At 60.4% G+C, this 108,249-nt stretch carries 119 protein-coding genes, 11 tRNA genes and 1 pseudogene (1 of these 131 only partly in view); 63 read left to right on the top strand and 68 right to left on the bottom strand.

Translation table 11 applies throughout. From position 1 onward, the window contains the following. The first annotated feature begins 147 nt into the window (after positions 1-147). Positions 148-1,536 carry a multidrug transporter subunit MdtD gene (gene mdtD / locus ACNPAA_RS02830; protein WP_010675801.1) on the top strand — a complete coding sequence of 463 codons (1,389 nt, stop codon included), beginning with the start codon at positions 148-150 and terminating at the stop codon, positions 1,534-1,536. Positions 1,537-1,545: 9 nt separating this feature from the next. Here the strand turns inward: mdtD and ACNPAA_RS02825 are convergent, their stop codons facing one another. From ACNPAA_RS02825 to folB, 3 genes are all read right to left on the bottom strand, one after another. Continuing rightward, on the bottom strand, positions 1,546-2,028 hold the full coding sequence (locus tag ACNPAA_RS02825; protein ID WP_042864868.1) for a YbaK/EbsC family protein: 483 nt from the start codon (positions 2,026-2,028) through the stop codon (positions 1,546-1,548). A 117-nt stretch (positions 2,029-2,145) separates the two neighbouring features. Next, positions 2,146-2,655 (bottom strand): 2-amino-4-hydroxy-6-hydroxymethyldihydropteridine diphosphokinase, encoded by a 510-nt coding sequence (folK, locus tag ACNPAA_RS02820; RefSeq protein ID WP_041211771.1) that lies wholly within the window; start codon positions 2,653-2,655, stop codon positions 2,146-2,148. Next, the gene (gene folB, locus ACNPAA_RS02815; protein WP_010675798.1) at positions 2,655-3,026 is read right to left on the bottom strand and encodes a dihydroneopterin aldolase; all 372 of its coding nucleotides are present in this window, start codon (positions 3,024-3,026) and stop codon (positions 2,655-2,657) included. Before folB ends, folK begins: the two co-directional genes overlap by 1 nt. Before the next feature lie 171 nt (positions 3,027-3,197). On the opposite strand from folB, the gene plsY reads away from it, so the two are divergent. The 6 genes and pseudogenes from plsY to ACNPAA_RS02785 form a co-directional block, all read left to right on the top strand. Continuing rightward, complete coding sequence (gene plsY / locus ACNPAA_RS02810; RefSeq protein ID WP_052815398.1) at positions 3,198-3,860, top strand: glycerol-3-phosphate 1-O-acyltransferase PlsY; 663 nt, start codon at positions 3,198-3,200, stop codon at positions 3,858-3,860. A 47-nt stretch (positions 3,861-3,907) separates the two neighbouring features. After that, a tRNA-Phe gene (locus ACNPAA_RS02805) sits at positions 3,908-3,983 on the top strand. Positions 3,984-4,035: 52 nt separating this feature from the next. Beyond that, positions 4,036-4,111, top strand: a tRNA-Thr gene (locus ACNPAA_RS02800). A gap of 3 nt (positions 4,112-4,114) precedes the next feature. Beyond that, positions 4,115-4,190, top strand: a tRNA-Phe gene (locus tag ACNPAA_RS02795). A gap of 8 nt (positions 4,191-4,198) precedes the next feature. Further along, positions 4,199-4,274, top strand: a tRNA-Asn gene (locus ACNPAA_RS02790). 98 nt (positions 4,275-4,372) lie between these two features. After that, positions 4,373-5,413, top strand: a pseudogene (locus ACNPAA_RS02785) (IS3 family transposase); the annotation flags it as partial. Positions 5,414-5,583: 170 nt separating this feature from the next. Here the strand turns inward: ACNPAA_RS02785 and ACNPAA_RS02780 are convergent. Next, entirely contained in the window at positions 5,584-6,063 is a 480-nt protein-coding gene (locus tag ACNPAA_RS02780) for a MarR family winged helix-turn-helix transcriptional regulator (RefSeq protein ID WP_113978659.1), read from the bottom strand. A 163-nt stretch (positions 6,064-6,226) separates the two neighbouring features. Here ACNPAA_RS02780 and ACNPAA_RS02775 point away from each other — a divergent pair, with 163 nt between their 5' ends. Further along, entirely contained in the window at positions 6,227-6,754 is a 528-nt protein-coding gene (locus tag ACNPAA_RS02775; RefSeq protein WP_010672814.1) for a hypothetical protein, read from the top strand. A gap of 9 nt (positions 6,755-6,763) precedes the next feature. After that, entirely contained in the window at positions 6,764-8,362 is a 1,599-nt protein-coding gene (locus ACNPAA_RS02770) for a BCCT family transporter (protein WP_049636524.1), read from the top strand. Positions 8,363-8,432: 70 nt separating this feature from the next. On the opposite strand, the gene mutS is transcribed toward ACNPAA_RS02770, so the two are convergent. Continuing rightward, positions 8,433-11,003, bottom strand: coding sequence for a DNA mismatch repair protein MutS (mutS, locus tag ACNPAA_RS02765; protein WP_029313643.1), 2,571 nt, complete (start codon positions 11,001-11,003; stop codon positions 8,433-8,435). A gap of 263 nt (positions 11,004-11,266) precedes the next feature. Further along, a complete protein-coding gene (locus tag ACNPAA_RS02760) occupies positions 11,267-11,674 on the bottom strand; it encodes a Spy/CpxP family protein refolding chaperone (RefSeq protein ID WP_417891577.1) in 408 nt (135 codons plus the stop codon). 199 nt (positions 11,675-11,873) lie between these two features. On the opposite strand from ACNPAA_RS02760, the gene pncC reads away from it, so the two are divergent. The 3 genes from pncC (at position 11,874) to ACNPAA_RS02745 (ending at position 14,058) form a co-directional block, all read left to right on the top strand. Then, positions 11,874-12,365: a nicotinamide-nucleotide amidase gene (gene pncC / locus ACNPAA_RS02755; RefSeq protein WP_029313644.1), complete on the top strand. Its 492-nt coding sequence runs from the start codon at positions 11,874-11,876 to the stop codon at positions 12,363-12,365. Positions 12,366-12,445: 80 nt separating this feature from the next. Continuing rightward, on the top strand, positions 12,446-13,510 hold the full coding sequence (gene recA / locus ACNPAA_RS02750) for a recombinase RecA (protein ID WP_010672819.1): 1,065 nt from the start codon (positions 12,446-12,448) through the stop codon (positions 13,508-13,510). A gap of 41 nt (positions 13,511-13,551) precedes the next feature. Then, on the top strand, positions 13,552-14,058 hold the full coding sequence (locus tag ACNPAA_RS02745) for a regulatory protein RecX (protein ID WP_103858832.1): 507 nt from the start codon (positions 13,552-13,554) through the stop codon (positions 14,056-14,058). A gap of 21 nt (positions 14,059-14,079) precedes the next feature. Here the strand turns inward: ACNPAA_RS02745 and ACNPAA_RS02740 are convergent, their stop codons facing one another. Continuing rightward, positions 14,080-14,247: a hypothetical protein gene (locus ACNPAA_RS02740; protein ID WP_154670440.1), complete on the bottom strand. Its 168-nt coding sequence runs from the start codon at positions 14,245-14,247 to the stop codon at positions 14,080-14,082. An 83-nt stretch (positions 14,248-14,330) separates the two neighbouring features. On the opposite strand from ACNPAA_RS02740, the gene alaS reads away from it, so the two are divergent. From alaS to ACNPAA_RS02695, 9 genes are all read left to right on the top strand, one after another. Then, a complete protein-coding gene (gene alaS / locus ACNPAA_RS02735) occupies positions 14,331-16,955 on the top strand; it encodes an alanine--tRNA ligase (protein ID WP_279967941.1) in 2,625 nt (874 codons plus the stop codon). Positions 16,956-16,971: 16 nt separating this feature from the next. Further along, positions 16,972-18,219, top strand: coding sequence for an aspartate kinase (locus ACNPAA_RS02730; protein ID WP_010672822.1), 1,248 nt, complete (start codon positions 16,972-16,974; stop codon positions 18,217-18,219). Between the two features lie 93 nt (positions 18,220-18,312). Next, positions 18,313-18,501 carry a carbon storage regulator CsrA gene (csrA, locus tag ACNPAA_RS02725; protein WP_005315760.1) on the top strand — a complete coding sequence of 63 codons (189 nt, stop codon included), beginning with the start codon at positions 18,313-18,315 and terminating at the stop codon, positions 18,499-18,501. Positions 18,502-18,713: 212 nt separating this feature from the next. Further along, a tRNA-Ser gene (locus ACNPAA_RS02720) sits at positions 18,714-18,806 on the top strand. A 4-nt stretch (positions 18,807-18,810) separates the two neighbouring features. Further along, a tRNA-Arg gene (locus ACNPAA_RS02715) sits at positions 18,811-18,887 on the top strand. A 94-nt stretch (positions 18,888-18,981) separates the two neighbouring features. After that, positions 18,982-19,058 (top strand) — tRNA-Arg (locus ACNPAA_RS02710). A 25-nt stretch (positions 19,059-19,083) separates the two neighbouring features. Beyond that, positions 19,084-19,160: transfer RNA gene (locus tag ACNPAA_RS02705), tRNA-Arg, on the top strand. Between the two features lie 27 nt (positions 19,161-19,187). Next, positions 19,188-19,264, top strand: a tRNA-Arg gene (locus ACNPAA_RS02700). 27 nt (positions 19,265-19,291) lie between these two features. After that, positions 19,292-19,368: transfer RNA gene (locus tag ACNPAA_RS02695), tRNA-Arg, on the top strand. A gap of 329 nt (positions 19,369-19,697) precedes the next feature. On the opposite strand, the gene pbpG is transcribed toward ACNPAA_RS02695, so the two are convergent. From pbpG to pepA, 6 genes are all read right to left on the bottom strand, one after another. Continuing rightward, positions 19,698-20,483 (bottom strand): D-alanyl-D-alanine endopeptidase, encoded by a 786-nt coding sequence (gene pbpG, locus ACNPAA_RS02690; protein ID WP_370736847.1) that lies wholly within the window; start codon positions 20,481-20,483, stop codon positions 19,698-19,700. A 178-nt stretch (positions 20,484-20,661) separates the two neighbouring features. Further along, the gene (locus ACNPAA_RS02685) at positions 20,662-21,327 is read right to left on the bottom strand and encodes a DedA family protein (protein WP_010672956.1); all 666 of its coding nucleotides are present in this window, start codon (positions 21,325-21,327) and stop codon (positions 20,662-20,664) included. 18 nt (positions 21,328-21,345) lie between these two features. Continuing rightward, on the bottom strand, positions 21,346-22,638 hold the full coding sequence (locus ACNPAA_RS02680) for a hemolysin family protein (protein ID WP_029313724.1): 1,293 nt from the start codon (positions 22,636-22,638) through the stop codon (positions 21,346-21,348). Positions 22,639-22,845: 207 nt separating this feature from the next. Beyond that, entirely contained in the window at positions 22,846-25,710 is a 2,865-nt protein-coding gene (locus tag ACNPAA_RS02675; RefSeq protein WP_319899504.1) for a valine--tRNA ligase, read from the bottom strand. Between the two features lie 65 nt (positions 25,711-25,775). Beyond that, positions 25,776-26,231, bottom strand: a complete 456-nt coding sequence (locus ACNPAA_RS02670) for a DNA polymerase III subunit chi (protein ID WP_128296169.1) — start codon at positions 26,229-26,231, stop codon at positions 25,776-25,778. 169 nt (positions 26,232-26,400) lie between these two features. Then, entirely contained in the window at positions 26,401-27,912 is a 1,512-nt protein-coding gene (gene pepA, locus ACNPAA_RS02665; protein ID WP_010672960.1) for a leucyl aminopeptidase, read from the bottom strand. A 172-nt stretch (positions 27,913-28,084) separates the two neighbouring features. Between pepA and lptF the strand changes: the two genes are divergently transcribed. Both lptF and lptG read left to right on the top strand, forming a co-directional pair. Then, positions 28,085-29,197, top strand: coding sequence for an LPS export ABC transporter permease LptF (lptF, locus tag ACNPAA_RS02660; protein ID WP_029313726.1), 1,113 nt, complete (start codon positions 28,085-28,087; stop codon positions 29,195-29,197). Between the two features lie 25 nt (positions 29,198-29,222). Beyond that, positions 29,223-30,293: an LPS export ABC transporter permease LptG gene (gene lptG, locus ACNPAA_RS02655; protein WP_010672962.1), complete on the top strand. Its 1,071-nt coding sequence runs from the start codon at positions 29,223-29,225 to the stop codon at positions 30,291-30,293. Between the two features lie 145 nt (positions 30,294-30,438). On the opposite strand, the gene ACNPAA_RS02650 is transcribed toward lptG, so the two are convergent. Then, positions 30,439-30,951: an RDD family protein gene (locus ACNPAA_RS02650; RefSeq protein WP_043154146.1), complete on the bottom strand. Its 513-nt coding sequence runs from the start codon at positions 30,949-30,951 to the stop codon at positions 30,439-30,441. 143 nt (positions 30,952-31,094) lie between these two features. Between ACNPAA_RS02650 and ACNPAA_RS02645 the strand changes: the two genes are divergently transcribed. Next, positions 31,095-31,179: transfer RNA gene (locus ACNPAA_RS02645), tRNA-Leu, on the top strand. 755 nt (positions 31,180-31,934) lie between these two features. Here ACNPAA_RS02645 and ACNPAA_RS02640 read toward each other — a convergent pair. From ACNPAA_RS02640 to ACNPAA_RS02530, 23 genes are all read right to left on the bottom strand, one after another. Beyond that, positions 31,935-33,545, bottom strand: a complete 1,611-nt coding sequence (locus ACNPAA_RS02640) for a hypothetical protein (RefSeq protein ID WP_417891576.1) — start codon at positions 33,543-33,545, stop codon at positions 31,935-31,937. Continuing rightward, positions 33,542-34,102, bottom strand: a complete 561-nt coding sequence (locus ACNPAA_RS02635; RefSeq protein ID WP_417891575.1) for a hypothetical protein — start codon at positions 34,100-34,102, stop codon at positions 33,542-33,544. Before ACNPAA_RS02635 ends, ACNPAA_RS02640 begins: the two co-directional genes overlap by 4 nt. Next, a complete protein-coding gene (locus ACNPAA_RS02630) occupies positions 34,099-34,794 on the bottom strand; it encodes a hypothetical protein (RefSeq protein WP_417891574.1) in 696 nt (231 codons plus the stop codon). Before ACNPAA_RS02630 ends, ACNPAA_RS02635 begins: the two co-directional genes overlap by 4 nt. Before the next feature lie 5 nt (positions 34,795-34,799). Further along, positions 34,800-37,646 carry a phage tail protein gene (locus ACNPAA_RS02625; RefSeq protein WP_417891573.1) on the bottom strand — a complete coding sequence of 949 codons (2,847 nt, stop codon included), beginning with the start codon at positions 37,644-37,646 and terminating at the stop codon, positions 34,800-34,802. After that, complete coding sequence (locus tag ACNPAA_RS02620) at positions 37,646-38,326, bottom strand: phage tail protein (RefSeq protein ID WP_417891572.1); 681 nt, start codon at positions 38,324-38,326, stop codon at positions 37,646-37,648. Before ACNPAA_RS02620 ends, ACNPAA_RS02625 begins: the two co-directional genes overlap by 1 nt. Beyond that, a complete protein-coding gene (locus ACNPAA_RS02615; RefSeq protein ID WP_417891571.1) occupies positions 38,319-39,506 on the bottom strand; it encodes a baseplate J/gp47 family protein in 1,188 nt (395 codons plus the stop codon). The genes ACNPAA_RS02620 and ACNPAA_RS02615 overlap by 8 nt, the downstream gene beginning before the upstream one ends. Beyond that, positions 39,503-39,826: a DUF2590 family protein gene (locus ACNPAA_RS02610; RefSeq protein ID WP_417891570.1), complete on the bottom strand. Its 324-nt coding sequence runs from the start codon at positions 39,824-39,826 to the stop codon at positions 39,503-39,505. Before ACNPAA_RS02610 ends, ACNPAA_RS02615 begins: the two co-directional genes overlap by 4 nt. Next, on the bottom strand, positions 39,826-41,598 hold the full coding sequence (locus ACNPAA_RS02605) for a phage tail tape measure protein (protein ID WP_417891569.1): 1,773 nt from the start codon (positions 41,596-41,598) through the stop codon (positions 39,826-39,828). Before ACNPAA_RS02605 ends, ACNPAA_RS02610 begins: the two co-directional genes overlap by 1 nt. 6 nt (positions 41,599-41,604) lie before the next feature. Continuing rightward, positions 41,605-41,748, bottom strand: coding sequence for a DUF6890 family protein (locus ACNPAA_RS02600; protein WP_162837654.1), 144 nt, complete (start codon positions 41,746-41,748; stop codon positions 41,605-41,607). 41 nt (positions 41,749-41,789) lie between these two features. Further along, positions 41,790-42,053 (bottom strand): putative phage tail assembly chaperone, encoded by a 264-nt coding sequence (locus ACNPAA_RS02595; RefSeq protein ID WP_417891568.1) that lies wholly within the window; start codon positions 42,051-42,053, stop codon positions 41,790-41,792. Further along, on the bottom strand, positions 42,028-42,294 hold the full coding sequence (lysC, locus tag ACNPAA_RS02590; protein ID WP_417891567.1) for an Rz1-like lysis system protein LysC: 267 nt from the start codon (positions 42,292-42,294) through the stop codon (positions 42,028-42,030). Before lysC ends, ACNPAA_RS02595 begins: the two co-directional genes overlap by 26 nt. Continuing rightward, positions 42,176-42,619, bottom strand: coding sequence for a hypothetical protein (locus ACNPAA_RS02585; protein WP_417891566.1), 444 nt, complete (start codon positions 42,617-42,619; stop codon positions 42,176-42,178). The genes lysC and ACNPAA_RS02585 overlap by 119 nt, the downstream gene beginning before the upstream one ends. Continuing rightward, on the bottom strand, positions 42,616-43,077 hold the full coding sequence (locus ACNPAA_RS02580) for a glycoside hydrolase family 104 protein (RefSeq protein ID WP_417891565.1): 462 nt from the start codon (positions 43,075-43,077) through the stop codon (positions 42,616-42,618). The genes ACNPAA_RS02585 and ACNPAA_RS02580 overlap by 4 nt, the downstream gene beginning before the upstream one ends. Further along, a complete protein-coding gene (locus ACNPAA_RS02575) occupies positions 43,064-43,390 on the bottom strand; it encodes a phage holin, lambda family (protein ID WP_039040942.1) in 327 nt (108 codons plus the stop codon). The genes ACNPAA_RS02580 and ACNPAA_RS02575 overlap by 14 nt, the downstream gene beginning before the upstream one ends. A gap of 23 nt (positions 43,391-43,413) precedes the next feature. After that, positions 43,414-43,623: a TraR/DksA family transcriptional regulator gene (locus tag ACNPAA_RS02570; RefSeq protein ID WP_102949114.1), complete on the bottom strand. Its 210-nt coding sequence runs from the start codon at positions 43,621-43,623 to the stop codon at positions 43,414-43,416. Between the two features lie 9 nt (positions 43,624-43,632). Then, positions 43,633-44,088, bottom strand: a complete 456-nt coding sequence (locus ACNPAA_RS02565; protein ID WP_039040909.1) for a phage protein — start codon at positions 44,086-44,088, stop codon at positions 43,633-43,635. 3 nt (positions 44,089-44,091) lie between these two features. After that, a complete protein-coding gene (locus tag ACNPAA_RS02560) occupies positions 44,092-45,216 on the bottom strand; it encodes a DUF2586 domain-containing protein (protein ID WP_417891564.1) in 1,125 nt (374 codons plus the stop codon). A gap of 4 nt (positions 45,217-45,220) precedes the next feature. Next, positions 45,221-45,910 carry a virion morphogenesis protein gene (locus tag ACNPAA_RS02555; protein ID WP_417891563.1) on the bottom strand — a complete coding sequence of 230 codons (690 nt, stop codon included), beginning with the start codon at positions 45,908-45,910 and terminating at the stop codon, positions 45,221-45,223. Further along, positions 45,907-46,419, bottom strand: coding sequence for a phage tail protein (locus ACNPAA_RS02550; protein WP_107683235.1), 513 nt, complete (start codon positions 46,417-46,419; stop codon positions 45,907-45,909). The genes ACNPAA_RS02555 and ACNPAA_RS02550 overlap by 4 nt, the downstream gene beginning before the upstream one ends. A gap of 8 nt (positions 46,420-46,427) precedes the next feature. Next, positions 46,428-46,889, bottom strand: a complete 462-nt coding sequence (locus ACNPAA_RS02545) for a head completion/stabilization protein (protein WP_156853792.1) — start codon at positions 46,887-46,889, stop codon at positions 46,428-46,430. 169 nt (positions 46,890-47,058) lie between these two features. Continuing rightward, complete coding sequence (locus tag ACNPAA_RS02540; protein WP_417891562.1) at positions 47,059-47,787, bottom strand: terminase endonuclease subunit; 729 nt, start codon at positions 47,785-47,787, stop codon at positions 47,059-47,061. Between the two features lie 3 nt (positions 47,788-47,790). Beyond that, positions 47,791-48,867, bottom strand: a complete 1,077-nt coding sequence (locus ACNPAA_RS02535) for a phage major capsid protein, P2 family (RefSeq protein ID WP_417891561.1) — start codon at positions 48,865-48,867, stop codon at positions 47,791-47,793. A gap of 10 nt (positions 48,868-48,877) precedes the next feature. Next, positions 48,878-49,741, bottom strand: a complete 864-nt coding sequence (locus ACNPAA_RS02530; RefSeq protein ID WP_417891560.1) for a GPO family capsid scaffolding protein — start codon at positions 49,739-49,741, stop codon at positions 48,878-48,880. Positions 49,742-49,916: 175 nt separating this feature from the next. Between ACNPAA_RS02530 and ACNPAA_RS02525 the strand changes: the two genes are divergently transcribed. From ACNPAA_RS02525 to ACNPAA_RS02515, 3 genes are all read left to right on the top strand, one after another. Continuing rightward, a complete protein-coding gene (locus ACNPAA_RS02525) occupies positions 49,917-51,731 on the top strand; it encodes a terminase large subunit domain-containing protein (RefSeq protein ID WP_417891559.1) in 1,815 nt (604 codons plus the stop codon). After that, on the top strand, positions 51,728-52,741 hold the full coding sequence (locus ACNPAA_RS02520; RefSeq protein WP_319899529.1) for a phage portal protein: 1,014 nt from the start codon (positions 51,728-51,730) through the stop codon (positions 52,739-52,741). The genes ACNPAA_RS02525 and ACNPAA_RS02520 overlap by 4 nt, the downstream gene beginning before the upstream one ends. Positions 52,742-52,806: 65 nt before the next feature. Beyond that, positions 52,807-53,058, top strand: coding sequence for an ogr/Delta-like zinc finger family protein (locus ACNPAA_RS02515; protein ID WP_161648005.1), 252 nt, complete (start codon positions 52,807-52,809; stop codon positions 53,056-53,058). An 11-nt stretch (positions 53,059-53,069) separates the two neighbouring features. Here the strand turns inward: ACNPAA_RS02515 and ACNPAA_RS02510 are convergent, their stop codons facing one another. The 17 genes from ACNPAA_RS02510 to ACNPAA_RS02430 form a co-directional block, all read right to left on the bottom strand. Beyond that, a complete protein-coding gene (locus ACNPAA_RS02510; protein ID WP_417891558.1) occupies positions 53,070-53,888 on the bottom strand; it encodes a DUF3800 domain-containing protein in 819 nt (272 codons plus the stop codon). 194 nt (positions 53,889-54,082) lie between these two features. Further along, positions 54,083-54,952, bottom strand: coding sequence for a Rha family transcriptional regulator (locus ACNPAA_RS02505; protein ID WP_417891557.1), 870 nt, complete (start codon positions 54,950-54,952; stop codon positions 54,083-54,085). A 75-nt stretch (positions 54,953-55,027) separates the two neighbouring features. Beyond that, entirely contained in the window at positions 55,028-55,462 is a 435-nt protein-coding gene (locus ACNPAA_RS02500) for a hypothetical protein (protein WP_417891556.1), read from the bottom strand. A gap of 90 nt (positions 55,463-55,552) precedes the next feature. Then, positions 55,553-55,885 carry a hypothetical protein gene (locus ACNPAA_RS02495; RefSeq protein ID WP_417891555.1) on the bottom strand — a complete coding sequence of 111 codons (333 nt, stop codon included), beginning with the start codon at positions 55,883-55,885 and terminating at the stop codon, positions 55,553-55,555. After that, positions 55,882-56,106, bottom strand: a complete 225-nt coding sequence (locus ACNPAA_RS02490) for a hypothetical protein (protein ID WP_095591450.1) — start codon at positions 56,104-56,106, stop codon at positions 55,882-55,884. The genes ACNPAA_RS02495 and ACNPAA_RS02490 overlap by 4 nt, the downstream gene beginning before the upstream one ends. Continuing rightward, positions 56,103-56,600: a hypothetical protein gene (locus tag ACNPAA_RS02485; protein ID WP_417891554.1), complete on the bottom strand. Its 498-nt coding sequence runs from the start codon at positions 56,598-56,600 to the stop codon at positions 56,103-56,105. Before ACNPAA_RS02485 ends, ACNPAA_RS02490 begins: the two co-directional genes overlap by 4 nt. Then, positions 56,597-58,786: a replication endonuclease gene (locus tag ACNPAA_RS02480; RefSeq protein WP_417891553.1), complete on the bottom strand. Its 2,190-nt coding sequence runs from the start codon at positions 58,784-58,786 to the stop codon at positions 56,597-56,599. Before ACNPAA_RS02480 ends, ACNPAA_RS02485 begins: the two co-directional genes overlap by 4 nt. Before the next feature lie 140 nt (positions 58,787-58,926). Continuing rightward, the gene (locus ACNPAA_RS02475; protein ID WP_417891552.1) at positions 58,927-59,148 is read right to left on the bottom strand and encodes a hypothetical protein; all 222 of its coding nucleotides are present in this window, start codon (positions 59,146-59,148) and stop codon (positions 58,927-58,929) included. A 32-nt stretch (positions 59,149-59,180) separates the two neighbouring features. Continuing rightward, entirely contained in the window at positions 59,181-59,495 is a 315-nt protein-coding gene (locus ACNPAA_RS02470; RefSeq protein ID WP_309563230.1) for a hypothetical protein, read from the bottom strand. Continuing rightward, positions 59,492-59,920 (bottom strand): hypothetical protein, encoded by a 429-nt coding sequence (locus tag ACNPAA_RS02465; RefSeq protein ID WP_309563231.1) that lies wholly within the window; start codon positions 59,918-59,920, stop codon positions 59,492-59,494. The genes ACNPAA_RS02470 and ACNPAA_RS02465 overlap by 4 nt, the downstream gene beginning before the upstream one ends. Then, entirely contained in the window at positions 59,917-60,126 is a 210-nt protein-coding gene (locus ACNPAA_RS02460; RefSeq protein ID WP_102949131.1) for a hypothetical protein, read from the bottom strand. Before ACNPAA_RS02460 ends, ACNPAA_RS02465 begins: the two co-directional genes overlap by 4 nt. Beyond that, positions 60,123-60,320 carry a hypothetical protein gene (locus ACNPAA_RS02455; protein WP_417891551.1) on the bottom strand — a complete coding sequence of 66 codons (198 nt, stop codon included), beginning with the start codon at positions 60,318-60,320 and terminating at the stop codon, positions 60,123-60,125. The genes ACNPAA_RS02460 and ACNPAA_RS02455 overlap by 4 nt, the downstream gene beginning before the upstream one ends. After that, positions 60,317-60,490, bottom strand: a complete 174-nt coding sequence (locus ACNPAA_RS02450; RefSeq protein ID WP_417891550.1) for a hypothetical protein — start codon at positions 60,488-60,490, stop codon at positions 60,317-60,319. The genes ACNPAA_RS02455 and ACNPAA_RS02450 overlap by 4 nt, the downstream gene beginning before the upstream one ends. A 2-nt stretch (positions 60,491-60,492) precedes the next feature. Then, entirely contained in the window at positions 60,493-60,669 is a 177-nt protein-coding gene (locus tag ACNPAA_RS02445; protein ID WP_171272690.1) for a hypothetical protein, read from the bottom strand. Between the two features lie 61 nt (positions 60,670-60,730). Then, positions 60,731-61,189: a hypothetical protein gene (locus ACNPAA_RS02440; protein ID WP_290434245.1), complete on the bottom strand. Its 459-nt coding sequence runs from the start codon at positions 61,187-61,189 to the stop codon at positions 60,731-60,733. Between the two features lie 10 nt (positions 61,190-61,199). After that, on the bottom strand, positions 61,200-61,709 hold the full coding sequence (locus ACNPAA_RS02435) for a phage regulatory CII family protein (protein ID WP_417891549.1): 510 nt from the start codon (positions 61,707-61,709) through the stop codon (positions 61,200-61,202). Between the two features lie 29 nt (positions 61,710-61,738). After that, the gene (locus tag ACNPAA_RS02430) at positions 61,739-61,954 is read right to left on the bottom strand and encodes a hypothetical protein (RefSeq protein WP_259269778.1); all 216 of its coding nucleotides are present in this window, start codon (positions 61,952-61,954) and stop codon (positions 61,739-61,741) included. A 147-nt stretch (positions 61,955-62,101) separates the two neighbouring features. On the opposite strand from ACNPAA_RS02430, the gene ACNPAA_RS02425 reads away from it, so the two are divergent. The 14 genes from ACNPAA_RS02425 (at position 62,102) to ACNPAA_RS02360 (ending at position 72,990) form a co-directional block, all read left to right on the top strand. Beyond that, positions 62,102-62,818, top strand: a complete 717-nt coding sequence (locus ACNPAA_RS02425) for a LexA family transcriptional regulator (RefSeq protein ID WP_417891548.1) — start codon at positions 62,102-62,104, stop codon at positions 62,816-62,818. Further along, positions 62,818-63,561 (top strand): WYL domain-containing protein, encoded by a 744-nt coding sequence (locus tag ACNPAA_RS02420; protein ID WP_182955413.1) that lies wholly within the window; start codon positions 62,818-62,820, stop codon positions 63,559-63,561. The genes ACNPAA_RS02425 and ACNPAA_RS02420 overlap by 1 nt, the downstream gene beginning before the upstream one ends. A gap of 102 nt (positions 63,562-63,663) precedes the next feature. Further along, entirely contained in the window at positions 63,664-64,716 is a 1,053-nt protein-coding gene (locus tag ACNPAA_RS02415) for a site-specific integrase (RefSeq protein WP_417891547.1), read from the top strand. A 391-nt stretch (positions 64,717-65,107) separates the two neighbouring features. After that, entirely contained in the window at positions 65,108-66,304 is a 1,197-nt protein-coding gene (locus tag ACNPAA_RS02410; RefSeq protein ID WP_270817436.1) for a tyrosine-type recombinase/integrase, read from the top strand. 12 nt (positions 66,305-66,316) lie between these two features. After that, the gene (locus ACNPAA_RS02405; RefSeq protein ID WP_270817435.1) at positions 66,317-66,733 is read left to right on the top strand and encodes a Mor transcription activator family protein; all 417 of its coding nucleotides are present in this window, start codon (positions 66,317-66,319) and stop codon (positions 66,731-66,733) included. A 61-nt stretch (positions 66,734-66,794) separates the two neighbouring features. Then, on the top strand, positions 66,795-67,010 hold the full coding sequence (locus ACNPAA_RS02400) for a helix-turn-helix transcriptional regulator (RefSeq protein ID WP_270817434.1): 216 nt from the start codon (positions 66,795-66,797) through the stop codon (positions 67,008-67,010). A gap of 9 nt (positions 67,011-67,019) precedes the next feature. After that, positions 67,020-67,472: a hypothetical protein gene (locus ACNPAA_RS02395; protein WP_270817433.1), complete on the top strand. Its 453-nt coding sequence runs from the start codon at positions 67,020-67,022 to the stop codon at positions 67,470-67,472. A 3-nt stretch (positions 67,473-67,475) separates the two neighbouring features. After that, positions 67,476-67,982: a hypothetical protein gene (locus ACNPAA_RS02390; protein ID WP_270817432.1), complete on the top strand. Its 507-nt coding sequence runs from the start codon at positions 67,476-67,478 to the stop codon at positions 67,980-67,982. After that, positions 67,979-68,143, top strand: coding sequence for a hypothetical protein (locus ACNPAA_RS02385; RefSeq protein ID WP_201955369.1), 165 nt, complete (start codon positions 67,979-67,981; stop codon positions 68,141-68,143). The genes ACNPAA_RS02390 and ACNPAA_RS02385 overlap by 4 nt, the downstream gene beginning before the upstream one ends. Further along, a complete protein-coding gene (locus ACNPAA_RS02380; protein WP_270817431.1) occupies positions 68,140-68,397 on the top strand; it encodes a hypothetical protein in 258 nt (85 codons plus the stop codon). Before ACNPAA_RS02385 ends, ACNPAA_RS02380 begins: the two co-directional genes overlap by 4 nt. After that, positions 68,390-70,354: a DNA primase family protein gene (locus ACNPAA_RS02375; RefSeq protein ID WP_270817430.1), complete on the top strand. Its 1,965-nt coding sequence runs from the start codon at positions 68,390-68,392 to the stop codon at positions 70,352-70,354. Before ACNPAA_RS02380 ends, ACNPAA_RS02375 begins: the two co-directional genes overlap by 8 nt. A gap of 939 nt (positions 70,355-71,293) precedes the next feature. Next, on the top strand, positions 71,294-72,220 hold the full coding sequence (locus tag ACNPAA_RS02370) for a hypothetical protein (protein WP_270817429.1): 927 nt from the start codon (positions 71,294-71,296) through the stop codon (positions 72,218-72,220). A 332-nt stretch (positions 72,221-72,552) separates the two neighbouring features. Next, the gene (locus tag ACNPAA_RS02365) at positions 72,553-72,723 is read left to right on the top strand and encodes a hypothetical protein (protein WP_270817428.1); all 171 of its coding nucleotides are present in this window, start codon (positions 72,553-72,555) and stop codon (positions 72,721-72,723) included. A 102-nt stretch (positions 72,724-72,825) separates the two neighbouring features. Further along, positions 72,826-72,990: a hypothetical protein gene (locus ACNPAA_RS02360; RefSeq protein ID WP_160171051.1), complete on the top strand. Its 165-nt coding sequence runs from the start codon at positions 72,826-72,828 to the stop codon at positions 72,988-72,990. 841 nt (positions 72,991-73,831) lie between these two features. Here the strand turns inward: ACNPAA_RS02360 and ACNPAA_RS02355 are convergent. Beyond that, positions 73,832-74,200, bottom strand: coding sequence for a VOC family protein (locus ACNPAA_RS02355; protein WP_045523149.1), 369 nt, complete (start codon positions 74,198-74,200; stop codon positions 73,832-73,834). A gap of 533 nt (positions 74,201-74,733) precedes the next feature. On the opposite strand from ACNPAA_RS02355, the gene amt reads away from it, so the two are divergent. The 4 genes from amt (at position 74,734) to ACNPAA_RS02335 (ending at position 78,694) form a co-directional block, all read left to right on the top strand. Beyond that, positions 74,734-76,161, top strand: a complete 1,428-nt coding sequence (gene amt, locus ACNPAA_RS02350) for an ammonium transporter (RefSeq protein ID WP_417891546.1) — start codon at positions 74,734-74,736, stop codon at positions 76,159-76,161. A 231-nt stretch (positions 76,162-76,392) separates the two neighbouring features. After that, positions 76,393-77,745: a 23S rRNA (uracil(1939)-C(5))-methyltransferase RlmD gene (gene rlmD / locus ACNPAA_RS02345; RefSeq protein WP_368203852.1), complete on the top strand. Its 1,353-nt coding sequence runs from the start codon at positions 76,393-76,395 to the stop codon at positions 77,743-77,745. 187 nt (positions 77,746-77,932) lie between these two features. After that, entirely contained in the window at positions 77,933-78,442 is a 510-nt protein-coding gene (locus tag ACNPAA_RS02340) for a GNAT family N-acetyltransferase (RefSeq protein WP_171864946.1), read from the top strand. An 81-nt stretch (positions 78,443-78,523) separates the two neighbouring features. Further along, on the top strand, positions 78,524-78,694 hold the full coding sequence (locus tag ACNPAA_RS02335) for a DUF5363 family protein (RefSeq protein ID WP_171864938.1): 171 nt from the start codon (positions 78,524-78,526) through the stop codon (positions 78,692-78,694). Here ACNPAA_RS02335 and tppF read toward each other — a convergent pair. After that, positions 78,663-79,277, bottom strand: coding sequence for a type IVa pilus pseudopilin TppF (gene tppF / locus ACNPAA_RS02330; RefSeq protein ID WP_029313748.1), 615 nt, complete (start codon positions 79,275-79,277; stop codon positions 78,663-78,665). The two genes, ACNPAA_RS02335 and tppF, sit on opposite strands and share 32 nt — an antisense overlap. A 40-nt stretch (positions 79,278-79,317) precedes the next feature. Between tppF and ACNPAA_RS02325 the strand changes: the two genes are divergently transcribed. The 7 genes from ACNPAA_RS02325 (at position 79,318) to deoD (ending at position 86,536) form a co-directional block, all read left to right on the top strand. Then, positions 79,318-80,106, top strand: coding sequence for a TatD family hydrolase (locus ACNPAA_RS02325; protein ID WP_417891545.1), 789 nt, complete (start codon positions 79,318-79,320; stop codon positions 80,104-80,106). A gap of 213 nt (positions 80,107-80,319) precedes the next feature. Further along, entirely contained in the window at positions 80,320-81,594 is a 1,275-nt protein-coding gene (locus ACNPAA_RS02320; protein WP_010673026.1) for a NupC/NupG family nucleoside CNT transporter, read from the top strand. 123 nt (positions 81,595-81,717) lie between these two features. Beyond that, positions 81,718-81,888, top strand: a complete 171-nt coding sequence (locus ACNPAA_RS02315; RefSeq protein WP_010673027.1) for a XapX domain-containing protein — start codon at positions 81,718-81,720, stop codon at positions 81,886-81,888. A 387-nt stretch (positions 81,889-82,275) separates the two neighbouring features. Then, positions 82,276-83,049 carry a deoxyribose-phosphate aldolase gene (deoC, locus tag ACNPAA_RS02310; protein WP_039039946.1) on the top strand — a complete coding sequence of 258 codons (774 nt, stop codon included), beginning with the start codon at positions 82,276-82,278 and terminating at the stop codon, positions 83,047-83,049. Between the two features lie 82 nt (positions 83,050-83,131). Continuing rightward, entirely contained in the window at positions 83,132-84,463 is a 1,332-nt protein-coding gene (gene deoA, locus ACNPAA_RS02305; protein ID WP_039039947.1) for a thymidine phosphorylase, read from the top strand. Positions 84,464-84,477: 14 nt separating this feature from the next. Continuing rightward, positions 84,478-85,686 carry a phosphopentomutase gene (locus ACNPAA_RS02300; protein ID WP_039039948.1) on the top strand — a complete coding sequence of 403 codons (1,209 nt, stop codon included), beginning with the start codon at positions 84,478-84,480 and terminating at the stop codon, positions 85,684-85,686. A gap of 133 nt (positions 85,687-85,819) precedes the next feature. Beyond that, entirely contained in the window at positions 85,820-86,536 is a 717-nt protein-coding gene (deoD, locus tag ACNPAA_RS02295) for a purine-nucleoside phosphorylase (RefSeq protein ID WP_005341325.1), read from the top strand. Positions 86,537-86,600: 64 nt separating this feature from the next. Here deoD and ACNPAA_RS02290 read toward each other — a convergent pair whose 3' ends face one another. Next, positions 86,601-88,826, bottom strand: coding sequence for a PAS domain S-box protein (locus ACNPAA_RS02290; RefSeq protein ID WP_417891578.1), 2,226 nt, complete (start codon positions 88,824-88,826; stop codon positions 86,601-86,603). A gap of 85 nt (positions 88,827-88,911) precedes the next feature. Beyond that, on the bottom strand, positions 88,912-89,520 hold the full coding sequence (locus tag ACNPAA_RS02285; protein WP_010673032.1) for an AhpA/YtjB family protein: 609 nt from the start codon (positions 89,518-89,520) through the stop codon (positions 88,912-88,914). Between the two features lie 193 nt (positions 89,521-89,713). On the opposite strand from ACNPAA_RS02285, the gene serB reads away from it, so the two are divergent. Then, on the top strand, positions 89,714-90,718 hold the full coding sequence (gene serB / locus ACNPAA_RS02280; RefSeq protein ID WP_202043095.1) for a phosphoserine phosphatase SerB: 1,005 nt from the start codon (positions 89,714-89,716) through the stop codon (positions 90,716-90,718). 28 nt (positions 90,719-90,746) lie between these two features. Then, positions 90,747-91,652, top strand: coding sequence for an alpha/beta fold hydrolase (locus tag ACNPAA_RS02275; protein ID WP_042864464.1), 906 nt, complete (start codon positions 90,747-90,749; stop codon positions 91,650-91,652). Positions 91,653-91,708: 56 nt separating this feature from the next. Here ACNPAA_RS02275 and ACNPAA_RS02270 read toward each other — a convergent pair whose 3' ends face one another. Further along, a complete protein-coding gene (locus ACNPAA_RS02270) occupies positions 91,709-94,084 on the bottom strand; it encodes a PilZ domain-containing protein (RefSeq protein ID WP_319858190.1) in 2,376 nt (791 codons plus the stop codon). A 100-nt stretch (positions 94,085-94,184) separates the two neighbouring features. On the opposite strand from ACNPAA_RS02270, the gene radA reads away from it, so the two are divergent. Beyond that, complete coding sequence (radA, locus tag ACNPAA_RS02265) at positions 94,185-95,549, top strand: DNA repair protein RadA (RefSeq protein ID WP_010673036.1); 1,365 nt, start codon at positions 94,185-94,187, stop codon at positions 95,547-95,549. A gap of 53 nt (positions 95,550-95,602) precedes the next feature. Here radA and ACNPAA_RS02260 read toward each other — a convergent pair whose 3' ends face one another. Then, complete coding sequence (locus ACNPAA_RS02260; RefSeq protein ID WP_029313755.1) at positions 95,603-95,989, bottom strand: PilZ domain-containing protein; 387 nt, start codon at positions 95,987-95,989, stop codon at positions 95,603-95,605. A gap of 102 nt (positions 95,990-96,091) precedes the next feature. Then, entirely contained in the window at positions 96,092-96,574 is a 483-nt protein-coding gene (locus tag ACNPAA_RS02255; protein ID WP_029313757.1) for an Rsd/AlgQ family anti-sigma factor, read from the bottom strand. Between the two features lie 338 nt (positions 96,575-96,912). Here ACNPAA_RS02255 and hupA point away from each other — a divergent pair, with 338 nt between their 5' ends. Both hupA and ACNPAA_RS02245 read left to right on the top strand, forming a co-directional pair. Further along, a complete protein-coding gene (gene hupA / locus ACNPAA_RS02250) occupies positions 96,913-97,185 on the top strand; it encodes a nucleoid-associated protein HU-alpha (protein ID WP_005305063.1) in 273 nt (90 codons plus the stop codon). A gap of 113 nt (positions 97,186-97,298) precedes the next feature. Further along, complete coding sequence (locus ACNPAA_RS02245; protein ID WP_029313758.1) at positions 97,299-97,724, top strand: hypothetical protein; 426 nt, start codon at positions 97,299-97,301, stop codon at positions 97,722-97,724. An 83-nt stretch (positions 97,725-97,807) separates the two neighbouring features. Here the strand turns inward: ACNPAA_RS02245 and ACNPAA_RS02240 are convergent, their stop codons facing one another. Next, positions 97,808-97,957, bottom strand: coding sequence for a hypothetical protein (locus ACNPAA_RS02240; protein WP_080944170.1), 150 nt, complete (start codon positions 97,955-97,957; stop codon positions 97,808-97,810). A 2-nt stretch (positions 97,958-97,959) separates the two neighbouring features. Beyond that, the gene (gene dusA, locus ACNPAA_RS02235; RefSeq protein WP_043153017.1) at positions 97,960-98,946 is read right to left on the bottom strand and encodes a tRNA dihydrouridine(20/20a) synthase DusA; all 987 of its coding nucleotides are present in this window, start codon (positions 98,944-98,946) and stop codon (positions 97,960-97,962) included. A gap of 136 nt (positions 98,947-99,082) precedes the next feature. On the opposite strand from dusA, the gene zur reads away from it, so the two are divergent. Genes zur through ACNPAA_RS02220 form a run of 3 tightly spaced genes read left to right on the top strand, consistent with a single transcriptional unit; the run spans position 99,083 to position 100,225 of the window. Continuing rightward, entirely contained in the window at positions 99,083-99,541 is a 459-nt protein-coding gene (gene zur / locus ACNPAA_RS02230; RefSeq protein ID WP_043153132.1) for a zinc uptake transcriptional repressor Zur, read from the top strand. Beyond that, a complete protein-coding gene (locus ACNPAA_RS02225) occupies positions 99,531-99,992 on the top strand; it encodes a chemotaxis protein CheX (RefSeq protein ID WP_010673043.1) in 462 nt (153 codons plus the stop codon). The genes zur and ACNPAA_RS02225 overlap by 11 nt, the downstream gene beginning before the upstream one ends. A 5-nt stretch (positions 99,993-99,997) precedes the next feature. Then, complete coding sequence (locus ACNPAA_RS02220; RefSeq protein WP_039039956.1) at positions 99,998-100,225, top strand: hypothetical protein; 228 nt, start codon at positions 99,998-100,000, stop codon at positions 100,223-100,225. Positions 100,226-100,314: 89 nt separating this feature from the next. Here the strand turns inward: ACNPAA_RS02220 and brnQ are convergent, their stop codons facing one another. Continuing rightward, on the bottom strand, positions 100,315-101,622 hold the full coding sequence (gene brnQ, locus ACNPAA_RS02215; protein ID WP_080944186.1) for a branched-chain amino acid transport system II carrier protein: 1,308 nt from the start codon (positions 101,620-101,622) through the stop codon (positions 100,315-100,317). Between the two features lie 190 nt (positions 101,623-101,812). Next, positions 101,813-102,523, bottom strand: a complete 711-nt coding sequence (locus ACNPAA_RS02210; RefSeq protein ID WP_171864937.1) for a tRNA1(Val) (adenine(37)-N6)-methyltransferase — start codon at positions 102,521-102,523, stop codon at positions 101,813-101,815. Between the two features lie 127 nt (positions 102,524-102,650). Between ACNPAA_RS02210 and srmB the strand changes: the two genes are divergently transcribed. Next, positions 102,651-103,871: an ATP-dependent RNA helicase SrmB gene (gene srmB, locus ACNPAA_RS02205; protein WP_171864936.1), complete on the top strand. Its 1,221-nt coding sequence runs from the start codon at positions 102,651-102,653 to the stop codon at positions 103,869-103,871. A gap of 187 nt (positions 103,872-104,058) precedes the next feature. Here srmB and yaaA read toward each other — a convergent pair whose 3' ends face one another. Genes yaaA through tapT form a run of 3 tightly spaced genes read right to left on the bottom strand, consistent with a single transcriptional unit; the run spans position 104,059 to position 107,032 of the window. Further along, a complete protein-coding gene (gene yaaA / locus ACNPAA_RS02200; protein WP_053288104.1) occupies positions 104,059-104,832 on the bottom strand; it encodes a peroxide stress protein YaaA in 774 nt (257 codons plus the stop codon). Between the two features lie 32 nt (positions 104,833-104,864). Then, on the bottom strand, positions 104,865-105,974 hold the full coding sequence (locus tag ACNPAA_RS02195) for a PilT/PilU family type 4a pilus ATPase (protein ID WP_041214461.1): 1,110 nt from the start codon (positions 105,972-105,974) through the stop codon (positions 104,865-104,867). A gap of 23 nt (positions 105,975-105,997) precedes the next feature. Continuing rightward, on the bottom strand, positions 105,998-107,032 hold the full coding sequence (gene tapT / locus ACNPAA_RS02190) for a type IVa pilus ATPase TapT (RefSeq protein WP_010673050.1): 1,035 nt from the start codon (positions 107,030-107,032) through the stop codon (positions 105,998-106,000). Positions 107,033-107,071: 39 nt separating this feature from the next. On the opposite strand from tapT, the gene ACNPAA_RS02185 reads away from it, so the two are divergent. Both ACNPAA_RS02185 and proC read left to right on the top strand, forming a co-directional pair. Then, complete coding sequence (locus ACNPAA_RS02185; RefSeq protein WP_103857983.1) at positions 107,072-107,773, top strand: YggS family pyridoxal phosphate-dependent enzyme; 702 nt, start codon at positions 107,072-107,074, stop codon at positions 107,771-107,773. Between the two features lie 122 nt (positions 107,774-107,895). Then, on the top strand, positions 107,896-108,249 hold the start of the coding sequence (proC, locus tag ACNPAA_RS02180; RefSeq protein ID WP_039039961.1) for a pyrroline-5-carboxylate reductase. The gene runs 471 nt beyond the window's last position; 354 of the gene's 825 nt are visible here — the first part of the coding sequence; the start codon lies at positions 107,896-107,898; its stop codon lies beyond the right edge, outside the window.

Here is a 108,249-nt window from a genome sequence, read left to right as displayed (position 1 = left end):
TCAGGCGCGATTCTCATCGTGGCGCGGAGAACATTCTCCATCAAGACGCCGGATAGATTTAAGCAAGCCAACCACAACACCCGAAATCAAGGTTGCAAAAAAGGGGGTGACCATAGATTTTCTTATGTGATGAGGAGAGACAGAACCATGCCTGACAGCTCCCCGATGGTGACGCCCGCCCAGCGCAAATGGCTGCCCTGGCTGACAGCGGTCGGTTTTTTCATGCAGACCCTGGATGGCACCATCCTCAACACTGCCCTGCCCAGCATGGCCGAGGCCCTGGGCGAGAGTCCGCTGCAGATGCAGTCCGTCATCATCGCCTACATGCTGACGGTGGCCCTGCTCATTCCCGCCTCCGGCTGGCTGGCGGACAGATTCGGCACCCGCCGGGTCTATCTGGTCGCCATCCTGCTGTTTACCCTGGGTTCCCTGGCCTGTGCCATCGCCAACACCCTGCCCATGCTGGTGATCGCCCGGGTGTTGCAAGGGGTCGGGGGGGCCTTGCTGATGCCCATCGGGCGTCTGGCGGTGCTGCGGGTCTACAGCAAACATGAGCTGCTGAGGGTGATGTCGTTCGTCACCATCCCCGGTCTGCTCGGCCCCCTCATCGGCCCGGCCCTGGGGGGCTGGCTGGTGGAGGTGGCGAGCTGGCACTGGGTCTTCCTCATCAACCTGCCGGTGGGCCTGCTCGGCTTCGTGGCGAGCTGGCACTTCATGCCCGACCTTCGCCAGCACACCGCCAGGTTTGACTGGCAGGGGTTTGTGCTGTTCAGTGTCGGCATGGTGCTGGTATCCGTCGGTCTGCAAGGCCTGGGGGAGCACAGCATCTCAACCGGCTGGGCCCTGTTTGCGGTATTGTTCGGTCTGGCCGCCATGGCGAGCTACTGGCTCTATGCCGCCACGGCGGAGCAGCCCCTGTTCAGTCTGGCGCTGTTCAAGACGTCCACCTTCGCCATCGGTATCTGGGGCAATCTGTTTGCCCGCCTCGGCAGCGGCGCCATGCCGTTTCTCACCCCGCTCTTCCTGCAACTGGGGCTCGGCTTCTCCCCGAGCAAGGCGGGGATGACCATGATCCCCACGGTGATCGGCGCCATGCTGACCAAGACGCTGGTGAACAAGCTCATTCCGCGCATCGGTTATCGCCGCATCCTGATCGGCAACACCCTGGCGCTCGGGGCCATGATCGCGAGCTTCTATTTCATCGACAACCAGGTGCCCCACGGCGTACTGCTGGTGTGGCTGGCGGTCTTTGGCGCCATCAACTCCCTGCAATTTTCCGCCATGAACACCCTGACCCTGCAGGATCTCAGCAGCGAGCACGCCAGCAGCGGCAACGGTCTGCTGTCGGTGGTGATGCAGCTCTCCATGAGCCTGGGGGTGGCCATCGCCGCCAGCCTGCTGGGACTCTTCTCCATCGGCCAGCCCGAGGAGAGTGGCCGCTGGCTGGAGGGGTTCCACCTCACCTATCTGTGCATCGGCCTGATGTCCATGCTGGCGGCGCTGATCTTCGCCCAGCTGGCGCGGGAAAAGCGCTGAGTCCCAGGCTCAGGGGGCGGGCAGGTAGCTCACGTCGCAGGGTAATCGGGCCAGCAGTCCGGCCAGGTGGGTGGTCTCCAGCAGGAAAGTCTGCTCGGGGTGGCCCGGCGTCCAGGTAAAGGCATGGTGATTCATGAGCACGGGATCCACCAGCAGGGGGATGTCGGCGCGTGGCAGGAAGGGGCAGACGGCTCCCGGCAGGCAGCCAATCTCGGTCTGCATCTCGTCAGCGGTGCAGATGGAGGGTTTGGCACCGAGCGCCGCCTTGACCGCCTTGCTGTCGAGCCGGCCGTCCCTGTGGGTCAGCAGCAGGGCGAAGCGACCATCCTTGAATTTGAGGAAAAGGGTCTTGCTGAACTCGGCCTGCCAGCCGAGGCGAGCCTTGACCCGCTCGTCGGTGGCGTAATCGAGGATGGGTTCGTGCTCGAAGCGCTGGTGGGGCAGGTCGGTGAGCAACTGACGGTTGAAGTCGTGAATGGCATCGAGTGGCATGGGGTTCTCCTGTGATGGCGGTCATCCTGCCACTTGCACCGGCGCAGGCCCAATCACCGTTTCTTATCCGTCATCAGCGGAGTCATCAACAAGGGCACCCGAGGGTGCCCTTGTCGTTCAGTGATGCTGCAATTCGCCCGCTTTCCAGTGGAAGGGAATGGGGTCAAGGCGCTGGGAGGCTTTGTCGTAACCTGCCCACAGCTCACCGATGGTGCGACCATCGATGGGATGGCGGAATGTGGGAGCCAGCTCCGCCAGCGGCCAGAGCACGAAGGCGTTGGTGAGGATCTCGCCGCGCGGCAGCACCAGCGGTGTCTCGCAGACCAGCTCGCCGTAGAGCAGCAGATCGAGATCCAGGGTGCGCGGGGCGAACTTCTTGGCATCCGGTTCGCGGCCGTGAGCGAACTCCATGGCGCGCAGCCGCTGGCACAGGGTCGCCAGGGGCAGCTCGGTATCGGCACCCACCACCAGGTTGTAGAAGGGGCGGCCGTTGAAGCCCACTGCCTCGCTCTCGAATACCCGGGAGACCTGCAACTCGCCGAATTCGGCGTGCAGGGCATCGAGGCCGGCGCGGATATGGCGTTCCCGTTCGATGTTGGATCCCAGACTGATATAGATGCGGGTCATCAGTTGGCGCTCGCAGCCGGCGTGCGATGGCGCAAGATCTCGACCCCGACGCCTGCCGCATTGGGCACGGCACCCGGTTTGGTCAGGGTCACCTTGACCCACTGTACCCGCTCGTCTTCCAGCACCAGGGCGGCGACCTGCTCGGCCATGGTCTCGACCAGCTCCACTATCTTGCCCTGGGCGTGATCACAGATCTTGCGAGAGAGGGTGGCGTAATCCAGCGCCAGATTGATATCGTCGGTTGCGGCGGCTGGGCGATTGTCAAACCCCATCTCGAGGTCGAAACAGAGCTTCTGGCGAATGCCCTTCTCCCACTCATATACCCCTATGGTGGTCAAAACCTCGAGTCCGCGAATAAACACCTTGTCCATGACAGTACTTCTTCTTTACTCTTGATGGGCTGTGAAAACAGCGCAGGGATGCAGGCCCGGCAAGCAGATTGCCGCTGGCGGCCGGTTTGGGCGACACGCTTTCGGGCAAGCCCGGGCCTGGGAATGTGGCCCGCATCATACCCCATTCATATCGTGGTAAAAACGACCAAGATGACGGCCCTGACGATTTTGATGATTATTCTGGCCTATCTGGGCGGTTCGCTGTCCAGTGCCGTGCTGGTTTCCCGCATCACGGGTCTGCCGGATCCCCGTGACCATGGTTCCCACAACCCGGGGGCGACCAATGTGTTGCGCCTCGGCGGCCGGATGGCGGCGCTGATCGTACTGCTTCTCGACGTCCTCAAGGGGATGACCCCCGTCTACCTCGCCTGGTATCTGCAGATCAAGCCCGTCTACCTCGGCTTTATCGGGGTGGCCGCCTGTCTGGGCCACATGTACCCCCTCTTCTTCCACTTCCGTGGCGGCAAGGGCGTCGCCACCGCCCTCGGTACCATGCTGCCCATCGGCTTTGCCATGGGGGGCGCCGTCATCACCACCTGGCTGCTGGTGCTGCTGGTGAGCGGCTATTCGTCACTGGCGTCCATCGTGACCGTGTTGCTGACTCCGCTCTTTACCTATCTGCTCAAACCGGAATACACGTTGCCGGTCTCCCTGCTCTCCTGTCTCATCCTGATCCGTCATCACGAGAACATTACCCGCCTGCTCAAGGGGGAGGAGTCCCGCCTCTGGGGGCGCCGGGGAGCGGTCCCGCCAGCAGAAGTGATGAAAATGGATGATGCTGCGCAAAAAAGAGACGAACGAGACGAAAAGTGAAATTTCCCGTTGACCACCTGCCCTAAAATCCGTTTAATAGCGCCCACGCCCAGATAGCTCAGTCGGTAGAGCAGGGGATTGAAAATCCCCGTGTCGGCGGTTCGATTCCGTCTCTGGGCACCATATTTTGGTGCCATGAAATAAAAACGTGTTCATGCACAATGGTTTGAAGTGTGCCGGCTTAGCTCAGTAGGTAGAGCAACTGACTTGTAATCAGTAGGTCACCAGTTCGATTCCGGTAGCCGGCACCATTTGCCCAGATAGCTCAGTCGGTAGAGCAGGGGATTGAAAATCCCCGTGTCGGCGGTTCGATTCCGTCTCTGGGCACCACGAATAATTCCTCCTTAGCTCAGTCGGTAGAGCGACGGACTGTTAATCCGCAGGTCGCTGGTTCGAGCCCAGCAGGAGGAGCCAAATAAAAAGCCCAGCAGCAATGCTGGGCTTTTTCTTTTCCCATTGTCCCCGTCCTGAATATGGCTTATACCTTCTTCCCCGAATAGATGGAGATCTCGATGGGACAAGGTGTGAAACGCACACAGCGCGATTACTCACTGAGGTTTAAATTGTCCCTGGTCGAGCAGATTGAAAAAGGTGAACTCACCTACCAGTAGACACAATTCCAATATGGCATTCAGGGCAATTCGACCATTCTGGTATGGTTGCATAAGCATGGTCTGCAGGGTTGGAGCCAGGGAGCATCGATTAGAGCTGGCAGGATCACATCATGCCTGATCCCGGCAACCAAATGTCTGAACAGCGTATCAAGGAGCTCGAGTAGCTGGCGCAGATGAGCCTGGAGGCTCAGTTCTTTGAAGGCGCCTCAATCGTAAAAAACGACCTGGTAAGCTCTCTCGCAGCGGTATGTCGAAAAGCTGACCATCTTCAGTGCTTGCTGGTTCCTCGGAATAAACCGTTAGGCTGACTACAATCGCAATCGGGTCGCCGACCTGCGTCATGCACAAGGGCAGCAGGTAGTGAGCTTTGTGCGCAAAGTTCACTACGGGTGGGCATCCACAAGTAGCATTATCTGCTGCAGGGCCAAGACGATGCTGGGCTGACGGTCTGGTGGGACAGACTGTTTAGGATATTGGCCGAGCACCGTCTGTTGGTGCAGCCCAAACGGGCCTATCACAAGACGCTCCACAGTTTTCAGCGTTTCTATCGCCATCCCAACTTGCTCAAACCCGGCCCGGTGAAAATCACTGCGGTGGCGCCAGGGCAGGTCTTGGTTGCCGACATCACTTACCTGCCGGCAAAGAGCGGGCCACTCTACCTGAGCCTGGTGACGGATGCCTGCTCGCGTAAGATAGCGGGGCATCACGTGCACGAAGGGATGCATGCTGAGTTGGTTGTGATGGCGCAGAGCACTGAAGCAACGGCGTGGCAGCGGGGAGTTTATCCATCACTCGGACGGCAGGGTGCAGTATTGCTCAGGCTTGAATCAGACGCTGTATGAACGGTACGGAGTACAGTACTCGATGACTGATGGGTATGACTGTTATCAGAATGCGCTGGCAGAGCGGGTGAACGGGATACTGAAAGGAGAGTTGCTGTAGCAAAGCCCGTAGGACCTGGTGTAGACGAGGAAGATGGTGCATAAGGTGGTGGGTAGTTATAACCTAGAATGATCGCATTAGGCCTCGCAATGCAGAATCCCCGATGCGGTACATCGGGTTCTGAGTGCCAGAAGTTAACTGAAAACATGTAAACGGACTTCAGGATTTCAGGCCCGCTCTTCGGTCAGGGGGCTGACACTCAGCACGGGGGCGGCATCGATGCCGTCGGCATTCATCATGGCGGAGATGCGTTGCAGGGATGAGAGCAACAACCCTTGCTCCCAGTTCTCCAGCGCCTGAAAACGTTGAATGAAACTCTCCTGCAAGGGGGTCGGAGCCTGGGCAAGCAGGGCGCGTCCCGAGTCAGTGAGCGTTGCATGCACCTTGCGTTTGTCGGTTTCGCTGCGAATGCGCTGTACCAGCTGGCGGCTCTCCAGCCGGTCCATGATGGTGGTGGCGGTGGCCTGGCTCATGTTGGTGTGATCCGCCAACTGGCGCATGGAGATCTGGCCAAGCTCGTCGATGCCCTTGAGCAGCAGGAGTTGAGGCGAGGTCAGGCCGGCCTCCTTGATCAAGCGTTTGGAGTGCATGTCGATGGCACGGATGATCTGGCGCAGGGCGATCAGCACTTCATCATGTTTTTCCATGGGGTCTGGGTCATCGCAGGGCTGTGGAGAGGCGCGAAATTCTCCGCCTAATCCATAACAAGGTCAATATGGTTTTTGATGTAATGGTTTTAGCTCTAATGAATATTGTGTTAGGTTATCGGACAATTGCCCCATTCCAACCCGATATTTGAGGAGTGAAATCATGCATGACGACCTGGATATCAAGTCCCTGGTTGCCGACCTGCGTGTGGTCAGAGTTCGCTATGAACTGCCGGACACCGCAGCATTTGTGCGTTATCAACCTGCCTATGACGAGGACCCCAACAACCTCAAGGTACACCACTACGATGGTGAGCTGCCGCTCTCTTGCAGCAACACAGGTTCTTTCAGTCTAAAGGAGTTGGTCAATGAGCTGCGCTATGCCTATGTGCTGGTTCACCTCTTCCCCGACGAGAGTGCCATGAACTTTTATCTGGCGGGTCTGGACAATGGGCTGGCACAGCTGGAGTTCATCGGTGGCTCCTATGACTTCAACCGCCTCTGGATCACCAGCGGTGTCTCCAATCTGGGGGTGCCCATGGCTATCTTCCTCGGCAAACGCCACGCAGTGAACGGCCAGCCGTCGGTGACCCTGGTGGATCACCGTGAGCAGGTGGCAGGTCGTCTGGCCTATCGCGCCATCGGCGGTGCCGGCGATCACGTGGGTGAAGACTTTTTCAACAACGACTAAGGAGGCCCGATGCGAGCAACCAAAGGGCTTTTGAAAGGCCTCAATCCCACCATGGCCATGACGGCCCTGACCGTCGTGACCCTCTTCCTGCTGTTCGGCGTCTTTGATCCGGATACCGCAGGCACCTGGTTTACCGGGGCCAAGGACACCATCATTGCTGGCTTCAAGTGGTATTACATCCTGGTGGTCGCCCTGTTCCTGTTCTTCGCCGTCTACCTGATGTTCAGCCGCTTTGGCAGCATCCGGCTGGGCGACGACGACCAGGTACCGGAGTTTGGCTACTTTGCCTGGTTTTCCATGCTGTTCAGCGCAGGCATGGGCATAGGCCTGGTGTTCTGGAGTATCGCCGAGCCCATGTATCACCTGCAGGGCAACCCCTTCATCACCGAAGGTATGACGCCGGAAGCGGCCCAGATCGCCATGCGCCTCACCTTCTTCCACTGGGGTCTGCACCCCTGGGCCATCTATGTGATCGTCGGCCTGTCGCTGGCCTTCTTCAGCTACCGGCGCAAGTTGCCGCTGGCCATCCGCTCCGTGCTCTACCCCATTCTTGGCGATCGCATCTACGGCTTCTGGGGCCATGCCGCCGACGTGCTGGCGGTGTTCGGTACCGTGTTCGGGGTGGCGACCTCCCTTGGGCTGGGAGTTTCCCAGATGAACACCGGCCTCAATCAGATGTTCGGCATGGGCGTGTCACAAGCGAACCAGCTCTGGCTCATCGGTGGCATCAGCCTGATTGCCACCCTGTCGGCCATCTCCGGCGTCGGGCGCGGGGTGAAGATCCTCTCCGAACTCAATATCTGGTTGAGCGTGTTCGTGCTGGGCCTCTTCCTGGTGCTGGGGCCGACCACCTACATACTCAACGCCTATGTGCAGAACATCGGTGATTACCTGCAGAACATCGTCAAGCTGAGCTTCTGGACCAATACCGAAGCCAACGGTACCTCGGCCTGGCAGTCTAGCTGGACCGCATTTTACTGGGGCTGGTGGATCGCGTGGGCACCCTTTGTCGGCATGTTCATCGCCCGCATCTCCAAGGGCCGCACGATTCGTGAATTCGTGCTCGGTGTTCTGCTGGTGCCCTCCCTGCTCGGCATGTTCTGGCTCACCGTGTTCGGCGGGACTGCCATGAACCTGGAGCTGTTCGGTGGCGGCGGCGTAGTGGAAGCGGTCAATCAGGATGTCACCATGGCGCTCTACAAGACGGTGGAACTGCTGCACTGGGAGACCTTCGGCTGGATTGCCAAGGGGGTGCTGACCCTGCTTATCTGCACCTACTTCATCACCTCCAGCGACTCGGGCACGCTCGTGATTACGACGCTGCTCTCCATCGGCGACCAGGATCCCCCCGTGCTGCACCGTGCCATCTGGGGACTGGGGCAGGGGCTGGTCGCGGCCATTCTGCTGGTCTCCGGCGGGCTTGCCGCCCTGCAGGCCGCCAGCATCATCGCCGCGCTGCCCTTCTCGGTCATCATGCTGGCCATGTGCTACTCCCTGATGCAGGGGCTCAAACAGGAGAGCCAGCACCAGTTCGAATACAGGCAGAAGCTCAAGCGCCATCCGGGGTCGGTCAATCTGAGCCTGATGGATCGCATCGGTCCGGGCTGATGACAGGTTCGGTCAAACGAAAGGGGAACCTCGCGGTTCCCCTTTTTCATGCCTGTTCGGCGGTCGGTAGCTACAGCATCTGCTTGAGTCGATAGAGCAGGTCAAGGGCCTGGCGCGGGGTCAGCTCGTCCGGGCGAACTGCTGCCAGCTCCTCCACCACAGGATGGGGTTGCGGGGCGAGAGTTACCGGAGCCGGACGGCTTTCGCCGGCGGCCACCGGAGTGGCACTCTCCAGCTCGTGCAGTTTGTGGCGGGCCTGGTGGATCACCGATTTCGGCACCCCGGCCAGCGCCGCTACCTGCAGGCCGTAGGATCGGCTGGCCGCACCTTCCTGCACCGCGTGCATGAAGGCGATGGTGTCGCCGTGCTCCACCGCATCCAGGTGGACGTTGGCCAGCCCACTCATCAGCTCGGGCAGGCGGGTCAGCTCGAAGTAGTGAGTGGCGAACAGGGTGTAGGCGCCAATCTTGCTCGCCAGCTGCTCGGCGCAGGCCCAGGCCAGGGAGAGGCCGTCGTAGGTGCTGGTGCCGCGGCCAATCTCGTCCATCAGCACCAGACTGCGGGCGGTGGCGTTGTTGAGGATATTGGCGGTTTCGGTCATCTCCACCATAAAGGTGGAGCGGCCGGAGGCGAGATCATCCGACGCCCCGATGCGGGTGAAGATGCGGTCGATGGGGCCGATGCGGGCGCTGTCGGCGGGCACGAAGGCGCCGATATGGGCCAGCAGCACGATCAGCGCAGTCTGGCGCATGTAGGTGGACTTACCGCCCATATTGGGGCCGGTGATGATCAGCATCCGCCGCTCCCGCTCCAGCCGGATGGGGTTGGCGATAAAGGGGTCGGTCATCACCTGCTCCACCACCGGATGGCGGCCCGCCTCGATGAGGATCTGATCTTCGTCGATGAGGGTGGGGCAGCGATAGTCGAGGGTCTCTGCCCGCTCCGCCAGGTTGGCCAGTACGTCCAGCTCCGCCAGTGCGGCAGCAGACTCCTGCAGATCGCCGAGGTGGGGCAGCAGGGCGTCGAGCAGCTCTTCGTAGAGACGTTTTTCCAGCGCCAGCGCCTGGGCCTGGGCGGTGAGCACTTTGTCCTCGTACTTCTTCAGCTCATCGATGATGTAGCGCTCGTTGTTTTTCAGCGTCTGGCGGCGGATGTAGTGAGCCGGCACCAGGTGGCTGTTGGCACGGCTCACCTCGATATAGAAGCCGTGCACCTTGTTGTAGCCCACCTTGAGAGTGTTGATGCCGGTGAGCGCCTTCTCCCGTTCCTCGATGCGGGCCAGGCTGGCGGTGGCGCCGTTGGCCAGATCCCGCAGCTCGTCCAGCTCCTGATTGAACCCTTCACGGATGACGCCGCCATCGCGGATGAGCACCGGCGGCACCTCCATCACGGCACGCTCCAGCAGGTCGAACAGTTCGGGGAAGGTGCTCGCCCGCTCGCGCAGTTGCTGCACCGCCTCGTGCTCGCTCTCCGCCAGCAGCCGCTGCAACTCGGGCAGCTGAGCGAAAGCCTGCCGCAACCGGGTCAGATCGCGCGGGCGGGCACTGCGCAGGGCGAGACGCGCCAGCACCCGCTCCACGTCACCGACCTGGCGCAGCAATCCGCCCAACTCGTCATAGAGGTTCTGCTCGATGAGCTCCTTGATGGTGCTCTGGCGACCTTTGAGGATCACCCGGTCGCGGATCGGCTGATGGATCCAGCGCTTGAGCAGCCGGCTGCCCATCGGCGTGGCGGTGCAATCGAGCACGGCGGAGAGGGTGTTGTCGTGGCCGCCAGCCAGATTCTGGGTCAGCTCCAGATTGCGGCGGGTGGCGGCATCCATGATGACCGCATGATCGGGCTGCTCCAGGCGCACGCTGCGAATGTGGGGCAGGGCGGTGCGCTGGGTGTCTTTCACGTACTGCATCAGGCAGCCGGCGGCGCACAGGGCGGTCTCGCTCTGCTCGACCCCAAAGCCCACCAGATCCTGGGTGCCGAACTGCTGGCACAAGAGCTTGCGGGCGGTGCCGAGCTCGAACTCCCACTCCGGGCGGCGACGCAGACCGCGGCGACCCTCGACATGGTGCAGGAAGGCGAACGATTCGGGGTAGAGCAGCTCCGCCGGATTGGTGCGTTGCAGCTCCGCCAGCAGGGTCTCTTCTTTCTCGAACTGGTTGATGAAGAAGCGACCGGAGCCGATGTCCATGGTGCCGTAACCGAAGCGGCGGCCATCGTGGTAGACGGCGGCGATCAGGTTGTCCTGCCGTTCGCTGAGCAGCGCCTCGTCGGAGACGGTACCCGGGGTGATGATGCGAATGACCTTGCGCTCCACGGGCCCCTTGCTGGTGGCGGGATCCCCCACCTGCTCGCAGATGGCGGCCGATTCGCCGAGCTGTACCAGCTTGGCGAGATACCCCTCGATGGCGTGATAGGGCACCCCGGCCATCGGGATGGGGCTGCCGGCCGACTGGCCGCGCTTGGTCAGGGAGATGTCGAGCAGCTGGGAGGCCTTGCGGGCGTCGTCGTAGAAGAGCTCGTAGAAGTCACCCATGCGATAGAACAGCAGGATCTCCGGGTTTTCGGCCTTGAGAGTCAGATACTGCTGCATCATGGGGGTGTGGGCGCTCAAGTTGGCGCCTGGCGCTTGGTATTGTGCTGTCATGTGCTATTCCAGAAGGTGCTCTTGCGGGCAAACGTCTGCCGTCATGGGTCTGAATCTGGGGGCCATTCTACATGCTCGAGGCAAGATGGTGAGGAGGAATCTCCGTCTTGGGGGCAAAGCCGGCATCCCGTCGCGGATCTGTGCATCCGGATGATGCTGACCAGAGTGGCCTGGGGGGAGCCTGGCCGAAAAGAGGCATGGGGGAGGAGAAATAGCATCCCCGCACGGATGCGGGGATGGGAGAGACGGGGAGAGTGTCGCCCTTAGTACATGGCCTCGCCGCCACTCAGCATCTCGTGCAGCTTGGCTTTCTGCTCGGGCGTCAGCACCCGGCTCACCTCGAAGAGGTAGTGGGCGCGATGGTAGCGGGCCTCGGCCTGTACGTCGCTGATGGTCTGCAACTGCTTTCTCGCCGCCACTTCATCCCATTTGCCGGACTTGATCATGTTGACGATGACGTCCTGGCCGATGGCATCGAGCTTGATTGAGCCCAGCTCCCTGGTGGCCTGCTCGCGCAGCCCCTTGATCTGCTCCACCTGGGCGCTGGAGAGGTTCAGCTCCTGGGCCAGGGAGGTCTCGCTCTGCAGCTCGGCGGTGCCCTCGGTGGCAAAGGCATGGGTGGCGATACACATTGCGAGGGCTGTCATGGCGACGTTGAACGGATGCATCATCCGGCTTTCTCCTTGGTCTGATGGGATGGAAACCGCATGCATGGCGGTGTTGGAACATGATAACGAGCAGCCATGTACTGGAGCTTAAGCGACGACAACTTGCTGACGCAGTGGCCCCGGGGTCGGTTGCCCGAGGAGCGGGGCAACTGCATAATGAGCGCCATATTTCGCCTGGAAGAGGCCGGAAGAGGACGCGATGATGGGACTTGAAGCAGAGATCTCCCGCTTATCCCGGGAATTGGGCGAGGCACTGCTGGCCAGAGGCTGGCTGGCCGCCACGGCGGAATCCTGCACCGGCGGCGGGGTTGCCACTGCCATCACGGATACTGCCGGCAGCTCTGCCTGGTTCGATCGCGGTTTCGTGACCTACACCAACGAAGCCAAACAGCAGATGCTCGGCGTCAGCATCGACAGCCTGTTGCGCCACGGCGCCGTCAGCGAACCCGTGGTGCTGGAGATGACCCGGGGCTGCCTGGCCCGCTCCGATGCGGGTATCTGCGTGGCCATCAGCGGTATCGCCGGGCCTGGTGGTGGCAGCGAGGAGAAACCGGTCGGCACTGTCTGGTTTGCCTGGGCAGATCGTACCGGTCGTCACCACTCCCTGCTTGCCCGTTTCGATGGGGATCGCCATCAGGTGCGCCAGCAGGCGGTCAGACAGGCCTTGTCCGGACTCCTGGCACTGCTCAAATAAATTGGGCTTGATACTGTATGCATAAACAGTATACTTAGCCCAACTTCACTTCTTACTCACGATTCCCAGCGGAGATTGGCATGGATCAGAACAAACAGAAGGCACTGGCGGCTGCGCTGGGCCAGATCGAAAAGCAGTTTGGCAAAGGCTCCATCATGCGTCTGGGCGACAGCAAGACCATGGATATCGAAGCCATCTCCACCGGCTCTCTCTCTCTGGACGTGGCGCTGGGGATCGGTGGTCTGCCGTGCGGTCGTATCGTCGAGATCTACGGTCCGGAATCCTCCGGTAAAACTACGCTGACCCTGCAGGTGATCGCCGAAGCCCAGAAGAAGGGCAAGACCTGTGCCTTCGTCGATGCGGAGCACGCACTGGATCCTATCTATGCCGCCAAGCTGGGCGTCAACGTTGACGACCTGCTCATCTCCCAGCCGGATACCGGTGAACAGGCACTGGAGATTTGCGACATGCTGGTGCGCTCCAATGCCGTCGACGTCATCATCGTCGACTCCGTGGCGGCCCTGACCCCGAAAGCGGAAATCGAAGGCGAAATGGGTGACTCCCATGTCGGCCTGCAGGCTCGTCTGATGTCCCAGGCGCTGCGTAAATTGACCGCCAACATCAAGAACGCCAACTGCCTGTGCATCTTCATCAACCAGATCCGGATGAAGATTGGTGTCATGTTCGGCAGCCCGGAGACCACCACCGGTGGTAACGCTCTGAAGTTTTACGCCTCCGTGCGCCTGGACATCCGTCGTACCGGCGCCATCAAGGAAGGGGACGAGGTGGTCGGCAACGAAACCCGCGTCAAGGTCGTCAAGAACAAGGTGGCGCCACCCTTCAAGCAGGCTGAGTTCCAGATCTTCTATGGTGCCGGTATCTCCAAGGAGGGCGAGCTGGTGGATCTCGGCGTCAAGCACAAGCTGATCGACAAGGCGGGGGCCTGGTACAGCTACAACGGCGAAAAGATCGGCCAGGGCAAAGCCAACGTGATGAAGCTCTTCTCCGAAAACAAGGCACTGGCTGCCGAGGTGGAAGTGAAGCTGCGCGAGCTGCTGCTCTCCGGCGCTGCGCCGGTGGAAGAGAAGGCCACGGCTGCAGAATACGACGAGTTTGAAGCCGAAAACGAACAAGAGTTCGAATAAGGAATGAGGAAAGGCCGGGTTGATACCCGGCCTTGTTGTTTATGGTGGATGAATCAGTGAACGAAACGGGCGAGCCCGTCGAATTGACCTTTGAAGAGCTGGTCGCCGCCGCCCGCGCCTTTGCCATGCGCAGTCTTGCTCGCCGCGAAAGTGCGGAGTCCGAGCTGGCCAGACGCCTGCGTCAGAAGGGATTCGAGGAGGAGGTGGTCGCCGTTGTACTCGACCATTGCCGTGGCTATGGCTGGGTCAATGACGATCGTTACGGTGCCATGGCGGTGCGTGCTGGTGCGGCCAAAGGCCATGGTCCGCTCAGGATCCGCTTCGACCTGCGCCGCAAGGGGCTGGAAGACACCCAGATCGAGGCGGCCCTGGATCAACCCGAGCTTGATTGGTTCGAACTGGCGCTTGCGTTGTTGTCGCGTCGGGCAAAGGCGACCGACCTTGCCGACTTCAAACTGCGCATGAAGTGGCTCAAATATCTGATGGGGCGTGGTTTTACCCAGGAACAAGCCCGTTACGCCCTCTCAGCCATGCAAGGTGAGCAATAGTGGCGCGCCGAGGTTGAACATCTATAGCAACTGGTGTGCGGTGCGGCTGGTGGGGAATATCAGCCCTTCGCCGGGTCTGTCGATGGCGGCCCTGTGGTCGAGCGAGGCATCCCGAAGCTCCCCTGTTGTGACGTCCTTGCGGGTGCTGCTGCCAAACGCTGGCCCCTTGGGGGCTATTTCACCCGTCAAGGGTCCCCACGTTTTACTTTACCCTGCAGAAAACTTACATTAATGCGGTTAAAAGTCCGTATTCGAATCAAGCAGGATTTTCCATGTACATGTCCACGTCAGAGATTCGCGCTGCGTTTCTCGAGTATTTCCGCACCCAGGGACACCAGGTTGTCTCTTCCAGCTCGCTGGTACCGCACAACGATCCGACCCTGCTGTTCACCAACGCAGGGATGAACCAGTTCAAGGACGTGTTCCTTGGCGCCGACAAGCGTGCCTATCACCGTGCCACCACGGCCCAGCGTTGCGTGCGGGCTGGCGGCAAGCACAATGACCTGGAAAACGTCGGCTATACCGCCCGTCACCATACCTTCTTCGAGATGCTGGGCAACTTCAGCTTCGGTGACTACTTCAAACAGGACGCCATCCGGTTTGCATGGGAATTCCTGACCGGTACCCTCAAGCTGCCCAAAGAGCGCCTGCTGGTGACCGTCTACGCGACTGATGACGAAGCCTTCGACATCTGGGAAAAAGAGGTCGGCGTGCCGGCCGATCGCATCGTGCGCATCGGTGACAACAAGGGTGCTCCTTATGCATCCGACAACTTCTGGGCCATGGGCGATACCGGCCCATGCGGTCCCTGCACCGAGATCTTCTACGACCACGGCGATCACATCTGGGGTGGCCCTCCCGGTTCACCGGACGAGGATGGCGACCGCTTCATCGAGATTTGGAACGTGGTCTTCATGCAGTTCAACCGTCAGGCTGACGGCACCATGGAGCCGCTGCCCCGTCCGTCCGTGGATACCGGCATGGGTCTGGAGCGTATCTCCGCCATCATGCAGGGGGTGCACTCCAACTATGAGATCGACATCTTCCAGGCGTTGATCAAGAAGGCGGCCGAGATTGTCGGCACCACGGATCTGAGCAACCAGTCCCTGCGCGTCATCGCGGACCACATCCGTTCCTGCGCCTTCCTGGTGGCTGACGGTGTCATGCCCTCCAATGAAGGTCGCGGCTACGTGCTGCGCCGCATCATCCGCCGCGCCGTGCGTCACGGCCGCAAGCTGGGTGCTACCGACGTCTTCTTCTACAAGCTGGCTGCCGAGCTGGCCGTGCAGATGAAGGATGTGGCGGCGGAACTGATCGCCCAGCTGCCGCTGGTCGAGCGAGTGTTGCGCATCGAGGAGGAGCAGTTCGTCCGCACGCTGGACAGAGGTCTGCTGCTGCTGGAAGACGCCCTGGCCAACCTCGGTGATGCCAAGGTGATCCCGGGTGAAGTGGTGTTCAAGCTCTATGACACTTACGGCTTCCCGGCCGACCTGACCGCCGATGTGGTGCGCGAGCGCGAGATCGGCATCGACGAAGAGGGCTTCAAGGCCGAGATGGAGAAGCAGCGCGCCCGCGCGAAAGAGGCTTCCAGTTTCGGCGTGAACTACAACGACGTGCTGAAGCTCGATTTCGAGACCCCCTTTACCGGTTACAAACAGCTGAGCCAGAACACTCAGGTGGTCGGTATCTACAAGGATGGTGTCGAGGTCAATGGCCTCATCGCTGGTGAAGAGGCCGTGATCGTGCTGGCGGAGACCCCCTTCTATGCGGAGTCCGGCGGTCAGGTGGGTGACAGCGGCATCCTCAAGGTGGATGACGGCATCTTCGCCGTCACCGACACCCAGAAAGCGGGCAAGGCGATCATCCACAAGGGCTATCTGGAACTGGGTACCCTGGAGAAGGGAGCCGAGGTCGAGGCCGTGGTCGATGGCGACCGTCGTCAGGCCATCGCCCTTAACCACTCCGTGACTCACCTGCTGCACGCGGCCTTGCGCCAGGCGCTGGGTGAGCACGTGACCCAGAAAGGATCCCTGGTGGGCGCCGAGCGCATGCGCTTCGACTTCTCCCACTTCGAAGGGCTGACCATGGCGACCATTCGCCGGATCGAGGAGCTCGTCAACGCCCAGATCCGTGCCAACCACGAGGTGGCCACCCAGCTGATGGGGCTGGAAGAGGCCAAGTCAGCCGGTGCCATGGCGCTGTTTGGCGAGAAATATGAAGACGATGTGCGTGTGGTACGCATGGGCGACTACTCCACCGAGCTGTGCGGCGGTACTCACGCCAAGCGCACCGGTGACATCGGCTTCTTCAAGATCATTGCCGAGAGCGGCATCGCGGCTGGCGTGCGTCGTATCGAAGCGGTCACCGGCAAGAGCGCCATCGATCTGATGCACCAGCTGGGTGAACAGATCGAAGAGGCCGCCGCGCTGGTGAAGGGCGATCAGTTCTCCATCGCCGACAAGGTGCGCCAGGTACTGGACAAGGCCAAGATGATGGAGCGCGAGCTGGAACAGCTCAAGGCCAAGCTGGCGGCGCAGGCGGGTAACGACCTGCTGAGCCAGGTCATCGACATCAATGGCCAGAAGGTACTGGTTGCCGCCCTGGAAGGGGTCGACCCCAAATCCCTGCGCGGCATGCTGGACGAGCTGAAGAACCAGATGAAATCCGGTGTCGTGCTGTTGGCAACCAGCAGTGATGGCAAGGTCAACCTGATCGCGGGCGTGACCAATGACCTGACCAGCAAGGTCAAGGCCGGTGAGCTGGTCAATCTGGTGGCCCAGCAGGTGGGTGGCAAGGGCGGTGGTCGTCCCGACATGGCACAGGCGGGTGGTACCCAGCCTGAGGCGGTGCCAGCGGCGCTGCAATCCGTTCACTCCTGGCTGGAAGAGCGCCTGTAAGCGGGCGAGGTGATCTGTGGCACTCTATGTACAGAAGTACGGTGGCACCTCGGTCGGCACGCTGGAGCGGATCGAGGCAGTTGCTGAGCGGGTTCAACTGACCCGTGCCCAGGGACATGACGTGGTGGTGGTGGTCTCAGCCATGTCGGGCGAAACCAACCGGTTGCTGGGCATGGCCCAGCAGCTGGACCAGGATGCCAACCGGCGCGAGATGGATGTGCTGATCTCCACCGGTGAGCAGGTCACCATTGCACTGCTGGCGATTGCGCTCAACAAGCGCGGTTGCCCCGCAGTCTCGATGACCGGTGATCAGGTCCGCATCCACACCGATTCCGCCTATGGCAAGGCGCGCATCACCCGTATCGACACCGAGCAGGTGGAAGCCGCACTCGGTGCCGGCAAGGTGGTGGTGATTGCCGGTTTCCAGGGGCGCGATGAGCACAATGCCATCACGACCTTGGGCCGAGGGGGTTCGGATACCACCGCGGTGGCCGTGGCTGCGGCCATCAAGGCCGATGAGTGCCAGATCTTTACCGATGTGGACGGGGTGTATACCACGGATCCGCGCATCGAGCCCAAGGCGCGTCGCCTCGATACCATCACCTTCGAGGAGATGCTCGAGATGGCGAGTCTCGGTGCCAAGGTGTTGCAGATCCGTTCGGTCGAGTTCGCGGGCAAGTACCGCGTGCCGCTAAGGGTGCTGTCGAGTTTCGTCGACGGAGAGGGAACCTTAATCACATATGGAGGTGAGAGGATGGAAGCACCCCTGGTATCCGGCATTGCGTTCAATCGCAACGAGGCCAGCCTGACCATTCTGGGTGTGCCGGACAGGCCGACCGTGGCCGCGCAGATCCTGAATCCGATCAGCGACGCCAACATAGATGTCGACATGATAGTGCAGAACACCATGGGGGATGGCACCGCCGATTTCACCTTCACGGTGAATCGCGATGATTATCGCCGGGCCCGCGCCTTGCTGGAGGAGACCGCCAGCGAGCTGGGGGCCGCCTGCGTGCAGGGCAACGGAGAGATCGCCAAGGTCTCCATCGTCGGGGTCGGCATGTGGAATCATCCTGGTGTTGCGCGCACCATGTTCAAGGTATTGGGTGAGGAAGGGATCAACATGCAGCTGATCTCCACCTCTGAAATCAAGATATCCGTGGTGATTGACGAGAAGTACCTGGAGCTGGCCGTGCGTTCGTTGCACTCGGCGTTCGGGTTGGATCAAGAGCCTCATGAGCAGCCCTTGGGAAACAATCCCTGATTGATTTAGTTTCAACCATTTACCATATCGGTATCTTTGTAAGATAATGGCGCATATCGATATAAATACAAAACAGGATACAGGAGCAAGCGAATGCTTATTTTGACTCGTCGTGTAGGGGAAACCCTGATGATTGGTGACGAAGTAACCGTTACCGTACTGGGCGTAAAAGGGAACCAGGTTCGTATCGGTGTGAATGCACCGAAAGAGGTTTCCGTACACCGCGAAGAGATCTACATGCGGATACAGGCCGAGAAAGTCCCGGGCCAACCGAATTTCTAAGCCATTTCATGGCTGCCTGAAGGCGACATCCCGGATGTCGCCTTTTGTTTTTCAGGGGCCTGCAAATCGGCCTGCAGAGCGCGTAACTACTGGGTAAGTGTCGATATTGCTTGAATATTCCACTCTTTGGCCAAATGCTGAGCGAACGCTCTGTTTTCTCCAAAAAAGTGTTTGACTAAAAATCCCTGTGAAGTATTATCAGCCCCGCAAACGGAGAGGTGGCCGAGAGGCTGAAGGCGCTCCCCTGCTAAGGGAGTATGCGGCTTATACCCGCATCGGGGGTTCGAATCCCCCCTTCTCCGCCATTTTGCGCCCGTAGCTCAGCTGGATAGAGTACCTGGCTACGAACCAGGTGGTCAGAGGTTCGAATCCTCTCGGGCGCACCATATTTGACTCTTGGAGTCATGTGTTGACCATCAGCAAGTCGGCACTAAAGAAGGCTTACTGTTGAGTAAGCTTTTTTTATCGTTTGAAAACAGGGCGCCCGTAGCTCAGCTGGATAGAGTACCTGGCTACGAACCAGGTGGTCAGAGGTTCGAATCCTCTCGGGCGCACCATTTCAAGCAATACAATGATTTATGAGCGCCCGTAGCTCAGCTGGATAGAGTACCTGGCTACGAACCAGGTGGTCAGAGGTTCGAATCCTCTCGGGCGCACCATGTTTAAAGCTGTGCAACAATTTATGAGCGCCCGTAGCTCAGCTGGATAGAGTACCTGGCTACGAACCAGGTGGTCAGAGGTTCGAATCCTCTCGGGCGCACCATATTTCAAGCAGTGCAACAAGTTGTGAGCGCCCGTAGCTCAGCTGGATAGAGTACCTGGCTACGAACCAGGTGGTCAGAGGTTCGAATCCTCTCGGGCGCACCATACAGACAGCCTCGACGTCAGTCGGGGCTGTTTTTTTATGGGCGATATCCTCCTCCCCATCATGGGGTTGCCTTTCTCGTGTCCTTCTCCCTGACGCTCCCACGGGGGACGGTTCCCCCTTGCTGCACGTGCCCCCGGGTCACCACTCTCCACGTGTCTTGCCTGGCAGGCTGCTGACGCATCCCGTGGCCGTGCCTGTGGCGACCTGGGGGCCCGAACCATGCGCATCTATGCTGTACGGGGCTGGCGCCCTCTGGCGGCCTGCTGAGGCGTTTGGCTGGCAATAAAAAAGGATGCCGCGGCATCCTTTCATGTCTTCGTTGAGAGAATCAGCTTTTCAGCCACTTGCGGATGCGGTTGGCATCCCCGACAGGGGTGCGTTTGCCCACCGAGTTGAGCAGTACGATGGCGAGCTCCTGACGATCCGGTTTGGCACGCATCAGCAGGCAGCGGCCCGCCTCGTCGGTATAGCCTGTCTTGGAGAGGCGTACATCCCAGTCCGGGTTCTTCACCAGGGGGTTGGTATTGTTGAACATCAGGCTGTAGGCCGGCTTGTGAAAACGCATCTCCCTGCTGGTGTCCTGGGTGAATTCACGGATCAGCGGCTGTCGATAGGCCGCAGAGAGGAGCTTGGCCAGATCCTGGGCGGTGGAGACGTTGCGGGTGGAGAGACCGGTGGAGTCATAGTAGCGGGTGTTGCGCATGCCGAGCTGTCTGGCCTTGTTGTTCATGGCGCGGATGAAGGCTTGGCGACCCCCCGGGTAGTGGCGGGCAAGCGCCGAGGCCATGCGGTTCTCGGAGGACATCAGCGCCAGATGCAGGGCGTCGCGGCGGCTGACCTGGGTGCCCATGCGCACCCGTGAATAGGTGTGCTTGATGTTGTCCCTGTCGTTCTGATCGATGGTCAGGGTCTGATTGAGGTTCTGGCGGGCATCCAGCACCACCAGCGCCGTCATCAGCTTGGTGAGGGAGGCGATGGGGCGCACCCGGGTGGGGTTTTTCTGATACAGGGTCTTGCCGGTGTTGACGTCCATCACCAGGGCACTGCCCGATTTGAGCTGCAGCTTGGCCGGGTTGGGGGTCGCCAGGGCTGTCTGCGAACCCAGCAGTCCCATCAATCCACCTACCAGCGCGATTGCGCGAATCCAACACCCCATACAACCAACTCCATCCACAGCGAAAAAAGGCGCTAGATTCACTCATTTTTGTCCCTGCTTTACAAGAGCGAGCAGGGGGAATTCGCCACTATTTTCCATAAAAAAGGGCCGCCTGTGGGCGACCCTGTGGTTTGTCTCACTCTCTGGAGACGCCGGGCTTGCGTCTGCTCCACCAGCGCCAGACCAGAGCGATGAGGCCGCCCACCAGCAGCACGACCGGCAGGTAGAGAATGACGCTGAGAAATTGGGACTCATACTGCGCGGCCAGCTTGGTGTGGCTCAGGTAGTAACCCAGCCCGACCAGGGGGCAGATCCACATGATGGAGCTGATCAGGTTGACCACCAGGAAGCGCCCCTGGGGGATCTCGTTGGCGCCGACGATATAGGGGTAGGCGGTACGCACGAAGGCGATGTAGCGGGCGGTGATCAGGGTGATGATGCCGTACTTGTTGAGCAGGTAGTGCACCTTTTCCTTGTGCTTGTCATCGAGATGGGACATCAGCCTGTGATACATCCGGGTGTGGCCGAGGAAACGCCCCTGCATGTAGCCAAGCCAGGTACCGACGAAGGTCGCCATGATCAGCAGCGGGACCACCGCCATCGGCAACACCCCCTGATAGATCAGCACGCCGGTCAGGATCAGCAGGGTATCCCCTGGCAGGAAGGCGGTGGGGATAAAGCCATTCTCGAGCACCAGGAAGGTCAGCAGGACGACATAGACCATGAAGACCATCTTGGGATCAGAGAGTGTCGCCAGATCCTGATGCATAAAGGCGTGAGCCAGGTGGTAAAACTGCTCCATACATGCAAACTCCGCAGGTTAGCTGGGTTGGTCGGTCAAGGGCATGGCAAGTACCTTGTCGATGCGCAGGCCGTCCATATCCACGATTTCCAGTTGCCACTGTTCCAGGGTGACCAGGTCTCCGGTCTGGGGAAGGCGGCCAAGGAGCAGCATGATAAGCCCTCCAAGGGTGTGATAGTGATGTTTTTCTTCTTCCGGCAGACGAACCAGCTCCAGACAGTCCTTCAATTCTGGCAGCGGAATGAGGCCGTCGAGCAGCCAGCTGCCGTCGGCGCGCTGGAAGGCCCAGTTGTCCTCCCCATCTTCCTGCTGGAAGTCGCCGGCCAGGGTTTCCAGCAGATCCTGCTGGGTGACCAGCCCCTGCAGCTCGCCATATTCGTCCACCACCAGCACCATGTGCTCGGAGTGGGTACGGAAGTGGTTGAGCAGCTCCAGGCCATTGAGGGTCTCCGGCAGCAGGCTGCCGTCCTGGGTCAGCGCCGCCAGATCGATGGGCTCTCCCTTGATGTAGGCGTGCAGCACCTTGCTGACGTTGAGGATGCCGACGAGATCCGACAGGCTGCCGTCACAGACAGGGAAGAAGCTGTGGCGATACTCCACCAGACGTTGGAGGTTCACTTCCAGCGGCAGTGACAGGTCCAGATAGCGGATGTCGCTGCGCGGCACCATCAGGGAGGCCAGGCTGCGTTCGTCGAGGCGGAACACGTTGCGCAACATAGTGTGCTCATGGTCCTCGATCACCCCCGCTTCGGAGCCCTCCACCAGCATGGCGTGGATCTCCTCCTGAGTGACGTTGTTGCTGCTGCGCTGATCGACCCGCAGCAGCCGCAGGCTGGCGTTGGTGGAGGCGGAGAGCAACCAGACGAAGGGACGGGTCAGGGTCGCCAGCCAGAGCATGGGGCGGGCTACCAGACAGGCGATGCGCTCGGCGCTGAGCTGTCCGAGGCGTTTGGGCACGAGCTCCCCTACCACGATGGAGAGATAGGTGACCAGCACGACCACGATGACGGTGGCGAGCAGGCTGCTGCTCTTGGGGGAGAGCCCCCACTCCTGCAGCCAGAGGGCGAAGGGCTGGGCCAGCAGGGACTCGCCATAGATACCGTTGAGCAGACCGATGCTGGTGATGCCGATCTGCACGGCGGAGAGGAAATGGGTCGGATCTTCCCCGAGCTTGAGGGCGATGGCGGCGGAGCGGCTCCCTTCGCTCGCCATTTTGGCGAGACGTGCCTTGCGTGCCGTCACGATGGCGATTTCCGACATGGCGAAGACGCCATTGAGCAAAATCAATCCAAACAGGATCAATATTTCCATACTGCAGCAGCACTCCCGATAGAAAAGACCGCTGGCAGTGTAATGAATTTGCGGGCTCTGCGCTTGTGAAAGGAGGTGATTTGGCTCGTGAATTTTTGAATATCGCCCCGGCGGGAGGGATAAAACCGCGGGGCAGGAGAGGGAGAACTGAACCCCTGACATGAAAAAGCCCCCGATAAACGGGGGCTTGTCATGTTGCGCTGTGGCTTAGAGCGCGGCGATCTCGGCCTGCTGGGCTTCCAGCTTGGTCAGCTGGAGACGGTAATCTTCCAGCTTCTCGCGCTCCTTGATGATGACCGCTTCCGGCGCCTTGGCGACGAAGGCTTCGTTGCCGAGCTTGCCTTCGATGCGGCCGCACTCGCCCACCAGACGGGCCACCTCTTTGGCCAGACGGGCCAGCTCGGCTTCCTTGTCGATGAGACCGGCCATCGGGATCATCAGCTCGGTGGCACCGATCAGCTTCTTCACCGACAGGGGGGCGGTTTCACCTTCGCCAAGCACGCGGATGGACTCCAGACGGGCCAGCGACTTGAGGAAGGCCTCGTTGTCAGCGGCGCGCCGGGCATCCTTGGCATCGCACTGGAGCAGCACGTTGAGGGGCACGCTCGGTGCCACGTTCATCTCGGCGCGGATGTTGCGAATGCTGACGATGAACTCCTTCACCCACTCCTGATCCGCCATCGCGGCTTCGTCCACCTTGGCGGCGTCGAATTCCGGGAAGGCCTGAATCATGATGGTGTCGGCGTGTATGCCAGCCAGCGGGGCCACCGATTTCCAGATGGTCTCGGTGATGAAGGGGATGATGGGGTGCGCCAGACGCAGCAGGGTTTCCAGCACGGTCACGAGGGTGTGGCGGGCAGCGCGCTGCTCGGCCTCGGAGCCCTTGGTCAGCACCGGCTTGGTCAGCTCCAGATACCAGTCACAGAACTGGTTCCAGATAAATTCGTACAGCACGCCCGCGGCGATATCGAAGCGATAGGTATCGAGGGCGGTGCGGAAGTCACGGATGGCCACTTGCAGCTGGGACTGGATCCAGCGATCCGCCAGGCTGAACTGCATCTCGCCACCATTCCCTTGCGAAGAGAAGCCACAATCCTGATCTTCGGTGTTCATCAGCACATAGCGGGAGGCGTTCCACAGCTTGTTGCAGAAGTTGTTGTAGCCATCCAGGCGCTTCATGTCCCAGTTGATGTCACGACCGGTGGAGGCCAGCGCCGCCAGGGTGAAGCGCAGGGCGTCGGTGCCGTGGGCATTGATCCCTTCCGGGAACTGCTTGGCGGTGCGCTTGGCGATCTTCTCGGCCATCTGCGGCTGCATCATGTTGCCGGTGCGCTTCTCCAGCAGGTCTTCCAGGGAGATGCCGTCGATCATGTCGAGGGGGTCCAGCACGTTGCCCTTGGACTTGGACATCTTCTGGCCTTCTTCGTCACGGATGAGGCCGGTGATGTAGACGGTCTTGAACGGGACTTGCGGCTGGCCGTTCTCGTCCTTGATGAAGTGCATGGTCATCATGATCATCCGGGCAATCCAGAAGAAGATGATGTCGAAGCCGCTCATCAACACGTCGGTCGGGTGGAAGGTCTTGAGTGCCTCGGTGTTGTTCGGCCAGCCCAGAGTGGAGAAGGTCCACAGGGCGGAGCTGAACCAGGTGTCGAGCACGTCTTCGTCCTGACGCAGCACGGTCACGGACGGGATGCTGTGCTTGGCGCGCACTTCCTCTTCGTTGCGGCCCACGTAGACGTTGCCGGCATCGTCATACCAGGCCGGGATGCGGTGACCCCACCACAGCTGACGGGAGACGCACCAGTCCTGAATGTCGCGCATCCAGGAGAAGTACATGTTTTCGTACTGCTTTGGCACGAACTGGATGCGGCCATCTTCCACCGCCTCAATGGCGGTCTTGGCCATGGGGGCCACGCGCACGTACCACTGGTCGGTCAGCATCGGCTCGATGGGCACGCCGCCGCGATCGCCGTACGGCTGTTGCAGCACATGATCCTTGATCTCGGCCAGGAGGCCCAGCTCGTCCAGCTTGGCGACGATGGCCTTGCGGGCGGCGAAGCGCTCCATCCCGGCGAACTCGGTCGGCAGGGCGGCGTCATAGGCGGTGCTCGGGTTGCCATTGGTATCGACCACTTCTGCCTCGGCACGCACGTGGGCGTCCAGGGTGAAGATGTTGATCATCGGCAGGTTGTGGCGCTTGCCCACTTCGTTGTCGTTGAAGTCGTGGGCCGGGGTGATCTTCACGCAGCCGGTGCCCTTCTCCATGTCGGCATGTTCGTCGGCAACGATGGGGATGAGACGGTTCACCAGCGGCAGCAGGATGTGCTGGCCGATCAGCGCCTTGTAGCGGGGGTCTTCCGGGTTCACGGCCACGGCGGTATCGCCCAGCATGGTTTCCGGACGGGTGGTGGCGACGATCAGATAATCCTTGCCTTCGGCGGTCTTGGCGCCGTTGGCCAGCGGGTAGCGAAGGTGCCACATGTGGCCCTTTATCTCGCGGTTTTCCACTTCCAGGTCGGAGATGGCGGTGTTGAGCTTGGGATCCCAGTTCACCAGACGCTTGCCGCGGTACATCAGGCCGTCTTCGTACAGGCGCACGAACACTTCCTGGACGGCGGCGGAGAGGCCCTCGTCCATGGTGAAGCGCTCGCGCTCCCAGTCCACGGAGTCACCCAGACGGCGCATCTGACGGGTGATGGTGCCGCCGGACTCTTCCTTCCACTGCCAGATCTTGTCGATGAAGGCTTCCCGGCCGTAATCGTGGCGGGTCTTGCCCTCTTCGGCGGCGATCTTGCGCTCAACCACCATCTGGGTGGCGATACCGGCGTGGTCGGTACCCGCCTGCCACAGGGTGTTCTTGCCCTGCATGCGGTTGTAGCGGATCAGGGTGTCCATCAGGGTCTGCTGGAAGGCGTGACCCATGTGCAGGCTGCCGGTGACGTTCGGCGGCGGGATCATGATGCAGAAGGAGTCTTTGCTGGTGTCGCCGTGGGGCTTGAAGTAACCCTGGGCTTCCCAGTGCTGATAGAGCGCCTGTTCGATGGCGTTGTGATTAAAAGTCTTTTCCATGGTCTCGCCGTATTCTGGATGGATGGAGTCTGGTGTTGATTCGTCGTGGATCGAGGGTGGCACAGTCAGGGCTGCGCCGGATCCGGTGCGGCAAGGACGGGCTGATCCCTCATCTCGAGGGTATGGCCCGCCTGGCGATAGTGCTTGTAGCGCTCGCGGGCTTGCTGCTTTTGCGTTTCGTCAGTGGGGACAAAATCTACCACTTGAGCGAAGTGTCCTGCAAACAAAGGTGTCTGCCGGGCCAGGTTGATGAGGCAGGCATAGCGCCGCCGTGGCGGCTGATGGCCTATCTCCACCGGGGCCTGACCGCTCTCCCCCTGCAACTGGTGCGGTACGAAGCGATCGGGCGGCAACTGCCACAACAGCTCGTCCAGACGCAGGGACTGGGCCTCGTCCTCGCACAGCAGATAGAGATGGCCTGCGCTCCAGCCATCGGCCGCAAGCTGGCAGGCGAGGCGCTCGACGGCGGAGGCATCCGCATCATCGGGCTGGCTCATCAGGTAAAAGGTCACTTGGCTCATCAGGTCGGTCCCGTTTGGCTGTGACGGACAGCGATTGGCCGTCTTCGGGAGCCGCGTCTGGCACGGACTTCCCGGATTCTCTCAATGAAACAAGGAAGAGGCAGGCCTCTTCCTTGTGATACAGGGTAACGCCTTCTCGCATCGCTCTTCGAGTCGATGGGGAAGGGGATCACTCCTTGTCTTCGACGTCCGCCACGCCGGCCCGGTTGAGCAGGAACTGGGTCAGCAGGGGCACAGGACGGCCGGTGGAGCCCTTCTCCTTGCCGCTCTTCCAGGCGGTCCCTGCGATATCCAGGTGGGCCCAGTTGTACTTCTTGGTGAAGCGCGACAGGAAGGCGGCGGCGGTGATGGTACCGGCCGGACGGCCACCGATGTTGGCCATGTCGGCGAACGGGCTTTCCAGCTGCTCCTGATACTCGTCGAACAGGGGCAGGCGCCAAGCGCGATCGCCGGCCTGTTCGGAGGCGTTGAGCAACTCGTGGGCCAGGGGGTTGTGGTTCGCCAAGAGGCCAGAGGTATGGTGGCCCAGGGCGATGATGCAGGCACCGGTCAGGGTCGCCACATCGATCACGGTCTCGGGATCGTAGCGGTCCACATAGGTCAGGGCATCGCACAACACCAGGCGGCCTTCGGCGTCGGTGTTGAGCACCTCGACGGTCTGGCCGGACATGGTAGTGAGGATGTCACCGGGGCGGTAGGCGTTGCCCCCCGGCATGTTCTCGCAGCCCGCCAGCACGCCGATGACGTTGATGGGCAACTGCAACTGGGCCAGGGCGTGCATGGTGCCGAGCACGGAGGCGGCGCCACCCATGTCGTACTTCATCTCGTCCATGCCGTCTGCCGGCTTGATGGAGATGCCGCCGGAGTCGAAGGTCAGCCCCTTGCCCACCAGCACGATGGGCTTGGCGTCGGCGTTGCCCTTGTACTCGATGATGGCCATCATGGCTTCGTTCTCGGAGCCGCGGGCCACTGCCAGGTAGGAGTTCATGCCGAGCTCGGCCATCTCCTGCTCCCCCACCACCCTGGTGGTGATGTTGTCATAGGCATCCGCCAGACGGCGGGCCTGGGAGGCGAGGTAGGCGGGGTTGCAGACGTTGGGCGGCATGTTCGCCACGTCGCGGCAGATGCGCACCCCTTTCGCCACGGCCAGGCCGTGATTGATGGCGCGCTCGCCTATGGTCAGTTCCCGACGCGTCGGCACGTTGAAGACCAGCTTGCGCAACGGACGGCGCGGTTCGGCCTTGTTGGTCTTGAACTGATCGAAGCTGTAGAGGCCCGCCTTGGTGGTTTCCACCGCCTGACGCACCTTCCAATAGGTATCCCGACCCTTGACGTGCAGCTCGGTCAGGAAGCAGACCGCTTCCATGGAGCCGGTTTCGTTCAGGGTGGTGATGGTCTTGTTGATGATCTGCTTGTACTGGCGCTCGTCGAGTTCGCGCTCCTTGCCGCACCCGACCAGCAGTACGCGCTCGCTGAGCACGCCCGGTACTTGATGCAGCAGCAGCATCTGGCCCGGTTTCCCTTCCAGGTCGCCACGGCGCAGCAGCGAGCTGAGGTAGCCGTCGCTGATCTTGTCCAGCTGTTCGGCAACCGGAGAGAGGCGGCGGGGCTCAAAAACGCCGACCACGACGCAGGCGCTGCGCTGCTTCTCAGGACTGCCACTCTTTACACTGAACTCCATGGAATCTCCTACATCCTAAAGACAAAAGGCACCATTTATTGAATAATGCGGTGCTTGTTGGGGTATCAGAGGCGGAGCGAACAGTCACAGGCTCCGCAGTTCAAACTGGTAAAAATCCAATATAGGGCCCTATTTTTCAGGCATTCGACTAAAAACACAAGTTTACTTGGGAATGACTGTGATCGTTTTCCGATATTTGTTCAGGGAGACCCTGAAAACCCAGCTGGCGGTGCTGTTCGTGCTGCTGCTTATCTTCGTCAGCCAGCAATTTATCCAGATCATTGGCGATGCCGCCGATGGTGAGGTGCCGACGCGCCTGGTATCCACCCTCCTGCTGCTCAACCTGCCGAATATGGCGTTGTTGATGCTGCCTATCAGTCTGTTTTTAGCCATTCTGTTTGCTCACGGCCGTTTGTACGCGGAAAGCGAGATGACGGTGATGCACGCGGTGGGTTTCAGTCACCGTTTCATCATGGGCAGCGCCCTGGTGCTGGCCTTGCTGACCGCCGCCGTCGCGGCGTTCAATACCGGCTGGGTCGCCCCCCAGGCCAAGGAGCGGGAGTACCAGGTGATCGACGAGTTCAAGGCCGATCCCGGTATCTCTTTCCTGCAGGCCGGTCGCTTCATGGAGCTCGACAAGGGGCGCCTGGTGGCCTACATCCAGGATCTGAACGACAAGGGGTCGGAGTTGCAGAAAATCTTCGTGCTGCAACGGGCCGAGGGGGGCTCACCCCCGTCAGTGGTGGTGGCCAACGAGGGGCAGGTGACCGCCGACAGCAACGGCTTGCAGTGGTTGACCCTGAAGGATGGCTCGCGCTACGAGGGGCATTTCACCGGCAAGCAGTTCCAGGTCTCGGAGTTTCGTGAATACAGCCTGGTGATCCGCCAGCAGGAGATGGAGCGATCCAACCGCAAGGCGGCGGCCAAGCCGACCCTGGCATTGCTCGGCACCCAGGACAACCAGCTGATGGCCGAATTGCAGTGGCGCCTGTCGCTGCCCCTCTCCATCCTGGTGCTCACCTTCCTGGTGGTGCCGATGGCGCGGGTCAATCCCCGTCAGGGGCGTTACGCCAAGCTGCTGCCGGCCATCCTGCTCTATCTCTCCTATTTCCTGCTGCTCAGCGCCGCCCGGTCGGCCATCGACAGCGGGCGTCTGCCCCACTGGCCCGGGATGTTCCTGGTGCCCCTGGTCTATCTGCTGCTGATAGGGTTGCCTCTCAACCTGCAGGGCACCAGCTGGTGGAACGGGGTCAAAGGGCAATTGTTCAAGAGAAAGTCAGCGTGATGCTGCAACCTGGGAGTCTCTGCTGATGTTCGGCATTCTCGATAGATACATAGGCAGGGTCATCTTCATGTCGATCCTGCTGTGCGAGCTGACCCTGGTCGGGCTCGCCGCGCTCATCAAGTACGTGGAGCAGTTGAAGGCGGTCGGGGAAGGCAACTACGACATGCTCAACGCCCTCTACTACGTGCTGCTCTCCATGCCCAAGGAGGCGGTGCTCTTCTTCCCCCTGGCTGCCCTGCTCGGTGGCCTCATCGGTCTGGGCCAGCTCGCGACCAGCTCCGAGCTGGTGGTGATGCAGGCGGCGGGACGCTCCAAGATCAGCATCGTCATGGCGGCGCTCAAGACCGCCATTCCCCTGATGCTGCTGGTGGGGCTGATGGGAGAGTACGTCGCACCGGCCGCCAAGCGGATGGCGGATGACATCAAGGCGGGGGCCATGTCGGAAGGGCGGCTTACGGTCTCGGCCTACGGGGTCTGGGCACGGGATGGCAACAACTTCGTCAACATCAACGGGGTGCGCAACGATGGCGCCCTGACCGGCATCACCCTCTACCGCTTCACTCCGTCCCGCAACCTGATCGACGTGGTGCAGGCGAAGGAGGGGGTGTTCGAGGATCACCACTGGCTGCTGAAACAGGTGCACATCACCCGGTTTGACGATCCCACCCGGATCCAGGACGAAGAGCATGCCCAGATGGCCTGGCAATCCGAGCTGACCCCCAAGCAGCTCGGGGTGGTCAGCATCGATCCCGAGAACCTGCCCATCTCGGGGCTGCGGGACTACATCGGTTATCTGGATGCTAACAAGCAGGATGCCGGACGCTACAAGCTGGAGATGTGGCGCAAGCTGCTCTCACCGCTCTCCGTGGTGGCCATGATACTGCTCGCCTCCTCCTTCATCTTCGGTCCGCTGCGCTCGGTGAGCATGGGGGCGCGGATGCTGATGGGGATCATGACCGGCTTCGCGGTCTATGTGAGCGACAGGGTGTTCGGCCCGGTCAGCCTGGTCTATGCGGTCCCGCCCATCCTCGCGGCCATCGCACCCAGCCTGCTGTTTGGCGGCATCTCCTTCTATATCCTGAGCCGCAAGCAGTAGCGGCCTGAAGGGCGGAGGGCTGCTGACAAAAGGCGGCCATCGCATCCCGATGCACCGCTTCCGTCAAGGTTCTGGGCTGCAAGCCGTCAGTTCTGGTCAGCAAAAAGGGCACCTCGGGGTGCCCTTTTTCGTTGCCGCCTTGGGATCAGCGATTGAGCTGCTCCAGGTTTTCCGTCTTGCCGAGTACCACCACCTCGCACTCGGCCCAGATGTCCTGGAAGGCGCGGGGGCGGGCGCGATTGAACACACACAGCAGGTTGCCCAGGCCAAAGGCCGAGGTGGCGAGCCGGATCAGGGCCTGGGTGACGCGAATGTTGCTGCCGTCCAGGTTCTGGATGCGCAGGCGCCAGGCCCGCATGCCGATGGTCTGGCCGGCGCGGACCCAGAACCAGGTGTAGAAACCGCAGATGACGAAGGCCAGCCAGGCGCTGTAGAGGGGGCTGGTGAGCAGCCAGGCGGCATCCTTGCCCTCGGGGACGCTCGCCATGCCGGTGGCCAGCAGCAGGTGGGCCACCCCCATGCCGATGAAGCCGGCGATGATCAGCAGGGCAATCACCACCAGATAGTCATAGAGCAGGGCGCCGAGACGGCGCAGCAGACCGGCGGACGGATGCCGGGGAGCAGGCTGGAGAGGGGTGGGGGTCTTGCGCTTGGCCATGATGATTATTCCATTAATATGATGCGGGCATTCTATGTAACTGGCCTGGCATCGGCAAGGCGTTGAATAAATGAGCAAACAACGGTGGGGGCAAGAAAAACACCTTGCATGACCAAGCGCCATTCGTATAATCCCTCGCAGCTGCCCGGGTGGCGAAATCGGTAGACGCAGCGGATTCAAAATCCGCCGTTGCAAGACGTGTCGGTTCGAGTCCGACCCCGGGCACCATCAACTAATTCAATTACTTAAGGCCATCCGCGAGGGTGGCCTTAAGTTTTTCTGTCCCTCAGTAATCGCCAAGTGGCGATGAAGTGGCGACAGTGGTTTGGATGATCGGGGCGGCAGTGTAGCTATTCCCCCTTACAAGCTGGTCATCGTGACCGGACACATTTCATAGAAAACCTGTTTTCCGTGGCGCAGGCTGGCCAGTGCACCCAGACCGCAGACCCCTTTTCAAAATTTCAGTTCTCGATTCATACCTGTCTGTGCTTAACCGGCTGAAATATAAAGCCTTCCCGTCTCACCTCGAGCCCTTCTCGATCCTCCCTCGATCATTAAAATTCCCACAGAAAGTACCACCATCCCAATACATTCAACGAGTTACGTTTTCACCTTCGTTATCCAGAGCCCCGCCTAACTGTAAAACCCTGCAATTTCTTTCGATCCTTTCAGATCCTTACCTCGCCCGAGATCCTTTATCTGGCGCGGTCTGGGCCTATGGTTTTGCGGTAATCCACTTTTGCAAAAATTTTTATTGATGAGGCGCGCAGGCGGGAGCGGATGAGCGCGGATTCCGTGGCGCAGACGCCGCCGTGGGCGTTTCCGTGGTGCACTGGGAGGCTGTGAGCGGGCGTAGGCTTCACGTATGATGCAGCGCTGCCCGACGGCACCCATTCATGCGGCACCTTTCCCTGGCCATGCTCAGGCGCTGTCAGGCAGATAGAAGAAGGCCCCACTGTGTGGGGCCTTCTTCGTTTGGTGGGTTACTCGATGATGGGGGAGAGGGTACTGGCTAGTTTCCCGGCATGCTCACTCTGACCGGTAAAGGTTTCGGCCTGGGTTGGCGGTGGCCCGCCGTGGTTATGGCTGGCAGCTGTGGCGGCCAGCTGCTCCACCACCGTCATCAGCTGGTTGAGCAAACGGAAGATGTTCACCCCGTCGCTACCCATCCACGACTTGGGCGCCTCGAAGTGCTGCAGCTCACCGGCCAGCGCCCGGCGAACGAGGGCCACGTCTTCATCCAGGTTACCGCCAGCTGTCTGGCTCATGTTGCCGACGCTGCCCAGGATCATGTCTTCCGCTGTGAGCAACTCGATATCACCGAGCGCCTCGATGCGCTTCATGGCCCCGATCTCTTCGACGCTGTGTTGCGTGGTCGTCAGCTTGTGCTGACCGAACTCGCCCAGGTACTCGTCCGCCTCGCGGATCATCTGCAGCGCCTTGTCGTGCTGGCGGCGGTCGGTGTGGCGACTCTGGTTACCCACGGTATCGGTGCGGCTGAATACCTCGGCGCGCTGCTGCTGCAACTGCTCGCCCGGGGCGATATCCGGCAGAGACCAACCAGTGCCCAGGATGGTGCGAACGAATGGCCGATCGGCACGACCGAAGGCAAAGCCCAGCTCGACCATGGTCCCCTCGATGGGGAACTGCATCAGCCCCTGCTCAGTCCCGCCGAACATCAGCGGCAGCGGCACAGCCCGATAAAGCGGCGTCCCTTCATCCGGCTGGCCATTATCACCGAGCAGCTGCACATCCACCGCATAGCGCGGACGGAACGGGTCATTGAGCTGGCCGGCGGCGGCCTGGTCGCTGATGGCCTCCACCCGCCCGAACTTGGGCAGGTGCATCTTGTCGGCCAGCTCGGGGAACTCCCCCTCCATCTTTCGCCGCTCTGGCGACTTCACCGGTTTACCTGGTGTGGCCGTGGTCAGGGTCATCTCGTCACCCTTGAGCCTGACGCGCTCCACCCGCTTGCCGTTGACGATGGCCCCCGGGCGCATGGCCGGGATCGGGGCAAGGGTGAGGGTGTTACCCGCTTGGCGGGCCGAGAAGGCCGGATCCAGCTCTACCGCCTTATCTGCCCAGCGGCTGTGGGCATGACTGCCGACAAAGATGGCGCCATCCGGCTGTTGATGCCAGATGAAGTCCGGCACCGAGAATGCCCGGCCAGCGTTATCGAGCAGCTGATAGCCGGTACCGGCGCTGGTGAAGTTGGGGATTGGGTTGTCGGTGTAGTCCGCCCCATCCGGCAACAGGAAGATGAGCGAGGTCTGGTCTGTCAGCCATGCCAGCAGGCTGCGCAGGGTGGCGTGCTGGATGCTGGCAGGGAACTTGCTGCCCAGGATCCCGGCCAACTCACGGCAGAGCAGCTTGCTGGTACCGTTGGCGGCGGGTTGCACGTCATACACATAGCCGGTGAACCAGCGGCGTAACTCGCCGTTATAGCCAGTGTCCACGGTCAGGGTCTGCCCCTTGGTGGCACTACCTTCGATTGTTAGGGCTGCGCGACCGCCGGCAGAGAGGTCGAGCACGATGTCATGGTCAACCAAGTGGGTCGGCTTGCCACTCAACGTCAGGTTGGTCGAGAGTCTCACGCCATCCAGTCTCCCAGTTGCTTATCCGCTGCCTTGATCATCCGCTCCACCGAGCTCAGCTGCTCCTGCTCTGGCGCCGCGGTGCTGCTGCCGGTATTGGCCGGAGTGGCATTGGCCGTGCCTTGCCCCACAGTGGCCGGGGTCTTGGGCAGGCGCTGCTCGCGCTTCTCCGGTACCGAGTTGTGCTCGCGCAGGGTGAACTGCACCTGCCACGCCAGCAGACCCTCCTGTTCGCTGGCGGTGATACGACCGGCGAACTTGGCCTGACGCACCTTCACCGACTTGGCCAACAGCGAGCCGACCCGGTAGATATGGCGCTTGCCGCCGTCCCCCTTGGCATCTGCCAGCTCAAACAGGCGGCTCAGGGTCTGCTCATCATTGAACGGCACCAAGCCGGAGACATCGAGCTCCTTGGCCTTCTCACCCTGCTCCGAGCTGCTGGTGCTGCTTGTCTGGCCGCTGCTGTCCTTGTCCTGAAACTGCATCGAGGCGGAGATCCGCATCGACTTCATCACGATGGGCTCACCGTCCAGGGTGAGCATGGCGGTTCGGCTCATTGGGTTAACTCCTGCCAGTAGGTGAGCGGGGAAGATGAGAGCAGCAGGGCGCCTACGGTCATGCTGTGGCTGTGGTCCGGGTGGTCACTCTCGAGCAACTGGGCAGCAAGGCTGGCCGGTTCACCCTGGCCACTCCAACACCACATCATGCCGGTCATGGTTGGCAGGCTGGCCAGCGCTGCATCCAGCTCGGCAACCCGAGCGGCCCGCTTGGCGGCCAGTGTTGCCAGCTTGTCACGGGTTGGCATGGAGGCATTGGCCTCGCTCTCTTGCAGGGCGGTCTTGGCCCCTGTCAGGGAGTTGTAGTTGCGCAGCGGATCCCAGACCAGCGGCTCTTCAGCCTTCCAGCGCGGCACCATGGCTGCGGTAGGTTGGGCCATGATGTCGTTGTTGGCGGTGAGTCGGCGCAGGGTGGCGCACCACTCAGGCAGTGGCAGGATGGCGCACACCTGCGCCAGCTTGGTGGCCAGTTCAGCCTCGCTGGTACCGGTGACCAGCCACGCCAGTGCATGGAGCTGGCCGGTTGGCAGCATTGGATCGGCACCATCCTGCAGCTTGGCGGCCATGGCCTTGATAGCGTTGGGGGCGGCAAGGGTGAACTGCCCGCCTAGTTTTTGGCCGATGCCGTGCTGATATGGGGTTACCGCAAAGCAGCGACCCGAAACCAGTAATTTATCTAGCTCATTCTGCATAGAGCTTATGCGCCATAATTTACGGTCAACATCACTCGCTGCTGTATTCCAGTCCTGTTCTCTATGTAAATCTTTTTAACATCTGCACTAATAGTAAGTTTCCCTGCTACCCCGGATGTGCCGTTAAGCGGGCCTGTAGTCGCTGCTACGTTGGTAGATTGCTGAATAGTGGTGATTGCTGGGCTAGCTGCGGCTCGCAACACATGCTGACCAAAGTGAGTATGCCCCCCTACCAAGGTAGTTGCGGCACAGAACAAGTCTTGGTTGAAGGGGATGGTAGCGACAGTATCGGTAGCCATGTTACCCAGGTCATAAACAATCCCGGCTCTTACGTTTGCTGCTATTGCTGCTGGGTCTATTACGGCAGTGATGCTTGAGCCAGCATAACGGAATGGGGTTGTCTTGCTATGCAGGTTTACACCTGAACCAATCTTGACGTTAATAAAGCCATTAGTCCGAATGAGGTCAATGCCTACCCCTTCACCTTGGCTAACTACGTTATCAATGGAAACCCTGTCTATGGACCCCACGCTGTCTTGCTGAACAGTAATGACCCTATCAACGTTACTGTTGGTTGTGACGCCATCGAGAACCAGACCATTAATGCTACCATTGCCAATTGTTTGCAGCAGAACAGTAGAGTCTTGTTTTTCCACGGTTGAACCGGAGTAAGTTATTCCATCAATGGCGGTGCTGCTGATCGAGAATCCGTTCGCGACTACCGAAATAGAGTCAGATGGTGTGATCCCTTTCACCTTCTCGATAGTGTTGGCACTGATGTTTCTGGTCTTGGCTTCCACGCGCACCAATGACTTAGGCCCAAATGCTGAGGTGTTGGCATTGATATCTGTCACATCATTACTGCTGCCGTGGACTTTCACCAGCGCAGAGTCAGCAGCTACACCCACAACTCCATTTCCAAAGAACCCGTTGATGTTTTTTACACGACAGTTATCGGCATTAATGACAATCCCGTTTTCCCCGTTCTGCATGTTAACGTCAAAGACTTCGCACAGGGGGTGATCGAGTACAACAAATGGAGACACCCGTTTAGCTATTACATCAGTCTTGACCTCAAACTGTAGGCCATTCAATTTCACCCCATCATTGTCAGAAGTGAAAGTGACAAAGCCATCCGAGTAATGCAGGAATACAGTACGACGAGTGCCCTTCCCTAAGAGCTCGCAACAACGGGGAACCTTACAACCGCTGCGCATGGTGTAGTTACCGATATCGAAATTGACTACCGCTTCACGGGTGTTGCCAACTGCATCAAATACCTTCTGTATTCCAATGGCGTGGTTCCCGGCATACCCCCACCCCTTCGGGAATATGCCCCACCACGCAACATGGACCTCTCTGGCCTCCTCACCTATCTCACTACCGGCAACATTGGCATTAGCGAATGCCACATCACCAGCGCCTCTGAATATGCGATATTCGTCAGCAGAGACCTTGGAGTTGAACGTTACGGTGTGCCCAGTGTTTACACTGATAGCACCGCCATCCACAAAACTAATCGGAGTGGTAATAGCTATAGAGTTAAGCTTGAACTCTGAACCACTCACCACTATGACGTCTGGGGAGGCAGTCATAGCCGCCATAAATGCCGCTGAGTTGTCTGTTGCTGATGTTTTTGCGCCATAGCGGCGCACATCGGCAATATCGAATTGAGGTTCTTTTAGTAGGTCTATTTCTTCCTGTACCGAGAGCCCGGATGATGCGCCAACAAAACTGGCGCCACCATTTCCTTTTATGACATTTCTTAACACGTCGCCAGTTACGTCAACCCAGAGCTGGTTGGTTAGAGGGTCTTCATCCACCTCAATATATTTTTGTTGCGCCCCCTGCCAAGAATAAACCTTAGAGCCATCCCTACTCAGCATCACATGGTTTTCTGATGTGAGTGTATTCGCGGTACCGAACTGGCCGATCAGGTCAAATCCCGCCTCGGCCATCGCGCGCTTCCAAAGGGCGAAGGTGTCAGGGATGCTCCCGGTGCCATTGCTGCCACCCTGCCCACGGCCATCGACGACACTGCTGTCGGCCTGCACGATTGCCAGCTTGGCCACATAGTGCTGATAGCCGTTGCCATCCAGATGGTCGGCCAGGTCGGCCACGCTGGTGATGATGGTGAAGTGGTTCTGATGCTCAGAGAGCAGCGAACCGGCGCGATGCACATCGACCCAGACGCCGATCGGCTTGGTGCCCGGGTGGATGACCTCCGGATGTTTCAGTTCTACCCGCAGGCCGCCGACGATGGCCACACCCGGAGTGACCTGGAAGGCTCCATCCTTCTCTATCACCTTGAATCCATCACCGACAAAGGTGTGATGGCCATAGAGATCGACCTGGAGCTGGCGGATATTCTCATCCATCCCGCGCAGGCGAGCTGCATAGTCGATCTGCCAGGTGCCGGCATCTACATGGGTGAGGGTGGCCTCTGCTGCCTGGTCGTAACCCATCAGCATCGACTTGACCAGGGAGTTGCCGGTCTGGCCGGTGGTCTGGTCGGTCTTGAGCTTAGTCTCGCGCCCCTTGTAGACGATCATCCCGATCACGCCGTTGGCCTTGTTGCGCAGGTACATAGCATTGAACGAGAAGTCGCCGACCGTGGTATCCATCACGATGGAGTAGGCCACCGCGTTGGTGTTGATACGCCCGCGTTGGTCCACGTTCTGACGGTGCACGATCTGGCTTTCCGGCGGCAGGCCGGCGTCAGGGTCGATGGGGGAGGTGATATCCAGATTAGGGATGTCAGCCAGGATGAACTCATCCAGTACGACCGGTTGTTCTGCGGCCAGGCTGGACTGCCAATATTGTTCGAATGCGTTGGTAATTACCTGGCTCATCAGGACTCCTTGCGGGGCAGGGTGGCCCCGTAAACGTGTTGAATGAAATGGATGTGACCGGCGCGCAAGTACCCCTTGCAGGCTGGTTTATTGAGGGTGGCGGCAAATACCTGGTGACCCATGTCAATGCGACCTGCATGCAGGTAGCCCACGGCGGGATAGAGCACCTGGAATCGGTACCGGCGGCAGGTGCGGCCGTAGTGCTGGATCAGGGTCTCCATCAGTTGCTGATTGGCTGCCAGGGCGCTGTCGGCTACCTCGATGGTGATGACGTCCCAGGGGGTACCCTCCTGGCGCTCTCGCTGCTCGCACCAACCGATTCCCAGTCGCTCGAAGATGCGTGCAAACCCAGCCACTTCGCCGGCATCTTGAGCGTTGATGAAGGCGTACTTCACCCGCTTGCGGAACAGGTCGAGCGGTTCCCCCTTGAAACGGGTGATGTCTCGTTCCCAGGCGATCAGCGCCAACATGCTCTCCGAACAGGTCAGCGGGTCTTGCTGGGTCAGCGGCTGCAGCAGCCAGCCACGCAGGCGGCGCCAGAAGGCCATGATGCCTTTGGCCAGGAAGGCGGGCTCTTGCACGCCCTCTGCAATGGTCTTGCCGTCTTCCCACCAGGGGGCCGTGCTGTCTGGCAGCAAGGGTGCCTTGTTCTGGTGGTTGATCTCGGTGGTCTTAGTCATGGAGGAACACCTCCAGCGCACCCAGACGCGGTATGGCGAGGCCAGAGACGATATCGAGCTCGGTGAAGTGCAGGCTCTTTATCTCTGGGAATGCCTGATGCAGCTCGCGGCCAAGCTGGCTCAGCGAGAAGCGTGACTGCGGCCATGCCCTGGTCACTGATGGATAGTCCGCTGACTGGCGAAAGGCTGCTTTCACCATCAGCTCCACTTCACGTTTGAGTGCCAGCCGCTGTTCAGCAGTCATGTTCTCGGCCGGCCACAGCTCCAGATGCAGTGAGTGTTCCGTTTCCGGCATGCCCATCACCTGCAGGTCATCGCCGTGGCCGTGGTTGCCCTGGGTGGTCACGTAGTCGTTGAGCTTGTCGATCAAGCTGGCCGGCGTGGTGCCCACCTCCAGCAGGATGAAGGCATTGGCGGTACCCGGGCCCCGGGGGGCGTCGTGCTCGAAGAAGATGTGATCGGCACGGATCCCCGCCACGCTGGCCAGCATGGATCGGTAAATCGCGTCGATGTGGTAGCGGCCCACCGCCGAGAACTGGTTCTGAATGCGCAGGCCCAGCGCGTCGTTGCTCTCTGCATCGGCGCCCTGGGTTGTGACCCAATCCCGGTCGGCGTTGCGTGCTGACAGAATGCCGGTCACCGGCTTGCTCAGCAGGTTGTAATATCCTGGTGCCAGATTCCAGGCGCTGCCGGCGAACTCGGCTTCACAGACGACCTTGGCCACGGCCTCACCGGCGGGGCTCACCATCTCCTGCAGCGGCTTAAGGCGGTATATGGTGCCGTTGATGCGCTCTGTGGTGATCCAGACATCGGCCGGGATGGTGACGGCCTCTGACGGATTGACCTTGGTGAAGTTGACCAGGCCCCGGGTCTTCTGGGCGGCCTTGCGGGTGAGATCCACATCCCAGGCCTTGAGGTCGAGATAGGTATCGTTGGCGGTGGCCGCGAAGCTGGCCGGCAGCACATGGCCCGCCAGCAGGGTTCGGATCAGCCAGAGCGCCGGGGTGATAACCACGCCGCGCACCAGGCGCCAGAACGGGGACACATCGCTGTCGTTGGTGATGAGGGAGCCCGCGGCTTCTACCTCTTTCTTGAGCTCGATCTCCATGGCCTGCTCGGTCGTCGGCACGCCGCTTTTCGCCAGCAGGGTCATAAAATCCACGGTAGGGCGCAGGTTCACAGGGTTACCTCCAGATCGCCAAATTCATAGGTGCGGGCGGTGACCAGCACCCGCTCGGGGGCTTCTTCGCTGATCACGATGGTGCCTGGCACCAGTCGCTCGTCGTTCTCAACCAACAGCTCGATCTCGGTCATCACATCGGCGCGCAGGGTCGGGCTGCGCTCGCCAATCAGCTTGCGGGCCAGCCCTGACTCCATGATCCGGTGCTTGATGTCCTGGCCGATGCTGTGCCGATCCTGGGTGAGGCGCGGCTGGCCGCCGGCGTCGAGTTGCCAAGCGCCATCCACCACCAGGATGTCGATGTACTTGGGATCGCTCATCACGGAGTCTCCAGCCATGCGTTTTCAGCCATCTGCTCAGGGGTCATCGGGTTTTGGCTGGTCATGTGAACCTCACCGATGTGCAGCACTTTGGCTGGTTTCTGGTTGGCGGTGGTCGCTGCTGCGTTGGCCTGGATCAGTTGCTGGCCAATGCCACCGGATGGGATGTTGCTTTGACCACCCTGGCGATAGCGTGCCAGCGGTGCGTTGATGTTCTCGGGGTTGGGCAGGTTGAGGTCCGGCATGGCGCCCGCCTCAATGTTGACGCCCGGGATCATGTTGAGCTTGTCGATGAGCCAGTCGATAGACTTGCCGAGCAACTTGAACACGCCCCAGTCTGAGAATGTTTTTTTCAGGTCATCCCAGTAGTAGATGACCGCTGCGACAGCGCCGATCAGCAGCACTATCCCGGCAATGATCAGGCCTATTGGATTGGCATACATGGCGATATTGACCGCCAGCAGGATGGCACGAAAGGCAACCAGCCCCGCTTTGAGCAGGTTGAGCGGCGCCATGATGATGGTCCAGGCGATGCCCATCCCCAGGGTCGCCAACTTGGCCAGGCCCGCGATCAACATCCACGCCCCGGTGACCATGCTCAGGCCTACGATGGCGAGCATGGCGTAGCTCACCACCTTGGTCAGGTTCGGGAAAAGGTGAGTCCACCGCAGCACATCATTGGCGCCATCGGCAAAGGCGCCGACCACTGCATTGATGGCGGGCAGAACCACGCCAAAGGCGGCGGCACGGATGGCGAACCAGCCTTGTTCCACCCGCTGCCACTGGTCTGTCATGGAAGCAGCCATCTGTTCGGCCTTGCCCATGCCGTGGGTGTTGGCCAGCGCGTTGATGTTGGTGGAGAGGGCCTTGGTGTTGGTCATCAGCAGCTTGATCATGGCCACCGCTTCATCCGAACCGAACGCCTTCTTGAGCTCGTCCCCCTCGGCCACGCTCAGGGTCTCGCCGTAGCGCATCTTGAGTTTGTCCAGTACTGTCAGCACCGGCAGCATGTTGCCTGCCGAGTCGGTGAACTGCATGCCGAGTGCCTTCTGAGCGCCACCGACACCAGCCAGGAACGACTTGAACTTGGTACCGGCCTCGCCCCCGCTCATGGTGGCTTGCAGTTGGCCGAGTACGGCGAACTGCTCATCCATCGAGATGCCGGCGGCAGTGGCGTTGGCACCGATAGCCCCGAAAGCATCAGCCATACCCTGGCCGGTGGTCTTGAACATCTGCACGGCAGTGGCGGTTTTGCCTGCCAAATCTTCCACCCAGTTGGCCTTGCCCATCATCTTGGCCTGCTGCTCGAAGATGCCGTACATGGTGCCCATGTAGTTGGTGATGGTGGCGGTGTCGGCCTTGGTCGCCTTGGCCAATGTGGTGGAGGCGCGGGTAAAGGCGGGCAGTTCGTTACCTTCCAGCCCCGCGATCGCTGACTGGATATCGTATGAGGATCGGACAATCTCGGCGGCAGATTCGCCGTACTTCACCGACAGGGAGAGGGCTTCGCGCCCCAACGCCCCGAGCACATCCTTTTGCACATCGAGCGAGGCCACTTCACCCAGCGCCCTGTCCATTTCGATGGCCGGGCCCAGAGCAGACTGGATCGCCATGCCACCGGCTGCCAGCGTGGTGGCCCCCATCGCCATATTGCTCCAGCCCTGACGACCGGCCTTGCTGACCTTATCGATCTGGCTGTTGATGCCTTGCAGCGGCTTGGTGACCTGATCCACCAGTGCCACTTGCATCATCAATTTTTCCATCCAGGCCATAGGTCGTTATCCGTTGAATGCTTTGGCGATGCCCTCGGCCACGGCGGCGGCGTTGGACTCTCTTGCGTTTTTGTCTAACCAGATGGCGCGGGCCAGGCTGTCGATATCGTCATCTTCGTGGGGCAGGTAGTGGCGCCGCAGCGCCAGCACCTGCTCCAGTTGGTTGCGCTCGATGGCCTCGGCGCGCGCCGTCAGTTTTTTACGGTGATGTCCAGATCAGGGGCGAACTCTTTGTTGATGGCGCCAGCCAGCTGCAAAGCCGCTCCCGGGCGCTTGAGCAGCTCATCGAGCGCCTCTTTGCTTTCCTGGCAGACGATCTTTTTCAGGTAGTTATGGGCCGGTGCCACCTTGTCGCTCGGCATCATGTCGTTGAGAAATCCGTTATAGGCCACCATGGTGGGGGCGAATTTCAGCTCTTTACCTGCTACTTCAAGGGTGATAATCGGGTTTGCCATTAGTTGTTTCCTCTTGTTCAATCCAGTTGGTCAGGGTGGTGATCTGGGTTTGGCAGCGGCGCATGGCCGTCTGCATGGTGGGGATAAACCGCACGGCATCGCCGTAGGTCGTCCCCGTGAATTCAGGTTCCGGGCAGTGGGGCACCAGCCCCGGCGGCGGCAGCCGCTTGACCACCTTGGTTTGCACCACGGTTGTGGGCTGGCTGGAGCAAGCGCAGAGCGCCAACAGGCAGAGGCTCACTAGCGCAGTTCGGACGGCCTTCCTGTGGCGTGGCCAAGGCTTGTTCCAGTTCATATGCGGTCTTCCTCTGTTGTTGGTCGAGATCGGCCAAGGCGGCGTTCTGGTGTTTAAGCAGGGCGCGCAAGCCAGACTCCTGCAGCGAAAGAGCCCTGAACTCTTCGGCCATCTGCTGATTGGCCAGCTGCATGGTGCTGATGGTGCCGTTGGCATCTGCCAGCTCGCGGGTGCGCTTGTCGAGTACCTTGTTGCCAGCAAACAGGGCGACCAGCAGCGCCAGCACAAGTACGAACAGCACGTTGGAGAACAGCTCCTTGATGATGTTCATGCCAGCACCCCGCCGAACTCGGTGAATTTGGCCAGCAGATCAGCCAGCTTGTGCTCACGCTGTCCATATCCGGCGCCCGGCAGGCTGGCCCAGATGTTGGCGCACTTGGCCACCGCTTGGGTGATACGGCCCTTGAGCACATCATCCAGCGCCTTGCGCTCGCGAATAAGCTGGATAGCCCAGGCATCTTGCGACTCGGGGCCAAAGTCCGGCAGGCCGAGCTGATCGCGGTAGTGGGCCCAGTGCTTTGACAGGTGCTGATAGCGGCCCGCAGCGGTGCTTTTCAGGGTTGGATTGACCTGCACCAGCACGTTCGGATGGGTGCGGTAGTCGGTGAAGAACCCCGCCGGATTTACCAGCTTGTTGTAACCATCGTCGCCCAGTCCCTTGGTGCCCTCGGCATAGGCGATCATGTCGAGAAAGGCGGCCATTTGGGGATGGCAGTCACTGCGCGGCATTGTTGTCCTCCTTCTTGCTAAACATCAGTGCAGCCCGGTCCCGGATGATGTCGATCCCAAGCAGCCCCACCACGCCGCCCAGGAACGGGGTGGCCTCCTGGGGGATCCCGAGCAGGTGGGTCCCAGTGGCGGCCGCCAAGGTGATGAGGCCGCACAGCAGGGATTCGATCAGCCGACGGCGACCCCGTCCGCCTGCGTAGGTGATGCGCAGGAAGGCGATGGCGAGTGCCAGCAGGGCCCCATAGACGGCGGGCCAGTTGTCCATCAGCCAGGCCAGCAAGGCGGTGGCTAGGGTCGGGTCTTTATGAGGCATGTTGTTCATGTCCGTGGCTCTGATTAGCGGCCCAGCCTCTCAAGGCGGGTCTTGCAGGGGACGCACAGGCGCACCCCTGGTACATGGCGGCGGCGTTCTTCCGGGATGGGGTCGTCGCACTCTTCGCACAGGTGCCGGCTCTCCCCCTGATAACTGCCTTTGCCCACCTGGCTGGCCAGTTGGGCCGCCAGCATGCGGGCGGCGTGGCGGGTGGCGCGGTCGATGTCGTCCAAGCTCCCCCCTTAACCCAGCAGGTGGCGGGTGTCTTCCTGGGAGAGGTAAGGCACGCCGTTGATGTGAACGAAGTCGGGGGAGGTGACGAACCCCTTGATTTTGTGAACCCCCTTGCTGCCCCCCTTGGGATCGACGTCGAGCAGGTCAGAGATCTGCAGCTTCACGCCGAAGGCTTCCACCTTCATGGTTTCGTCGCCGGTGTCGGCGTAGAACAGCACGTCGTCCGGCGCCATGCCGCGCCAGCTCCCCGCCCGCTTGGCGGCATCGCTCAGGAGGGTGAAGTTCTTGGCATCGAGCTCGAACTCCACCTCGGCGGCGACATCCCCATCGACGAAGCCATCCGGGATCCCCCTGGTCTGGGCCACGGCGCTGTTGTCGGTGATGGAGAGACTGGCTTTCTCGACATGGACCATGGTGCCCATCAGCGTGGTGTCGAAGCTCTGGCCTGAAATGCGTCTGGTCATGGGTTAGCCCTCCCCGTTGTTGAGGCTCAAATCGAGCATGATGTTGACGGTGATCCCCTTGGGGCAGTCCACGGTGCGCACCACCACGTAGACGGAGACCAGGTTCTTGGCGGTCCACTGGATGCTGATGTCGCCATCCTTGGGGGAGGCGATGTCGCCCGGGAACGGCTGGCCGTTGATGGTGGTGGCCTTGGCCATCTCGCGCAGGTCTTTGCCGAAATACATGATGGCGGCCGCGGTACTGCCCGGGGTGGAGTTGAACGAGCGGTCCCCGATGCGGGCGATGGCCCGCAGGCGCATCCGGCGAGCTACCTTGTAGGCCACCCGCAGGTTTTCGATCACCTGGTAGTCGCCGCCCTCGGCGTCCAGGGTGCGGCCATCGGCCCAGTAGGTGCCGTCATAGTCCGGAAACCACATCGGTACCGAGTAGCGGTTTTGTTCCAGGGTTTGCAGGGTGGCAAGCGGCAGCGTGATCCCGGCCTTGTCCACCGGCTTGTTGCCAAGGCCCACCAGGGCACCGGTCTTCACCCGGCAGGGGCTGTCGGCGATGCTCACCGCCCGGTTGCACAGGCGACCGGCATAGACGCCGGCGAGGTTGGGCCACAGTTGCGGCACCAGAGAAACCGAGCTCGCGGCGATACCGTCTTGCAGGGCGGCCAGCGTGGCTTCGTATTCGCTCCAGTCCTGGCTACCCTCACCAGTGGAGACGATGCCAGGTACCGCCAGCAGCATGAACTGCCAGCGCCCCCATTTGGCGATCAGTTCCTGGTTGAGCGCATGGGCGGCATTGATGCCTGCCTGGTCCCACTCCTGACCCAGCACCACGACACCTTCAAACGACTGGGTCTGCTGGGCGGTTCGCACAGCGGCCAGCCAGTCGCCATCTTCCGGCAGCACGTAGGCGGCCGCCGTCCAGTTCTGGCCTGCGTTGTCACGGCTGGCCAGCAGGTTGGTCTTGAGCTCGCTGTCACCCTCACCCAGCAGGGTGTCAAAGTCCGATTGGGTGTTGAGTGAGAGCAGCTTGCCGGTGTTGGTCGGCGCGGTGCCGATGAACAGCAGGTGGCGCTCGACTTCCGTCACGGGCCCCTGCATCTGGTTCAAGTTGTTGATCTGTACATAAGGCCACATGGCGTTATTTCCTCTTCATCTCTTGCTTGTTGACGTCCCAGCCGTAGTTGATGCTTTGCAGGGCACGGGCAAAGGCTTGCTCCCGTTGTTTGGCGTTAGCGCCGAGGAAAGGGCGGGCTGGCAGAGTTACTTCCCAATTTGTTTTTCTGGGGTCACCCTTCAACTTCTTGATCAGCAACCCCGCCTGGGCGTAATTGATGTTCTCGGTTATCCAGCCAATGGATGCAGAACGGTATGTTCCTTTGCGCTTCCCCGGACGTTTGAACCCCAGTTCCCGCAGTTTTCTTGCCTGTCTCTTAGTCGAAGCCATGTCTTTTCCGGCGCCTTTAGGCTTCACTTTTAGACGGCTTACATGGTTGACCTTGTAGGTATGCCCTGACTGATGAGCCCCGGCGACAATCCCCGGATGCACTCCATATGCACCACCCTCAAATCTGAGCCTTGCCGAGTTCTGCTGTGGCTTTTCGGTGATTACGATCAGCTTTCGCATGCCCATCAACATCTTGCGGCGGCCATGCTTCCTTGGAGCCCATGAGCGGCCATTCCAGTCCTGCTGCTTCTGGATATTGTTCTTCGCAACCGTCCGCAGGTTCTCTGCGGCTCGCCATACCAGCCGCTGGCGCTTCTTGGCTGGCATATCCAACAGCTTTAGCTGCTCCTTTACCGGTATTGTGTCGAGAGTGATGGTGATCATGACGGGTCACCGATCTGGTGATGGCCGGTGTCACCGACGTTCATATCGATGTGGTCTGCCACCCAGATTTCATACGGGGCCACGTTCCAGCGTTTGCCCATCCAGTTGATGGGGCCCTTGGGGTGTTCGATCAGGCGCAGCGGCTCGGTAAAGGCGAGCTGGATCTCGAGATCGGCGGTCTTCTCATCGTTCGGGGTGACGGCGTACTCGGGATCGGCCAGCTCGAACTGCTCGCGAAAATCGTCATGCTCCTGCACCCAGGCGGCCACAGAGGCCAGCACGATGGCCGGATCCAGCTCTCGAAACGGCAGTTGCTCGACGGTGAACACCGCCTGATAGGTGAGCCATGCCACATCCACTCCGGTGGGGCCCATGTTCTTTGGCTCCAGCCTGATGGTGCCGTTCTCCATCCAGCTATCCAGATGCTTGTGGCACTTGGTTGGCAGCACCCGCTGGATCTCGGCGTGGAGAGCGTGGAGGAAATAGCCCTGGGCCTGCTGTTCGTTCATGCCTTCACTCATATCAACGACACCCCCGCACGGCGCTTGCCCTTGATGCTGCGCACCAGCTGCTGACTCTCGGCCAGCAGCTGGGCGCGTTGGTCTGGGGATCGCTCTACCTGGTTGTTGGCGGCGGCTCGCTCGGTGACGCTGGCGAACTCCGGCAGCAAGGCCGCCTTGGCACGGGCAAACACGGCGGCCAGATACTGTTCGGTCAGCGCATTGGTGCCGCCCTCAAGGCTCGGCCCCGGCACCTCGGCGGCGCTGACATAGCCCTCGGCCATCAGTGCGGCCTGACGCATCGCCAGTTGCAGGTTGATTTCAGAGACGGCGGCCAGCAGGGCGGCGCCGGTGGTCTGTTGGTCTAGGTCAGCAGGCAGGGCGCGGCGGCGCTCGAAGTCGGCCACGGCCACATCAGGCCAAAACCCGTCATTGCGGATAGTGGCGGCGCTGTAGTCGATATCCTTGCCTGCAAACATCTCTGACCCTCTGTCGATTCTTGCCAATGTGAACACCACTTCCCCGATCACTCAGGTCGCCGATGACGCGGCGAGAAAGGTGCACCCCTGAAGCCACGGATCACAGGATTCGGCGGTGGCCTTGCGGCTTGCCTATCCTCCCCGCCGGGGTGCGGTGGCGCGGAGAGTCTTATTGCTCCGGATTCAGCGCCCGCAGGCGCATGGCAATTTTGAGCAGCAGGGTGTTTACCCCCGCTTTGCGGTGCAGCTTCTCGGCCTGAAGCAGCCAGTGGGCGGCCTGTTCCAGGGTGGCGCTGTCACCCACTGCACTGGGGCGTGGCTGGCCGTCCTGGTCGCGCAGCAGCAGGCAACCCGCCGCCTTGAACCACTTGGCGGTCAGCCGTTCGTTGAGGCGCCACTCGTTGCGCACCTTGTCGAACACCCGGGAAAACCAGGGTTCGACGGCGTGCCCCTCGGCCGCTTGCTTCTCGGCCCACTCCAGCACGGTGTCGGCCACGAAGTGGGCCCAGTCGCGCTTGATGTTGGCCGGGGTGCGCTGGCCCTGGGCGATGGCGATATCCGCCCAGGCGATGCCGGCGTCGAAGTCGCCCACATCGAAAGCCCAGATGATGAGGCGCTGAAACAGCTCGTTCTGATAGGGCTGGCCCGACTCGCTGACGGCTGCCAGATAGCGCTCCACATAGGGGCGGTACTTGGGCATCAGCTCATCGCGTTTCATGTTCACCCGGTCGCCGATGCGGGCCAGCTTGCGCAAGCGGGAAATGTCCTGTTCCAGGGCAACCAGTTGCAGGTGCAGGCTGTCGGCCACTGCGCCGGTGGCCATGCCAGAGCAGGCGGCCTGCTCGGCCCCCTGCATGGCGAGTACACGCTGTTTGTGGCGTTGACCGGGTGAGCTCATGGGTTAGCCCTGGGCCGCTTGAGCGGCAGCTTCTGCAGCGACAACAGCCGGATCAGCGCCGATCTCGATGTCGGCCTCTTCAAAGCCGCCGTAGGCCTTGTGCTCGCCGAGGGCATAGCCCTCCATGCGCCAGTACTGGTTGTCGAAGCTCTTGCTGTCCTGGTTGTCGTCCGCCTTGCGCTTGCGGGTACCGCGCTGGGTGTAGCAGTGCAGGTTGTCCAGGGTGGTGACCACCATCCGCTTGCCCGGGAAGAATGGCGGGATATAGGCGCGGCGACCGGCGATGGACTTGGCCAGCTGCTGGGCGGCGATCTGCTCGCTCGGCTTGGTGGCTTCGCTGTAGAGCTTGGCCTGAGCGGCTGCGACCAGATCGGTACCGACCAGCACCACCAGACGGGGGTCTTGCTGGAACAGCGGGTCGATGGTGGTGTTGATGAGGTCGGAGGCCATCTCATCCAGGGTCTTGTACTCGCCCTTGCCGTCCGGGTCGAAGTAGATCTTCTCGCCAGGCGCAGCCTTGATGATCTGGCTACCACCTTTCCACTCGCGGGCGATCTGGTGCCAACCCTTGTTGACGTCTTGACCCAGCGGGTTCGCCGTCGGATCGGTGTCATCGGCTGCAGACACGCCATTCCAGCCGACCCGCAGCATGTCGAGCGCAAACGCCTTGTTGACGAACTCGCCGACCAGCTTGATGAACTCGCCCTCGCTACCGGCGTTGGCCCAGGTGCAGAGGGTGGCCCAATCCAGCGAGGCGCAGGAGTCGGTCTCGGTCAGTTCGTAGGTGTTGCCATCCACACCGACTTTGCCCTTGAAGCGACCACCTTTTTTACGACCGGTGTAGAGCTGACCCACGCCAACCTGCACGACCTGGCCCTTGATCTGATCCACATCCAGGCAGGTGATGAGGCCAAGGAACTCGACGGAGGCGAGCAGGGCAGATCGCAGGGTGGTTTCCACCGGGCCGGTGACACTGAACTGCTTGTCCAGCTTGCTGATGTCGATGCCGTAGGCCTTGGCCAGGGCATCGCAGTATTTGTTCAGGCGCTGTTCGGCCTGAACGGTCAGGGTTTGGCTCACTGGATGCTCCTTAGCAAACTTGGTAGATGGTGTCGTCACCGCCGATGGCGCCCGGACGCTGGCCCGGCTTCTCTGCAGAGAACTGGTCAATCTGGCCTTTCAGCTCGCCGACGGTGCTGGCCAGACCGGCCAGGGTCTCTTCCAGCTTGCTGAACTGCTCGGCGCTGATGCCGGCCTTCTCTTCTTTCGCCGGTTCGGTCACCGGGGCGGTGGTGTCCGGTTTGGCTTCCAGCTTGGCGCTGAAGCCTTCGATCTTGGTGCCCAGGCCGCTGACGGCCCCCAGCAACTGATCGAACTGCTCTTTGGTCATTTCCTCATCCTCGGGTTGGCTGGGGGGTGATTGGGGGGCTTGCTCGCCGTGGCTGGCCAGGAAGCTGAAAAACTTGGCGATCAGGCCATCGGCCTTTTCGTGCTTGGGCAGCTTGAACATGGAGAGATCCAGCGGTTCGCTGGTACCGATCAGGCGAGACTCGCCCTTCTTCTTGAACTTGAGGTGGGTGGTGCCGGTGCTGGCAGGCTCATCGGTGACGCCCAGGCCGCGCAGATAGGTGCGGCCCAGATCGGCAAACTGCTCTTGTGGCTCGATGGAACAGAACTGGTACTGGCCAACCTGGTTGTAATAAACCAGATCCCGGGTCGGACTCAGGATGGCGAACAGCTTGAGCTTGCCCTCTACGACGTCGGTCTTGAGCTCCTGCACATAGCCGAAGTTTGCCCAGCGGTCGTGCTCTGGCCATATCAGTGCTGTGTAGTATTCCGGGTCGTAGGTCTCGGCCATGTCAGTCAGCCAAGCAGCGGTGATCTCCCTGCCATCGACGGTGGTACCTTCGGTGGCGATACAGACCCAGCCAGTTCTCAAGGTTGATGTGTTCATGCCTACTCCCAAGTGATGCGGGCTCAGGCTATCGGGTCGGCAAGGGGGTTTCACGCTATGGTGTTCGGCAGGATTCGGATTCAGCAGGAAATCCGAATTGCTCAGAACATCAGTGGGATAAGTGGGGGGAAGGGGCTGGCTATGATGGCGCCATCATTCACCGGATGGAGGCGCCGTGGCGTACCCCGAAGAGATCCGCAATGCGGCGAAGGGACTCTACCTTAAACGATGGACACCCCAGGAGATCAAGGACGAACTGGGGCTCAACTCCTGTCGCATCATCTACTACTGGGCCGAAAAGCTCGGCTGGCGTGACCTGCTGACCGAAGAGGCGGTGGAGGATGCCATCGCTCGCCGGGTGCAGGTTTTGCTGCACCGTGAGAAGAAAACCCCGGGCGAACAGGAGGAGCTGGACCGGCTCATCGGCCACCATGTCAGCCTCAAAGAGAAAGCGCTCAAGTGGGCCGAGCGTGAGCAGGCCCTCAAGGCCCAGCGGGCGGAAGGGAGTGAACCCGGGCCCAGCCGTGGCAAGCGTGAGCACAACAGCCAGGGAGGGGGCGGCCGCAAGGGCGGCAAGAAGGCCAAGAACGAGATCGGGCACCTGACGGCCGATGACTTTACCGAGTGGCTGGGCACCCTGTTCGGCTATCAGTTGCGTGTGCGGGAGGCCAAGAACGACCCGGCGCTGCCGCGTACCCGCAATATCCTCAAGTCCCGTCAGATCGGCATGACCTACTATTTCGCCGGCGAGGCGCTGGAGGATGCCATTCTGACGGGCGGCAACCAGATTTTCCTGTCTGCCACCCGGGCCCAGGCCGAGGTGTTCCGCTCCTACATCTGCAAGATTGCCCAGACCTTCCTGGGCGTTACCCTGACCGGCAACCCCATCGTCTTGTCGAACGGGGCCGAGCTGCACTTCTGCTCGACCAACTCCAACAGTGCCCAGTCCCGTTCCGGCAACGTCTACATCGACGAATACTTCTGGATACCCAATTTCGAGAAGTTGTCTGATGTGGCCAGTGCCATGGCGACCCAGAGCCACTGGCGCAAGACCTACTTCTCGACCCCGTCGAGCAAGGTGCACGAGGCTTATCGCTTCTGGACCGGGGATCGCTGGAAGGGGCAGCGCCCAAGCCGGGTGGCCATCGACTTCCCAGGCGAAGATGACCTACGCGATGGCGGCCGCGTCTGTCCTGACAGGCAATGGCGCTACGTCATCACCATCGAGGACGCCATTCGCCTCGGTTGCCACCTCATCGACATCGAGGAGCTCAAGGACGAGTACCCGGAAGAGGTGTTCGACCGCCTCTACATGTGCCGCTTTATCGACGATGCCCTGTCGGTGTTCAAGTTTCAGGATATGGAGCGGGCAGGGGTGGACCCGACCCGGTGGGAGGACTACAAGCCCGGGCGGCCTGACCCGTTCGGGCGGCGCGAGGTGTGGATGGGCTATGACCCTAGCCGCACCCGCGACAATGCCACCCTGGTGGTGGTCGCCCCGCCCACCGTCGCCGGCGAGCGCTTCCGGGTGCTGGAAAAGCACTACTGGCGCGGGCTCAACTTCCAGTTCCAGGCGCAGGAGATCGAGCGCATCGCCAAGAAGTTCCGGGTCACCTATCTCGGGGTCGATGTCTCTGGCATCGGCTCCGGGGTGTTTGACCTCTTGAAGCCGGTCTTCAAAGGGGTGTGCCACCCCATCAACTACAGCATCGAGAGCAAGTCGCGGCTGGTGCTCAAGATGATCGATGTGGTGGAAGCGAACCGCATCGAGTGGGACAGCACTGATCGGGACATCCCGCTCGCCTTCCTTGCCATCAAGCGCAGCACCACTGGCGGCGGCCAGATGACCTTCCGGGCCGCCCGGGACAACGTGACCGGACACGCCGACGTGTTTTTTGCCATCGCCCACGCCGTGGCCAATGAGCCCCTTGATACCCACCGCAAACGCAAATCCACCTGGGCAACCAGCCAAGAGAAGAAGGCAGCATGACCAAGCGAAAGACACAACAACCGGCCCAGGCGGCCGCTTCATCCCCTCGGCCCTCGGTGGTGTTCAGCATGCCGGAGGCCATCGACCCCACGGCCTGGATGACCGATTACACCGGGGTGTTTTACAACCCCTATGGGGAATACTACCAGCCGCCCATCGACCGCAAAGGGCTGGCCAAGGTGGCCCGGGCCAATGCCCACCATGGGGCCATCCTGATGGCGAGGCGGAACATGGTGGCGGGGCGCTTTACCAATCAACGCGCCACCATCACGGCGTTCGTGCACAACTACCTGCAGTTTGGTGATGGTGGCTTGCTGAAGCTGCGCAACAGTTTCGGCCAGGTGGTGGGGCTGCACCCGCTCTCGAGCGTCTATCTGCGCCGGCGCGAGGATGGCTGCTTTGTCTACCTGCAGCAGGGCAAGCCGAACCTGATTTACCGCCCGGATGATGTGATTTGGCTGGCCCAGTATGACCCCGAGCAGCAGGTCTATGGCATGCCCGACTACCTGGGCGGCTTGCAGTCTGCCCTGCTCAACCAGGATGCCACCCTGTTTCGGCGCAAATACTTCCTCAACGGCGCCCACATGGGGTTCATCTTCTACGCGACCGACCCGAACATGGACGACGACACCGAGGAGGAGATGAAGGAGATGATCGCCAACTCCAAGGGGGTGGGGAACTTCCGCTCCATGTTCGTGAACATCCCCGATGGCAAGCCCGATGGCATCAAGCTGATCCCGGTGGGGGACATCGCCACCAAGGACGAGTTCGCGGCCATCAAGGGGATCACTTCACAGGATGTGCTGACGGCGCACCGCTTTCCGGCGGCGCTGGCCGGCATTATCCCGATCAACGGCGGCGGGCTCGGGGATCCCGAGAAGTACGATGCCACCTATTCCAGGAACGAAGTGCTGCCGCTGTGTGAGCTGGTGCAGGACGCCATCAACAGCGCAGGACTGCCCCGGGCGCTGTGGGTCACGTTTCGAGAAGCGATAGGAGCTGCTGTATAAAAACACAGTCTTATTGATGTAAGATGCAACCTGGTGATTGAGATTTCGATTTATCGGGAGGGGTGATGCGGGTTTTTTGCAAAGAGTGTGGCCAGCGAGGCCGTATTACCAAGACCAATCGGCTGAGTAATGAGGTCTCGGATCTCTATTGTCAGTGCACCGATGCGGAGTGTGGTCATAGCTGGGTAGCCACACTGTCGTTCACTCACACGCTGAGTCCGTCTGCCAGGACGACGAACCAGTTGGTGCTGGGGCTGCTTGGATCACTGACGCCAGAGGGGCGGCAGTTGGTACTGAAAGGACTGGGGGCGCAATAGCGCCCCTTGTTTCATCCGGTCGCTGAGAACCTATCAGCCAGCAGTTGCAATTTGGCGGGGCTGGCAGGCCCGCCAAATGTGCGAATACTGCTTCGTTTATGAACTTGTTTTAACCGTTCACCGAAGTACTTTTCGAAGACGTGAAACCCGGCCTTGGCTTCTGGCTCGCAGGTATAGTGACTCAGCCTGCCATACAGGGCGCATAGCCAGTCAGCACACTGAATCGTCTGATACAGATGGCTTTCTACTTGCGTCGGTGGTTCGATAAGACAACGTCTTCCGTGCTCACCAAACATCTCGATTGACGCTGTTTCGACTATTTTTTTCCGTTCGGTATGCTGGTCGATGATGATCATCAACTTGCTGTTATCTGTACAGCACTCTTGATCGAGCCGTTTGATCACCTCTCTCATCACATCGAGATAAAGCTTAGTGGAGTCCAGTTCCAGCCCTGGTTTCTTCTGCTGCCCGACATAGAAGGCGAAGCCCTCATCGTCTCTGATACGATTCAAGATTCGATTGACTGCTGCTCTGGTTTCACGATAGCGGGTGACATTCTTCTCGGTCAGCACTGATGTCCCTTTTTTCTCCCACTTTGCGGGATGAAAGGGTTGCTGATCCGCTACCGCCTTGGCTTGAGTATTGGCAAGATCAGTACTTAAAAGATGGTTTTTAAGCTGGAAGAAGAAGGAAGAAAACGCCCGTACCTTGTAGTACGGCAACACAAAGCCGCCAATACCAAACACTGGATGGGTATGGTGTTTGAGGTGGTCATTACCAAGGTAGGGGCCTGCGTGGCCAAACTCGTCAAGATAGGCGATGTATAGCAATGTTAGCCTCCATGCTCCAGATACACGAAAGCCCAACCACAAAATGGCTGGGCCTCGGAATTAGGGCGTCGCTGTCGCAACGCGCCTGACCGTCAATATACGCAATTTTTTAATTCTTGCAAGTATACATACGCATCTAATAGCTACTAAGAGCCACCAATAGCCGCAAACTAGTACGCGGTGGGCTGATAGTGCTAGCCGCGGGTCAGCCAGTGGCCGTGCAGCTGCATATGGCTGACGATATCGCGGTTGCTGCGCTGGCGGGCGTGGTAGGTGCGCATGTCCTGGCGCAGGTTCTCCAGCTCCTGGGTGAGGCTCATAAAGCGCGACTCCAGCCAGGCTTCGGCCTGAATGGCTTCCCTGTTTCGCTGGCCCAGCATATGGGCGTAGTTGAGCACGGCCATGGCATCGTCTTGTTGCTTGGCGCTGGGGAGGGCGGCCTGCCGGAGCTGGTCGGCCATCCAGTTGAAGGCGTTGATATAGGCCTCCTTGATGGCGGCGGCCTGTTTGCCGGTGAAGCCCATCACCAGGAACATAAAGCCGTCTTTGGTCATGTTGTAGAACGGAATCGGCTTTCCATTCTGTAACTCATTGTTTTTAGAGCAAACCTCAAAATTGAGGGCAGTAAATTCAGGTGAGCAATCCAGACTTTCTATTTTGCGCAGTACGTTGTCATGACGCTTGCCAAAGACTTCGGCCACCTTGAGGGAGGTGGTCATGGGTTGCCCATGGTTCAGGCTGATGATGTCGGCAGGGGTAAAGGTGGTGATGGTGTTCATGATGCGATCCTTTTGGTCAACACAGTGAACGTCACCAAGAGGTTCCAATCTCTGACTGGTGACGAGCTGAACAGGGTTGGAACTACCGGGACCAAAAGAAACCGGCCAGCCATAGGCTGCCCTGCCCAGCCCGTCATAACTGAGATTGCGGGTACTGCTGGGCCGCACATAAAAAAACACGCGGGCGCGTGTTGTGCGCTTTTGGTCAGACGGGGTTCCAATCCCGGCAGCGGATTTTGCCGCTACCGGGGCAGTATGTCGCAAACCCTGGGCGGGTTCAACCATCAGCCACAACACGAGGGCGATGGTAGCGGCTGGCAGGCCGCTGCGACATGTTTATCTGAGCCTTGGTATACAAGCTCAGTATTGCGAGAGGGCCTGTTCGGCTTCGATATCTTGATCGGTACAGGCCTTGATCATGACCCACCCTCCAATCTTTCCCATCCTGTCGGCGCAGGAGTCCAGAATTTTTTCGTACTTTGCGTATTTCTCTTGATTGTTCAAGATGGCCTGTCGCGCTTCAATGTTCTGGTCTGAGCAGGCTTTGACCATGTTCCAGCCAAACTGTTTGGTGGTTCTGACGCAAAACTTGACGATCTTCTCGTGGGGCCGGTAGTTGGCCAGCAGCTGTTCGAAGGCCTCCAGATCCTGGTCCACACAGGCCTTGACCATGGTGGCACCGTACTGGTTCATCTGGTCTTTGCAGCGCTCGATGACCGCTGTTTTTTCGGTGTCACTGATGGCCATGGCAGAGGTGGCCAGCAACAGCAGGCTGGCCGCGATAACTCGATTCATCTTGTTGTTCTCATTTGGGCGTGAACCTGCATGCTATCAAAACCTCCGCCCCCTTGGCGCGTGACCGGACACATTTCGCGATTTTCGCCATTACAAGGCCAGTGTCTTGTCGCCCTGGGTGTGCCAGCACTCCGCCTCTCCCTTGAATGCCCCGCCGCATCCTTCCGGCAATGCACAGTCGCAGTTCGGGCAGGCCTGCTTTTTCAGCTCGGCCTCCTGCTCCAGCCAGCGTTCCCAGTCCCGCCGGATCAGGGTGCTGATGTACTCGTCGGCGGAGTAGGGCTCACCGCTGCCAGCTCGAGCGATACGCAGGTGGTCCAGCTGCTGGCGCTCCCGTTCTGAGAGCGCCACCTCCACCCGCTTGATACCGAGGGCGGCCCGCCTGGCCCGCTGTTCCTGCTTGCGTTTGGTGGCGGGGTTCATGCTGCGCCCTCTCTTACCACCATGGCATCCTCCTTGGCCCATGCCCGCCAGCTGGAGATAGTTGCCTCCTTCGCCTGCTCGAGATGCGTCTGACCAGGGTGTTCGTACAGCACATGGGTCACAGTGCCGCGGTCGTTCTGCTTGATGGCTGTCACTTCCCTGGTACTACCGAAGCGGGTGATCACATCACCCGGTACCGGATGTTTGCGGGGGTCTCTCATGATTGAGCTCCTGTCTCGATTTGACGGTGGTCAGCCACTACCTGGTGCAGGGCTGGCTGGTATGTTGGGTTGAGCTGTGCGGCGGCCCCCGGGTTGGCGCGGTCGGTGGCGCTGCCCGGTGCGATAAAGAGGGTGCGGCCGGTGACGGCGCAGCGGATGGTGCCGCTCTGGTCGATGGCCACGGGGGTGAGCCCGTCCACGATATGGCGGCGGCCAACAGAGCGACCATCTGTTGTCAGCACTGGCACGGTGGGGCGGTTGGTTCTGGTTTGATACGGTGCCGGCACCTCGGTGGCGATTGCTGGCAGGGCCAGCTGCGCTGGGCGAGGGTGGCGGCGGCGCAGGATGGCGCAGGCCACGGCCTGCTGTTTTCCCTTGAGCATCCCCACCCACTGGCTGATCTCATTGGCTGGCCAGCGCTGCTGCAGGATGCAGGTCACCCGATTATCCAGGCGGCGGTACTCTTCGCGGCTGACGGTCTGTGTGTTGTTCATGCCCACTCCTCGCAGTAGTCGTTCTGTTCTTGCAGCCACTCCGGGGTGTCCAGCTTCTCCAGCTCGGCCCACATGTGTGATTGGTATGGCTCCGGTAGCATCTCGATCCAGCGGAATGCCCCGGCATGTCCTTGTGCCTGGTAGACCTTGCCGCATAGCTCAACCAGCATCGGCCAGTCCTCATCGCCTTCCGGCAGCGCGTACTCATCCGGCTGGCCCTGTTCGGCTGGCACCTGGCCTTCTGGCTGCCAATCCGGCTCGCTCGGGATTGCCCGGCTCGACTGCACCTGGCCGTTCTCCAGCCGGAGGGTGTAGCCGTCCGTGCTGACGCTGGCACCTGCCCGCAAACGCCCGATAGAGAAGGGAGATAAACCCCATTGCTCTGCCATCAACTGATCCGCGAACGCCTCAGGATCCGGCTGCGTACAGTTATTGTCAGAGCTCCAAGGTGCCGGGCTGTCGCCCGTCTTAACCCCAACACCCCCAGCCGAAACTCTGGCGGCCTTGGTGGCCTCATAGGTGCCTGCTGGTACCACTTCCCACCCTTGCAGGCGGGTCTTGATACCCAAGCGGGCGGTGTGTAATCCCATCAGGCGCTTGATGTCTTCGCCGTAGCAGTTGGCCTGCTCCTCGATGAGGTGGGCCAGCTTGATTGGGTGCTCGGAGCGGGTCGCCAGAGCGCCGCCCATGGCTTCGAGGTAGCAACGAAAGATGGCGTTATCGGCGGCATAACGGGCGGCCTCAAAGCGCGGGTCTTGCAACACCGGCTTGGGTGGCCCCACCAGATCGCCATTCTTCTTGGCGTTGCTGATGCGGCGCAGCTCGCGCCAGACCCCGACCGGGGCGCCGCCGATCTGCTGGAAGGTGCGGATCCCCCACCAACTGGCCCACGCGCAGGCATGCAGTGCTCCCTGGTCTGCTGGGGTGTTCGCTTCTTCGTCGTCACCGACATAGGCGCCGTCGATGTTCTTGGCGATGTATTTGGCGAGATAGCCGGTTGCATCACCCTTGGTCGGGTCGATCATCTTCCAGTCGAACCGTGGCGTGATATCGGTAAAGGCCGGAGCCGCCACAGGCTTACGCTCCAGCTCAGCTTTGTCGTCATGCAGGGCGTAGTGCTGCAAGGTGCTGATCACCTTGTTGCGATCGCTTGGGCGCATAAACAGCAGCATGTGCCAGTGCGGGGTACCGTCATGGTGCGGCTCGCAGACCCGAAAACCATAAACTGGGGTACCGTTTCGCTTCAGTGCGGCGCGGGTCAGGCTCCACAGCTTGGCAAGGTATGAGCAGGTTTCGCGTGGGGTGGTACCGTCGTACTTATCGTTATCAACAGTCTTGCCGTTGCCGCTGGTCTTCCAGGCGTGAAAGCGGCTCGGTGCTGTCCAGGTGAAGAACACGCCCACATGGCCCTGCTGCTCGGCGTAGTCTTCAAAGCCACGCATGCGGGTCATCATCTCGTTACGGCGGTTGACCGGGTTGGAGACGCTGGCCTCCCAGCAATCCTTCATCGAGATCACCAGATCGTGCTGGCCGTTCATCACTTCCGACTCGGCCAGCCAGCGCATCATGGCCCGCTTGCGCTCGCGCACCACCTTCATGGTGGCGTTCGAGACGTAGGCAGAGACGCCCTTGCGCACCTTGCCCAGCAGAATGGCGATGTGCTCTTGCAGCCGATCCCAGCAGCGGTTGACTCGCTTCTCCCACCACTTGGCGGAGAGCAGGCGCACCATCACGCTCAAGATCCAGTTACTCCGCGCCTCTTTGGTTTGGAATTTTGGTATCTTGCCGATGAACCCCCACTGGTCGGCAGGCTGCTTGATGGCTTCCCATGTCTCCATCAGATCCAGTTCACCGGCAGTTGCGCCCTGCTCGATGTTCTTCCATATCGCTGCTGTCTGGTTGGCGAACTGGTGGGCAACACGCTTGCGGCCGTCATCATCGCGCAGCTGCTGGGCATCGACCGGGATCGCCTGTACGAGAGAGCGAATCCACCCGACCCGCTCACGCAGCCAGATGTTTGCATCGCGGGCTTTTCTGGCGGTGCCACCCTTGCGGCGGAGGATGTACTGCTTGAACAGGGTCTGGGTCAGTGGCATGGAGAAGCCATCGAGCAGCTGCACGGCCCAGACCAGATCGTACTCACCTACCGAACCGATAAACGAATCAGCCAGATTGATACCTGGCATGGAGTTGGAGAGCGATTCAATTCGCGACCTGATGGCCTTCTTTGACAGCGGCAGCTGCCCTTTTACAGCAGATGGCAGGCGTTGGATGGCAAAACCAAGTTGGCCAGCCTCGGCGGCTGGCCCTGTGTTGTTCTGGTGGTTCATAGGTGATGGGTACCCGACAGCTCTTTGATGTTGTTCCGGAAGTAGTCCAGGGTGCGACGTGCATGCCCCGCCATCTTTCTGGCTGCGGCACACTGGCGCAGGGTGAGGGAGACCGTGCAGCGTGGGCGAGGGGATAGCCGACGCATTGCCAGCAGGTCGCGCTGGTAGCTGCGCAGGCGGGCCTCGTCGCCCATCATGGTGTCGAACCATCTATCCACACGGGTTTGCAGGTCGGTGATCAGGCGGTGGCTCATTTGATAGTCTCCCCCAGCCCATGGAGTGGTTCGCAGTCTGCCCACCACTCGGCGATCTCTCTGGCCAGCGCCACCTCACCGCCACCCAGCGCCAGCCAGTACACGGCGCGGATGGCGCCAAGGGCCAGCAGCTCCTGGGTGATATTGCGGTTGCGCTTGGCGTCGCATCCCGAGGTGTTGAATTCCTCCTGTGCCGCCTCCCAGTGCTTGGTCAGCGAGCTGACCGGCGCCGGCGGCTGCATATGGGCGGGGCCCGCCTCTGTGGGGCCCTGGTCATCCAGCGGTGCCTCCAGTTCAAACAGGTCTGTCATGCCAGCGTCTCCTCGTCGTCGCGGTCTGCATTGGCCTCGCGGCTGGCCAGTGCCAGCAGCCCATACATCGCCAGCAGCAGCACTGCTGAGCGAGTGACAACCAGATCCTCACGCCGCAGGCCATCACCCTGGTTCAGCTCTGCCAGCAGTTGCACGACCAGCTCGCCGGTGTCCTCGAAGGCAGCCAGCCGCTTGCTCAGCTCGTCGGCTGACCTGTAGCCAATGCAATGAGCGGCGGCCGACATGGCGACCATGCTGGTGTTTACCTCACCGACAAGCGGCTCTGGGAGCGAATCGCCGTTAACACCGACCCAGTCGCTCAGGCTGGCGGCGGTGGTTTTGACCACCCCATACAAATCCAGCACAGCCAGCTCGGCGGCCAGCCTGGCCCGCATTGCCATCGGGTTTACATAGATGTCGCTCATGCCTCATCCCCCATCACAGAGTCGTCATCGAGCAGATCCGCGGGGCGGCTGGTCACGACCAACTGCACCTGGATGTACTCATCCCCGGAGTAGAGCTCGCCCAGGGCGATGCGGTTTTCCTGCTCGCCAGTGGCCAGCAGTTCGGTCAGCAGCGGCAGCACGGCCTGCTCTGCCCGCTTGGCGATATGAATGGCGTCGATGCTCATGCCTGGGCCCTCCGGTTCATGGTGTGGAATAGCTGATGCCAGCGCTGGTTCTGTCTGGCCTGGGCCATCAGGGACTTGCCCTCCGAGCCACGGTAGAGGTAGGAGTAATCGGTGCTGGCGCGAAGCCGCGCCGGCAGCGCGTGCACGGCGGCAATGGCGGTTTGTCGGTTGACCGGGTGTAACAGCTTGTTCATGCCACCCCCTCGATGATGCGGATGGCGCCAGAGGTCAGGCGCTCCATGCGGGCGTACCCGTTCTGGCCGCGCAGCCAGGTGGTGCCGCAGTTGGTGTAACCTCGGCTGACCAGATAGGCGGATGCCGCTTTGATAGTCGGTTCGGTGTGACGAGTGATAACGGCGGCCATGTTCAGATCCCCCCACGGCGGTTGACGCACGACCAGACCGCACGCCACGCCATGGCGGCAGGGCGTTCTACGGCATGGATCAGGTCTGGGCTGGTGCTGTAACGCTGACCGCGGCAGGCCAGCTTGCGGTTTTGCAGGCGCAGGTTGCGCAATTGGTCACGAATGGCTAAAGTTGGCATGTCGATTTTCCTTGTTGACGATGGAAAGCCCGCTGGTGTTGTCGCACCGATAGCGGGTTTTTTATTGCCCGATGGCCCTGGGGCCTGACTGGCACATCTCACTGCCCGCCAGCACGGCGCGCTTCATGCGCAGCTTGGCGGCGCGTTCCTTCTTCTCTCTCTCGATATCTCCGATAGGTCTGGTCACTGGCGCCGGGTGCCACACCTTGGCGTCACAGCCGCCGCGAAACTCCCCCTGGTACTCCAGTGCGATCACCGCCAGCCTGACCGCCTCGCGCTGTGCATGGGGCAGGGCTGACAAGGTGGCGGTCATCAGCTCGCCCCGTGGCTGGCGGGCGATGGCACAGATGGCCGCTTTCTTGGCCTGGCTCAGGGCCAGCCAGTCGGTGTCCAGACTGGATCGCGTTTTGCCGAACAACTCCCGCAGGATCTGGCAGCCGGCGGTGTTCATGGCCACCTGCTCCAGCGGAGTCAGGCCCGCGAGGTTGCGTTCGTCGTGGTTGATGGATGTCTGTTGCATGGGTCTCCCCTTACATGGTCATGGTTTGCATCAGGATGTCTGATGCGCAGGCGACGGCCGGCACGGCTTGAAATCGGGCCTCTACGTCGTGGATGAGCAGTGCCAGCGACCCCATGGCGGCGGTGGCGACACTGATGATGGTGTTGCGTTCGGTGCGGGTGACCCGTCCCCGTTCGGCCAGCTCCACCGCACGCAGGCCGATACTGGCCACGTCAGCGTTGAGGCGGATCGCCTGATGGGGTAGGGATGGCGCCCGGTCGGCGCTGGGGATGGCGATGGCCGTCAGGCCACACTCCAGCAGCATGCCGTCGATCAGGGTTTCGTCCCCATCGGTGGCGTGGTAGAGCGCGATCAGATCGACCACGGTCAGCTGGTGCGGCTGGTCAGGGCCGAGCTTGTTCCTCAGCACCTGGGCGTCGATGCCAGCGGACGGGGCAATCTGGCTGATCACGTGGTTGGATTTGAACCTGCTGCATGCAGATTCGAAGTGCGGATGTTTGCAGTCGCCACTGATAAACATGGTTCTCGCTCCAATGAGTGCCATAGTAATCAGGAGGTTGCAGGGAGGTAGGCGGCTGCGGCGGCTTTGTGGTACAGCGCGACCATGTTGATCAGGACGCGGTGCTTGGGGCCTGGTTTTGGCATGATCTGCAGCTCACCACTGGAGATCATCTTCTTGACGGTGCCAACAGGGATGCCGGTATCGGCGCTATAGCGCTCGATGGTTTTGACTGGTGTGTCGATCTTGAGTGCAATCTCTGACATGATAGATCCCCTTAAACGTTGCTCGATACGGCTCGATATAGATCTAAAGCTTCAATTCAATCTCACAAAGCGAATTGTTGATCTAAAAAGTTACTCGGTCAAGTCGAAGGAGCATTAATCGTCCAATAAAGTTCTATAAGGTGCTTTATGACTACGGAGAAAGCTTTAAAGGTTGATTTTGATCAGTCATCCTTCTCAGAACGACTTAATAAGGTGATAGGCAACGAACCACTTCGCGCTTTTGCTCGACGAGCAGACATGAGCGATAGCGGCCTAAAGCGCTATCTGTATGAGGGAACCATTCCTCCTATTGATCGAGCTTTAAACTTGGCGCGAGCAGGAGGTGTCACCTTTGACTGGTTGGTGTTTGGTATCGGTGATGCAGGTAGCAGTTCTCGAACAAATCTGCCTATTTCCCCATCCTCTGATCTGCAAGGCTTTCATGTAACCGACGAGTTCACCACGATCCCCGCCTATCAGGTTGAGGCCAGCGCCGGACATGGTTCACAGATCACGGATGAGGCGATGGCCGAGCAGATGGCGTTCCGTACCGACTGGCTGCGTCGTGAAGGGTTCGACCCGGCCAAGATGGTGGTCATTCGGGCTAAGGGCGACAGCATGGAGCCGACCATCAATGATGGCGATGTGATCCTGGTGCGGTTGAAGAATGGAGAAGCCCCCCGTGATGGCCTCTATGTGCTGCGCCTCGATGGTGGCCTGTTCGTCAAGCGCCTGCAGTTCGACCTGGGCGGGGTGCGCATCATCTCTGACAACCCCCTGTATAAATCCCGTGACCTGAGCAAGGCCGAACTGGCCGAGTTGGATCTGGTTGGCCGTGTGGTTTGGGCCGGGAAGAAATTCTGATGGGAACTTTTTTTGCGTTGGTAGCGGCTCTGTGTGCCGTTGGTAGTATCGTTGCGGCGTTCAAGCCCTCATTGATTAGGCTTCAATCGCGCTTTAAGGCATTTGTGGTGTGTTGGATGGCAGCGATTGCACTTATCACGTTAGGTAGTGCCTTCGAAGGCGCTCAAACCTGGTCTTCCGCGATTATATCTTTGGCTCTTCTGGCTGGTTTTTATGGCATAGGGGCATTTATTGCACACTTGATCTGGCTTATGCGCCTTTCGCCTGAACAGCGACAGGCCCGAGTCGATGAGTTGAAAGACAAGCAGGCCCGTTTTAAGGCTGAAAGAGCCGCAGCTAAAAACGGTAAACCCCAGCTCGAAGTATCTATTAGATATGAAGATGATCGTGAAAGCAGAGCCCTTAAGCAGTCCGATTCCTTGCAGAAATTCGAGGACAGCCTCACCGTAATGTGGGCTGGCGATACCAAGCCCGTCGAGTTCACCTATCTCGATTTTGATGGTGAGCGAACTCGGAGAACGGTCGAGGTGACGGAAGTATCGTTCAACCCGAAAGGGCAGTTCTATTTGCGCGGAACCTGCCAGCTTCGCGGAGAATATCGGACCTTCAAGGTGGACAACATTCAAACCATGCTGAAAGTCGGCTCAAAGCGTTATGACTTTGAAGGGTGGTGTGTCGAGATGCTCGACATCCTTCCTTCCGAAGGTTTCCCCAAGGCCTATTTCGATCGTTACGACTCATGACCTCCAAGAAGATTGAGGGGCAAGCTAAGCCCTGGCAGCCTGCATGTGACCAGTTGGCACAGGTCATTGCATCCCACAAACAAACTCGGTCTGGGTGCGGCTATGTCGGTTCGTAAAACAGATCACAAGGCAAAACCCTGGCTGTCTGAAATTTACCCTGATGGTCGAGATGGGCCCCGGAAGCGCAAGCGCTTTGCCACCAAGGGGGAGGCGCTGGCGTGGGAATCTCACATGCTCACCGCCAAGCCCTGGCAACAGACAGAAGCGGTGGCCGTTACCGGTGATGAGCGGCGGCTGTCAGACCTCGTTGCCGCCTGGTTCGGACGCCACGGCCAGACCCTGGCCGACGGTGAACGGCGGCGGGACAAGTTGGTGTGGCTGTGCGAGGCACTGGATAACCCCATTGCGACCGAGTTCACCTCCGAGCACTTCTCGGCATACCGCGAGCGCCGTCTGGCTGGTGAGCTCTACGTGCCTGGGCAGCGCAAGCAGGTGACGCCGACCACCATCAACCGGGAGCAGCTTTATCTGCAGGCTGTATTCAATGAGCTGGCACGCCTGGGGGTGTGGAGCGGCGGTAACCCGCTGGCTGACCTGCGCCAGTACAAGGTGCAGGAAAGCGAGCTGGCTTACCTCTCCCAGGATGAAATCGAGCAACTGCTCGATGCCTGCAAAGAGCAGCGGGATCTGTGGCTCATTGTCATGCTCTGCCTCTCTACCGGTGCTCGCTGGTCCGAGATTGAGAAGGTCAGCCGCTCCCAGATCGGCCTGGGACGGATCACCTTCACCAAGACCAAGGGCAAGCGAAACCGGACTGTTCCCGTTGCTCCCTGGTTGCTGGCCATGCTGCCCCGGCGAACCGGCCGCCTGTTCGATGATTGTTATGCCGACTTCGAGAAGGCGATCAGACGGGCTGGCATCAAGTTGCCCGCAGGGCAGAGCACCCACGTTCTGCGCCATACCTTTGCCAGTCACTTCATGATGAACGGCGGCAACATCCTGGTGCTACAGCGCATCCTCGGCCACACCGACATCAAGATGACGATGCGCTATGCCCACTTTGCCCCCGATCACCTGGAAGATGCGGTGCGTCTCAACCCGATCACCGCGCTAAAAAATGGCGACAAAGTGGCGACCGAGGCCCCTCACATCTAGCGATATTTAGCCATATTGCTTTTTTCAGCCCCTTTGAAATCAGTAACTTATTGATTTCAAAGGCATCCAGTCGGTTTCAAAATCCGCCGTAGCAATACGTGTCGGTTCGAGTCCGACCCCGGGCACCATATTACAGTTTCATGCCGTATCACGGCAGACCTGAAACCCGCATAGCTTAAGGCTCTGCGGGTTTTTTGTTATTTCCTGTCGTATCATATAGCCTCATGACATACCCCCATTGCCGGGGGTACATCTGGGGGTATCAGTCCAGATGGGGGTAAAAAGTACCCCCTCAGGCCACCAGCCCGCGCCGTTACAGGCCCGCAGAGTGTCCACTTTTTGTCCCCCAGCATGCGATAAGTACCCCCAAGCAGAGACGGGAGATACCCCCATGCCGTTATCCGATACCGCAGCCAGGCAAGCCAAGTTCAGCGGCAAGCCTCAGAAGCTTTCCGATGAGAAGGGACTGTTCCTGCTGGTCAATCAGTCTGGTAAGTACTGGCGGCTCAAGTATCGCCATGGTGGCAAAGAGAAGGCGCTTGCCCTGGGTGTCTATCCAGAGGTGTCACTGAAAGAGGCGAGAGCTAAGCGGGATGATGCCCGCCGCCTGATCGCCGATGGCGTTGATCCCGGCTTGGTCCGCAAGCAAAGCAAGGTTGCTAGTCGGCTGGCCAGCGAAAGCAGTTTCGAAGCATTGGCGCGGGAGTGGCACCAAAGCCAGCTTGCCCGTTGGAGCCAAGGCCACGCCACTCGGGTAATCGAATCCTTGGAGGTTGATGCCTTCCCTGATCTGGGGCTTGTTCCTGTTGCTGAACTGACCGCCCCCATGATGCTGGAGGCTCTGCGGAAAGTTGAGAAGCGCGGGGCAACCGAAACAGCTGGGCGAGTACTGCAGCGGATCAGTGCCATTATGCGTTACGCCATCCAGACAGGCCGAGCCAGCTACAACCCAGCCCAAGACCTGAAAGGGGCACTCAAAGCCGCCAAGAAAGAACACCGGCCAGCATTGCCCCGGGCTGAACTGCCAGAGTTTTACCGCCGTCTTGCTGTTGAGCCCCTGAACCCTGCAACTCGCCTTGCCTTCCATCTGCTGATGCTGACCATGACCCGCCCGGGCGAGGTGCGCTTTGCCCGCTGGGATGAATTCGACCTAGAGCGGGCCGAGTGGAGGATCCCTGCTGAGCGGATGAAGATGCGTTCAGAGCATATCGTCCCACTATCCCGGCAGGCGCTGGCTGTCCTTGATGAGCTCCACCAGCTCACCGGTCATTGTGAGCTGTTGTTTCCCAGTGAGCGCAACCTGACCAAGCCCATGAGTGAGAACACCCTGAGCTATGCGATGGGCCGGATGGGATATGCGGGCGTTGCTACTCCTCATGGGTTCCGGGCTCTGGCATCCACCACCTTGAACGAAGAGGGCTTTGATCCGGACGTTATCGAGCGCCAGCTGGCCCACGCTGAACGCAATAAGGTGCGGGCTGCCTATCACCGGGCCGAGTACTTGGATGACCGCCGCAAGCTGTTGCAGTGGCTGGCTGATTTCTATGAATCTCAACAGGGTGGTACCGTACATCTAGTGAATCGTTAGAGAGGCGGTAGCATGACATTTGATTTATCAAGGGCTCCTGACAGTTTTCGTGAAATTGCCGATATTATCGGCACCGAGAAAACTTTTCAGCTAATCGGGCAGCTACCAAGGTGTAAAACAAAAAAGCAAACCCACGTAATTCTGTACGTGCCCAAAAAAATCAAATCCGATCATGCTCTCGCCAAGATTATTGGTGTTGAGCTAGCCACTAAGCTAGTTGAGGCTTTTGGGGGTGAAATTCTCTACCCGCCGATCTGCCATGATCACTATTTGACGTTCAGGAATAAGGCAGTCATAGACATGGTTAAGAGGGGGGCCTCACAAAAGGCCGTGGCCTGGTCGTTTGACATGTCAGACCGGCAGGTGCGCAACATCCTCAAAAAAGCCACCAGTGAACGAGATCCGGAAATCCCCCAAGAGGAACCATAACGCCTCTACATGTGACCTTACGAATCAAGCCGAATCACGGCTATTCAATGAGGCTCACAATATGAAATCCACGCAACACCAAATCCCAGCTATCCCTTCAACAGGATTTGTCCGCTCTGCGGCCATGCTTCCTCATCTGGGTTTTTCATCTGCCACGCTTTGGCGAAAGGTAAAAGATGGATCATTCCCTCAACCAGTCAAATTGTCAGAACGGATCACCGCTTGGCGCGCTGAAGAAGTACACGCCTGGATTGGCGCACAAGGCAAAGCTGCGTAGGGGGCGGAGATGAGCAAAAAAGAAAAGGCCGCACCGCAGAACGGCACGACCCTTAGTAAGCAAAGGGATCATAACATCAAGCCAGCCAAAGGCGCTACCAAGCTCGAGCTGGTGGCCCTTCACTTGGTAGAGAATGGTCCCCAGGGTATCAGTTCACTATCAGCTCTCGCTCGTTTGCATGATCTCAACGCTCGCAACTCAATCAGCGATCTGCGTCGCGATCACGGGATCGCCATTATTGATGAGCTTTTTAGTCATCATCACAGTGGTGATGGAGTAACTCACCTCAAACGGTATTGGGTTGCAGACCGCGACCAAGCTCGGAAGCTGGTGGAACTGATCAACCTGAAACGTAAGCAGCGCGGCGCCGTGTCTATGTCACAAGGTCAGGTTGCCAGCTACTTAGCTCGCTTCCCCATTCATTCCCCTGGCATCTCCACCAGCCAGCCAAACGAGGGGTAAGCCATGAACATGAGAACCAATGGGCGCACCGCCCAGGGCGAGGTCTTGCCCAAATTCAACCTGATGGACTTGCCTGATAACGTGCAACACGGTACGATCTTACCTGTCGTCACCTTAAGCAAGTGGCGGCGTGGCTGGCGGATTAAGCACCCGCAAGCTGTGACTAAACCAAGGACAATTCGCACCTCTTCCCCCATTTCCGGCACCTTGCCGGCGATCTATCCAGTTTTGGGGGCATGGGTCGGGAGCCAAAGAAAACGCCCCCACTGTGCCTTCCTTGGTTTGGCACTGCTTTGCGGCTACCCGATCCGCCTTGGTCTATCAAAACCAAGGATTCATACCATGATCTTCACCTTCCTGATCGCCTCGAGCGCCTGCAGACTGGCAGACCTGCGCCGTATCCGCACCATTACCGCCGTTGCTGACACCGAAGCGCAAGCCCGTATCGCTCTGGCTGGCCTGCCTTTGGTATTCATGTCCCGCACTCCGACTGGGAGGGCCAAGGCATGAGAACTACCAAGCAGAAGAGCCCCGAGTTTTTGGCCGAACTGGCAGACCTCTCCATGCGCCGCGTGCGCCGCATAGTGGATGGCAAGCCGGTTATGGTGACACTGATCAACCTGCCTGATGAGTACCCCCATAAGCCAACCAATAAGGGGGGCAAGGCATGATCTACTTCGCATGGGCAAACGGTAGTGAACAGCCAACCTTCACCGGCCCTATCAACCCACGCACCGGCAAACGTTCACAAGTTGGCAGCCTGAGCGCATTCAACTGGCGAACAGATCGAGATCGGTTTATTGCACAGACCAACGGCGCCGCGGTAGCGGTGACAGCCAAGCAAGCCCGGGAACTGAAAGCCGGATTGGATGAACGGGCTTTCAAGGAGCTGGTGGCCGTGCTGACAGGGGGTTGCAATGAGTGAGATCAACACGCTGGTGGAGGCGGTCGACCATCAAAACAGCCTTCCATCCAGGGCAGGTGCCTTCCTCAACTTCAAAGGCCTGGACAAGATGCAGGTGATCGTCATCCACACCGGTGAACAAGCCAACCGAGATGCGGAGATCAGAGCCACGCTGCAGCGAGCCCATAATGACGCCATCGCGGCAGATAACCCGATAGATCCAGAGTTTGAGCCAGAGCAGGCGTTATATGTTCGTCCGGTCCAACTGGATGAAGGGGGCGAGCTCTACAAAATGGCCGATCGGGATGCCACAGAGCGCGTCATCGTTCACCAGTTCGGCAACTTGGCACCAGAGAAAGCCAAGCGGCTGATCTTGGCATTGCGCAAGCAAGCGCCTAAGGCCGAGCTTTACCGCGGCAACTATGGCCAGAATGCCCAGCCTTGGCAACTGGTGGATGTGGTGGACTTCGAGCAGACGCTGGATCTGGTGAGCGGCAACCAGGGCAATACCAAGGCCAAGCAATCCGCCGCCGCTATCGCGGGGCAGGCAGCTGTTCCTGAGATTTCAGGAGATTGGAGTGACCAGCATCAAGCCAACGGGCTGACCGCAACCAAGGAGGTCATGATCGACAAAATGAGCGCCAGCCAACGGGCGGCTCTGCTGGTGGAGCGCTTGGGGGAGGTTGCGATAAATATCGAGGCTGAGCGTGTGTATCGTTATGACGGCAGTTTGTGGGGGCCGTTGTCAGATACCGAACTGCGCCGGGAGATGGCCGCTATTTTCACTGAGCATGGAGCTCCGTTCAGTGACAAGGGGATTGGGGCTGCAGTATCGACCATGAAGTTGATGATCCCGGTAATGGGGCAACCAAGCCAAGATCTGATCGGGTTTGCCAATGGGGTCTATGACATGGAGGCTCGGGGGTTCCGTCCTCACTCTCCAGCTGATGGCCTGTTGAACCACAATGGTATTGAGTACGCAGCTCCGCTACCTGATGAATGTATCGAGCACCACGCGCCCAGCTTCACCAAGTGGTTGAGACACGCTGCAGAGGATGATGCTGCCAAAATGGATCGCATCAAGGCCGCTCTGTTTATGGTGCTGGCCAACCGCTATGACTGGCAGCTATTCCTTGAGGTGACCGGGGAGGGTGGCAGCGGTAAGAGCATCTTTGCACGGATTGCGACCCTGCTTGCTGGTGGCCCGCGCAATACTGGGTCCGGCAATATGGCCTCCCTGGATACTGCCAGAGGGCGAGCCCAGTTCGTAGACAAGCGGCTGATCGCCTTACCGGACCAATCCAAATACATTGGCGATGGCAGCGGCATCAAGGCCATCACTGGCGGGGATATGGTTGAGATCGATGGCAAGTATGAGAAGCAGTACGGCGCGGTCATTAAGGCGGTGGTACTGGTGACCAACAACGAGCCGATGATCATTACCGAGCGTAATGGGGGAGTATCCCGCCGAAGGGTGATTTTTACCTTTAACCGGGTCGTGGGAGAGACCGACAAAGACCCGCTATTGGGAGAGAAGATAGCGGCAGAGCTGCCGGTGGTGATCCGCCACCTACTTACCCTATTCACAGATCCGGAACGCGCGCGCCTGCTATTGCTGGAGCAACGCAATTCAGGAGACGCTCTTACCATCAAGCGGGCCACGGATCCGGTGATCGATCTTTGCGGGCTGGTGGCTTTTCTCGATGAGCCCAAGGGCCTGATGATGGGAGGTAATCCGGAGATCAAGCGAGAGCCAAGACGCTATCTCTATCACCTCTACCTTGCATTCATGGATTATCACGGACTGGGTCGTCCGCTATCCGTTCAGGGATTTACCCGAGCGGTCAAAGCGGCGGCCAAGGAGTACGGCACCCAGTACAGCAGCAGGACGATCAAGGGCAAGGCCCAAACGAACGTTACACCGACCGAGGCGGCAGAACAGTTCATGCCCCAGGCTGCCGATGTTGGGAATGAATGACGCCATCCAGAAGTAAATGAGGGCTGCCGAGTGTGGCCCTTATGCTTATCGCCGCCATATACGTAGGACTTTTGCAAATGAACCCTACAAACCCTACCCGAATCACTGAAAGCCATGCTGCATAAGGGATTTAAAGAGGTAGGGATATTATTTTTTAACCCTACCTAAACCCTACCTTTTTAGCCTTAACCCTACCATTACCCGAAACAGGTAAACATTCCCCAAAATAGGGAAGGATGGCTTTTTTGGATCAGAGATCGTCACACTGGAAAGTAGTTGGTTCAGTGTTGCTGGTAGGGTCTAAAAGTAGGGATTGGGTAGGGTGTAAATTTTAAACCCTCCCCGCGCAAAGCCAGTCGTATCAAGGCTTTCATCTTGGGTAGGGTTTGTAGGGTATATTTCGGCATAAAAGTTTCCCCCACGCTATTCGCTCAAAATGACCAACAAATGATCGCGGGCAAAATCCCGCGCAAAACTCGTCAGTCACCCATCCGAACCGGTGTCCGCCAAGGGCTGAAACTCCGCGCTTAATCTGGCCGAAGCGGATACCTTCCTTGGTTGGCTGATTTCTTAGCCGACCCCCCACTGATTGGCGCCTAATTTTGCCTTGGGTCCTTCCTCCCGGGGGATCCCCTGCGGGGGCATGGACGCCGCGATCTTTGATATCTGCATGGGCTTTCAAATCGATCACTACGACTATGTCTCCCGAAAAGTCGGGAGATTTAGATCAGTGTTGCTGGGGGCGTGCGCTGATTGCCAGTAGGGCGCCGCGAATGGGGTAACTCAGCCAATGGCTGGGTTAATAAGCAGCAGCCAAAGGCTGACCTGCAGAGCGCTTCTGATTACTTCGTACCAGGGGCGGAAATCCCCCAAGAGGAAGCAATCATGCTGCGTGGGGCAAGCTGTTATCCAGTCAGAGCGATTAGGGTGAACAGAGGCATGAACCAACTGCAAACATTACTCAACGATGCCAAAAGCCAACTTGGTGCCAGTGTCATTTACAACAAGGATGATTCAGTTCGTCACATAATTCCGAAGGCGCCGGCATCCGTATCTACTTTGCTACTTCGCGATCTTACCTTACCGCCATTCCTGGCCGCGGATGCTGACAACAGTATCTATACCCCGTTGGGTACAGAAGCTGGGAAAAAAACCAAGCTCTCTACCGCAATCATGAAGGCAAGCCGTGTAGCCAAAGCTGGCGCCAAGATCATTGTTGTTGAGCAGTCAGGGGAAGCGATTCCGATAGGTAACGGCGAAGTGGTGATGACTCGCCGTACCAATGGTTTCACTTTGGTTGAATCTGCGAAATTTTCTCAAGTGGATGACGATAAAGAGCTGACTAAATCCGCTCTGCCGGTGTTTCGTTCAGAGGTTGATATGGACACCATGCCGGGATTTGGCTTTCGCGTAGAGCTGAGCCGTGCCGAGCAAAAATCATATGAAGACGGGAAATTGGCTGATATCACCCTTGCCGCTATTGCAATGGGGGTGGCCAGAGTTGCCGATATGGTGCTGCTGAAAGCGATTGAGGCTAAGAATCCCTCGCCGTTTTCTCTGGGTGGGGTTGCCGCTCTTGGTTATGAATTCGGTGAGCTCCGGGCTCTCGTTGGGACTTCCGCTCCCGGTGCCGTTGTTGGTCATGATGGTGTGTTGCGGGCTGCTGGTGTGCTGGCTGAGCTGACGCCTGATATATCGACCACCCTGGTCGGCTCCTGGTCTCGTTCCGCTGTGGCTGTTCATGAAGAGATCACTCTGGTAGTTGAGCGCCTTGATGTATCGGGAAAGATGGCCATCACCTGTTGGTGTCATGCCCAAGCGATGCTGCCGAACCCTGCGGCGTTCTGGACAGTTGGGGGAGTATAGAGATGAACAACCGGAAGGGAGGGAGTGTTGACGAGGCCACAGCCCTACCTAATGAGGTTGTGGCAGCAATCGAGGGCGCAACCTTTCATCAGCGCCCAGATGGCGATGATGGCGCACCTCGTACCGTGGTTCAGCTATGCCACCTCCGAGGGTGGATACACGGTGCTGATGATGCCAAATACTTGGCAAATGCATTTCCGGAGCTGACAGATGCCCAAATTGCCAGAGCCTGCCGCTATTTGGCAACAGTGGTAAGGCGACACATAAATCTGATGCAAACAGGTGGTAATTCACCTCGGAAAAACTGGGTCCATGAATGGTGAGGGTTCGCGATGAGTAAGAAGAGTGAGCACAAGCATAACGAGTGGCGCCGTCTCACTGTTTTGCTGACAAATGATCAATTTAAAAAGCTGGAGGAAGCCAGAGCCATCTTTCAGCAAACAACCGGCTTTGAAATAGGCATGAGCCCATTCGCTGCCAAAGCCATGGAAAAAGGTCTGTAGACCTAATGATGTTCTGAGCGCCTCTAGTTGGGGCGCGGTCGTGCGCTGGTGGCCCCAGCCAGTTCAGTAAAAGTGGGGCACTTACTTTAAGGAGAACGAGTTATGTCAGAAGAATTATCAGAGACTCAAGAGCCGCAACCAGAGACAAAACCCCGCAGAAAGTACAAGGCCAATGGGGCGCATTCTGCCAAGCGTTCGGCTTTGCGCAAGCTGGCAAAGCGGGGAGCAATCGTCGGTAGCTGGGATGCCAAGTGGTTTGGTTTGTGAGCTCGCCCCAGTGTTTTTGTGGTGGGTCCTTCCTCCGGGGGGATCCCCTGCGGGGGCATGGACGCCGCGGCATTTGATATCTGCGAGGCGGCTGGAAGTGGAATTTATGTTTATATCTGGCGGCAAATCCTGAGACTTTACATGCGTTGCGCACTTGAGGAATTGTAAACTGTTCCTCTATTGGCAATGGTGTACTGAGGAATTCTGACGCGCTATGAAAAACCACACGCAAGTTCCTGCATTGATCCGCCGCTGTGACATCGAGCTATTGCTTGGGGGGATCGGTAGAACCACATTCTATCGGCGCCGCCAGGAGTGGGCTGCTCAGGGTACCCCGTTCCCAGAGCCCCTCAACTGGATGGCCAAGGGAGGTACCCTGTGGCGCCGTCATGAAGTGATCGCCTTTTTGGTGGCGAGAGGATTAATGTTGCCTGAGTCGCCTTGATGCCACTCACGCGTAGCCTGTCGTTGTATCATGCCATATCATGACAATGCATTTAGTTTGGGGGTATTTTTGGGGGTATAAAAGAAAGTCTCATTGAAATTATCTGTTATTAAACAATGTGTTATATTTCAAGTTCGATAGAGACCCCGGCACCATCAGATTCCATGACAAAAGGCCATCCTCGCGGATGGCCTTTTGTTTTTCCGGGCGGTGCTAAGAGGTGTACCCACAGACCCACAGACCCACAGACCCACAGACCCACAGACCCACAGACCCACAGACCCACAGACCCTCAGACCCTCAGACCCTCAGACCCTCAGACCCTCAGACCCTCAGACCTTCAGACCTTCAGACCCACAGGCTGTCAGGCCATCAGCCTCTCGGACTGCCATCCCCTCAGTCGATATTCTGCGCGATACGCCACAGCACGCCTGAGGGGTCGTACAGACAGAACTCCTTCATGCGCCACGGCTGGGTGACGAGCTCCGTGACCCGGACGCCGTAGCGGGCGGCGACCTGGCTCGCCTCCACTTGGGCCTGCCAGGCGGCCACGTCCTCCACCAGGAGGTGCATCATGAGCTGCTCGGCCAGCCCCGGGGGGTTGCCATCCTGCAGCAGGAAGCTTGCGTTGCCGAGATGAAAATAGGCCACGCCGTCGCCATCGGAGGCCAGGGTAAAGCCGAGATCCTGATAGAACTGCTTTGACAGCGTGAAATCCCGGGCAGGCACGAAGGCCTTGATTTCGGTCACGTTGAGATTAGGCATGGGCTCCTCGCGGCGCTGGGAACAGGGGAAGATGGCTTGCCAGTATGACCGGGCATTTCGGGGCAAGCCAGACGAATGGCGCGAGTTTGCACTCTTATCGTGCTTGTGCCCCTCGGGTGGGGGGATATTGGCCGTCAGCCTCATTTGATTTCACCATGGTATGGCCCATTTCATTTATTTCATAAATACCTTAGCAGGATAGATAAGCCTGCCAGGGTGACATCACCACGGGTTCGCCCTGTCATTGTGAGGTGGTTGGGTCATCCTGGTGCATTTTCCCGGCAATGCACAGCCAAAGTGCGATTTTCCCCCTGTAACCGGGCATTGTGCGCCAAGATGGTGCGTGTTGAATGTGATGAAAAGATAACGATATGAAATAAAAGGATTATTTTTCTTGGCCTGCTTTATGCTTTCCCCATGTCATGTCGCCATGATGTCTCCGTGAGCCACACAGGTACGGTGGGCAGGTGGCCAGGTTGGAAATGCATATCAGGAAATGGACCCGGATGCCGGGACGACAAGGAGAGGGCTGTATGTTCAAGAGACTCGTAATGACTGGCCTGCTGGCGCTGGCCGCCACCATGGCCGCCCCGGGCTGGGCCGAAGAGGTGGCCGCGCAGGCCGATGTGGTACAGGCGGCCGCGACCGTGACCATCAACAAGGGGGACAATACCTGGCTGATGGTGGCGGCGGCCCTGGTGATCCTGATGTCCGTGCCGGGCCTCGCCCTCTTTTACGGCGGCCTGGTGCGCGCCAAGAACATGCTGAGCGTGCTGATGCAGGTGTTCACCCTGTTCTGCCTCATCACCGTCCTCTGGGTGGTCTACGGCTACTCCCTGGCCTTCACCGAGGGCGGCGCCTTCTACGGCTCCTTCGACAAGGTGCTGTTGATGGGGGTGACGCCGGATTCCATCGCCGCCACCTTCAGCAAGGGGGTCGGGATCAGCGAGTTCATCTACGTGGTGTTCCAGGGTGCCTTTGCCGCCATCACCTGCGGGCTCATCGTCGGCGGCTTTGCCGAGCGGATGAAGTTCTCGGCGGTGCTGCTGTTCGCGGTGATCTGGTTCACCTTCGCCTATATCCCGATGGCGCACATGGTGTGGTACTGGGCGGGTCCGGATGCCTACACGGATGCGGCCGCCGCCGAAGCGGCCGGCGCCACCGCAGGCTATCTGTTCCAGCACGGCGCTCTGGACTTCGCCGGCGGCACCGTGGTGCACATCAACGCCGCGGTGGCCGGTCTGGTAGGGGCCTTCATGGTGGGCAAACGGGTTGGCTATGGCCGTGACCCCATGACCCCCCACAGCCTGACCATGACCATGATCGGTGCCGCCCTGCTGTGGTTCGGCTGGTTCGGCTTCAACGCTGGCTCTTCCCTCGAAGCCAACGGCACGGCGGCCCTGGCCTTCGCCAACACCTGGATCGCACCGGCCGCTGCCGCCCTCTCCTGGACCTTCGCCGAGTGGGCGATGAAGGGCCGTCCCTCCCTGCTTGGCGCTGTCTCCGGTGCGGTGGCGGGTCTGGTCGCCATCACCCCTGCCGCCGGTTTCGTCGGTGTGGGGGGCGCCCTCATCATCGGCCTGCTCAGCGGGGTGGCCGGTCTGTGGGGCGTGCACGGTCTCAAGCGTCTGCTGGGGGCCGATGACAGCCTGGACGTGTTCGGCCTGCACGGGGTGTGCGGGATCCTGGGTGCCGTGCTGACCGGGGTGTTCGCCAGCCCGGATCTGGGCGGCACCGGGGTGTGGGACTATGTGACCAACCAGGTGGCCGAGGGATACTCCATCCTGGCCCAGGTCAAGGTACAGGTCATCGGCGTGGGGGTGACCGTGGTCTGGTCCGCCCTGGTCTCGGCCGTGGCCTACAAGCTGGTGGACCTGCTGATCGGTCTGCGGGTGAAGGAAGATGCCGAGCGCGAAGGGTTGGACGTGACCAGCCACGGCGAGAAAGCCTACAGCCATTGATCCTGCTGCCATGAATGTCATACCGCCGGCCCCGTCCGGCGGTTTTTTTATTGGGGCGGACTGGCCAGGCTGCCCGGACCGGGCTGCTGGTGGCCGGGGTCGCTATTTGTGTTTGCAGGGTCTTTTATGCCTGCATTTTGGGCGGATCTCCGCTAAACTCTGCCACCCTTTATTCGGGGTCGCCGGGTCTGCCCCGTCGTCACCCTCTCTTTCATGCCTTCGGAGCCGCTCATGCCGTTAGTGGGACACCAACATCAGATCGATATTCTGGAACTGACCGACAAGGGGGATGGCAAGGGTCGCCTGTTCGATCGCCCCCTGTTTGTCGAGGGTCTGCTGCCCGGTGAGCAGGCGCTGGTCGAGTTGACCGAGGTCAAACCGAACTACCTGCACGGCAAGCTGGTCGAGCTGACCCAGCCGTCCGCCGACAGGGTGCCGGATTTTTGCCCCAATACCGAATGCGGTGGCTGCCAGGTGCGCCCGCTGTCCTATCCGGCCCAGCTTGCCCTCAAGCAGAGCCTGGTGCAGAGCGCACTGGAGCAGGTCGGGCTGGGTGAGGCCGTGGTCAACCCCATCCTCGGCATGGAGACGCCGTTTGCCTACCGCAACAAGGCCCAGTACGCGGTGCGTGGCAGCGAGGCGGGCGCCGAGATCGGCTTCTACCGCAAGCACTCCCATGACCTCATCACCGCCGATGATTGCGCGGTGCAGGACTCGCTGCACGTGGAGCTCAATGCCCGGGTACGCAACTGGATGCGCGAGCACGACATTGCGGCCTATGACGAGGTGGCCCACACCGGCTGCGTGCGCAACCTGATGACCCGCAAGGGCTTCAAGAGCGGCGAGCTGATGGTGGTGCTGGTGACCCTGGGCGAAGCGCTGCCGTTCGAAGCCGAGCTGCTGGCGGCCCTGGCGGATCTGCCGGTCACCACCCTGGTGCAGAACATCAACGAGGTGCGTACCAACCGCATCCTGGGTGACAAGAACCGGGTGCTGCTGGGCAGCGGGGTGATCCGCGACAAGATCCACGAGCTCGAATTCGAGATCTCGCCCCTCTCCTTCTTCCAGAACAACCCGAGCCAGACCGACGTGCTCTACTCCAAGGCGCTGGAATATTGCGAGCTGACCGGCAGCGAGACGGTGTTCGACATCTATTGCGGCATCGGCACCATCTCCCTGTTCCTGGCAGGCAAGGCCGCCAAGGTGGTGGGGATCGAGTCGGTGGAGAGCGCCATCAGCGACGCCCGTCGCAATGCGGCCCTCAACGGCATCGAGCAGACCGAGTTCCACGTGGGCAAGGCGGAGCAGCTGATGCCTGCCCTGCATGCCGACGGGGTGAGTGCCGACGTGGTGGTGATGGATCCGCCCCGCAAGGGCTGTGACAAGGCGGTATTGCAGACCCTGGTGGCCATGGCGCCGCGCCGGCTGGTCTATGTCTCCTGCAACCCCCAGACCCTGGCCCGGGATCTCGCCTGGCTGGTCAAGCAGGGCTTCGTGCTGGACGAGGTGCAGCCGGTGGATATGTTCCCGCACTCCATGCACGTGGAAGCGGTTGCTCGCCTGAGCCTGCCAACCAAGGCCTGATCGTCGCTCGGGATCTTCCCCTCGCGCGATGCAGGTGGAAGCGGTCGCCTGCCTGAGCCTGCCAGCGAAAGCCTGATCGGGCCGAGGGCGTGGCGTTAGCCAGATGGCTCTGATAAAAACGACTCCTGAGGGAGTCGTTTTTTTATGGTCGTGGTCGGCAGAGCCACCAGGCAGGGAGGTCGGCGTGATGATTCGTATGGCAGGGGTGGAGGATGCGGCGGTGCTGGATCACTTCTTCGGGCAACTGGACAGGGAGACCCGCTTCATGCTGTATGAAGCGGGAGAGCGCCCCTCGGACATCGAGGGGCAGCGCAGGCGGCTCGAGGCCATGGCCGCAGCCCCCAATCAGGCCATGTGGCTGCTGGAGCTGGCGGGGGAGGTGCAAGGGTTTGCCGCGCTCCTTGGTGGCGGCCTGGCACGCAACCGCCACTGTGCCCTGGTGGTGATGGGGCTGTGTTCGAGGGCGCGCGGGCAGGGATGGGGGGAACGGTTGCTGCGTACCCTGATCGCGACCGCGAGGGATCTCGGTATCCACCGGCTGGAGCTGGGAGTGATGGCCCACAACGAGGTGGCCCACGCCTTGTATCGCAAGTGCGGGTTCGTGGAGGAAGGGGTGAGACGGCAGGCCTATCGGCTGGACGAGGGCTATGTGGACGAGATTTCCATGGGGCTGCTGCTGCCGCTGGACAGGCCATGACGCCGCTGGCCCCGAGATGCTGGTCTGGGGAGTTGGATTGGGGCAAGCTTGTGGGGAAACCATCGAGACAAGGAGGCGCCCATGAAGGGGATATTGCTGCGTTGGCTGGCTCGCTACGATGCCTGGTGCCAGGAGTGGGGACTCACACCGGAGAACCGGCGCTGCTGCGCGCCGGTACGCCATGATGAAGAGGAGAAGCGCCCGGACAAGGGCGACGACCTCACTGGAACTGGCGGGTCACGGCGCCAGTGACGCTGTTGTAGTCGAACGAGAGCCCGTCGGGGTATGCCGGGAAGCGGCCCACGGAGCTGCGCAGGGTATAGCGGCAGTTGTCGTGACGAAGGGCGCCGTCAGCCTGAGCGTCTGCCGGGATGAGCCGGGAGATGTAGTCACTGTCTGAATCCTGGTGCAACTCATCGGCCACCGTCAGATCGGTATCGAGCAGGGCGCCAAACAGGCTCTCGCAGTCGTCCCGGCTGCTGACGGAGATCTGATCGCTGTCGCCACCGGGGAAGACGGTATCGGGCCCCTGACCTCCCTGGTCCTCCTTGGTGCCCACCGGCCAGCCATGGCTGTTGATGTCGAGATCCTGCCTGCCCATGCCGCTAAAGTTGTAGAGTGCCAGGGGCTCCCCCTTAACCTTGACCGCCCAGCCGGCGTGGGCGAGCCGGGCGGCACTGGCAAAGCTGCCCGCCGTGGCCGAGACGCTGCTCTTGAGCCCGTCGTCCTGGATGTTGATGAAGCGGGGCAGGGCGGTCACGGCCAGGATCCCCAGCACGATGATGACCAGCACCAGTTCTATCAGGGTAAAGCCTCGGGAAACGTGTGTTGGCATGGAATGAACCCATTGAGTACGACAGACAGGTAAGCGCGACATGGAATTGATAGACACCCACTGCCACCTCGATTTTCCGGTCTTTGACGCCGATCGGGAGGCGCTGCTGACCCGGTGGCGCCAGCTGGGGGTGGGCGAGTATATCATCCCCGCCGTGGGAGAGGAAAACTGGGGGCGGGTGATGGCGCTGGCCGAGCGCCACGACGACATCCGTTATGGCCTGGGGATCCATCCCTGGTATGTGGGCAAGCAGCCCCGGGATGTACTGACCCGGCTGGAGACCCTGCTGGCGAGTCGGCCCCGTGGGCTGGTGGCCGTGGGGGAGTGCGGGCTGGATCTGCGCTCCCATGTGCCGCAGGAGGGGCAGGTCGAGATGTTCGAGGCGCAGGTGCGGCTGGCCATGGCGCATGCGCTGCCCCTCATCGTCCACTCGGTGCGTGCCAACGACACGGTCGCCAAGATCCTGCGGCGCTTCACTCCGCCACAAGGGGGCGTCATTCACGCCTTCAGCGGCTCCCTGCATCAGGCGGAGGTGTTCTGGCAACTGGGTTTCAGGCTGGGGATCGGGGGGGTCATCAGCTATGAGCGGGCCAACAAGACCCGGGAGGCGATACGCCAGATGCCGCTGGAGGCCTTGCTGCTGGAAACCGACGCTCCCGACATGCCGCTGCAAGGCCAGCAGGGGGAGGTGAACACGCCGGCCAGCCTGCCGACCATAGCCCGCTTGTTGGCACAATTGCGGCAGCAACCGCTGGAGGATGTTATTTCGGTGTTACATGACTCCATCCGGCGGCTGTTCCCCCCGGGAAATCATGAAATTAACATTTGATTATCAAATGATGACCGAGTGATAAAAAACAGGGCCCATAAAAATCGTTTGCGGTCTAATTAAACGATGTTCAGGCCGTTTGTGGCTTATAAAATGTGACCAGTATTCTATTTTGTCGCACCGTAATTAGTATAATGCGCACCCTTGATTAGCGGCTTCAATACACAAATCGTTAACAAGCTGGCAGGTGCTACTAAAGAGGAAGTGTTAATAATGAATCTGATAATGGGTCTGGTAGGGATGGCGACGCTCATCCTTATTGCGGTGCTGTTCTCCAGCAACCGCAAGGCAATCAAAATTCGTACCGTAGGTGGCGCCTTTGCCATCCAGGCCGGTCTGGGGGCCTTCGTGCTCTACGTGCCGGTCGGTCGTGACATCCTGGTGGGCGTGTCCGACGCCGTCTCCAGCGTCATCGGTTATGGCCAGAACGGCATCGAATTCCTGTTCGGTGGTCTGGTTGGCAACAAGATGTTCGAAGTGTTCGGTGGCGGTGGCTTCGTCTTCGCCTTCCGCGTCCTGCCCGTCATCATCTTCTTCTCTTCCCTGATCGCGGTACTCTACTACCTCGGCATCATGCAGTGGGTGATCAAGCTGCTGGGCGGCGGTCTGCAGAAGGTGCTGGGCACCTCCCGTACCGAATCCCTCTCCGCCACTGCCAACATCTTCGTCGGTCAGACCGAAGCCCCGCTGGTGGTACGTCCCTTCATCTCCAAGATGACTGACTCCGAGCTGTTCGCCGTCATGTGTGGTGGTCTGGCTTCCGTTGCCGGCTCCGTGCTGGCCGGTTACGCCTCCATGGGCGTCAAGATGGAATACCTGATCGCCGCCTCCTTCATGGCTGCCCCGGGTGGTCTGCTGTTCGCCAAGTTGCTGGTACCGGAAACCGAGACCCCGAGCTACGACGAGAACACCGCAGAAGGTGAGCTGGACGACAAGCCGGCCAACGTGATCGACGCTGCCGCCGCCGGTGCCTCCGCCGGTCTGCAACTGGCCCTGAACGTGGGTGCCATGCTGCTGGCCTTCATCGGCCTCATCGCCATGATCAACGGCATCTTCTCCGGTGTGGGCGGCTGGTTCGGTTACCCGCAACTCTCCCTGGAGCTGCTGCTGGGCTGGCTGTTCTCCCCGCTGGCCTTCCTGATCGGCGTGCCCTGGAGCGAAGCGGTCGTGGCCGGTTCCTTCATCGGTCAGAAGCTGGTGGTCAACGAGTTCGTGGCTTACCTGAACTTTGCCCCCTACCTGAAGGATGAAGTGCTGATCAACGGTGTGGCCATGTCCGAGCACACCAAGGCGATCATCTCCTTCGCCCTGTGCGGCTTCGCCAACCTGTCCTCCGTCGCCATCCTGCTGGGTGGTCTGGGCTCCATGGCACCGAACCGTCGCGGCACCATCGCCAAGTTCGGTCTGAAGGCCGTGCTGGCAGGTTCCCTGTCCAACCTGATGTCTGCGACCATCGCAGGCTTCTTCCTGGCGCTGTCCGGCATGTAACATCGCCTGACTGACAGGATAAAGACGAACGCCACAGCGATTTGCTGTGGCGTTCTCGTTTGGGGTGGTGACAACCGTTTTCCTGTCAAGACTAATAATAAAGTGAGTCAAATCGGAGGTTCTATGAATGAAGTGCTACTGGCTATGGCGGCCGGCTTTATCGTTGGGGTGTTGTTTTCTTTCCTCAAGTTGCCGATACCGGCGCCGCCCGTCCTCTCCGGCGTCATGGGGATCGTGGGGGTCTATCTGGGGGGCATTGCCTACTCCTGGATCCTGACCCGCTTCTTCTCTTAAGCGCCTTCCAGCGCTGGATTTGCCGGGTGTGAGGTACCTCTGAAATTGGCAAATCCGGCTTGCAAACACGGGGTATCTCGGCTGAAATAGGCGATGCCAGCAGGGTGCTGGCATTGACTAATGCCCGGTGAATCCGGGTGTTGGCGGTCAAATGGAATTGATTGGGAAGTCGGGTCTGCGTAGTCGGCCTTTCTCAAGTCTTCATGGAACCAAGTCCGCACTTTTGTAAGAAAGTGACAGGGCTCTTGCCTTATTTGCAGCCGTATTGCCTGTGCATTTGCGCTGCAATTCCATATCCCGTTGCTCCGGGAACGTCTCTGCCGACCCTTGGTGTTCGGTGAAGCCGATCGCGGGTGATGGGGCTTAACAAGACTTTGGAGACATAGCATGACTGATCTGAAAGTGGCCGCCCAACGTGCCCTGAACCTGATGGACCTGACCACCCTGAACGATGACGACACCGATCAGAAGGTGATCGACCTGTGCCACAAGGCCAAGTCTCCGGCCGGCCTGACCGCCGCCGTCTGCATCTACCCCCGTTTCATCCCCATCGCACGCAAGACCCTGCGTGACATCGGCGCCGCCGACGTGCGCATCGCGACCGTGACCAACTTCCCCCACGGCAACGACGACATCGAGATCGCCGTGGCCGAGACCCGCGCCGCCGTGGCCTACGGTGCCGACGAGGTGGACGTGGTCTTCCCGTACCGCGCCTTCATGGCCGGCAATGAACAGGTCGGCTTCGATCTGGTCAAAGCATGTAAGGAAGCCTGCGGCGCCAAGGTGCTGCTGAAAGTGATCATCGAGACCGGCGAGTTGAAGGAAGAGGCGCTGATCCGTCGCGCCTCCGAGATCTCCATCGACGCCGGTGCCGATTTCATCAAGACCTCCACCGGCAAGGTGCCGGTGAATGCGACCCCGGAAGCTGCCCGCATCATGATGGAAGTGATCAAGGCCAAGAACCCGAAAGTGGGCTTCAAGCCGGCCGGTGGCGTGAAAGACGCCGCCGTGGCGGGTCAGTACCTGGCCATGGCCGAAGAGATCCTGGGCAAGGACTGGGTATCCGCCCGCACCTTCCGCTTCGGCGCCTCCAGCCTGCTGGCCAGTCTGCTGGCGACCCTGGGGCATGGCGACAAGCCTGCCAATACCAGCGGTTACTAAGCGGTGGCAGGGGGCGGTGAGCCGCCCCCTTTCGGATCTGGTTCGGTCTGTGTTCGTGCGTGATGCACGGAGGGAATGAAAGATGTTTTTGCCTCAAGAAATTATTCGCAAGAAGCGCAACGGTGAAGCGCTCAGTACCCAAGAGATTCAATTCTTCGTTCAGGGCATTACCAACAACACCATCGGCGAGGGGCAGATCGCGGCCCTGGCCATGGCGGTCTACTTCAAGGACATGACCATGGATGAGCGGGTCGCCCTGACCTGCGCCATGCGCGACTCCGGCATGGTATTGACCTGGGACCACCTCAACCTGGGCGGCCCCATCGTCGACAAGCACTCCACCGGCGGCGTGGGTGACGTGGTCTCCCTGATGCTGGGCCCGATGGTCGCTGCGTGCGGCGGTTTCGTGCCCATGATCTCCGGCCGTGGTCTCGGTCACACCGGCGGTACCCTGGACAAGCTGGACGCCATTCCCGGCTACCAGACCTCGGTCGACAACGACCGCTTCCTGAAAGTGGTGAAAGAGGCGGGTGTCGCCATCATCGGCCAGACCGGCGATCTCGCCCCGGCGGACAAGCGTATCTATGCGGTACGGGATATTACCGCCACCGTCGAGTCCATTGCCATGATCACCGGCTCCATCCTCTCCAAGAAGCTTGCCTCCGGGCTCGAAGCCCTGGTGATGGACGTGAAGGTGGGCTCCGGCGCCTTCATGCCGACCTTTGAAGCCTCCGAGGAACTGGCCAGGAGCATCGTCGCCGTGGCCAACGGTGCCGGCTGCCGCACCTCTGCACTCCTGACCGACATGAACCAGGTGCTGGCCTCCAGCGCCGGCAACGCAGTGGAAGTGCGCGAAGCGGTGCGCTACCTGACCGGTGAGTATCGCAACCCGCGCATCCACGAAGTGACCATGGCCCTGTGCGCCGAGATGCTGATCTCCGCCGGTCTTGCCAGCGATGACGGCGATGCCCGCACCAAGCTGCAGGCGGTGCTGGACAACGGCAAGGCAGCCGAGATCTTCGGGCGCATGGTGACCGGCCTCGGTGGTCCCGCCGACTTCATGGAGCGCTACGACGCCTACCTGCCCAAAGCCGCCATCGTGCGCCCTGTCTACGCGGCCCACAGCGGATTCGTCACCGCCATGGACACCCGTGAACTGGGTCTGGCGGTGGTCGCCATGGGGGGCGGTCGCCGCGCCGCCGCCGACAAACTCGATTATGCGGTCGGTCTGACCGACTTTATCCGCCTGGGTCAGAGCGTCGATGCTGACAAGCCGCTCGCCCTGATCCACGCTCAGACAGAAGCTCAATTTGCCGAGGCTGCCCGCATGGTGCAGGCTGCCGTGAAGATCGGCGACACCCGACCAGAGGCGCTGCCCGAGGTTTACCGTCGCATCGGTCTGGCTGATTTGTAACAAGGGGAAGTCCCATGAAACGTACCTTTATTCTGATGATGGACTCTTTCGGTATTGGTGCTGCCGCCGATGCCGACAAGTTCGGCGACGTGGGTGCCAATACCCTTGGCCATATCGCCAAGGCGTGCGCCGCCGGTGAGATCGAGGGCCGTGGCGCTCTCAACCTGCCAAACCTCAGCAAGCTGGGTCTGGGCCACGCGGGCGAACTCGCCAGCGGCACCTTCCCGGCCGGACTGAACAAGGATGTCGAGGTGATCGGTGCCTACGGCTTTGCCCAGGAGCTCTCCTCCGGCAAGGACACCCCGTCCGGTCACTGGGAGATTGCCGGCGTGCCCGTCTTGTTCGAGTGGGGTTATTTCCACGACCATCACAACAGCTTCCCGCAGGAGCTGCTGGATGCCATCGTCGAGAAGGCCGGTCTGCCCGGGTATCTGGGCAACTGCCACGCCTCCGGCACCCAGGTGCTGGACGATCTGGGCGAAGAGCACATGCGCACCGGCAAGCCGATCCTCTACACCTCTGCCGACTCCGTGTTCCAGATCGCCTGCCACGAAGAGACCTATGGCCTCGAGAAGCTCTATGAGCTGTGCCACATCGTGCGCGAGCTGCTGGAGCCCTACAACATCGGCCGCGTCATCGCGCGTCCGTTCGTGGGCAGCGGCAAGGGCAACTTCAAGCGCACCGGCAACCGCCACGACTACTCCGTGCTGCCGCCGGCGCCGACCGTGCTGGACTACATGAAGGAAGCGGGTGGCCAGGTGGTCTCCATCGGAAAGATCGCCGACATCTATGCCCAGCAGGGCATCACCAAGCAGGTGAAGGGGACCGGTCTGACCGAGCTGTGGGACAGGACTCTGGAAGAGGTGAAAGCGGCCGGTGACCAGACCATCGTCTTCACCAACTTCGTGGACTTCGACTCCTCCTACGGTCACCGCCGTGATGTCAAGGGCTACGCCGATGCGCTGGAGTACTTCGACTCCCGCTTGCCGGAGCTGTTCGACCTGCTGCAGGATGGCGACGTGGTGGTGCTGACCGCCGACCACGGCTGTGACCCGACCTGGAGCGGTACCGACCACACCCGCGAATACATTCCGGTACTGTTCTACGGCAAGCCGGTCAAGGCGGGCTCCGTCGGTCGTCGCGAGACCTTCGCCGACATCGGCCAGAGCATCGCGGCCTACCACGGCCTGCCCAAGCTGCAATACGGTACCAGCTTCCTGTGATGGTGACCCCGGGCCGGTTCGCCTGCCCGGGGTGCCACAGGGCCCCGGTTTCCTGTAATGTACCGCCGCCGCGCAGGCAGCGGACAATCCATAAAGACAATAAAACTCAACCTAGTGTGAAGGAATAAAGAGAATGGCAACTCCTCATATCAATGCGAAAGATGGCGCCTTTGCTGATACCGTGCTGATGCCGGGCGACCCCCTGCGTGCCAAGTACATCGCCGAAACCTTCCTGGAGAACGTCGAGCAGGTGTGCGACGTGCGCAACATGTTCGGTTTCACCGGCACCTACAAGGGTCGTCGCATCTCCGTCATGGGTCACGGCATGGGCATCCCGTCCTGCTCCATCTACGCAAAAGAGCTGATCACCGACTACGGCGTGAAGACCCTGATCCGCGTGGGCTCCTGCGGTGCCGTGCGTGAAGACGTGAAACTGCGTGACGTGGTGATCGGCATGGGTGCCTGCACCGACTCCAAAGTGAACCGTCTGCGCTTCAAGGACCACGACTTCGCCGCCATCGCCGACTTCGACCTGGTGGCCAATGCCGTTCAGGCCGCCAAGAACAAGGGCGTGGCCGTGCGCGTGGGCAACATCTTCTCCGCCGATCTGTTCTACACCCCGGACCCCTCCATGTTCGACGTCATGGAAAAATACGGCATCCTGGGTGTCGAGATGGAAGCCGCCGGTATCTATGGCGTGGCCGCCGAGTACGGTGCCAAGGCGCTGACCATCTGCACCGTCTCCGACCATATCCGTACTGGTGAGCAGACCACCTCCGAAGAGCGTCAGCTGACCTTCAACGACATGATCGAAATCGCGCTGGACTCAGTCCTGCTGGGTGACAACTGATCCCCCTCGCGCATAAAAAAACGGCGGCCCTCGGGCCGCCGTTTTGCATTTTTGCGAAGCACGGTCAGAGATCGAGGGCGAAGCGCCCCTTGCCCGACTGCTTGGCCCGGTACATGGCGGCATCGGCCCGGTGCAGCAGATCGTCGATGTGACAATACTGGCCCGAGTGGCAGAGGGCGCCTCCTATGCTGCCGGCAAGGGGCAGCCGGTGACCGGCCACGTCCCCAGGAACCGCCATGGCCGCCAGCAGCCGCTCGCACAGGGCGGGCAGCTCCAGTTCCGGCTGGCGCAGGGCGGGCAGTATGATGGTGAACTCGTCGCCGGCCAGGCGCGCCACCATGTCCCCCGGGCGCACCTCGGCACTCAGCACCTGGGCGAAGCGTTGCAACAGGGCATCGCCGACGTGGTGTCCCAGCCTGTCGTTGATCCCCTTGAAGCCGTCGAGATCGAGGAACAGCAGGCCCAGGGGTTCGGCATTCTGGCGCACCCGCTCCAGCTCCCGGGAAAGGCGCAGGGTGAAGGCGCGCCGGTTGGGCAGGCCGGTGAGGGGGTCGTGAGCCGCCTCGTGTTCCAGCTGGCTTTGCAGCGCCTTGAACTCGGTGATGTCGCTGCCGAGGATGTAGACCCCGGGCTCGTCGCCCCGGCTCGGGATCATGGTGATCCTGAGGTCACGCTGACCTATGGGCAGATCGAAGCGGCGCTCGAAACTCACCTGTTCACCGGCGAGGGCCTTTGCCACATAGGCCATGGCCCTGCCGTGGGCCTCCTCGCCGATGACGTCCCGCACGCTCATTTCCCGCATCTGTTCGGTATCGAGCCCGAAGTAGCGGCAATAGGCCTGGTTGGCGAAGAGGTAACGCCCCTCGGGCGACACCATGCTGATGGTGACCGGCAGGCCATCGGTGATGGCCCGCAGTCGGGCACGGCCACGCTCGATCTCCGCGAGCACCTGGCGGCGGGCCGTGATGTCGTGCAAAAACAGGGCGATGCGCACCTTGCCGTCGAACTGGTAACGCTCGGCGATCACCTCGACCGGGATGTGCCGGCCTGCGCGGGTGATGATGTCGCACTCCAGCCGCCGTGGCGGACTCTGCGGGTTGCCTGACAGGCTCAGCAGGGGATGCTCGGCGCCGAGCAGCCCGAAGAGGGGACGGCCCAGCATCTCGTCGGCGTGCCAGCCGAGCAGGGTGGTGGAGGCCGGGTTCCAGCCTGTGATGATGAAATCGGCATCGAGCTCGAGGAAGGCATTGCTGGTGTGCTCCAGCATGTGCTGCAAGCGGCGCTGCTCCTGCCACAGCTGCTGCTGCATGGCGCCGCGCTCGCGCATCTCCTGATGCAGTTGTTCCACCGTGCGGGAAAGCTCCCTGGTCCGTGACTGCACCTGCTGCTCGAGCCCTTGCTGCAGCCGCACGAGTTCGGCTTCGGCCTGTTTGCGCTCGGTGAGGTCGGCAAACACGGCGATCATGTGGGGGGCCATGGTGCGGCTCTGGCAGAGGGTCACGCTGAGCTGGACCCAGCACAGGGTGCCATCGGCCCGGATCATCCGCTTCTCCAGCCGGTAATCCTGCCGTTGCCCCGCGATCAGGGCATCGAACAGGGGCTGCTCCCGTTGCAGATCTTCGGGATGGGTCATGGCGAGCCAGGTCCGGCTCAGCATCTCATGCTCGCTGTAACCGAGCAGCCGCTCCAGCCCCGGGTTGGCCCGCAGCCACTTGCCTTCGAGGGAGGAGAGGGCCATGCCCACCGACGACTGGTTGAAGGTGAGGGTGAAGAGATGCTCCTTGTCTTCCAGAACCTGATTGAGGGTGCGCACCTGGTGGCGCCGCTCCAGATCGTGCAGGGTGTTCTCCACCAGGCGGCCGAAGTCGTCGAGATCCCGGCAGGCATCTTCGTCGAGATGGCGCGGCACATGGTCCACCAGGCAGAGGGTGCCGAGCACCACGCCATCGAGGGCGCGCAGGGGTCGGCCGGCGTAGAAGACCACACCGGGATCATCGGTCACCAGCGGATTGTCGGCAAAGCGGAGATCCCGTCTGGCATCCGGTACCTGCATGATGTCGGGGCGCAAAATGGCATGACCGCAGAAGGAGTGCTCCCGGTTGATCTCGCACATATCGACCCCGGTGCGGGCGAGAAACCACTGCCTGTTCACGTCGGTCAGGGAGACCATGGCGATGGGGAGTGCGAAATGCCGGGTGATGAGCCGGGTGAGGCGATCAAGCTGATCGATGGGCTCGTGGTCGAGCAGGCCGAGGATGCGCAGTCGTTCCAGTCGACTGTGTTCATCCAGCGGCAAGGGGGGGCAATCATGTGGCTCTCCTGCCAGTGATCTTGCCAGTGTTATATACAAGCCGGAGGATGTGATCCACTCCCGCTTATTGCGGAGCGGCGGGTTTGCTCTGTTTCTTGTGCTTGCGCACCCGCATGTAGTTGCGACGCACCCCGTAGGAGATGAGCAGGCCGGCCAGCAGCATCACCAGCAGCATCAGGCGCTGTTTCTCCTGGTTGACCTTGAGATGGGTATCTTGTGCGGCCAGCAGTTTCTGCTCTTCCAGGGTGATCCTCAGATAGCCCAGGGTCAGGTTTCCGTCCTGGATCTCCTGGACGAACTGGATGCGCCCCTTGCCCTGCTCCGGCAGGGATTTGTTGTCGCTGCCGATGGGCAGCAGACTGTCCAGCGGCAGGGCGTTGTCCGACTGGGCGAGGGGAATGCCGCGGGCGTCATAGAGGGTGACATCCAGAATGTCAGGCTCGGCGGCCAGATCCTGCGCCAGTCTCTCCAGTTCGCTCTCCTTGTCCTCCTTGATCCAGCGGCGCATGTCCCGGGCGGCATAGGCGACCAGCGCCTGTGCCCTGTCCCGTGCCGCCGCGTGCAGGGCGGCCTGGCTCTCTCCCTGCATGTGGATGAGCAGCACCAGCACCCAGAGACCGAGCAGGACTCCCGCCGCCAGGCTGACAACACGTTTGATGGGAAGATGACGCACAGAACCGGGCCTCTGGTAATGGATGAGCGGGGCTGGCTGGTGCCCCGGTGCCGCGAAGCGGGAAACAGGGTGGTCTGTTTCCATGTCTGCCCGCACCGCAGGCGGGATCTTGGCGCTTGCCTGTACAAAAAGCAATACGCTACTCTGGGCCCGCATGATGAACCCCATGATTTCCAAGGAAGGCGTCTCTCTTATGTTGTTGTCCCAACTTCCCCGCTCCCTGCACGACTGGTCCGGGGCCCTGAGCTGTGCCCCCTGCTGGCAGCTCACCAACGAAGCCCTGCTGCCCGCGGCCAACGCCCACGACAGCGCCTGGATTGTCCTGTTTGGCAAGGGGCTGGAGGCCGGTCATCTGGCCCGCCTGGCCCAGCAGCTGGATGCCCTGGGGCTTGAGTCAAGTCTCTATCCCGCAGGGGAGCAGGCCGGTATTCCGCTGCTGCTGCTTGGCACCAACCGCTTTTCCCCCGAGCTGGTGCAGGCGCTCAAAGCCCAGGAGTGGGACATCGACCTGTGTCATCTGGCCGCCCTGCCTACCCTGAGTGAGCCCGGTCTGCTGGTGATGGACATGGATTCCACCGCGATCAGGATAGAGTGCATCGACGAAATCGCGCGGCTGGCCGGGGTCGGTGAGCAGGTGGCGGCCGTTACCGCGGCGGCCATGCAGGGCAAGCTGGAGTTTGCCGACAGTCTGCGTGCCCGGGTGGCGCTGCTGGAAGGGGCGCCGGTCACCATCCTCGACGAGGTGGCGGCCGACATGCCCTGGATGCCGGGCCTGCCACTCATGGTCGATGCCCTCAAGCAGGCTGGCTGGAAGGTGGCGATCGCCTCCGGTGGCTTCACCCGCTTTGCCGGCGAGTTGCAGCGTGCTCTGGGTCTGGATGCCATTTTCGCCAACGAGCTGGCGGTGGAAGGGGGCCTGCTGACCGGCAAGGTGAGCGGTCCCATCGTCGATGCCGCCGCCAAGGCCGAAGCACTGCAACAGCTGGCCTCGGAGTACGGGGTGGTTGCATCCCAGACGGTCGCGGTCGGCGATGGGGCCAACGATCTCAAGATGATGGGGGTGGCGGGGCTTGGCATTGCCATTCATGCCAAACCCCTGGTTCGTGCCCAGGCGGCGGCGACCCTCAATCACCACGATCTGGAAGGGGTGCTCTGCCTGCTCGGCGCCCTGGCTTGTCGCGACCGACGCTGGTGCTGATCCCGCTCAAGGAGGAGCCGATCACGAAATGGAACTGTTACAGCAATCCCTGTTTGTCCCCTGCGGTGAGCATCGACTCCATGTGCGCCATATCCAGCCCGGTGTCGCGGTACATGCCGACCCCATCCTGATGGTGCACGGGGCCATCGAGAACGGCCGCATCTTCTACACCGAATCGGGCAAGGGGCTTGCCTGCTTTCTGGCTCGCCACGGGTATCAGGTCTATGTGGCGGATCTGCGTGGTCGGGGTCTGAGCACACCGACCATCGCCGAGCGGGCCGGCCACGGCCAGCATGAGCTGATCACCGAGGATCTGCCCGCCCTGCAGCGCTGGGTATCGGCCCGCCATGCCGGTGCCCGGGTGCACTGGATGGCCCACTCCTGGGGCGGCGTCATCATGGCCTCGACCCTGGTGCGCTTTCCCGAGCTGGCGGAGCAGGTTGCCAGCCTGGTGTTCTTCGGCACCAAGCGGGGGGTCTCGGTGCAGAACCCGGAGCGCTGGTTGAAGGTGGATCTGATTTGGAACAGGCTCGCCCCCTGGCTGGCGCGCCGCCAGGGGTTTCTGGCCGCCCGCCGGTTGAAGATAGGGGCCGATGATGAGCCCCTGCGCTACCTGCAGGAGACCATCCCCTGGGTCAAGTGCGGGCCCTGGTTGGACCCCTTTGACGGTTTCGCCTATGACGAGGCGGCGAGCCGGGTCAACTGGCCCCCGCTCTGGATGATCTCCGCCAAGGCGGACAAGGTACTTGGCCACCCCGTCGACGTGCGCCGCTTCAGCGACGAGATGGGCTCGGCCGCCCGCCACACCCGCCTTGGGCGGGACAACGGCAACCGCCTCGATTACGACCACATCAACATGCTGACGGCCCCCCAGGCACAGGAGGATCACTTCCCCGACATCCTCGCCTGGCTGCGCAACCCCCAAGCTGCCTGATAGACAAAAAACGGGCACTTGCGTGCCCGTTTTTTGTTGTCTCCCGGCCCTGCTGGCTAGCGGGGCCCGGATGGTATGCCAAGGCGGAACAGGGTCGCCTCGGTGGTATCGGTCAGTTCACCCACGCCCACGACACTCCAGAGCTCCTCTTCCAGCTTCTTGGCCTTGTGAATGGCGAACTTGGCGATGTAGTCCAGTTCACCCGCGATGAAGCTGGTGTCCGGGCGGCCGGTGCGCGAAATACCCACCAGTACCGAATAGAACTCTCCCTGTTGCCGGGCCAGCTCGATGAAGCGGCGCTTTTGATCCGGTGAGCTGAAGCTGCTGGCCAGGTGGCTGCGAAACAGGGGTGTTCCCCCCTGGGAGTGGAGGGCGGCGATGTAGACCTCCTCCTCTTCCGGCTTGTCTTCCCGCTCGATGGCGCGCAGGGGATTGAGCAGCAGGGCCTTGAGCAGTGCCCCCTGGAACAGGGGATACAGGTTCAACTGCTGATCCTGCTCGGCACAGATGCGCAGCAGACGGGAAAGGCTGCGTGGTTGTGGCGAGAGGCCGGCCGCGGCCAGTTTCGGGGCGGCCTTGAGCTTGTTCACATAGACGGGGGTGTTGAACAGGTGGTGGGTGTAGAGGTTGCGCAGCGCCCTGGCCATGCCGCGATAGCGATTGAACTCCCGGGTGGTTTTGAGCTTGTTCTGGTTGCTTTCGATCAGCAGGCTGAAGAACTGGTGGCCGGTATGGCGCTCGGCCGTCCCCTCGATGCACAGATGCAGCACGGTTCTGCTCAGGTTGAGGCTGACCAGCCGATAGGGCAGGCGTTGCAGGTCCATGTTCCTGGCGAGTTCCTGCAAGCGGGGCAGAGCCACCGTGATGATGTCTCCCTTCTCCCCGTCGAACGGCTCCTCCAGCTCGATTTGCATGCCGTGGGCCGAGATGTCTCGGGTCCAGCCGACCCAGGATCGCTCCTTGTGATGCAAGACGATGGCCGTCTTGTGCATGTAGCGCGCCTCCTTGCGCAGTTGCACATAGTGCAGCGTCTCTATCTCGAAGGGGGCGGCATGGATGTCATGGCCAAAGCGCTGCAAGGCGTTGGCGTTGAGCGGCTCCTGACCCGTCTCTCGCTGGAACTCGTCGCGCTGGTTGTCCAGGTTTATCTCCTGCAGCATGCCCACGTATCCGAGCTGGGCCAGGCGCTCGCGCAGCAGCCTGTCCTGCAACTGGCTCGCCCCGCCCTGGGGGTTGTCGAGGTCGGCCTCCCGCAGGGTGCTGGCTTCCATGCTGAACTTGTATACCCGCCAGCTGGGGCGGCGGGCGCCGATCTGGAAGAAGAGCGCGGTCAGTCCGCTCTGTTCCAGCTCCTCCCGGGTCGCGGAGAAGAAGTAGAGGTGGCTGCGTACCGCATGGGTAAAGCTGTAGATCAGCGTCTCGCGCAGCCCCTCTTTGCCCGGGAGCAACGAGGGCATGCGGGCAGCGGTGAAGAGGCTGGCGAGCATGTCGCGGTTCTTGGCGTCGCGCCAGTATTCGAGAATGTGCTGGTTGTTCTCGGTGCGCAGGGCGATCTCGAGGGCGGGGATGCTGCCCTTGCCGAAATAGAGGGGCATGCCGGTCATGCGCGGCAGATAGAACTGCTCATACCCCTTGATGACGGCGGCGGAGAGCAGGTAGTCGACGCTGACGCGATAGCGGCTGCGGTTGCGCTCGATGAAGTCGCGCAGGAACTCGTCGAACACCGGATGCTCGCCGTTCTTGAGCAGCCTGAGCCAGAATTTGTCCTCTTTTCTCTCCTCCCCCAGGATCTGGTAGCTGACGGGGTCACGCAGCAGGGGATGGGGATGATCGCGTTCCAGTCCGGTGAAGAAGACGGCTATCAGGTCGCCTGTCTGGTAGTCGGGCAGATAGGGCACGGATACCCGGATGCCGCCGAGGGAGATGTCGGAGCTCTTGGCGAGGATCTTCTCGCCGTTGGCGAGCTGGAGCACCATGGGAGAGCTGAAGTGCATGCGCTCTTCCTGTCGCCCGTAATGGCTGGCGAAGGGGATGGCACTGACATCGAACGGACGAAACGGGCTGATGGGCAGTGCCAGATTGTCGCTGCGCCCCTGGTTGAGTTTGTACCAGGCTTGCAGCGCCTCGTAGACCCCCAGGGTGTAGCTGTCCCGGTAGAGGTAGCACTGGGATTGAAACAGCTCGATGGCCTCGGCGGGCATGAAGTGGGTCACCCCGTCGAACTCATGCACCTGACAGAGGGTGCCCAGCTCGTTGCGCATGTCGATGACGCGCCGACAGGGGGTGCACTTGCGTTTGAGTTCCATCTTCAGCAGGAACCGGCTGTTGGTATTTTCGTTCTGGGTCAGACGGTTGAAGATTTCGTCGAAGTCCTTTTCCCGGAGCAGGGGGACAAGTTGTTCTATCAGATGTAGTGGTTGTTCTGAATCCATGTATTCCTGCCGCGGAAAGTCACTTTTCCGATTCTGGGTTTGATCTGCCGGTCGCAAACAAGTATATCAAGCAGGAATTCATCCTGTCCCCGAGTTATCCATGGCCAAAAACAAAACCGCCTATGTTTGTTCCGAATGTGGAGCCGACTTCACCCGCTGGCAAGGCCAGTGCAGCGAGTGCAAGGAGTGGAACACCATCACCGAGGTGCGACTGGGGGTGACGACACCCGGCAAGAGCGCTCGTTATACCGGTTATGCGGGCGCCGTCGGCAGCCAGGTGCAGACCCTGGCGGAGATCGCCACCACGGAGATCCCCCGTTTCAGCTCGGGCTTCAAGGAGCTGGACCGCGTACTCGGTGGCGGCGTGGTCCCCGGTTCGGCCATTCTCATCGGCGGCAACCCCGGGGCCGGCAAGTCGACCCTGTTGCTGCAGACCATGTGCGGCCTGGCGCAGCGCATGAAGACCCTCTATGTGACCGGTGAGGAGTCACTGCAACAGGTGGCGATGCGGGCTGGTCGGCTGGGTCTGCCCACGGACAAGCTGCGCATGTTGTCCGAGACCAGTGTCGAGCAGATCTGCCTCATCGCCCAGCAGGAGCAACCTCAGATCATGGTCATCGACTCCATCCAGGTGATGCACGTGGCGGATGTGCAGTCCGCGCCGGGGTCCGTCTCCCAGGTGCGGGAGTCGGCGGCGCTGCTGACACGCTATGCCAAGCAGAATCATGTGGCCATCTTCATGGTGGGCCACGTCACCAAGGACGGCACCCTGGCGGGTCCCAAGGTGCTGGAGCACTGCATCGACTGCTCCGTGCTGCTGGATGGCGGGCACGACTCGCGTTTTCGCACCCTGCGCTCCCACAAGAACCGCTTCGGTGCGGTCAACGAACTGGGGGTCTTCGCCATGACCGGGCAGGGAATGAAGGAGGTGAGCAACCCTTCCGCGATTTTCCTCAGCCGCGGGGAGGAGCAGGCTCCGGGCTCCATCGTCATGGTGATCTGGGAAGGCACGCGCCCCCTGCTGGTGGAGTTGCAGGCGCTGGTGGATTACTCCCAGCTCTCCAATCCGCGCCGGGTGGCGGTGGGGATGGACCACAACCGTCTCGCCATGCTGCTGGCGGTGCTGCATCGTCACGGCGGGTTGCAGATGGCGGATCAGGATGTGTTCATCAACGTGGTGGGTGGCGTCAAAGTCGAGGAGACCAGCGCGGATCTGGCGCTGCTGCTGGCCATGGTGTCGAGCTTCCGGGATCAGGCCCTGCCCAAGGATCTGGTGGTCTTTGGCGAGGTGGGGCTCTCTGGTGAGATACGGCCCGTGCCCTCGGGTCAGGAGCGACTGCAGGAGGCGGCCAAGCACGGTTTCCGCCGAGCCATCGTCCCGCATGCCAATGCGCCCAAACATCCCATCGAGGGGATGGAGGTGGTGCCGGTGAAGAAACTCTCCGATGCCCTCGAGGCCCTGTAATCGACCATGAAAAAGGAGCGTATGGACGCTCCTTTGTTTTTCTGCCCGCCCGCTCAGGATTCGGGGGGGACGTGGTCTCGGTGCTCTTGCAGCAACTGCTCCAGCTCGCGATGGAGCAGTTGTTCCTCTCCGATGTTCAGCTCGATCATCCGCTTGAGGTGAGTGGCGCTGTCGATGTCGATGTGGTGGCAGTAAAACCCCAGCTTCTTGCTGGCTTCGTGGGTCAGCTCGACCTGCATCTTGATCTCGATGTCGCTGCCCCCGAGCACGAAGCAGATTTCGTACTCCTTGTCCTCGCTGGCGACCCAATCCTCGGGTCTGAGCAGCAGGGCTCCCTGCAGGGAGACATCGACCAGCTGGGTGCGCCACTGGTGTTCACCCTGGGTGAGCTTGGCGGCGGTCAAATAGAAAATCCGAGTAAAGTGGCGGCGCTCGGCCATGGTCGTCTCCGGTCTGCGTGCGAGCAAGATGCTCATCCTTCATGTTGCAGAGTGTAATCCAGCTGGCACGCCAGGATATTGAACTGGCTCCGATATTGAATATCAGACCTGCTGATGGCTGAGGGATTCCACCACCTGCAGCGCCTTGACCAGCCGATCCTCCTGTTTGAACCTGTCCTCCAGCACGGGGCCGAGCTGGTTCAGATCCTCGTCCAGTTGCAACAACTGGGCTTCGTCGGCGTTGCTGTACTTGTCGTTGAACTCCAGCGCGAATTCGGTACAGGCACGGATATGGGGGTAGATGCGCTTGGCCAGCTCCAGTTTGTCCCCGCTGGCTTGCTCAAAGGCGGTGACGACATGGTTGTAGATCTCGAAATGGCCTGCGCTGACGTAATCGACCAGTTGTTCGCAAAAACGTTGCAGTTCGACGTGACCTGGGAGGGTGCGTTGCTTGCACTTGGCGGGCATGAGGCCTGCCAGTCGCATGTACTCGACCAGCAACGCCTGTCTGGCATCCAGCCAGTCATCTATTGCTCTGTGCTTGCCTGCCAGTGCGCGCTTGGTTTTTTCCAGTTCAGTTAACATAGTCCCTCCATGGGCATGACATGCTGCTCTCGGGTCGCATGCCTTCGGTCATTCTCATCGACTGACGACACTCCTATAACTAGGGAAAATCCAGTTGACCGTCAATAGGAGTGTAGGGATATTGTTACATCAGGCGGGGATTTGCATACCTCTCCCCACCGGTACTTCGCATCCTGTCGCCCATCCAGGGGACAAGGGGGCGATATATGTGACTATTTCCGCAGATCTTGATGAAAACCCCAGCATTCAAGCCAATCCGGCTGATAAAGCCTTTGCCTGAGTGTTTTTTTTTGAATAGAGTGGCCCGGTGCTAAATGCCCGATCATAAAGGAAATGTTATGAACAAAGCTCAACTTGTCGATGCAATTGCCGCCAAAGCAGACCTGAGCAAAGCTCAGGCCAAAGTCGCTCTGGAAGAGATCATCAATGGTATTACCCAGAGCCTGAAAGAGGGCGATGCCGTTCAGTTGGTGGGTTTTGGTACCTTCAAGGTCAACCATCGCGCGGGCCGTACCGGTCGCAACCCGCAAACCGGTAAAGAGATCCAGATTGCAGCCGCCAATGTGCCGTCCTTCGTGGCTGGCAAGGCGCTGAAAGACGCAGTCAAATAAGATCGTCTTGTAATCAAATGAAACCCGGCTTGTGCCGGGTTTTTTCTTGCCATCTTCGTCAAAATTTGTTTCAGATACACTCAGAATATGGCATGCGCTGTAGCGAGGTGGATATGGAACAGAAAAATGCCATTCGGCAGGTAGCCGTCCCCTGGGCACCCTCTCGTCAACTCCCTCCCGGCCTGGTCGTGGCCGAACTGCATCAGGATATCTGGAGCGACACCCTGACCGTCATGCTGGGGCGTGCTCGCAGCATCGATCTGCCTCCGTTGCCCCTGTGCCGGGTGAGTTTTCGCCACATCTTCGCAGTGCGGGTGATGGAGGATTGCGATCTGGCGGAGGGGCGTGACAGCCACGTCATCGAGGAGCAGATCCAGCTCATCACCCCGTCCCGTTTCGCCAGCTGGTTCCATCAGGAATCCGATGGACTGCACCTGGATGAAGATTTGCAGCACTACCGCATCTCGACCTGGGATTACTGCGCCGATGTGCTGACCTCTTCTCCCCCTGAACTCCAGTTCATGGTTCAGGAAGAGTAAGCCAGACTGTCGGGTCACCTCCGTGGTGACAAAAAAGCCGGCGCAGGGGCGCCGGCTTTTTCTTGTTCGGGAGCGTGGGGCGCTTAGCCCAGGATCTGGTCCCGGTGCAGCCCCAGCACGATCAGCAGCCCGATGAAATAGAAGGCGCTGAGCTTGATGCCGAGAATGGTGAGCAGGCCGGCGCACAGACGCACCAGGGCCTTGTGCAGCCAGGATCCGGTGAAGCGGTACATGATCACTCCACCGCGTCGGCCGGCGCGAACTCCGGCACCTTGGCCATGGCGTCCAGCACCACTTGAATGTCGGCCCCCGGTTTGCAGGCATTCTCGCTCAGATGGCGACGCCAGGCGCGCGCCCCCTGCATGTTCTGGAACAACCCCAGCATGTGGCGGGTCATGTGGGAGAGGTAGTTGCCCTTGGCCAGCTCTTGATCGATGTAAGGCAGCATCATCCGCACCACCTCGTGGCGGCTCGGAACTACACGGTTCTCGCCGAACACCAGATTGTCCACCTGGGCCAGAATGTAGGGGTTCTGGTAGGCTTCGCGGCCCATCATGACCCCGTCGAGGTGCTGCAGATGTTCAAGAGTCTGTTCCAGACTGGTCACCCCGCCGTTGATGACAATGGTCAGATCCGGGTAATCCTGCTTGACCTGGTAGACGCGAGGATAATCGAGGGGCGGGATCTCGCGGTTCTCTTTCGGGCTCAGGCCGCTCAGCCAGGCCTTGCGGGCGTGGACGATGAAGGTATCGCAACCGGCGTTCCGTACCTGCTCGATGAAGGCCTGCAAGAACTCGTAGGAGTCTTGCTCGTCGATGCCGATACGGGTCTTCACGGTGACCGGAATGTCGACTACGTCGCGCATTGCCTTGACGCAATCAGCCACCAGCGCGGGTTCGCCCATGAGGCAGGCGCCGAAGCGGCCGTTTTGCACCCGATCGGAAGGGCAGCCGACGTTGAGGTTGACCTCGTCATAGCCGCGCTCCTCGGCGAGCCTGGCGCAGCGGGCCAGGTCTGCCGGGTTGCTGCCACCCAGTTGCAGGGCGAGAGGGTGTTCCTGCTCGCTGTAGCCCAGATAGTCGCCCTTGCCGTGGATGATGGCGCCCGTGGTCACCATCTCGGTATAGAGCAGGGTCTGGCGGGTCATCAGACGGTGGAAACAACGGCAATGCCGATCGGTCCAGTCCAGCATGGGGGCGATGGAAAAGCGCTGCGCCTGCATAAAAATCATCCGGGTTGGCCAAACAAGGGGCGGGATTCTATCACAACGTGAGACAGCCCCAGAAAATGAATTTTGTCGCCGCGCACTGGGGGCCCTGTGATAGTATCCGGCTAATTGACAGGGTATCTGCGTGAACATGAATCAAGACCAACTTCTACAACGAGCGGAACGCCTCTGCGAGCAGCGAGGGATCCGTTTCACCCCGACACGGCGCCAGGTGTTCCAGCTGCTTGCCGCCCACGGCAATGCCATCAGTGCCTATGATTTGCTGGCCCAGTTGCAGCAGACCGAGGCTCATGCCAAACCGCCTACCGTCTATCGGGCGCTCGACTTCCTGCTCGAACAGGGCTTTGCCCACAAGGTGGAGTCGCTCAACGCCTTCATCTTCTGCTGCCACTTCGACCATGCCCACCCGATGCAACTGCTGATCTGCGATCGTTGCGGTGAGGTAGTGGAGCTGCACGATCCCGCCATCGACGGCGCCTTTTCCGAGCAGGCTCATCAGCATGGTTTTACTATTACCAACAAGACCATAGAAGCCCATGGTCAATGTGCCCGCTGTTCCGTTACCGTAGGAAGTCAAGATGAAGGCTGATTTTGTAAACCCGTTCCTGCTCTCCCTGCTCAACGTGCTCTCCACCATGGCACAGCTGGAACTCAAACCGGGCGCGCCCAAGCGCAAGACGGACGAGCTGGCTCGGGGAGATGTCTCCGGCCTGATTGGCATGGTGGGTCCGCAGACCCGGGGTTCCCTCTCCATCAGCTTCGAGAAGGGGCTGGCACTGGAGATCATGCGTCGCATGCTGGGGGAGGCGCCGGCCACCATCAACGAGGAAGTGACCGACATGGTGGGCGAGATCACCAACATGGTGACGGGCGGCGCCAAACGCATGCTGGGGGAGAAGGGCTATGAGTTCGACATGGCGACCCCGGTCATCGTCTCCGGTCCCAATCACACCATTACTCACCGGGCCGACGGCGCCAAGATCATGATGCCGTTCGAATCGGAGTATGGCCGTGCCACCATCGAGATCTGCTTCGAGTAATCGCCATGTGGAAGATGCTGAAATGGAGTGTCATCGGTGGGGTGGTGCTGCTTATCCTGTCGGATATCGAGATCAGCACCTCTCTTTACAAGTACGAAGACAACCGCGTGGAGATCAACTTCCCGCGCTGGCAGGCTGACCAGCCCTGGGGCACCCTGCGCTGGCATGCGGGCCGGTTTGAGCATCACTGGTACGGTCTTGCAGGCAAACCCAAGCCCGCAACCGTACTCTGAGGAGCGCTCTCCACAACGGATGGACCAGATTGCACCAACAAAAAAGAGGCCAGCGAATGCTGGCCTCTTTATTTGGTCAAGATCTGTTATCAGGCCGCTTCTGCAGCCAGCTTGCCATTGCCACGCACCATGACACCGAGGCCACAGGCCAGCAGGGTCGGCAGCAACCAGGCCAGGCCCTTGTCAAACAGCGGCAGGAAGGCGAACGCATCCATCTTCATGCCGGCGGCGCCCAGGCCGTCCAGGCAGCCGAACAGGAAGGCGACCAGCAGCACGGAGCGGAACACCAGACGGGGGCGACCGAAGTAACCCTTCAGGAAGGTGACCAGTACCAGCGCCACGGCAACCGGGTAGATGGCGACCAGCACCGGAATGGAGAGGCTGATGAGCTGGCTCAGGCCCACGTTGGCCACGATGCCGCAGATGACACCCAGCAGCACGACCAGCTTCTTGTAGCTCATGCCGGTCAGGTTGTGGAAGAAGTCGGAGCAGGCGGAGATGAGGCCGACGGCCGTGGTGAAGCAGGCCAGGGTGATGATGGCTGCCAGGATGAACTGACCCGGTTGGCCGAACAGACTCAGTACGTAGGCGTTGACGATGGCACCGCCGTTGCTCACGTCGGTGGCGACGCCGGCAGCGGTGTTGCCCAGCTGGAACAGGGAGACATAGACCACGGAGAGACCGATGGCGGAGATGATGCCCGCGATGGCCAGGTACTTGAACTGGCTCTGGTAGTCATGGATGCCTTTCTGGCGCAGCAGGTCGACGATCAGGGCACCGAACATCAGGGACGCCAGGGTGTCCATGGTGTTGTAGCCTTCCAGAATGCCCTTCACGAAGGGGGTGCTCTGGTAGTCACCGGATGCGGCAGGCATGCTTCCTTGCGGTGCGACGAAGACACCGATGGCCAGGGTCAGCAGCAGCAGCATCAGCAGCGGGGTCAGGTACTTGCCGATGGCATCCATCAGCTTGCCCTGGTTGAGGGAGACCAGGATGGCCACGCCGAAGAACAGTACTGTGTAGGCAGCCAGACCGGATGGTCCCATGTCGCCAAGGAAGGGCTTGAGGCCCATCTCGTAGGCCACCAGGCCGGTACGGGGGGCGGCGAAGGCCGGGCCGATGATGATGTAGATGGCGACGGCCAGTGCGGTGGCCACGCCGGCCGGCAGCAGCTTGGTCATGCCGGCCCAGCCGTTGCCAGCCTTGGCGACGGCGATGATGGTGATGAGGGGCAGGCCCACGGCGGTGACCAGGAAGCCCAGCATGGCCAGGGAGAGGTGCTCACCCGCCATGAAGCCGGCCAGGGGCGGGAAGATGATGTTGCCTGCGCCCAGATAGAACGCAAAGGTCATGAAGCCCAATCCGAGTACATCGGACAATGTGAGTGATTTCGTCAAGTTCAACCTCGTCTGTCTTGTAAACTATTGCTTGTTATAGTTTTTTATTTGTCAGTGACCGGCACTTTCCGGGGGTAAAAAAAAGAGCCCCGCTGGTTTTTTCATCGCGACCAGTGGTTTGAACTGGTCTTGAGCGGGCGCTCATTTAGCAGTCAGCATAATGATGTGAAAAAATAGTTCAAGGCAAAATTTACATCTTCAAATAGAAGGGGCTGGTTAGTTGGATATATCTGTCGGAATAGCCTCCCGTGGCAGAATGGATCACAATTTCACCCCTCTCACACTTGTTTAATCCTCTGCCAAGCAGCAATAAAACACGATTTGCCTCTTTCCCCTCTCTGGTGGTAACAGCCAGATAACAACGCTCATACAGATCATAACTCGACGAAATGCATAAAATTTCATCCGCCATCGCCGTGGGCAGCACCAGGGCCAGTTGCCCGGTACGGCTCAGCAGGCGATCGCTGGCGGCCAGCAATCCCCTTGGGTCGAGCCCCCCGGTATGACGGGCCAGAGCCCTGGCCGGATCGCGAAGTGTCTGGCCTGCCGGGAAATAGGGCGGGTTGGAGACGATGAGATCGTAAGGGGGGGCGAGGTGATCCTGAATGGCGCTCTCTATGATGGTGACCCGCTCACGCCAGGGGGAGGCCGTCACATTCTCCTGGGCCTGCATGGCTGCATCCTTATCCAGCTCCACCCCGTCTATGTGGCAGTCGTTCGTGCTGCGCTGGGCCAGCATCAGGGCGATGAGGCCGCTGCCGGTGCCGATGTCCAGCACCCGGCGGGCGCTGTCGACCGGCGCCCAGGCTCCCAGCAGAATGCCGTCCGTACCGACCTTCATGGCGCAGCGGTCGTGATCGATGTGAAATTGCTTGAACGTGAAACCATTGTTGCGCCCCATTCGGCCCTCCTCCTGTGCCTGCCCGCGGAAAATGGCCGGCGATTATAGCGGCTAAGCCACAGTCACCATAGGAGCCGGCGGCATAATCGCCTATAATCTGCCGCTTCCTTAATGACCGAGTATTGCCATGAGCCAGTCCTTTGATGATTTCGACCTGAATCCAGCCCTCAGTCGGGCCTTGGCCGAGATGGGATTCACCCGCCCCACCACCATCCAGCAGATGGTGCTGGAGCCAGCCCTGGACGGCCGCGATATTCTGGCTTCTGCGCCGACCGGAACCGGCAAGACCGCCGCCTTCCTGCTGCCCGCGATGCAGCACCTGCTGGACTTCCCGCGTCGCAAGCCGGGTCCGTGCCGCATGCTGATCCTGACTCCGACCCGCGAGCTCGCGCTGCAGGTGAGTGCTCACGCCAAGGCCCTGGCGGTGCACACCCATCTCAGCATCGAGACCATCATCGGTGGTGTCAGCCATGAAGAGCAGCTGCCTGCCCTGACCAAGACCACCGACATCGTGGTGGCCACCCCGGGCCGTCTGCTCGAGTACATCGAGAAAGAGGAGTTCGAGAGCCACGACATCGAGGTGCTGGTGCTGGATGAAGCGGACCGGATGCTGGACATGGGCTTCATCAAGGACGTGGACCGCATCGTGGAAGAGGCGCGCTACCGCAAGCACACCATGCTCTTCTCCGCCACCCTGGAAGGGGCCGGCCTCGAGAAGTTTGCGAGCGAGATCCTCAAAGACCCGGTTGAGCTGCACGCCGAGCCGCCCCGCAGCGAGCGCCGCCCCATCACCCAGTGGATCCACCTGGCCGATGATGCCGCCCACAAGCTGGCTCTGCTGGTGCACATCCTGAAAAACCCGGAAACCCAGAAGGCCATCATCTTCGTCAAGACCCGTGAGCGACTGGCGGAGCTTTCCGGCCAGTTGCAGGCGGCAGGCGTGCCCTGCGCCTGGATCCGTGGCGAGATGGAGCAGGCCAAGCGCATCGAGTCTATCCGCAAGTTCCACGAAGGGGAGGTGCCCTTCCTCATCGCCACCGACGTGGCCGCCCGCGGCATCGACCTGCCGAACGTCAGCCATGTCATCAACTACGACATGCCCTACGGCGCGGATGTCTATGTGCACCGCATCGGTCGTACCGGTCGTGCCGGCAACCGTGGCTGCGCCATCAGCCTGGTGGAAGCTCACGACATGGCCATGGTCGCCAAGATCGAACGCTACACCGAGGAGCGCCTCAAGCGCCGGGTGATCGATGAGCTGCGCCCCAGACACAAGGAAGCGCGGGTGCCGGTGAAGAAGAAAAAGCCGAAGGATGCCAAGAAGTCGGCAAAGAAGAAAAAGAAGTAATGCCCCCGAGCACAGTTGAAACGGCCATCCCAGGATGGCCGTTTTGCTGTCTGCTGCCTGGGGAGTGGCCTGAGAGAGGCGCAGAAAAAAGCCGACGCAAGGACGTCGGCCAACAAAAAGTGCTTACAACAGAGGATTCACAGAGTCAGACCCGAGGATCTCCGACTTGGTTCCCTTGAATGTGTAATTAATTTTCAGCGCGCTTGAACATCAGGGTATTGGCGTCGGACTCTTCCGGTACAAAGTAGTAGCCGTCGGCATTGAAACCGGTCAGCTGTTCCACCCGGGTGAGCCGATGCTTGATGATATGGCGTGCCATCATGCCGCGGGCCTTCTTGGCGTAGAAGCTGATGATCTTGAACTGGCCGTTCTTCTCGTCCTTGAAGACCGGGGTGATGATGCGCCCCTGCAGGGCTTTCGGGCGCACCGACTTGAAATACTCGTCGGAGGCGAGGTTGATCAGTACGTCGTCCCCCTGGGCTGCCAGCGCCTTGTTCAGGTGCTCAGTGATGATGTCGCCCCAGAACTGGTAGAGGTCCTTGCCGCGCGGGTTGTCGAGGCGGATCCCCATCTCCAGGCGGTAGGGCATCATGAGGTCAAGCGGCCGCAGTACGCCATAAAGGCCGGAGAGCATGCGCAGGTGGGCCTGGGCGAAGTCGAGGTCGGCCTCGCTGAAATCTTCTACGGCCAGACCGGTGTAGACATCCCCCTTGAAGGCCAGCAGCGCCTGGCGGGCGTTGGCCGGCGTGAAGTCAGGCTGCCACTCGGCAAAGCGGGCGGCGTTGAGGCCAGCGAGCTTGTCGCTGATCTTCATCAGGCTGGCGATCTGGTCCGGGCTCAGTTGACGAGCCCGGGTGATCAGTGCTGCGGAGTGGTCCAGCAGTTCGGGTTGGGTGAAACGGGAGGTCACCAGGGGTGACTCGTAATCCAGCGTCTTGGCCGGGGAAACCACAATCAGCATAACGGTCCTTTACTAGCGATGACGCACGCCCCTCATTCATCCAGGGTCACGTTGTCGAGAGTGCCTGCGCCCAGCTGCTCGCGACCCGACAGCTTGATGAGCAGTCGCAGGTCGTTGGCGGAGTCGGCATGGGCAAGGGCCTCACTGTAGCCAATTTGGCCGGCGCAGAACAGGCCGAACAGCGCCTGATCGAAGGTCTGCATGCCGAGCTCGCCGGATTTGGTCATCACCTCCTTGAGTCTGTGCATCTCTCCCTTGCGGATGATGTCGGTGACGAGCGGGGTGTTGAGCAGGATCTCGAAGGCGGCGACCCGGCGCTGCCCGTGAGCGGAGGGGAGCAGCTGCTGGGCGACGATGGCGCGCAGGTTGAAGGAGAGATCGAACAGGAACTGGCGGTGCTTCTCCTGGGGGACCAGATGCAGGATGCGATCCAGCGCCTGGTTGGCATTGTTGGCGTGCAAGGTGGCGAGGCAGAGGTGCCCCGTCTCGGCGAACTGGATGGCGAACTCCATGGTCTCCTGGGAGCGGATTTCACCGATGAGGATGACATCCGGGGCCTGGCGCAGGGAGTTTTTGAGGGCGACATCGAAGGATGCGGTGTCGATCCCCACCTCCCGCTGGGTCACCAGACAGCGATCGTGCTGATGGACGAACTCCACCGGATCCTCCACCGTCAGGATGTGGCCGTCACCGTGCTGGTTGCGAAAGCCGATCATGGCCGCCTGGGTGGTGGACTTGCCGGCGCCAGTGGCGCCGACGAAGAGCACCAGCCCGCGTTTGGCCATGGCGACCTCCTGCAGGATGGGAGGCAGCACCAGCTCGTCAAAGGTGGGGATGCGGGTCTCGATGCGGCGCAGCACCATGCCCGGCATATCCTGTTGCCAGAAGGCGCTGACCCGAAAGCGCCCCAGCGAGCCTCGCTGGATGGCGTAGTTGGCCTCGCGGGTGTGCAGGAAGCGCTCGAAGTGGGTCTCGTCCAGGCTTTCTCTGATCAACGCCAGCGCCGTCGTCTTGTCGAGGGGAGCCGGCCCGAGCGACACCAGACGCCCGTTGACCTTGAGGGTCGGGGGGGCATCGACCGTGATGAAGAGATCCGAGCCCTTTTGTTCAACCAGTGCGGCGAGCAGAACATCCATGTTCATGGCGACTCCTTGGGTGTGCGAGCTTAAATGGTATTGGGATCGACCGCCTTGGCCTTGGCATCGAGGGAGGCGACGACCCCCCGGTTGACCAGCTGCTTGAGGCTCTGGTCCATGGTCTGCATGCCGTGGGTCATCCCGGTCTGGATGACGGAATAGAGCTGGGCCACCTTGTCTTCCCGGATGAGGTTTCGCACCGCCGGGATCCCCAGCATGATCTCGTGGGCCGCCACCCGGCCGCCACCGATACGCTTGAGCAGGGTCTGGGAGATGACCGCCCGCAGGGATTCGGAGAGCATGGATCGCACCATGTCCTTCTCCGAGCCGGGGAAGACGTCGATGATGCGGTCGATGGTCTTGGCAGCCGAGGAGGTGTGCAGGGTGCCAAACACCAGGTGACCGGTTTCGGCGGCGGTCATGGCGAGGCGGATGGTTTCGAGGTCCCGCATTTCACCTACCAGGATGATATCCGGGTCTTCCCGCAGGGCCGAGCGCAGGGCGTTGCTGAAGCTCTTGGTGTCGCGGTGTACTTCCCGCTGGTTCACCAGGCAGCGCTTGTTCTCGTGCACGAATTCGATGGGATCCTCGATGGTGAGGATGTGGTGGTGGAAGTTGTCATTGATGTAATCGACCATGGCGGCCAAGGTGGTGGATTTGCCCGAGCCGGTGGGTCCAGTCACCAGCACCAGGCCGCGAGGGTACTCCGCTATCTTGCGAAATATCTCCGGCGCCCCCAGATCGTCCAGGGTCAGAACGGTGCTCGGGATGGTACGAAACACGGCGCCCGAGCCGCGCGCCTGCTGGAAGGCGTTGACCCGAAAGCGTGCCATGCCGGGTACTTCGAAGGAGAAGTCCACCTCGAAGTTCTCCTCCAGCTCCTTGCGCTGGTGGTCATTCATGATGTCGTAAATGAGAGCATGGACTTCCCGGTGATCCAGGGCGGGCAAATTGATCTTGCGAACCTCCCCATCAACCCTGATCATCGGGGGGACCCCGGCCGAGAGGTGTAGATCCGAGGCCTTATGCTTTACACTGAATGCCAATAACTCTGTGATATCCATAGATTTGTTATTCTCCCATCACAAGATTACGAACGAAATATGAGCCAGATTGCCCAGCACCTGCTTCAGGTAAAGGAACGTATTGTAGAGGCTGCCCGGCGTGTTGGCCGCAGCCCAGATCACATCCAGTTGCTTGCTGTCAGCAAAACCAAGCCGCTGGGGGACATTCAGGCTGCCTATGCCGCCGGTCAGCGGCGCTTTGGCGAATCCTACGCCCAGGAGGCCGCGCTCAAGATTGATGCCTTGCGCGAGCAGAACGCCTGTACAGACATAGAGTGGCACTTTATCGGTCCGCTGCAATCGAACAAGTCCAAGCTGGTGGCGGAGCGGTTCGACTGGGTTCAAAGTGTCGATCGCGACAAGCTCATCGAACGCCTCAACAATCAGAGACCGGGTGGGCTCGCGCCGCTAAATATCTGTCTGCAAATCAATATTAGCGGAGAGAGCAGCAAATCCGGTACGTCGGAGCAAGAGATTTTCCGCCTGGCCTCTCTGGTGGCCCAGAGCGAGCGGCTGCGGTTGCGCGGCCTGATGGCCATCCCCGAGCATACCAGCGACGAGGGGGTGCTCGCGGCCCAGATGGCGCGCATGCAGGCTCTGTTCACCGAGCTTGCGCAACAATACCCGAGCGTCGACACCCTTTCGATGGGGATGACCGAGGATCTCGAGCCGGCCATTGCCCATGGCAGTACCATGGTGCGGGTCGGGACCGCCATCTTCGGGGCCCGTGACTATTCATGAGCAAGAGCCGGGGCGAGAAACACCCCGGTCGTGCTTTTTTCAGGTAAACAGGCGCGTGTGATGCTGTCAGCCCGCACAGGCTGGGTCGGCATCCGCTGCGATGTCAGTAACAGGAGTGTTTGATGCAGCAGAGAACCCTCGCCTTCATCGGGGCAGGCAACATGAGCCGCAGTATCATTGCCGGCCTCATCCAGGCGGGTTACCCGGCAGAGCGTATCATCGCCGCCAATCCCAGTCGCCCCAAGCTGGACGAACTGGCCAGCCAGTTCGGCATCCGTATCACCCAGGACAACGCCGAGGCGGCCCGGGAGGCCGAGGTGATCGTACTGGCGGTCAAGCCCCAGCTGATGGCGGGCATGCTGACGGCGCTGGTGGCCGAGCTTGGCTCGCTGGATGGCAAGTTGCTCATCTCCATCGCTGCCGGCATTCGCGTCGCGCGCTTGCAGGAGATGGCAGGCGGTCACGATCGCATCATT

It is taken from the genome of Aeromonas sp. PS2Canimalfood6 (assembly GCF_048276795.1).
GTDB lineage: Bacteria > Pseudomonadota > Gammaproteobacteria > Enterobacterales > Aeromonadaceae > Aeromonas > Aeromonas caviae.
The sequence above is the reverse complement of the archived record's forward strand: the minus strand, read 5'-3'. Positions and strand labels throughout refer to the sequence as shown.

Coding starts and splice junctions, on each gene's coding strand:
- mdtD (WP_010675801.1), top strand. CDS start 148: ATGCCTGACAGCTCCCCGATGGTGACGCCCGCCCAGCGCAAATGGCTG.
- ACNPAA_RS02825 (WP_042864868.1), bottom strand. CDS start 2,028: ATGCCACTCGATGCCATTCACGACTTCAACCGTCAGTTGCTCACCGAC.
- folK (WP_041211771.1), bottom strand. CDS start 2,655: ATGACCCGCATCTATATCAGTCTGGGATCCAACATCGAACGGGAACGC.
- folB (WP_010675798.1), bottom strand. CDS start 3,026: ATGGACAAGGTGTTTATTCGCGGACTCGAGGTTTTGACCACCATAGGG.
- plsY (WP_052815398.1), top strand. CDS start 3,198: ATGACGGCCCTGACGATTTTGATGATTATTCTGGCCTATCTGGGCGGT.
- ACNPAA_RS02780 (WP_113978659.1), bottom strand. CDS start 6,063: ATGGAAAAACATGATGAAGTGCTGATCGCCCTGCGCCAGATCATCCGT.
- ACNPAA_RS02775 (WP_010672814.1), top strand. CDS start 6,227: ATGCATGACGACCTGGATATCAAGTCCCTGGTTGCCGACCTGCGTGTG.
- ACNPAA_RS02770 (WP_049636524.1), top strand. CDS start 6,764: ATGCGAGCAACCAAAGGGCTTTTGAAAGGCCTCAATCCCACCATGGCC.
- mutS (WP_029313643.1), bottom strand. CDS start 11,003: ATGACAGCACAATACCAAGCGCCAGGCGCCAACTTGAGCGCCCACACC.
- ACNPAA_RS02760 (WP_417891577.1), bottom strand. CDS start 11,674: ATGATGCATCCGTTCAACGTCGCCATGACAGCCCTCGCAATGTGTATC.
- pncC (WP_029313644.1), top strand. CDS start 11,874: ATGGGACTTGAAGCAGAGATCTCCCGCTTATCCCGGGAATTGGGCGAG.
- recA (WP_010672819.1), top strand. CDS start 12,446: ATGGATCAGAACAAACAGAAGGCACTGGCGGCTGCGCTGGGCCAGATC.
- ACNPAA_RS02745 (WP_103858832.1), top strand. CDS start 13,552: ATGGTGGATGAATCAGTGAACGAAACGGGCGAGCCCGTCGAATTGACC.
- alaS (WP_279967941.1), top strand. CDS start 14,331: ATGTACATGTCCACGTCAGAGATTCGCGCTGCGTTTCTCGAGTATTTC.
- csrA (WP_005315760.1), top strand. CDS start 18,313: ATGCTTATTTTGACTCGTCGTGTAGGGGAAACCCTGATGATTGGTGAC.
- pbpG (WP_370736847.1), bottom strand. CDS start 20,483: ATGGGACTGCTGGGTTCGCAGACAGCCCTGGCGACCCCCAACCCGGCC.
- ACNPAA_RS02685 (WP_010672956.1), bottom strand. CDS start 21,327: ATGGAGCAGTTTTACCACCTGGCTCACGCCTTTATGCATCAGGATCTG.
- ACNPAA_RS02680 (WP_029313724.1), bottom strand. CDS start 22,638: ATGGAAATATTGATCCTGTTTGGATTGATTTTGCTCAATGGCGTCTTC.
- ACNPAA_RS02675 (WP_319899504.1), bottom strand. CDS start 25,710: ATGGAAAAGACTTTTAATCACAACGCCATCGAACAGGCGCTCTATCAG.
- ACNPAA_RS02670 (WP_128296169.1), bottom strand. CDS start 26,231: ATGAGCCAAGTGACCTTTTACCTGATGAGCCAGCCCGATGATGCGGAT.
- pepA (WP_010672960.1), bottom strand. CDS start 27,912: ATGGAGTTCAGTGTAAAGAGTGGCAGTCCTGAGAAGCAGCGCAGCGCC.
- lptF (WP_029313726.1), top strand. CDS start 28,085: ATGACTGTGATCGTTTTCCGATATTTGTTCAGGGAGACCCTGAAAACC.
- lptG (WP_010672962.1), top strand. CDS start 29,223: ATGTTCGGCATTCTCGATAGATACATAGGCAGGGTCATCTTCATGTCG.
- ACNPAA_RS02650 (WP_043154146.1), bottom strand. CDS start 30,951: ATGGCCAAGCGCAAGACCCCCACCCCTCTCCAGCCTGCTCCCCGGCAT.
- ACNPAA_RS02635 (WP_417891575.1), bottom strand. CDS start 34,102: ATGAGCCGAACCGCCATGCTCACCCTGGACGGTGAGCCCATCGTGATG.
- ACNPAA_RS02630 (WP_417891574.1), bottom strand. CDS start 34,794: ATGCAGAATGAGCTAGATAAATTACTGGTTTCGGGTCGCTGCTTTGCG.
- ACNPAA_RS02625 (WP_417891573.1), bottom strand. CDS start 37,646: ATGAGCCAGGTAATTACCAACGCATTCGAACAATATTGGCAGTCCAGC.
- ACNPAA_RS02620 (WP_417891572.1), bottom strand. CDS start 38,326: ATGACTAAGACCACCGAGATCAACCACCAGAACAAGGCACCCTTGCTG.
- ACNPAA_RS02610 (WP_417891570.1), bottom strand. CDS start 39,826: ATGAGCGATCCCAAGTACATCGACATCCTGGTGGTGGATGGCGCTTGG.
- ACNPAA_RS02605 (WP_417891569.1), bottom strand. CDS start 41,598: ATGGCCTGGATGGAAAAATTGATGATGCAAGTGGCACTGGTGGATCAG.
- ACNPAA_RS02595 (WP_417891568.1), bottom strand. CDS start 42,053: ATGGCAAACCCGATTATCACCCTTGAAGTAGCAGGTAAAGAGCTGAAA.
- ACNPAA_RS02585 (WP_417891566.1), bottom strand. CDS start 42,619: ATGAACATCATCAAGGAGCTGTTCTCCAACGTGCTGTTCGTACTTGTG.
- ACNPAA_RS02580 (WP_417891565.1), bottom strand. CDS start 43,077: ATGCCGCGCAGTGACTGCCATCCCCAAATGGCCGCCTTTCTCGACATG.
- ACNPAA_RS02575 (WP_039040942.1), bottom strand. CDS start 43,390: ATGCCTCATAAAGACCCGACCCTAGCCACCGCCTTGCTGGCCTGGCTG.
- ACNPAA_RS02565 (WP_039040909.1), bottom strand. CDS start 44,088: ATGACCAGACGCATTTCAGGCCAGAGCTTCGACACCACGCTGATGGGC.
- ACNPAA_RS02560 (WP_417891564.1), bottom strand. CDS start 45,216: ATGTGGCCTTATGTACAGATCAACAACTTGAACCAGATGCAGGGGCCC.
- ACNPAA_RS02555 (WP_417891563.1), bottom strand. CDS start 45,910: ATGATCACCATCACTCTCGACACAATACCGGTAAAGGAGCAGCTAAAG.
- ACNPAA_RS02550 (WP_107683235.1), bottom strand. CDS start 46,419: ATGAACGAACAGCAGGCCCAGGGCTATTTCCTCCACGCTCTCCACGCC.
- ACNPAA_RS02545 (WP_156853792.1), bottom strand. CDS start 46,889: ATGTTTGCAGGCAAGGATATCGACTACAGCGCCGCCACTATCCGCAAT.
- ACNPAA_RS02540 (WP_417891562.1), bottom strand. CDS start 47,787: ATGAGCTCACCCGGTCAACGCCACAAACAGCGTGTACTCGCCATGCAG.
- ACNPAA_RS02530 (WP_417891560.1), bottom strand. CDS start 49,741: ATGAACACATCAACCTTGAGAACTGGCTGGGTCTGTATCGCCACCGAA.
- ACNPAA_RS02520 (WP_319899529.1), top strand. CDS start 51,728: ATGACCAAGCGAAAGACACAACAACCGGCCCAGGCGGCCGCTTCATCC.
- ACNPAA_RS02515 (WP_161648005.1), top strand. CDS start 52,807: ATGCGGGTTTTTTGCAAAGAGTGTGGCCAGCGAGGCCGTATTACCAAG.
- ACNPAA_RS02505 (WP_417891557.1), bottom strand. CDS start 54,952: ATGGTTGAACCCGCCCAGGGTTTGCGACATACTGCCCCGGTAGCGGCA.
- ACNPAA_RS02500 (WP_417891556.1), bottom strand. CDS start 55,462: ATGAATCGAGTTATCGCGGCCAGCCTGCTGTTGCTGGCCACCTCTGCC.
- ACNPAA_RS02495 (WP_417891555.1), bottom strand. CDS start 55,885: ATGAACCCCGCCACCAAACGCAAGCAGGAACAGCGGGCCAGGCGGGCC.
- ACNPAA_RS02490 (WP_095591450.1), bottom strand. CDS start 56,106: ATGAGAGACCCCCGCAAACATCCGGTACCGGGTGATGTGATCACCCGC.
- ACNPAA_RS02485 (WP_417891554.1), bottom strand. CDS start 56,600: ATGAACAACACACAGACCGTCAGCCGCGAAGAGTACCGCCGCCTGGAT.
- ACNPAA_RS02480 (WP_417891553.1), bottom strand. CDS start 58,786: ATGCCAGGTATCAATCTGGCTGATTCGTTTATCGGTTCGGTAGGTGAG.
- ACNPAA_RS02470 (WP_309563230.1), bottom strand. CDS start 59,495: ATGACAGACCTGTTTGAACTGGAGGCACCGCTGGATGACCAGGGCCCC.
- ACNPAA_RS02465 (WP_309563231.1), bottom strand. CDS start 59,920: ATGAGCGACATCTATGTAAACCCGATGGCAATGCGGGCCAGGCTGGCC.
- ACNPAA_RS02460 (WP_102949131.1), bottom strand. CDS start 60,126: ATGAGCATCGACGCCATTCATATCGCCAAGCGGGCAGAGCAGGCCGTG.
- ACNPAA_RS02455 (WP_417891551.1), bottom strand. CDS start 60,320: ATGAACAAGCTGTTACACCCGGTCAACCGACAAACCGCCATTGCCGCC.
- ACNPAA_RS02450 (WP_417891550.1), bottom strand. CDS start 60,490: ATGGCCGCCGTTATCACTCGTCACACCGAACCGACTATCAAAGCGGCA.
- ACNPAA_RS02445 (WP_171272690.1), bottom strand. CDS start 60,669: ATGCCAACTTTAGCCATTCGTGACCAATTGCGCAACCTGCGCCTGCAA.
- ACNPAA_RS02440 (WP_290434245.1), bottom strand. CDS start 61,189: ATGCAACAGACATCCATCAACCACGACGAACGCAACCTCGCGGGCCTG.
- ACNPAA_RS02435 (WP_417891549.1), bottom strand. CDS start 61,709: ATGTTTATCAGTGGCGACTGCAAACATCCGCACTTCGAATCTGCATGC.
- ACNPAA_RS02430 (WP_259269778.1), bottom strand. CDS start 61,954: ATGTCAGAGATTGCACTCAAGATCGACACACCAGTCAAAACCATCGAG.
- ACNPAA_RS02425 (WP_417891548.1), top strand. CDS start 62,102: ATGACTACGGAGAAAGCTTTAAAGGTTGATTTTGATCAGTCATCCTTC.
- ACNPAA_RS02420 (WP_182955413.1), top strand. CDS start 62,818: ATGGGAACTTTTTTTGCGTTGGTAGCGGCTCTGTGTGCCGTTGGTAGT.
- ACNPAA_RS02415 (WP_417891547.1), top strand. CDS start 63,664: ATGTCGGTTCGTAAAACAGATCACAAGGCAAAACCCTGGCTGTCTGAA.
- ACNPAA_RS02410 (WP_270817436.1), top strand. CDS start 65,108: ATGCCGTTATCCGATACCGCAGCCAGGCAAGCCAAGTTCAGCGGCAAG.
- ACNPAA_RS02405 (WP_270817435.1), top strand. CDS start 66,317: ATGACATTTGATTTATCAAGGGCTCCTGACAGTTTTCGTGAAATTGCC.
- ACNPAA_RS02400 (WP_270817434.1), top strand. CDS start 66,795: ATGAAATCCACGCAACACCAAATCCCAGCTATCCCTTCAACAGGATTT.
- ACNPAA_RS02395 (WP_270817433.1), top strand. CDS start 67,020: ATGAGCAAAAAAGAAAAGGCCGCACCGCAGAACGGCACGACCCTTAGT.
- ACNPAA_RS02390 (WP_270817432.1), top strand. CDS start 67,476: ATGAACATGAGAACCAATGGGCGCACCGCCCAGGGCGAGGTCTTGCCC.
- ACNPAA_RS02385 (WP_201955369.1), top strand. CDS start 67,979: ATGAGAACTACCAAGCAGAAGAGCCCCGAGTTTTTGGCCGAACTGGCA.
- ACNPAA_RS02380 (WP_270817431.1), top strand. CDS start 68,140: ATGATCTACTTCGCATGGGCAAACGGTAGTGAACAGCCAACCTTCACC.
- ACNPAA_RS02375 (WP_270817430.1), top strand. CDS start 68,390: ATGAGTGAGATCAACACGCTGGTGGAGGCGGTCGACCATCAAAACAGC.
- ACNPAA_RS02370 (WP_270817429.1), top strand. CDS start 71,294: ATGAACCAACTGCAAACATTACTCAACGATGCCAAAAGCCAACTTGGT.
- ACNPAA_RS02365 (WP_270817428.1), top strand. CDS start 72,553: ATGAGTAAGAAGAGTGAGCACAAGCATAACGAGTGGCGCCGTCTCACT.
- ACNPAA_RS02360 (WP_160171051.1), top strand. CDS start 72,826: ATGTCAGAAGAATTATCAGAGACTCAAGAGCCGCAACCAGAGACAAAA.
- ACNPAA_RS02355 (WP_045523149.1), bottom strand. CDS start 74,200: ATGCCTAATCTCAACGTGACCGAAATCAAGGCCTTCGTGCCTGCCCGG.
- amt (WP_417891546.1), top strand. CDS start 74,734: ATGTTCAAGAGACTCGTAATGACTGGCCTGCTGGCGCTGGCCGCCACC.
- rlmD (WP_368203852.1), top strand. CDS start 76,393: ATGCCGTTAGTGGGACACCAACATCAGATCGATATTCTGGAACTGACC.
- ACNPAA_RS02340 (WP_171864946.1), top strand. CDS start 77,933: ATGATTCGTATGGCAGGGGTGGAGGATGCGGCGGTGCTGGATCACTTC.
- ACNPAA_RS02335 (WP_171864938.1), top strand. CDS start 78,524: ATGAAGGGGATATTGCTGCGTTGGCTGGCTCGCTACGATGCCTGGTGC.
- tppF (WP_029313748.1), bottom strand. CDS start 79,277: ATGCCAACACACGTTTCCCGAGGCTTTACCCTGATAGAACTGGTGCTG.
- ACNPAA_RS02325 (WP_417891545.1), top strand. CDS start 79,318: ATGGAATTGATAGACACCCACTGCCACCTCGATTTTCCGGTCTTTGAC.
- ACNPAA_RS02320 (WP_010673026.1), top strand. CDS start 80,320: ATGAATCTGATAATGGGTCTGGTAGGGATGGCGACGCTCATCCTTATT.
- ACNPAA_RS02315 (WP_010673027.1), top strand. CDS start 81,718: ATGAATGAAGTGCTACTGGCTATGGCGGCCGGCTTTATCGTTGGGGTG.
- deoC (WP_039039946.1), top strand. CDS start 82,276: ATGACTGATCTGAAAGTGGCCGCCCAACGTGCCCTGAACCTGATGGAC.
- deoA (WP_039039947.1), top strand. CDS start 83,132: ATGTTTTTGCCTCAAGAAATTATTCGCAAGAAGCGCAACGGTGAAGCG.
- ACNPAA_RS02300 (WP_039039948.1), top strand. CDS start 84,478: ATGAAACGTACCTTTATTCTGATGATGGACTCTTTCGGTATTGGTGCT.
- deoD (WP_005341325.1), top strand. CDS start 85,820: ATGGCAACTCCTCATATCAATGCGAAAGATGGCGCCTTTGCTGATACC.
- serB (WP_202043095.1), top strand. CDS start 89,714: ATGTTGTTGTCCCAACTTCCCCGCTCCCTGCACGACTGGTCCGGGGCC.
- ACNPAA_RS02275 (WP_042864464.1), top strand. CDS start 90,747: ATGGAACTGTTACAGCAATCCCTGTTTGTCCCCTGCGGTGAGCATCGA.
- ACNPAA_RS02270 (WP_319858190.1), bottom strand. CDS start 94,084: ATGGATTCAGAACAACCACTACATCTGATAGAACAACTTGTCCCCCTG.
- radA (WP_010673036.1), top strand. CDS start 94,185: ATGGCCAAAAACAAAACCGCCTATGTTTGTTCCGAATGTGGAGCCGAC.
- ACNPAA_RS02260 (WP_029313755.1), bottom strand. CDS start 95,989: ATGGCCGAGCGCCGCCACTTTACTCGGATTTTCTATTTGACCGCCGCC.
- ACNPAA_RS02255 (WP_029313757.1), bottom strand. CDS start 96,574: ATGTTAACTGAACTGGAAAAAACCAAGCGCGCACTGGCAGGCAAGCAC.
- hupA (WP_005305063.1), top strand. CDS start 96,913: ATGAACAAAGCTCAACTTGTCGATGCAATTGCCGCCAAAGCAGACCTG.
- ACNPAA_RS02245 (WP_029313758.1), top strand. CDS start 97,299: ATGGAACAGAAAAATGCCATTCGGCAGGTAGCCGTCCCCTGGGCACCC.
- ACNPAA_RS02240 (WP_080944170.1), bottom strand. CDS start 97,957: ATGTACCGCTTCACCGGATCCTGGCTGCACAAGGCCCTGGTGCGTCTG.
- dusA (WP_043153017.1), bottom strand. CDS start 98,946: ATGCAGGCGCAGCGCTTTTCCATCGCCCCCATGCTGGACTGGACCGAT.
- zur (WP_043153132.1), top strand. CDS start 99,083: ATGAATCAAGACCAACTTCTACAACGAGCGGAACGCCTCTGCGAGCAG.
- ACNPAA_RS02225 (WP_010673043.1), top strand. CDS start 99,531: ATGAAGGCTGATTTTGTAAACCCGTTCCTGCTCTCCCTGCTCAACGTG.
- ACNPAA_RS02220 (WP_039039956.1), top strand. CDS start 99,998: ATGTGGAAGATGCTGAAATGGAGTGTCATCGGTGGGGTGGTGCTGCTT.
- ACNPAA_RS02210 (WP_171864937.1), bottom strand. CDS start 102,523: ATGGGGCGCAACAATGGTTTCACGTTCAAGCAATTTCACATCGATCAC.
- srmB (WP_171864936.1), top strand. CDS start 102,651: ATGAGCCAGTCCTTTGATGATTTCGACCTGAATCCAGCCCTCAGTCGG.
- yaaA (WP_053288104.1), bottom strand. CDS start 104,832: ATGCTGATTGTGGTTTCCCCGGCCAAGACGCTGGATTACGAGTCACCC.
- ACNPAA_RS02195 (WP_041214461.1), bottom strand. CDS start 105,974: ATGAACATGGATGTTCTGCTCGCCGCACTGGTTGAACAAAAGGGCTCG.
- tapT (WP_010673050.1), bottom strand. CDS start 107,032: ATGGATATCACAGAGTTATTGGCATTCAGTGTAAAGCATAAGGCCTCG.
- ACNPAA_RS02185 (WP_103857983.1), top strand. CDS start 107,072: ATGAGCCAGATTGCCCAGCACCTGCTTCAGGTAAAGGAACGTATTGTA.